The sequence below is a fragment of the Paenibacillus sp. PAMC 26794 genome, from assembly GCF_000316035.1.
GTDB lineage: Bacteria > Bacillota > Bacilli > Paenibacillales > Paenibacillaceae > Paenibacillus.
The window spans coordinates 115,344-200,097 of the sequence record NZ_ANHX01000017.1; the positions used below are offsets into that span (position 1 = coordinate 115,344).

The following is an 84,754-nucleotide window of genomic DNA, read 5'->3' on the forward strand; positions in this document are numbered from 1 at the left end:
TCTCTTCGGCGTAACGTTTCTCCGCAGAGGTGTTCTCAATGACGTCCGCCATGTAGTTGAAGGTCTCACCAATCTGGACAAATTCCCTCTCGGCTGAGATCGACATCCGTGTACTATAATTTCCCTGTATCATCTGCGTAAGACCCGAGGAGAGGATGCTGAGTGGTTTTTTGATTCTCCGTGCGACCCAGTAGCTGTAGACAAAGATCAATAATAAAACCAAACCGATGCCAATCATAATGTAAAAGGATAATGGATGTTTCAGATTGGTAATCAACTGATTATCATTAATTCGCACGCTGACCAGATCACGCGGGATTTTGAGCAATACATACGCTGCCGCTCCTTCTGTCGAGAGAGGAGTGATCGAATAATAGTATTCCTGGTCACTCCGATTTTCCAGTCCATCATACAGATCGGCTTCACTGTATTGGGTGAACGCATCTTGCTTGTCTCCCACATGATGAATGACGTTGCGATTCGCATCCAGAATCTCAATCCAGCCACCGCTGTCCTTGAGACGTTGAATCTCTGTGTCTTTGCCTTTCGACACCGAACCTCCACCGGAATAAAATTCGTTCTCCAGCTCTTCCACATACACGTGGGCTTCAACATTCAGATTCAGATCAACCACCTGATCCGAAATGCGAAAATCCACGACATCCAGTGAAACCATAAGGTACACAATCAATACCAGTAACAGCAAAAAGAAGTTGAACAGCAAGAAGTCCAGTGTCAGAGATGTCTGTAACAGTCGCTTTTCTCTAGCTTTCCATGGGCGCTTCAATTTTGTATCCCAGTCCCCTTATCGTTTTGAGATATTCCGGTTGTCTGGAGTCACGCTCAATCTTCTCCCGAATGTTGCTGATATGTACCATAATAGTGCTGTCCTCGTGCGCATAATAATCGCCCCAGACCGCTTCGTATATTTTTTTACGAGTGAACACTCGGCCAGGTTGATCAAGCAACAATTCCATAATTTTATACTCTGTAGAGGTCAATGTTACAGGATTTCCTGAACGAAAAAGGATACATTGGGATCGATCCAGCGTCAGATCACCTAATACGAGATTCTGTTCTTTCTCTACAGGGACCTCCGCTGCATCAAATTGATTGACTCTTCTGAGCAACGCCTCTACTCTGGCGACAATCTCAAGCGGGTTGAATGGCTTCGCTATATAATCATCTGCCCCAAGTCCCAGTCCAAGGATTTTATCGTGATCCTGACTTTTGGCGGATAGGAACAGTACAGGCATGTGATGTGTGGCTCTCATCTGTTTGATCAACTGCAATCCATCCATTACAGGCATCATGATGTCCAGTATGACCAGATCGATCTGTGTTGAACGTATGCATAGTAATGCCTCGGCTCCATTCACCGCAGTTTTAATGGTATAGTCCTTCTCCAGATATAGTTGAAGCAGTTCAACAATCTCTGGTTCGTCATCTGCAATTAATACGGTGTATCTCATGATATTCCTCTCATTTCCTATACTCTATGCCTATCTCTACATTATTACTATATACTACGTCTCTTAATTCAACCTAAATCATTTCTAAAGATAATCTAAATAAATAGAAATAGAGCCCTGGCTCAGGCCAAGGCATTAACTAAAATAGGGCTGTTTTCAGCCTACATTCCAGCTTTTCGTTCTTCATTCAGGCTTTTCAATCTTCATTCGGACCATTTGTATTAGATCATCAGATCAGTCCTTAAGCGAACGTAGCCACGGCTCAACTTTCCCCAATAAGCGTTCCTTGTCATACTGCACATATTGGTTGGCCCGATTGCGCACAGGATCACCCGCGTAGAAACGTTCATATAGATCATGCCTTGCTCCGAGTGGACTTCCTGTCAGCTCCCATGCGAGTTGAAAGAGTCGAATCTTCTCCGGGGCTTGCATCGTTACTCCACCAAGATATTTGCCCATCATGGAACCCATCATTTCATTCATCTCAAACGTACCTGAAGGAATCTGAATCAGACCACCCGCAGCAATGGTCTTCAAAATCTCCACCGCGCGGGGATAATAGCGATTGCCCAGATTACGTGCGGTTTCAATATATTTGAATTCCGGCAACCAGTTGCCAAATGCGTCCGGCTTGGACTGTGCTTCAGCAGCAATAATCAGTCCCTCGATGGTCTGCATCTGACTGATCAGCTCTCCGAGTTGTTCCTGCACATTCAGGAAAGAGTCCACCCCAATCTCCTTGGCAATGGATGAGGTCACGGCTGTAATGAATTCCAGTTTCGAGTGTAATCGAATCACACTCTGATGGTAGGCCAGACTGGCCGAAGCTGTATTGCAGCGAATCTGCCATACGGCTTCAGGGTTATTGTGCAGTAATACACGTTCCCAGGGTACAAATACATCGTCAAAAAATAATACGGCATCCATCTCATCATACTGCGCACTGAGTGGATGTGATTTATCTGTATCTTTTGTGGCAAAAGATTCACGACACATCATATGCAAGCCCGGACTGTCCGCGGCTACAATTACCATATGGGCCAGCTCTGGCAGGTGGCCCGGAATTCGTTGAACGGGGTAAGCAATGATATCATCCGCATAAGGCGCTGCTGTTGCCACCATTTTGGCCCCGCGGATCACAACGCCCTCTGTATTCCTTATGACAATTCGCAGCATGGCATCCTCATCTTCTCCAACAGGCAAGGAACGGTTAATCTGCGGGTCACGCTGAACAATTGTCAGGAATGCATCGTTTCGTTTGGCTTGTGCAAAATAATCCGATATTTTCTCTGCAAATGCCGGGTCATGTGCTGTCATCTCATGTCGTGTTGCATACCAACCCGTCAGCCGGGATCGGGCATAATCAGACAATCGGCTCATCACCCCATACGTCCGATCGGCCCATAGCCGAAAAGCATCCGCCCTGCTCTTCACGTCAAGAACTGAACGAGGCACAAGAAAAGAGCGATGCACGTTAATTCCCGTCTGTTCATCCCAATAGGCCATGGTTTCCCTTGTCTCCGGGTCATCCACCAGATTGAACAATCCTTCTATGGTTTGAAGTGTTCCCTGAAAGGCCTGATGCCCAGTTACGTGGATACGCTCTCCGTCCAGCCATACATTCCGCTCATCATTCAAACGTTGAATGTAAGCTTGTCCACGAGACATCGTGATGCTCATGATATGTCCTCCCTCTCAGGCATCTGCCTGACATTTCTGTAACCCCATCCTTCTAACTGCTTGAGAAACCATGTAATGATACAATATGTATCTAACGAAATAGTACTGTGCCTGGGATAGAAAAGTCAACAGACACCGAGCGATGAGTCCGGTGTCTGTTGGGCCATGCTATTTTAGACTAATTTGGAATACATGTGACGCAGATACCGCCAGCGCACGAGTGCAAAATACAAAATCTGCATGGAAGCAAACACCAAGAAAATGCGCAGGCTGTATCCAAAGACCGAGAAATCAACCAGTTGCTGCAACGCTACAAAGGCAACCGAACTGTGGATGACCGCCACCAGAATCGGCAGGAAGAACATAAGCAATAGCTGCCTTGTTACGATCTTGCGGAGTTCGGGACGACTCAGTCCCATTTTGCCAATCATGCGATACTGCGCTTCATCCCGTTCTAGATCTGCGTAGAGTCTGAAATACGTGAAGCTTGCTGCAAAGGTGAAGAAAACAATGCCAATCAGACCACTCAAGATCAGAATGATCCCGTTTGTTTGTTTGGAATTAAGCCAGTCCACCACAAGCGCGCTGGTCTCGAAATAACCTCGATCAGATCTATCATTTTGAATGGATTGAATTAATTCAGGAGCGAAGCTGCGTGTACTCATCCAATCTTTTACGATAAATTGAGTCGTTCGCATGGAATAGAAATCTTCAGGCATCCCCACTTCCTCGTTATACGCCGGTCTCAACTTCTCAAACAATTCGTTGGTTACGACGTAGAGATTAATTTCATTTTGAAAAGGAATCACAATATCGGTACCAGGTGTCGATAGCTGAACAGGTACGCGCCGATTATCAATCTCCAGATTGACCTCTGTCCCTGAGAATCCTTGTTCGGCCTGATCACGGTACTTCTTACGAACCGCCAAATTACTTGGTGTCATAAATGACTCATCGATCTGTTTCAACGTGCGTTCCTCATACCCGAGTGCCTTCGCCAGACGATTATAATCACTTAGCTTGATAATATTTCCATTATTATTTTCATAGAGCGGAGCATAACTACCTTTGACATAGGGAACTTCATGATCAATCAACGTTTCTTCAATCTGCCGAATATGTCGCTCGGAGTCGGGAGTATCCCATGAATTCATATAGCTGAATGCATACGGATTCGACATGGACGACAACCCCGGGTCAGCAATCGCGAGCATGGTGCCAATTCCCGTGAATGAAGAAGCCGAGATGATACTTACCATGAAAAACATGATGGCGTTATCTTTCATTCGATAGGTAAGTTCAGATAGGAATAGCAGATTGGTTTTACGGAAAAACAACCTTGGATTTCTCTTCAGTGCCCGAATGATGTATACACTGAGCTGTGTGAACAGAAAGTACGTACCTGCAATAACAACCACGACACTTGCAAGCAATAACGGAAAGGAGAAGCTTATCCATACAAAAGTGAATACTCCTGCATAACCCCCGCCAATCAACAATACCGATAATAATGCGAGTAGACGTGATGCTTTGGGTTCCGGTTTCGGTTTTTCCTCTGATTTCACAAGGTCAATGAGAGTTCCTTTGCGGATGAGCAAGGATGATGACATCGCGATCACAACAAACAGCAGCAGAAATGCACCAGCCGTCAGGGCAATGCCTTTCAGCGGAAAATAGAATCGAAGGCTGTTCTCAACAGCCAGCATGGAGCCACAGATCAGCAGGATCAATTTGCCGAAAATAATTCCGAGTCCGATACCGGTAATAATGGAAGCTAATCCGATACACATGTTCTCCATAAACAGAAGCCGATTCATCTGTTTACGTGTCATGCCAATGATCAGGAAAATACCAAATTCCTTCTTGCGCGTCTTCAGAAATGAACCAACGGAGTAGAGCAGGAACAGGAATGAAAAGATGAATATAATGATCTCTGCAATCACAAACCCCTGATTCGCAAGCAACGTAACCGTACCACTTGATCCCTTTAACCCCGCTTTCAAATCAGGATGGAACAGGAGCAATGCGTAAGTAAAAAAGATCATAACGGAAAATGTACTGCTCAGAAAATGAGCCAGATAAATTCGTTTGTTGCGAACAACGTTATTAATGGCGAACTGGCGAAAATTCATGTCCTGAACCTCCCATTAGGGATAACACATTAATAATCTTCTGGTAAAAAGCTGCGCGATTATCGCCGTAGTGAATTTCATTATACAGTTTGCCATCCTTGATAAAGACAACCCGACTGCAATAACTTGCAGCTACTGCATCATGGGTAACCAGCAGCATCGTAGCCTGATCCTCCTGATTGCGAGTTTCGAGAATCTCCATTACATCTCTTGCCGCCTTCGAATCAAGGTTGCCTGTTGGCTCATCGGCCAGAATCAACTTCGGGGAATGGATAAGCGCTCTGGCTATGGCCGTACGCTGCGCCTGTCCTCCTGAGATCTCATATGTACGCTTGTTCAGAATACTCTCGATTCCCAACTTGCTTGCCAGTTGTTCGACACGTGTGTTCATCTCTGCTAGCGAAACGCCGTCAAGAGTGAGTGGCAGCACAATGTTTTCCTTAACTGTCAGGGTATTTAACAGATTGAACGATTGAAAAACGAATCCAAGCTCTTTGCGCCGAAACAGCGCGAGTTCGTCCTGATTCAATTCAAACGGATTCTTCCCTGCAATCCGAAGTTCGCCTGATGTTGGGTGATCAATGGTTGAGATCATGTTCAGCAGTGTTGTTTTGCCACTACCCGATGATCCCATGATGCCAACAAACTCACCTTCCTGAATACTGAGGTCAATCCCTGATAACGCTTCATACGATACGATGCCTTTGTAGATTTTACTGATCTGTTTCACAGAACATATCTCCATGGTTACAACTCCTTAGTGATGTAATAATTCAAAATAAAGTTACTTTCAAGCTGTGTGCATGTTTATTGTGCGTGGCCTTTCCTGTACTCTTATGACTATAGTGTATCGAAGTTTCGGCCATTCTCCTATGGTTTAACCTTTCATCAACATGACAATGTTGTAAGGTTGCATCATGAAAATCAAAAAGACGCCTTCGCCCCGACAGGCAATAGACGTCTATACTTACACCTTACACTTACACTGTAATATATACTCCACTCATACTTCTTTAATAAAATACACACCTCATGTCCCAATCTTACCTTCAATCTGCACTTCAGGAGTTGAATGTAATTCGGACGGTCGTTCCTTCGCCGTACACGGATTCAAGATCAATCCGATGATTCATCCGTGTTAACACCTCTTTGGCAATATACAGCCCCATGCCTGTGGACTCTTTGAAATGTCGCCCGTTCTCCCCGGTGAAGAAAGGCTGGAATACCCGGTTTAGATCAGACTTCGGAATCCCGATGCCTTGATCCTGCACTTCCAGTATGATGGAGCGTTCGGCTTCATACGCACGCACATAGATCTTTTGCCCGCTGCCCGCGGAATATTTGATTGCATTGGACAGTAACTGTACCAAGACAAAACGAATCCACTTGGCATCGGATTGCACAACCAGCGCAGGATCTATATGTATCTCTGGATAGACGTGATTGCGAATAAAGAATCGCTTGAGCTCATGGATCGCTTCTTCCCCAGCGGTCTTCAGTATCACAGGTTCCACACTGAAATCCTGTTCGAAGGTATCCAACCGGGCCACATATAGCACAGTCTCCAAACCCCGCCTCATCTGGTCCGCTTCCTCCCGAATGCTTACGAGCCGAGGATCATCATCTTCCTGACCTTCCACGGTCAACTCAATGACGGATAACGGTGTCTTCATCTGATGTACCCACTGATTCATGAACGTTAGATATTCTTGCTGCCGCTGTTCCAGCCGATGCAGATGTGCGTGATACTGGCCGTATTGTGAATCCAGCAGCTTCTCCAGCGCCAGTGATAAAGGACTTGTTTCGTTTAAGGGTACAAATTCCTTCAGCGAATCCATCGATCGTGACATCCGGGTATAAAAGGAGCGATGTGAATAATAACGATACACCAAATATCCGATGTATAAAAATAATCCCAACGCTACGGCATAAGCAGCCGTGACCCAATCGTTGTAACCGTCATACCAGAATACTGCAACAACGGTGAACAAGATGGCAACAACCCAGCAAGTTAAAGCGAGATGTTCTCGTATAAACAATCTCATGATGGTGAAGAGGCCTTCCAGGTATTGTTCAATCGGTAACCAGAACCTCTGACCGTTTCCAGTGCATCCGTAATACCAAGCTCGGCTAATCGTTTACGCACCCGGGTAACGTTAACGCTGAGTGTATTGTCATCCACAAAAGAGTCATCCCACAGCTTCTCCAAGATTGTCTCTCTGCTCACAAGCTTTGGACTGCGGCGCAGTAACGTTTCCAGCAGAATCGTTTCCTTCTTCGTCAGCTGCGCTTTGCGATCACCAAGCTCAATCTCCAGTCTTTCCAAGTACACGACCAAGCCGTCCAGTTCCACCTTGCGTTCTTCGTCACGTGCAGCATAGTCCCCATATACCCGGCGCAGCTGACTTCGAATTTTCGCTATAACAATCTCATGCTCAAATGGCTTCGTGATATAATCATCCGCCCCGTTCTCCAGTGCCATGACCTGATCCATCTTCCCACTCCGCGCGGAGATAAACAAAATGGGACATGTGGACAGCGTACGAATCTGGCGGCACCAATAGAAACCATCGTAACTGGGCAAGTTGATATCCAGAAGTACCACATGTGGCTGTACCTGCTCAAACTGTTGTACAATCATCTCAAAATCCTCGACCAGAACGGCCCGGTCCCCGTAGCGCTCAATATGAGATTTCAATAACCCCGCAATCTTGGGATCGTCCTCTATTATCATAATGGTATACATTATTGGATCTCACCTCTGGCAAAATCATAACACAGGATTTATTATCGAGCATCGATTTGCTTACGCCAATCCACAATATCTGCATTCAATTGCTTCAGGTCTCCGGAAGCTTTCTGATCATCCGATAACTTGTATTGTTGCTTCAATGCCAGGATACGATATACACTTTTATCAATTCGGGACTCGGTGATCTTGCCTGACTTCACTGCACTTATTAGCGTATCAAAAATCGTCTTGGCACTCTCATAACTGTGAGCTACCAACAGAATGTCACTTCCTGCTTTAACCGTTGCTAGGGCTGCTTGATCCAACTTGAAGTTCTTCGCGATTGCACCCATACTCAGGTCATCTGTGATGACAACACCATCATAATTGAACTTCCCGCGCAAATGTTCACCAATAATGACATCCGATAAGGAGGCTGGATGATCCGGGTCAAGCTTCGGGAACAAAATGTGTGCAACCATGACCGCCTCTACCTGCTCCTTCACTGCGGCCTGGAACGGAATCCATTCAAGCTCGGCCAGTTGTTTTTCCGTTTTGTTCACAACAGGCAGATCAAGATGGGAGTCCACGGACGTATCACCATGACCCGGAAAATGCTTCACTACCGGAATAATGTCTTCACTACGTAGTCCCTTCATCTCTGCAATCCCCATACGTGACACCAGTTCTGCCGAGCTGCCGAATGAACGATCTCCAATCACCGGGTTCTTCGGGTTACTGTTCACATCCAGCACAGGAGCAAAGTCCACATTAAAACCCGCAAGCTGAACCTGTCTCGCCAACAATTCGCCCATCGTTTCAGCAAGCGCACTATCTTTTGTCTCGCCTACTTTTCTACTGGAAGGAATGGATTCTACCGTCTCCGGCATACGACTCACTTTGCCGCCCTCCTGATCCACACTCATGAAGATCGGTACCGGGTTGGACTGATTCGCTTCCTTGATGGACTTCACAAACTTGGCTGTTCCCTCGAGTGTTGATACATTGTTGGCATAGAAAATAATGCCCCCTACCTTTTGATTCGTAATCATCTGTTTGGCTTGATCATCCAACGTTGTCCCTTGAACACCGGCCAGTATCATCTGTCCAATCTTCTCTTCTAACGTTAATGAACTGAGCTGCTCCTGCACCGGATCGACTTCTTCTGGTACTTCTTCCTGCGGTGAAGCGGTATTCTGCTCCGGCGATGAGGAAGATTGCTCTGTGTTCGAGCCAGTGTTCGAGTCCGTTGCGGAGGAAGGTTTCTGTGCTTGGCCACATGCCGATAAAAGCAGAACGATCCCCAGCAGAAGACACAGCATATGCAGTGGTTTTCTCCATTTATTGTTCGAGGTGTACCTATAGTTGTACAAGGATATTCATCCTCCTTATGTAATGTCATCTTGGTAATTCAAAGGTTCAGGCCTAACCTTATCACAAGGTGAATGATTTTCAAAATGAGCGCTTCTGAGGATTGAATCGTTGTGCTGACATATATGCAGCGAAAAAAATGGTTGCTATAGAACCTGAAATATGGAACTAAATGGTGTTGTGACTACGCGCGTGCGGGGTGTATGGAAGTAATAAACAGGTGCAGCGGTGCAGAAAATGATTTTCTATTGTGAATTTTTCATATGTTGAAATTATTAGTATAGGTAGTTGAAAAAGCCGCCCAAAGGCGGCCTATTTGTTCGTTTTTGTTTCATTTTTCGTTGTAAATCGTCGCCGTTCGGCGTTGGTTCACCTTTCACCAAACGTTCTTAGGCTTCTATTAATGGAGTGTTTGCAACACTTCCGTTGTAAATGGAATGATTTCGGATATGCGACCTTCACGAACTTTGGCAGGCCATTCGGGATCACTAAGCAGAACACGCCCCAAGGCGATCAAGTCAAATTCATTGTTCTCCAACTTCTCATTTAATAGATCCAAATGGGCATCCCCTGTTCCCTGGTTCTCGGTTGCTCTGTCTACAAATTCAGCTTCAAGACCTACCGATCCAACTGAAATAGCTGGTTTACCGGTTATTTTTTGCGTCCAACCCGCAAGATTCAGCTCAGATCCTTCGAATTCCGGTAACCAGAACCGGCGTGTAGAGCAATGGAATATATCCACGCCAGCAGCACTAAGTGGGGCCAGGAATTGCTCCAATTGTTCTGGCGTCTCCACCAGACGTGCCTCATAATTCCCCATCTTCCATTGGGAGAACCGGAGCACAATCGGGAAATCAGGACCAACCGCTGCACGACAAGCTTCAATCACTTCAACCGCAAATTGGGTTCGCCGTACCAAGTCACCACCATAATTGTCGGTCCGTCGATTCGTCTGCTCCCAGAAGAATTGGTCAATCAGGTATCCATGGGCTCCATGCAGTTCAATGCCGTCAAACCCGATTCGCTGTGCATCCGCTGCCGCTTGAGCATATGCCTGTACAAGACCTTGAATCTCCTCTTCCGTTAATGGTTCACGTGATGGTTCACCTGCCATGCTAACCCCTGACGGACTTACAGGCTCAGCTTCTGCGTTAGGCAAATCACCGGAACGACGTGCTGTACCCACATGCCACAATTGTGGCATGATTTTGCCATCCGCTTCATGTACTGCTTTCACTACATTAGCCCATCCTTGCAACGAATGTTCACCATGGAATAATGGAATACTCGCTCCACTAACCGAAGATGGATGATTAATGCCTGTACCTTCCGTTATGATGAGCCCCACTCCACCTGCTGCTCTGCGACGGTAATATTCAGCAACTTCTGGTCCAGGTACGCCCTCTGGTGAGAATCCGCGAGTCATGGGTGCCATAACGATTCGATTAGACAATGTTAGCTTGTCCGAGGTGAACGGTTTGAATAATGCTGAAGGTACGTTCATAGTACATTTCTCCTTTGCAATTGGAAGTGTGGAACTCCGCATCCACATGAAATGCGACATGCTTTTGTATATTGTAACACGTGTAATCCAGTTGACTGGTTTAGGATTATTTCTCTATCCATTTTATAGTTTCTTAATTTTATTTTCAAATTTTCGAAGTTGGGCGTTCAAACTTACCGGTCACCAATAATGTGGATGTATCATAGTATATAATCCATAATCTTCCTTCCAATTTAATTAGCATTCACGGGGATATCACTGCGATTCACTCGAAGCAATTTCCCTGATGAAGTTGATAACACATCCGGATCGGTACCCAGACCGAAGTAGAAGTCACCCTTGTTCTCTTCAAATGACTTGGCATAGGTGTCCTGGTTAAAACGTAAAATCTCATTCCATGTTGGCAGGTCAGTGGATTGGTAGACCCGATTGATATACAGATTGGCGCTTTGGCATCCGGGAGATTAACTCGCCTTGCCTGATTGATGTCGGTCATGACATTTAAGGATTTGGGCAGCACCTGCCCATCATTGAACACGCCCCCGGCTATACCTCTCCATCCAAACGGTAGAAGTTGCCCAGTTCCCATTTCTCACTATCTGAATCATTGCTAGGGATATATAACTTGTCGTTCAGTACTCTGTAAATGTAAATCTGTTCCTCATCCACATACATCTTCGTTGATGGCAAAATGCCCGGGTTGCTGTTAGTCACCGACTGGGTTTTAAATTTTGTATTCGCTGTATCATAATAAATGACTGGAATAGGACCTGAATTTGGAGCTACGCCCAGATTGCTAATGTTCCCGTGGCCCAAATATATCTTGCCGTTGTACAGTTGCATGTCCCAGACGTTATTAGCATATGGTGTTTTGGTAAAAGGTCTGCCTAGCAGTTCGATCTTCGACGTTACATCGGCTGAACTGATCGGTGCATTCGACACCTTGGCAAGCCCACGTTCCGTCGCAGGGGGTTGACTCGTTGACGTGGTGTTTTTTGGCTTGGAGTTCCCCATTAGCATCCAGCTCACTCCAGCGACGATGGTCAAAATCATCGCTGTCCATTTCGCATGTCTCTGCATGTCCGCTTCCTCCTTCATCGTTTCACAATATTTACCTTCACACCAAGATGATACAAATTCCGCCCGATCTATACAAAAAAAAGTAGACAATCACATCATTGATGTGTTGTCTACTCGCTCTTACTGCCTATGGTTCTATTCTGCTTTTACCAAAATCTTAACCTGATTTTTCTCTTTCAACAGTGCTTCAAATCCATGCTCTACCACTTCATCCAACGAAATTCGTTTGGTCACCAGCTTGTCAGCCGGGAAGAAACCTTTATCCATCAGACTGATCACCGCCGGGAAGACATCGCGATAACCGATAATGCCATTGACCGTACGCTCTTTCATGACAATCGAGTTCGGGTGAATGGGTGCTTCCTGTTCAAAAATACTGACGATCATCAACTCTCCACCAATACGTGTTGAATCGATGGCTTGTTGCAGGACACGTGGAACACCGGTTACTTCATAGGCTACGTTAACGCCACCTTGTGTACGTTGATGGATCTCTTCCACGACATTAAACTGCATTGGATCAATCACAATGGCACCGAGTTCTTCGGCTTTTGCTTTCCGTTCATCCGATAACTCCACCACATAAATATCCGATGCTCCCGAAGCTTTAAGTGCTTCAATGACCAGTAGCCCGATTGGGCCTGCTCCAAACACAGCTGCCGTATCTCCCACTTTCAGCTTGCTTTGGCGCACAGCGTGAAGTGCTACAGCTGAAGGTTCAACCAACGCACCTTGCTCATACGAGATTGAATCCGGAATGGCATGTACCATGTTTTCTGCAGCAGTTACATACTCGGAGAATCCTCCTCCGCCTCCAGCGAGTCCAAGGAAACCCATCTGATCGCACAGATTGTATCTGCCCTGTTTACAAGCTTCGCAGTGTCCACATGCATAAATGGGTTCTACCACAACACGATCGCCTGCCTTGAAACGTGTAACACCTTCCCCTACTTCAACCACCTGTCCTGAGAATTCATGTCCCATAACTATAGGCGCTTGTTCCCCTGTTAGCGGATGCGGTGCTTGAGCGGGAATGAAGATTGGACCTGCTGTGTACTCGTGCAAATCACTGCCGCAGATACCGCACCATTCCACTTTTATTTTGACCTTTCCTTCTTCAGGCTGAGGTTCATTAATATTTTCGAGACGTAAATCTTTGACTCCATGCCAACGTAATGCTTTCATCCATTTCATCTCCCAGATCATAATTTGTGATATAATCGGAAACGTTTCCGTAAATTAAATATGTCACATTTTAGATACGCTGTCAAACATATTTCTCCACTAATATGTCTATTTCGTGATCATATCGAGTTCACTTTAGAATGCTTATACTTTAATTCAAGTTTTCTTAGCAGCGTCCCAAAGGATATAATCCATGTTATTAAGATATATCACGGTAAATAATATTGTAGACTAAATGAAATATAATCATACCTCGGCATTAATCTGGTCCATTCACGGGATACTTCATGGCTCAAATGTTATAATCAAGTTATATAACTATCGTGAAGTTCATACATATTCCTAATAATTCGGAATCGTTTCCGATAAAGTGAGGTAACCGTACATTGAGGAAAGAACAGAAACTTACGATTAAGGACGTTGCAGAGCGTGCTGGCGTGGGCATCGCTACCGTATCCCGAGCCATCAACAATTCAGAAGGCATAAGTAGTAAAACACGAGATAAAGTGATGCAGGCCATTGAAGAACTGGGGTTTGTACCCAACACCTCGGCACAGAGTCTGAAAATCCGGCAAACGCACCAGATCGCGCTCGTGGTCCCCGACATACGTAACGCCATCATTCCGGAAATCTCCTGGTCTGTAGAGCAAACGGCGAAGCAGCATGGGTACCATGTCGTGCAGATCAATACGGCAGGCAATGCCAGAACAGAGTTGGAAACCATTCGTAATGTCAAAAAATTGCATGTGGACGGACTGATCTTCATGCCTCTGGCGTACCCCAAAACGTTACCCGGACTGATTGATAAGGCGCCGCTCCCTATCTCCATGATTAATTACGGCAAGAAACTGGAACCGGGTATGAAAGCGGATATCGTCTCTCTGTCTCAACCTGAAGGCAAATTGGTAATGGAACATCTGTTCAAGATCGGTCGAACTCGAATTGCATATGCAGGAGCACCCAAGGACATTATTGAAGAACGCTTCCGTGCTTATGAGCAAGCCGTAGGCCATGTGGATATTTCTCTCGTATACTTTGGCGAGGACTTTTCATTAAATACGGGTGCCAATGCTGCAGATTATTTCTACGGACTTACGCATATGCCAGATGCCGTCTATGCCATTAATGATATGGTTGCCATCGGATTGGTTAATCGGTTCAAGGAGTTAGGGGTTCGTGTACCTGAAGATGTGGCTGTTGTGGGTGTGGATAACAATCAATGGACGACCGTCACGTCTCCTCAGATTAGTTCCGTCTCCATAATGGGCGAAGAAGTTGCCAGACTTGCTACCGAGCTGTTGTTAAAACGAATTCGGGAGATGAATACGACCGATTACGAACACATCCAGTTTGAACCACGCTTAATCGTTCGTGAATCAAGCGTAGCCATGATTCATTCTTCCCAGCGAGGACCACACAGTTAAGTTTGGTGAGGGGGATGGGTCAGCAGGATAGGATGTATTTTACATCCATCCCTTCATTTGTTTTCTACACAGATATACTAAAAAGGTGTTGCTCAGGTCTAACTCTTTCCTGGCAGCACCTTATTTGTCGTTGATTCTATATAACTATAGCAGAGTCATACTCCGCATACGTTCATTCTAAGAAAGCAGTTGCCTGATCGGTGTTCCCTTCAGGAACATCGCTATATTCTCTACGGTATGATTATAATAGATCTCATAATTGCCACGAGTCACATAACCCAGATGCGGTGTTGCCAGGACGTTGGGCAATGTTCGCATCACATGGTTAACTGGTAGCGGTTCCTGCTCATATACATCCAGGCCTGCACCAGCAATCACACCACTCTGCAATGCCTCCACCATAGCTTCCTGATCGACAATGCCCGCTCGGGACGTATTGATGAGTAGCGCACTCGATTTCATTAGTTGAAATTCGGCTTGTCCGATCAGATTCCGCGTACGATCACTTAACACCAGATGAATGGATACGATGTCGCTCTCTGCAAGCAATTGCTCCTTGGTCTCGGACCAGATGACACCATGTTTTTCGGCTTTCTCTTGTGTCAGATTCTCGCTCCAGGCCATCACATTCATGCCAAATGCTTGTGCGATCTCAGCCATGCGAGTACCTATCTTGCCCAAACCAAGCAATCCAAGTGTTCTCCCATGCAGATCCAATCCTACTGTGCTCTGCCAGTTTCGATTGGAGCGAAGTGCATTATTTTCCGTAACCAGTTGTCTGGAGAGCCCCAGAATCAGTGCCCATGTAAGCTCCGTCGGCGGATTAGAGCTTCCCCCGGTTCCACACACAATGATGCCGTTCTTCTCTGCAGCCTTGAGATCTATCGATGCATTGCGCATACCACTTGTAATCAGAAGTTTGAGATTAGGGAGCTGCGAAATGACCTTCTCCGGAAACGGTGTACGTTCCCGCATCAGGACCACAATATCGAAATCCTGCAATTCCTGAATGACTTTTTCTTCCGAGCCCATATAGTTGTTGAATGTCTGAATCTCCACCTGATCCATCAACGGACCCCAGTCCGCCGACGTCAGCGCAACGTACTGATAGTCATCCAATACGGCACAGCGCAACTTCGTATTCATTTCTGATCTCCTCCTATATCTGCTCAATTCTTGTCTATATAAATTAAACTAAAGAATATTTACACTAGTCACTCCAATGACAGAACAACCTTCTGATCGCTGTTATCCCCAGATTTTCTTCGATTCCTTTTTATAAAGGAAAAATCCGGGGATAAGCTTATGCTTCCGATGTAGCTTTCTTCCAGAAAGCTTTTAGGCGAACGCTGCGCTTCCTCAGCTTATTTCTGTCCTCTCCGTTTTGTGTAAATGTTAAGTTCAATTTATATATAATGTAGCAACTCCGCATCACTTTAAACAGAATAAATCCCAATTACTGTAACAAAGACAGCGTAACCTGGATGCTTTGCTCTACAAACAAGCGGTCCGGTCCTGATTTCATCAGTACAGTCAGTCCAATCATGGATACAACCAGAGACTGTGCGACCGCACTCGCGTTCATGTCAGTAGACAATTCCCCGCTCTGTTGCCCTCGTTCTATCGTTTCTTTGAAAAGAACACCCAGGTACATCTGATGCTCCCGTGTAAGGACAGCGAATTTGGGATCATGTGGAGCCAGCTCAACCATCGTATTAATGCAAAAACAGCCGTGACTAGGCTCGGTCACACTGCCCTCTGCTCCAATATGTTCAAACAATCCACGAAAGGCTTCCCGCACGGAGGAGCCCTGTTGAAGTCTGGCTCTGACTTGGGCCGCATGCTGAGTGGTATACCTGCGAAGTGCTGTTTCGAATAATTCCTTTTTATCACCAAAAGCCGCGTACAGACTGGGACGTTGTATGCCCATTGCGGTCGTCAAGTCATTTAAAGATGCCGCTTCGAACCCTTTGTCCCAAAACGTATGCATCGCTGCATCGAGTGCTTTATCCGTATCAAATTCCCGTTGTCTAACCATACAATTCACCTCTTTATGTATCGATCAGTATTTATTATATTGTAATCTCACTCTTATTACAAAGTCAAAACCTAATAACCGGAAAGGAGTTTTTAACTATAAATGAATCGAAAAATCTGGAATAAAAGCGATCGTATGGTTATTTTATCGTCGTATTCTCTGGGTAAATAATCTTCAGTTTAACCCTCACCCAATTCTCTGTTGACAGAATTCACGCAAATAAAGTATGGTTATCCCGAAACATAACATACCAATCAGTACAGAATAGAAAGGTGACATCCATTTATGCAAACTTCTTCTCCAGATGCACAATTATTATCCAATAAGGATCGTCCTGCCATGTCACGGTTAGTTGCTCTTCTCTTTGCCGTGTGCAGCGGACTTGCGGTCGCCAATATCTATTATGCTCAGCCTTTGCTGGACTCCATCGCTCAAGAATTCAGCCTCTCTCCATCGTCTATAGGGATTGTCATCACAGTGACTCAAATATGTTATGCCTTGGGGCTGTTCCTTCTTGTTCCGCTTGGTGACCTCTTAAATCGCCGCAAGCTGATCATCATTCAAATGCTCTTATCCGTGCTTGCACTGGTTCTCGTAGGAACTGCACAATCCAGCTCACTTTTATTCACGGGCATGGCTGTCGTTGGTTTATTAGCCGTCATTACGCAAACGCTCGTTGCCTTTGCTGCACACTTGGCAGCCCCTTCCGAACGTGGTCGCATTGTCGGGCAGGTAACCAGCGGAATCGTCATTGGCATTTTACTTGCACGAACGGTTGCAGGTACGCTGAACGATTGGTTCGGGTGGAGATCGGTATATCTCTTCTCTGCCAGCCTTACATTACTCGGAATTGTCGTCTTATTTTTTGTTCTCCCAAGGCAACAATCCCCACAAGTGAAACAAAGCTACTTCCAATTACTCGGTTCCGTCTTGCAACTGTACCGTGAGTTGCATGTGTTACGAGTACGAGGTGTGCTGGCCATGCTGATTTTTACAGCCTTCAGCATCTTATGGACTTCTATGGTACTGCCACTAAGTAGCCCTCCACTGTCCCTGTCTCATACAGTCATAGGTGTATTCGGTCTCGCAGGAGCGGCGGGAGCATTGGCTGCTGCCCGTGCAGGTAAACTTGCCGACCGGGGCCTTGGGCAGAAAACAACCGGTGTCGCCCTTGTCATTCTGCTCTTGTCCTGGCTGCCCATCGGTTATGTCCATCATTCTCTCTGGTTTCTGATCCTGGGCGTTATCCTGCTCGATCTCGCCGTGCAGGCCGTACATGTTACCAACCAGAGCCTGATCTACGAAGTTCGCCCCGAAGCACAGAGCCGCCTGACGGCAGCTTATATGATCTTTTATTCCATCGGCAGTGCGATTGGCTCCATCATTTCTACCCAAGTGTATGCATGGGCGGGCTGGACTGCCGTATGCTGGTTAGGTGCTGGCGTTAGTGCAGCAGCCCTTGTGTTCTGGATGATCGATCGTTATATGCATCGGAACTTCGATCGTTGAATTAGTCCAGTTTATTCCACACTACAATAAAGAGGGTTGCTAACGGACCAAATAACAGGGAAATCAGAAACCAGTTCCGACCACTTCTGTTTTTTCCCTGTGCCAGTCCGGCATTAATCAAGGCAAGGGTGCCCCAACCTACAAAATATTCATTATCCATCAAACGTCTTCTCTCCTCTATCCATTCAATTCTGGCTACTGCTCAAGCATATCTTTGAGCTTACGATTGCGACTTTCCAGAAATGCCTGCATGTATCTCTTCAGCACAAGTCGTTCCGTTACCCATCCCAGCAATCCAAGTGGAGCTTCGAATCGAAGTGTGTCTCTCATGCAAGTCATCTGATCCCCAATTTCGCTGAAATGATGTTCATGTCGCATGCTCTTGAAAGCCCCTTTCTCCATCTGATCCACAAAAAGTAAAGGTCGTTCAAACTGCACGATCCGGGACTTCAGCTTCTGTCTGACACCAAAATGAGTAGCCTGAAATGTAACTGTACCCCCTGCTCCAATTCTTCCTGTGGTTACTCCTGCAACTGCTCGCTCTCTCGTATGTTGCCAGACGGTCTGAGTATGTATATCAATATCCCGGGCATAGTCAAAGCACCGTTCAATCGAGGCATGTATCGTAATCTCGGTTGTCACTTCAATCATGGTGATCGCTCCTTGGCAGGAAAAATAAGGTCTTTACAAAGTATACGCTTGCTTCCTTGGCCGAACAACACATCTAGGATGATATAACAAAAAACGGGTCCCCTGTCTTAGTACAGGAGGCCCGTTCTCAATATAAGTAAGGAATACAAATCATATTTAGATTAAATAAGCAATTCATCAATGGCAAGCGTACGCTCTTTGGAGAGATCGCGATATTCTTCGGACTCCACTTTGATGAGTGGTTTGAAAATATCAGACGTATTGTTCATGACAATAACACCTTTTTCTCCATTGCTGAGCAGTACCTGTTTCCCGATGAAATTAGGAAGCAAATGTTGCATCAATGCCTGAACCGGTTTTTCATTCAATTTACCAAATCCCATTCCATAGATATCTCTAAGGTTGTTGATCAGATTTGGATTGCTTCCTCCGTGATTCCCTGATCTCATGCCTATATAAATATCCGCTACAGATACAATCTGTGTATATGGATGAATTTCACTTTTCTCAAGTTGCATCGGATAACCCGACCCATCTTCCCGCTCGTGATGCTGTAGAGCAACCAGTGCTGTCGCTTCATCCGTCATGGAATTTTTGATAATTTCATGACCATATATGGTGTGACGCTGCATTTCAAGCTGCTCATCAGCCGTCAACGGTTCTGTTTTGTTCCGAATCCGGTGGGATACTTTGCACTTTCCAATGTCATGCAGGTAACCACCGCGACTAATCTGATAACTCTCCTTCTGAGAATAACCAAGCCAATTCGCGAGGTAGAATGACAACAATCCTACCTGGATTGAATGTGTATAGTTATTGACGTCATCCCGCTCCAGCATCATCAGGAGATGAACGACATCTTTCTGCTCATCCAGTCCCTCAACCATCGGTTGCAGTGCATCATCCACCATGGTGGCGTTGAACTTGCCAACGGTCAGAGCTTCGAGAAAAGCATTTTGATAATTATGTACAGTCTGAATAAATTGGGACTTCAGCTCTTCTTCAGGCGGTTCTTCCTTCGTACTTATCCCGGAAGCATGCTTGGCGGCTGCAGCAAAAAATTCTGCTTCAGTGATTTCCTCCTCGCGTGATTCAATATCTACATAATCTACACGGTGCTGCATAAGCAAGGTGATATCCTCACCTTTGATCACAGTTCCCTTCCCGAGAACGTGTAATCCTGCATCGCTGAATGTATCCGCAGTTAGACGGTCTCCGTCTTGCAGGTTCATAATATGGATTCTCAAATCGGTATTCCCCCTGAACAATTCATTATAGTAACAGCACCCAACGGAACGGGGCCACAAAAATACCTATACTTCTTTATATCGTTATAATTCTTCATTTCATACATAGTTCAAACGACCTTAATCACAATGGTAAATACGAAAGCCTAAGACTTTATCCTCACTCCAATATCCAAATTAGTCCCGGTTTTAAACTTTTACACACTTTTGTGCCTCATTGCCGTATCAGAGTAAACCAAAGAAGTTCAAACGCTCCGTTTGAACTTCTTCAAAACATCTCAAATTAGATTTTGATCGAACCCAGACTAGCACCTTTAACAAAAAATCGTTCAATGCTCTTCTCGACCGAAGCATCGGGAATCAGCGGCGGTGCCTGATGGGGTTTGGTACGTGCATCAATAATCACCTGATCACAGCCCCAATGCTTGTGGTCATATCCGCCATTAACCCCGTACATGTCATGTGAAGGGTTGCTGCGAGTAAAGGTTGCCCATAAGAAGTTGCTGAGGTTAGCACTCAGGAACGAACTGTCGTCACATAGAATGATCATCGGACACGAGTCCAGACCTCCTTGTTCTTTCAATAGAGACGTGAATGCTTGCATTTCCTGTGCTGTATCCGCATAACTCGTGAAGGCCGATGTCTGGATTGAAACGATACCCGGCATGATGAGCTGCGGATTCTCATAACCACGAATGTTTTCCAAAGACTCTGGCACTTCCGAACACAGCTCCCGAATCTTGTCGCCATAGGCTGCAAAAACAACTTTGCTACCGCTGTTCAGCCCTGTACCCGAGTAATCCAATGTATCAATCGTCGTATGGGTATGGAAATGAATATCCCGCTGCATATTCATGCGCTCTAAAATATAGGTCAGAAATTCAACTTCCTTATGGGTGTCCAAAGGCTGTTGATCCTCAGCAGTAATAAACAGATACTTCGCCAGACTGAGCTGACCCGTACCCAAAATACGATTGGCAATCGTAAGCAACTCTGTCGGCTGCTTCACCGCCTGATACGGCGTGTAACGTTCACTACCAATGGCGAACAGCAATGGATGGACCCCTGCCGCATCGACCGCATGCACTTCTTTGACACCTGGAATCTCCTGTTTGATCGCGTCTCCTGTAATCTCATGAATCAAATCACCAAAAGCCGTATCCTCTTGCGGTGGACGACCTACAACCGTAAACGGCCATATAGCATTCGGTTTGGCATAGACTTTATGCACACGCATTAGCGGGAATTCATGTGTCAGACTGTAATAACCCAGATGATCACCGAACGGACCTTCGGGTTTTGTCTCGCCTGGATAGATATCACCCGTGATGACAAAATCGGCATCATTGCTAATACAATACCCGTCCTTGTAACTGTACCGGAAGCGACGTCCGGCGAGCAAACCGGCAAATGTCATCTCACTAAGTCCTTCAGGTAAAGGCATAACCGCTGAAAGTGTATGTGCAGGTGGACCCCCAATGAAAATACTCACTTTTAGTGGTTCTCCCTTTTTCACCGCTTTGGCTTGATGTATACCGATTCCGCGATGAATCTGATAGTGTAATCCAATTTCCTTGTTCATTTCAAAATCATTGCCATCCAGTTGAACCCGGTACATCCCCAAGTTTGAATTCATGATTCCTGGTTTGTCCGGATCTTCCGAATAAACCTGTGGTAGCGTCACAAATGCCCCACCGTCCATAGGCCAGTGTTTGATGAGCGGCAGATCCGAGATTTGAATCTCTTGCGCGGACACCGGCAGGCTAATAGACTTCTGTTTTGGCAGTGCCTGCCATGCAGCTAGACCTGTTTGGACGTGCTGAAATGGCGTCTTAAGCGCCTTCATGGGATCGTCACGAACTGCCATGACCCGTTGTACGCCTTCCAGCGTACCGCGGAACATGAACTTGCTTCGTTCCACCGTGCCAAACAGATTCGACACAGCCTGGAACTTTGAGCCTTTTACATTTTCGAATAACAACGCCGGGCCTTTAGCCTCGTGCACTTTCATGTGGATCGCTGCCATCTCCAGATGAGGATCAACCTCTTCTTTAACCCGAATCAAATGACCGTGCTGCTCCAGATCGTTAATACAATCTTCCATATTGCGATATTTCATTGGATGGCTCCATTCTGTGTATGATAAATTGATTAAGTTCATAGATTCACATAACGTCTCTTCTATTTTATCAAATGATCCACTGCTAAACAAAACTATATGTGAAATTTTGTCGCGAATAGAGATATCAAAAAAGCAATATGGCAGCAATCTGAATCCTGAACGCACAGGGACTGATTGTTTCCATATTGCTGCTCTCTATTTTCTGACTTGCCTTAAGATATAATGGTCGATCTGGGGATCGTGACAATAAACTGCGTACCTTTCCCTACTTCGCTCTCTACATCAATTGTACATTGATGCAATTTCAAGATTTTAATGACAATGGACAACCCTAATCCATTACCTCGAAGCGAACTGCTCCGCGCTTTGTCCACCATGTAGAATCGATCAAAGATATACGGGAGAGCTTCCTCAGGTATTCCTTGTCCAGAATCTCTAATCAATACCTTCACGAATGAAGGTGACGTCTCAATTTCGACATGAATGATACCTTTAGGACCGGTGTATTTGATCGCATTGTTTATTAAATTCTGCCAGACCTGATCAAACAAATCTTTGTCCACTGTGATCTCACAGGGCAACAAGTCCAACTCGATTTGTATGTCCTTCTGCGCCCACTGCGGCTCCGCCAGTAAGATCGCCCTTCTTAATTGTTCATCTACCTGGAACGTGGTGAAATGAACCGGATGATGCTCCGAATCCAGCGAAGCTAGCCGAAGCAGATTATCACTGAGCCTCGATAAGCGCAGCGTTTCCTCATAGATAATATCCAGATGCTCTTTCTGCTCTTCTAATGGAATAACACCATCTTGTAGTGCTCTGGTAAACCCTCTGATCGATGTGAGCGGAGACTGCATTTCATGAGAGACGTTGCTGACAAAGTCATCACGAACCGAATCGATTTTTTGCAACTCACTGGCCATATGATTAAAGCTCTCCATCAGTTCCCCAAACTCATCCTGATTATTATGTTTCAAGCGGACCGACAGGTCACCTGATGACATCTCTTTCGCTGCAAACGTTAATCTCTTAATCGGTTTCACAATGTACCCGGACATGAACAGGATTAATAAGCTACCAATGACCAGAACCGTTAACAGTGAGGTTAAGAGCGTGTTTCGCAGTGTATGAAAAAGAGAGGTGAAATCACTTTGAATCAGAAATGTGCCAATCCCCTCGTTTGTTCCGGGAACACCTATGGTCGCAATTCCATCTTTACTGGACATAAACATTGCATCGGTTGTACCCGTTTCAAATAACGAATGAACTTTGTCCTCTGGCAAGGAAGATAACACTTCACTTTGTTCATTCACAGGAGTGATATTTAAGCCGTAGCGAGCAAAAATATCCAAGCTTGATTTCACTTTTTCCGGATCATCGATCAGGTTAATCAGTGTAGCGAGATCTTGAGCAAAAGTAACCATAAAACGATTTGGTGTCTTTTCTTGGGACCCGTTATTTATCATAAAGGAGAGAATTAAACTCACCAGAACAATCCCGATAAACGTAGCTACGATGCGAATTCGCAGGCTTTTCCTAAACATTTTCATGCCCGCTCCAGCCGATAACCGAGTCCTCTTATCGTTGAGATCACTAGCTCAGGTACAGGCTCAAGACGTTCCCTTAACCGTTTGATATGTACATCAACTGTACGCTCATCTCCTTCGTAATCGATGCCCCATATGTCATCTATAAGCTGTGTACGTGTGAATATTTTCCCTGGCGAACTCGCCAGAGAAAATAACAATTCACATTCCTTCTTTTTCAATTCGATAGTTTGTCCATCCGAAACAACCATCAGATTGCCCAAATCAATCGTTACACCGCTGATCTGAATCATGTTTGATGAACTTTTGTTATATCGTTTCAGTAACGATTTTACACGCAAGATTAACTCCACAGGATCAAACGGTTTAACCAGGTAATCGTCTGACCCGGCATTAAATCCTCTGACTTTGTCCTTAGATTCTCCCTTGGCTGTCACCATCAGGATTGGAATATCCAGATAAGACCGAATATCTTCCGTTAGTTCAATACCGTCTATTCGCGGCATCATCACATCCACAATCGCCAGATCAACTTTCGTATGCGAGAGGATATCTAACGCGTCTTGACCGTCTGGCGCTTCCAGCACGGAAAATTGATTCTTTTCAAGATAGATTCGGATTAATTTGCGGATATGGGAATCATCGTCCACCACCAGAATTGTGTTCATGCAGCCATTATCCTTTCCAAAATTGATATTTATTCGTATCGCAAGGATTCCATCGGGTCCAGCTTCGCCGCTTTTGATGATGGCATCAAACCGGCCACAATACTAATCGCTGTACTTACTACGATACCAAACAAGATATAATATCCCGAGAGATTAATGAGTTTGGCTCCAAACGCATTGTCCAAAAGAATGTTTAATACATAACTAATGATCACTGCAAAGATTACCGCAATAATACCACTAAATACGCCTAATAAGGCAGATTCGGAGAAGAATATTCGCTTGATATCTTTCTTTCTTGCTCCAATCGCCCGAAGAATTCCGATCTCCTTTGTCCGTTCCACGACACTAATATAGAGTACTACCAGTATCATAATACCGGATACGATCAACGAAATACCTGCAATACCCGCAAGTACAATGGAAGCCATACTTACATATGTCGTGATATTTTCCATGACCTTGGCCATCTGGGAACCTGCGAAGCCAGCATCAACAGCAGCTTCATTGATATCATTTACATATTTCATATCGGTTGCATAGGCGTTAACCTGAATCGGCCCGATTGTTATTCCTTTGTCTGTATACATTTGCTCCAACGTCTCTGATGAAATGTATCCAGGCGATTGTTGCATGGGAGATCGTTGATCTGCGGCTTCATAGATCCCTGAGATCGTTACTTCTTTCTCCAACGTTACTGGTTTATTATTGCCATCCATCTCGTTGATATATAAAAACACGGACTTGCCGATCATGGATTCAGCTTGGTCATTTCCGCTTAATTGTTTCGCCGTATCGAGGGGTAACAACATCTCATTTTCTGCCGGCAGAACACCCGTTGTTATCAATGCTGGATCAAAAGCATCCGTTAACGTTGTTAACTGCGTGAGTCCTACACTTTGTTTTTCATTCACCATAGTCGATTGGCCTGTAATGGTCGTAATTGTCTCTACATGATCTACATTAGGGAAATTTCGGATCGTCTCGATATCAGCTTCGGTGAACGGTTCACCTGGGGCCATCAAAGCTTCCGGGCCTTGCATATCCTTGGCTTCTTCACTCGGCTTTGTTATATCCACGAGCAAAGGGTCCATACTTGAATTGATTTCGTCATTCATATACGTCGTTATTCCATTCCCCAAGGAGAGCATTAGGAGTACACTTAATATACCTATAGATCCACCCAATGCTACCAGTACATTACGCTTGCCGTTGAGTTTCATATTTTTGAGTGCCATCTTGAATGAAGCAAGCAAGCTCAGGCTCCGGGAAGAATCCTGACCACTCTCGTAAACAGCCGTAGAAGGATCTTTCAGGTGAATATCGTCACTAATGCGCCCCTCTTCAACCTTCACAATACGTGTACCAGAGTCAGCGACTTTCTGCGAGTGAGTTACGGCAATCACCAGCATTCCCTTTTTGGCTATACTGTCGAGCAGAGCGAGGATTTGATCTCCGTTTTCCCTATCCAGAGCACCCGTCGGTTCATCAGCCAAAATAATATCGGGATTGTTGGACAACGCACGTGCGATGGAAACCCGTTGCTTCTGCCCCCCGGATAACTGGTTGGGACGTTTGTTCAGATGATCTTTCAGTCCAACCTCTGTTAATATATCAACGGCACGTTGGTTCCGCTCCTTCTCATTGGTATCCGTCATTTGCATCGCAATCGTCACATTTTCGAGGACAGACAGATGCGGGATCAGATTGAAATTTTGAAAGACAAAGCCGATATTATTCTTCCGATAATCATCCATTTCCTTCTCTGTCATGGCACTTAAGTTCTTGCCACGAACAACAACGTCCCCTTCATAGTCGGAGTCCATACCACCAATGATATTCATCAGTGTCGACTTACCACAGCCAGATTCGCCGAGGATGGAGACAAATTCCCCTGTCTCAAAACTTAAGTTCAAACCGTGGAGTACCGGAACTCTTTCTTTTCCATATAACGTGTATGATTTCTTCACATTTTTAACTTCTAATATTTTCATATGAATCTCTTCCTCTCCTGATCATGCACAATATCTATCTATTTGATGCTCATATCGTAACAAATCAGTATGAACTGATAATGAACTGGACCATTGCACCTATAAGAGGTTGTTCAAAAGAACTATATACAAAAAAACACCTACAGCTTGCTTGAAATATATCATTTCAAGTAAGTGTAGGTGTCCAACATTTGATTAGATTAATCCGGCTTTTGCCAGCAGCCTTTTCACAATCGCCGCCGATTGAGCACGACTAATATCTGCATCTGTCATCAGCTTGCCATCAGCACCTTGTACCAGCTCTTGTTTAATCGCCGATGCAACCGGCTCAGCTGCCCATGCCTGTACTTTAGCGCTATCGCTATATGTACTCAGCAGACTTGTTGTCTCTGACGCATCTGCCTGTGCCAGACCGACCAGTTTCATCGCACGTGACACAATGGTCAGCGCTTCAGCACGAGAAATTTCGTTGTTCGGACGGAAGCTGTCGTCAGCATAACCTGAGATCAGGCCGTAGGACACAGCCGTCTGAACCTCATCCTCATACCAGCTGCCTGTCTTCACATCCGTGAATGATGCTGTTTCTGTGCTAATCGGGGAGTGCAGACCCAAACCTCTTAACAAAACAGCCGTAAACTCTGCCCGCGTAATACTCCGGTCCGGCGCAAATACGTTCTCACCAGTACCTTGTACGATCAGACGGGATGCCAGATCCTGTACGTCATCACGACTCCAGTGACTTGATACATCGCTGAATGTTGCCGGATGATAGATCAGCGCATAAGTGCTGTTCGTCAAGCTGTTAATAATAGCAGAATCTTGCCCGTTACCTTTGATAACCTTGGTCGGTACATGCAGAAGGCTGCCATCCGGCTGAAGCACAACTCCTGTCGTGATCTTTGAACCATCGACACCCTCTGGCAAAGTAATAGAGCGCTCTACATAAGAGTTGAAACGATCCACATTGACTTGTTGTCCATTCCAGATGGCTTTTACTTCAAAATCAACCGGAGTTGCAACCACCGTAGTGTTCTCCAGCTTGTCCGCTGCGGCCTGAATTGCTGTTTGTTTAGATGTGGCACTAGGCACAATAGCGATTTGGATTGTGATATCTTCCAATGGAACCGTGCTTCCGAATTGGTTCAGAACATGATCTACCTGAATCTGATTAGCTGGAAGTGTGTACGTACCGCTGTCAGTCTGAATAACAACTTCGGCATTACTACCTTCCATCGTTTTGACAAGTTTGCCGTTCAGTTCACCAACGACCGCGCCCTTGCCAGTGCCTGTAATCGGCAGCAGTAACGTTCTTAGTCCACTTCCAATCTGATTGATGACTTTGTCATTATCCACACGAACAGTGGTGGTAACCTGATTGTTTACCGTTGATGTGGTAGCCGTCGCTGATTGTTCCTGCTTCTGTCCGTTCACATAGATGTCTACACCTTTGGTTACCGCCGGAGTGGATGGAACTGGGGTAACGACTGGTGAAGTTGGTGATATACTTCCTCCTCCTCCACCCGAAGAGTTACCAGGATTCGGTGTAGGTGTCGAGCCAGAATTGTCGCCACCTGAGTTTGCTGCTGTAATTGTGATTGTTCCACCGGACAATTCAGTGTAGTTTTCATAATCTACGTTTGTGAAACTCCAATGTTCTGCATCCTCACGATTAACCGTGAGTCTTTTCGTTCCTGCAGCCGCATTATTTTTGGCTTTGACCTCAATATCAAACAGTTGCTGTTCCACAGGTACTGGATGATCACCTGCAGTGAAATCTGCCCAGATGATCCGTACCCAGCCAGCTTTATTATCAATCTTGTACTGGAAGTTTGCTTCATTGTTTTCCACTATGGATGGAAAATTGCTACCGACATATTTAGGCGTGATACGTACGATCTCCAGTGCAGACGAATCATAATCAATCTGCATATTATACGCGGTAACTGCGCTGTAATCGGGTTGTTTTAACGTCACAGGAACATGAACGCTTTGACCAGCTTGTACACTGACATCCGTAAACTGTACCCGCGAAGGTTCCATCGGCTCTGCTCCTGCTACACTCGGTAATACGAGTGACGAGAGTAACGTCAGTGCGATCAGACCTGACATTGTTTTTCTGATTCTTGGACGTTTCTTTTTCGGTTGAAACATGTAATAACCTCCATAGTCTGTATTCTTTGTAGATGGCACTGATGAACGTGATTTTTATCCCATACTTAAGATCAAGGGGGTGGTGGAGGTCCTTCAACAGCTTGTTTGCCAACAATTGTTACTGTTCTTCCTCGGAATTGCTCATCAGAAGTAGATTGAGGTGTGATTTCAAGGAAAAGGTATTTTCCCAAGTCGCTCGCAGTAATAGTGTACTCAGAGCTTGTTGCTCCCACGATCTCTGTCTTATCTGCTCCCGTTGCATCAGAACCCTGGTACCATTGATACAGCGTCGTATTAGGGTAATCACCATCTGCGTCAAAGTATTCGACTGTACTGGTTATCTTGACCCCGGTCTTCATCTCACCGATTAGTTGAGCATTCAATGCATACGGTGCATCGTCCACTTGCTTAAATGTCAATACATAACGGTTATCCTTGGCACCAAGCGTTGTATCCGCATAGCCTTCCAGCAAAGCCTGAGGATCAGACCAAAAAACTTCTCCGTCACGGTCGATATCCATCCGATTCATCTCAACAGCAGAATAGGAACTGCGGTTCAATTCGTTACGAAGATGTTTCAATAGCGCTGCTGCATCCGAAGAATTCACTTTGCCATCATTATTCACATCGCCTTGTTTACTGATGAACAGCTGGATGTTATCCGTAACTGTAGTCTGTGATGCAATGTGATTGGCTGTTATCGTAATAGTGACAGCACCGGATGAATAGGGAATAACCACCAATTTATTATTTGCATCTACATATACTTCAGCAACATTACCATTATTAGCATCATATGAATAAGCCTTAATCGTATCGAATTTCTCGGATGGAAAATGATTGCTTAAATCAATTAACACCGTTTTATCCGAGGCTTCAATTGAAGTCAAAGGCCTTATCGAATGAAAATCCGGATCTTCTGATGATTGGTTAAGCCAGTGAATATACTCACTAAGTACAGGTCGTGAAATAATGATATCTGAGCCAGCCGCTCCCGCATTGACCTGAGGAAGCATTCCACCTATAGGCAACGCAATGCCCAGCCCGAGCGCAGTCAACATGCTTTTTTTCAATATCGGCTTAAGCCGTTTTTTGTTTTGTTTCCCCTTCAATTCATGTTCCTCCTCGTATACATTTCAAATTTGAACAACTACATGCTCAGTATAACGAGTCATTCTGAACCGATTCTGAACAGGACCATGGAACTATTCCCAGTTGTAATTCGACAAAAAACGCCATGGAGTAAGCTTCCATAGCGTTTTGAGCACAAATATTTTTCCAGTTTGGATCAAAATCACCTAAAATTAAATTCCTTCAACAATCCTTTTGGCTCTAACCTTCACCTCACGGTAAAGTTCATCCTCATCAATCGTTAACAGCTTCCTGCCTTGCATGAGGATCTGACCATTCACAATCGTGGTGTCCACGTCCGCCCCATTTACGCTGTAAGCCAGTAGCGATTCTACTTCATGTACCGGTTGAAGATGTGGTTTCGCCAGATCGATCAGGATCAGATCAGCTTTGTGCCCCACCTCAAGGATACCCACCTCATTTTGTAGACCCAGCAGACTAGCACTTCCGCGTGTAGCCATGCTTAGTACGTCCTTGGCTGGCAAGCGAGTGGGATCACCATAGTCCAGCTTTTGCAGCCAGGTCGCGGCTTTGATCTCCTCGAACATATCCACAGTGGTGGCACTTCCCGCTCCATCCGTTCCGATTCCCACGTTAATTCCCTGGGCCAACATCTCGGTAATTGGAGCAATTCCACACCCCAACTTCAGATTGCTGACCGGATTATGTGCTACACCGCCACGCATGCCCTTCAATCTGCCGATGTCTCTTCGATTAAGGTGTACACCATGCGCAAGCAGTACATGTGCCTGTTCGAACATCCCCGCCTCTTCCAAATACTCTGTCGGCGTCATGCCATAGCGCTCACGAATTTTCATGACTTCTTCCTTCGTTTCAGCCAGATGAATGTGCAGAGGAATATCCTCAGTGACAGCTAGAGCAATGACTTCACGGAGCGGCTCCACGGGACAGGTGTAGGGTGAGTGCGGTCCATACATGGTTGTAATCCGTCCCTCGGCCGCTCCAGACCAGCGCTCTACAAGATCGATTGCCTCCTGCAACCTGCGTCCACCATCATCCTCCAGGAATACCATCCCGCGTGTAAGCGATGCCCGCATACCCGTTTGCTTAACCGCTTCTGCAATCTCATTCATATGGATATACATATCCGCAAAGGCAGTGGTACCCGAACGGATCATCTCGGCGATGGATAACTTGGCACCCCAATAGATGTCTTCCGGGTTCATCCGCGCTTCGGCAGGCAGCATTTTACGTTCGAGCCAGTCCATTAGCTTCAGATCATCCGAGAATCCCCGGAGCAGGCTCATCGGTGTATGTTGGTGGGCATTAATCAGTCCTGGCATGGCAACCTTATTGCGACCATCGATAATCTCATCTTGAGGTTGAGGCAAAATGTGTTCAGCAATCTGCGTAATGCGATCGCCCTCAACACGAATATCCCCCGTGAAGGGGGCATCAGTATCTTTCATCGTTAGAATGGTCGCTTGCTGAATCAATATGCTCATGTTATTCACGGCTCCTCTGGATTGGTTATCGTTCCTTCCATATCCGAGGGTAAGCCTTCACGTAACGGTAAGGTCAAGTCATTTTAATTTTTGGATCGTCATCTTTCTGAAACTTTGTATAAAGGGCTTGGGATCGATTTCGACCATGTATGGATACACGCCTGTACTTGTGTGCAGATAGAAAAATCCACCTTCATCGCCCATTCGTCGAAATGACATGTCAAACACTTCCGTGATATTGAACTCGCGGTATTTGGTCACGATTTTATCTGAATACAGAATCATGGAACGGGCATTCATCTCAATCTCTTGGGCGAGACCCGTCACTTCTCTCAGTACTTTGTAATAAGGTAATACAGCAACGCAGTTCATGATCTCCCCCCATTCATGCCATGATTATTGTTCCATCATAGCAGATCGGAGGGTCCCAGCAAAAGAACATGAAACTACGTGATCTTGGTCGTCACCTTTAGTGGCGTATGAAGTGCATCTTGAATGTCCTGCAAAGAGAGACACTGTTCAATATGAAATACACCATGTGGCAACGCTGTTCTATACACACGTTCAGCCACGGCTGCAGCTACCGCTGCTGTTGCATCTGCTTCCTTTGTGCCAACCAGTAGTTGTTCGACGCGGATTTGCTCACCATTTTCCCATCCTACGGCATCGACCTTGACTGCATACATCGGCTCTCCTCCAGGAATAAGGCCAAATGCCTTTACCGTTCCACTCCGAATAGACGGGATACGCAGCAACGAAAACAACCCTGCACGTTTGGAGATTGCCATGGATTTTGTGATCCAGCGGGAGTCCAGACAGAGTCTGGTAGATACGGTTGGAATACGTAACGTCCGAGCAACCACATGCTGATCCGAAAAGTTAAATCGATAGGCTTTCCGGTTCCCCAGTTCCGTTCCAAAATCAATCCTTTTGCCATCTCCGAAACTTTGTACCTCAGCAGGTTTGCCCTTTTGCATCACTTGGTAGGTGGCATTCATCTGATCAACGGTCCACTCCACGGCAGCTTTTCCGTGCTTCTCTCCAAGTCCCAGCATTACGGTAATATCTGCTTCCTCCACCTGATCCATATGCATGGTCGCTTCGCGTACAAGCAAGTTCGTTACTCCTGGTGATAGTCCTACGCTGAGTAACGCAGTTGATTTGGAACGTTGCATTTTGGTGTGCAATTGTTCAACCTTAGCGAGAAAATCATATTTTGCAGAAATATCAATATAGTCGGTTCCGGCTTGTGCGCAGGCTTCAACGAACCGGGTATCGCTCTGGTCAACACACATGATGACCAGCTTCACAGGCCTTAACATGGATGGCTCTACAGGTCGTGTTACATCCAGTTGAAGTGGTAGCACAGCACCACCTGTAGACCTGCTGAGCTCTTCCGCACGGTTCATGCGTGTACCCGCAGCCCATACTTTACCCGGGAACAATTCCCCCAGTTGAGTACATATCATCTGCCCCACTTGACCATAACCGCCAACCACCCAGATCTGATCTTTCATAGGCTTCACGTTAGTTTCGAATTGCATAATATCCCTCCACCCAGAACGCCCCGAAGTAACGTGTAATATGTGAGAAACCGCATTCGGTCAGTAGCTGAGTCATCTCTTCAGAGCATATGGGATCGGATTCACGGCCCAGGGAAGCAGCAAAACGTTCCCACTCTTCAGGAAGCACGCCCACACTCAACATGTGATCCTTCCAAGCTTGCAACATGATTGGATGTGCAGGTGAACGAAGATCGGCATTTACAGCCGCAATGATCAAAGGTGCACCGGGTTTAAGTCTTGCTGCGAGGCCGGTAAGAAACAGTCTCTTGGCCTCCATCCCCTGAAGGAAATGTAACATGAGCATGCTTGTCGCCCCATCATATACAATATCCTCCTGCAATTCTTCAACCGTGACAGGTTGCAACTTCACTCTGGAACCGATGCCTGCTTCCGCGACTCGTTTCTCAGCAAGTTGCAGCATGGGCTGTGATGGATCTACTCCAGTCAATGTCCAACCGGCATGACGTGATCCGAGCAGAGCAATCTCTTTTCCCCCTCCCGCTCCGGCAACAAGGATATGAATATCGTTGTTATTCGCAAAAGATGCTGCAAGCAGCCGTTCCATTAGATCATGCATATGAGAATAACCCGGAATTTTCAGGGCTATCGATTGTTCGTAACGATGAACATCTGCTGTTTCCCAGCTCATCGGTGATGGATTGTGATTCATGGACACCGCACTCCTCTTGAATTGAAGTTAGACTTGACTCGTTGTTCGTCTAATTTCATTATAGAAGGATAAGGCTAACCTACAATCCCAGAACATTGGGATATGCGCACAGAGAGAGGAGTAATCTTGTTGACATCACGTATTGATCGGAACCACAGACTTATCACTTCTCTTGAAAAAGGAACCTGGACCTCACGTACTTACCGGGAAGCTGTTCTCAAGCAGATCCATTCGGTTGTACCTTACGACGCATACTGTTTCACCACCGTTGATCCTCTGACTCTTCTCTCCACAGGAGCCGTGACAGAAGATGGCATTGAAGCCATTCATGATCGGTTATTCATTAATGAATACATGGAAGAAGATATACATAAATACGCTGAATTAATTCGCAGCGGTGAGCACACAGCTACACTTCATGCGTCCATGAACTCAAAGTTTGAACAAAGTCCACGTTATATCAACATTCTTCAGCCAGCGGGGTTCGGTGATGAACTGCGTGCTGTATTGGTCAGTGGAGACGCTTGCTGGGGATATCTGACCCTATATCGTAAGACAGAAAGTGCTGTCTTTACAGAGGAGGAGCGGTTGATGATTCAGTCCTGGACCGCTTCTATTGCATCGATGCTGCGGTCCACGAGCCTGACACTGATCGATGAGATCACGAGTGAAAGTCCCGAAGAACCCGGAATTTTGATCACCTCAGACACGTTCCAGCTCTTATCCCTGAACGCCTCCGCTCAATATTGGCTGTCCCAATTGCGCATGCTGGAACTTGTCGGGCCGGATGTTCTGCCCCGTCCGGTACGTGCAGTGAGTTCCCACTTGCAGCGCAAGAATCGGGCAGAACTGGTCGTGGGTACTCAGATTGCACCCGACTCACCCTCCAAAGTTTGCATTCAACTTCCGGATGGGCGTTACCTCATACTTCATGCCAGTCTCATGCAACAGCTTACAGGACCGGATCAGATTGCTATCCGTTTGGAGCAGGCGATGCCGCAGGATTTGCTTCCCTTGCTCGCCGAGAGCCATGGATTATCCAGTCGAGAGCGGGAACTACTCGGATATGTGCTCCGCAGTTATTCGTCCAAGGAAATTGCTGCTGCAATGCACATTTCTGTCTATACCGTACAGGATCATTTAAAATCCATTTTCGCCAAAACCAAGGTATCCTCACGTCGCGAGCTCATCTGGTATTTCGTATCCCGGTTCCAGCTGTCGGATGAGCCTGCCATATAAACCCTGAGTGATTTCCCAGTATCAAATTGACTATCCAATAATGAGAAAAAATCAAAAGATGCCAATACGATATCTTCGTAATGGCATCCTTTTCTATATGCTATTGATTAAGAAGCATAGCGGTAATACAGAGGGTAACTTCGATCTTTGAACTTTTGATATCGTGCATTCTGCTTTAAAAAGCAACGCACAGTCCTACCAACCCGTTTTCCACAAAATATTCAGACCATATCATTGATTGTGTTATTTGGCTTTTGCTAGTAAATAAAGAAAATATGGAACACTAATGACTGTAATAACGATTCCTGTCGGCACATCTCCTACGAGGCTAACCGTGCGCGTAATCGTGTCAGCCAACACCACGACTAGCCCTCCGGCCAAGCTGGCAGCCGGAATGAGCAATTTGTGATCGGGACCAACCAGTTTTCTCGCCATATGCGGAGCGATCAAGCCAACGAAAAAGAAGCTGCCTCCCACGGCTACACTTCCAGAGGATAAAGCAACAGCAGCGATTGACAACCCCAAGAACTGCCGTTTTACGGAAACACCAAGCCCCTGTGCTGTCTGATTGCCCAGATGGAGGGCATTCAGTATGCGAGCCTTGTAAAAAATATAGCCGAGTAATATCAAGACCCATGGTGTCAGTATGGAAATATAGCCCCAATCATCGCCCCATAGGCTCCCTGCGAGCCAATATAGCATGAAGTTCATCTGCGAATCATCCAGCTTGAGTGTCAAGAAAGTCGTCAGCGCCCCATATCCGCTTCCTAGCGCGACCCCGGTCAAGATCAAACCGATTGGCGAGATGTCTCGTCCGCGGCGATACGATAATAAGAAGATCAACCCCGCAGCCAATAGTCCGCCAACAAAAGCCAACAGAGGCAGAGCAATAAAGGAACTCTTTCCTGTGGATGCAATGAATACAACGAAGAACAGGACAAACAAACCCGATCCCGAACTAATTCCCAGTGTCCCCGGACTAGCCATGTCATTGCGCAGCAAACTCTGCATCACGACCCCGGCCGCTCCCATCCCCAGACCTACCAAGATCGAAAGTACGATTCGTGGCAAACGAAAATCAAACACAATCAGATTTTGCTTATCGGTACCGTTTCCTATGAGAACGTTCAGCACTTCTAGCGGTGAAAGATTCATCTTGCCAGAATTCATGCTAATGATCGCAAACACAAGGATCAGCACCATAAGCACTACATTGATGATAATGCCTCGTTTCATCGTATAACGCCGCTTGATCATTCATATTCCCTCCTTTGTCTTCGAGCCAAGAAGAGAAAATACGGCACACCAATGATAGAAAATATAATGGCAATCGGCGTTTCGAACGGTTTATTGATCAACCGTCCAGCCAAATCGGCCGATACGGTCAGCAACGCACCATATAACGCAGCTGCCGGAATAATGTATCGATAGTCGACACCTACCATATATCGCACAATATGCGGGGTAATCAGACCCACAAAACCAACCGGGCCAACCACAACAACAGCCAATCCAGTCAGCACAAGTACAATAATTGTCGCCAAAATCTTGACCAGTCCGCTACGAATGCCGAGTCCACTTGCCACATCATCTCCCAAACTGAGCAGTGTAACGGAAGGGGATAGCGCCAATGCCAGCAGTATACCACCAACAAAGAGCGGTGAGATAATCAGCAATTCACCCCATTTGACACCCGCTGTACTACCCGCCGTCCAGAATGTCAATGCTCGGCCCAGGTTATAATTGATCGCCAAGTACTGACTGAGTGCGCCAAACAACATTGAAATGGACAGACCTGCCAGCACAAGCCGCTGAGGCGTCATTCCACGATTGCCCAGTGACGCGGTAAAATAAGTCATACCGGTAGCGATCGCTGCTCCCAGACAAGCGAACAACATCATCTGCCAATACGAATAACCCGGCAAGAAGGCCAGGCAAAGTGCAATTGCAAATGCTGCCCCAGAGCTAATCCCCATGAGCCCGGAGTCGGCCAGCGGATTGCGCGTCGTCCCCTGCATGATAGCGCCACATACCGCAAGGCTGCACCCAACGATCAGATCAGCTACGGTACGCGGAAGACGCATCGTTTGAATAATTTGATGTTCAGTGAGCATTGGATCAAATCGGAAAATAGCTTCCCATACCGTTGCTAACCTCATATCAGCGGCGCCAAACATAATCGATGCCGCCGACATGAGAACCGTTAATCCAAGCCCTACTGCCATGTACATGGTGAAGTTCATCGCCCCACGGCGTTTTTGTTCAGGCTTGCTTTTCATCTCGTTTCCCTTTCATCACCTATTGACAATCCAAACGAATATGGATAAAAGCGTCCATAAATTCGACTGGTCATGTTTGAAAATTGGAGTTCTCAATTAAAATTTCGTTCTAACTCTTATTTCGCTAATGCCAGCAATTGACTAACAATATAATCAATCAATGCACTGGAAGTCATTACGTCGGTGGACCAAGATAGCGAAGAATCCACCTTTACGATCCGATTATGTTGCACAGCAGGTATGGAATTCCACACTGCATTATCAGAAGCAACGTTTCCATCTCCTAAGAAGATCATATAATCCCCAGAGTAAGCGGGTAATACTTCCATGGAGACATCGCCCCAATATTTATCTGCATCGATAATATCCGTTTGGACTTTTGAAGGTGCCTGCAATTGAAGTTCATCGTAAACAAGCTCACCAACGGCATGCTTGGCTCCAGCTATGTAGTTACTTTTATCACTGAATTCTCCAACCGTAATCGTCACATCTGATAGGCCCGCATTCTGAAAGGCTAGCTTTGATTCTTCGATTTTTCCGTTATAAGCATTCAAAACAGCCTTAGCCTCTTCCTGTTTGTTCAAAACATCGCTGATAAAATGTATCCGCTCTTCTGTAGTCATATCACCATAGGGAACATAAATTGTGGGGGCGATTTTGGATAAATCATCATAAGACTCATCGCTCCATGCCAAAATGATCAGATCAGGCTCAAGCGTCATGATATCTTCCGGCTCCATGGCTACTTTTATGGAGTCTGTAATCTGGTTAGCATATACAGGCTCCGTCTCGCCCCTTGCCGCTCTTGCTACACCTAAAGGAGTTACACCTAGTGCTACCACATCACCAACCAAATAATCGACTACAACTCGCTGAGGGTTGTTAGGTACCTCAACATCACCCTTAACTGTGGATATCGTTCTGGTCTGCGAGACTGCTTCTGAAGCTTTTGTCTCCGACCCTTCCTGTTGTGTCGTCTGCTGTGTCTGCGCAGGTGTTGTATTCGCCGTTCCCCCATTATTCGCTGGCGTCCCTGACGTACATGCCGTCAATAACAGCATCATGCTTATCGCCGCCGCCAAAATCATTTCTTTACTTCTTAATGTTCCAAACATCGTTGATTCCCCATCTCTATAAGACTTGACTAGACTCGCTAGTTCCCTCTCATCGTAAGGGAGATGAGAATCATTATCAATACCATCAACCTGCATGGATAGTGCGTTTATTTTCCGATAATCACTTGGCGTCATCTTGTAATGCTTCTTAAACATGCGGAACAGGTTTTTCTCATCTGCGAAACCAGCTCCAGTTGCGATTTCTTTAACCGTTGCTTCTGTATTCTTCAAGTCATGACAGGCAGCTTCAATCCTTCTCTGAATGAGATACTCCTGTAAGTTCATCCCTTCACTTTTTTTGAACAACCGCGTCAATTGTCCACCACTGATCCCAAACATATCTGCAATTTGTTGAAACATAATGGGCTCCCTGTAATGTTTATCGAGATATATCTTGGCAGAACAGGCTGGATCTGGCTGGAGATACCGAATCTCACCACCCTCCAAATCCCTGTACACCTCATGAATCAATTGATATAGAAAACTTTTGGCCTGTAGCTGATCCATCGCTTTGCCACGTTTCCAGCCATTCATCATCCGTTGGAACCAATCGCGTAGCAAGATGGGATTACTTGGCGTATAACCAAACTGTTGAACAAATGGATTGACTTGCTCCAGTAATTGCTGCAGATGTTTCTTGAAAAAGAGAGGTGATTCTGCTCTATAAAACACCATAAAGGTCTTCACATTCTCCCCTTTAGGCGTAATACTGAGCAGGCTCCCCTTCCCGCCGTGAACTAAACCGAAGCGTTCCATTGCAAATGTGGTTTCATTCAGTTGAATTTGCCCTTCTCCCCCATATGCATAGATAAACATGCTACTAGGCATTTTATATTGCTCCAACGGGTATTGTGACGCTACATTCTGAAAGCGTACATCTATTAATGTAATAATCGAACGTGTCCATATACTGGCCATCATATCAATCATCTCCGGTGTAAATCCCTGTCTCGCTTCTTCCTCTTGCATCTATCCGCGCTCCTCATTTCACTTTTTCCCATGTATACATCACTCGTTAATTGATATTGATTATCAATATCATATTTCGTCAGGTAAGTATATCATCATTAAGTGATATTGGGGAGCAGACAGTGGACGTTATGCTTTTCATCCGCTTTCGTAAAAAACTAAAAAGGAACACCTGAGAGTACAAAAAGAAGCCTGATCCATATGGATCAGGCTTCTTCAATATGTTTTTTGTATTCAACAAGTTTACGTAGTCACCATGTTTCCCTTGTCACCTGCGACCGAATATATTACGACTTTACAGGTTTACGAGTAGATTTCGATGAACTAGATTTTTTATTCTTTTTCTGACTCACTTCCACAACCACAGGCTCCTGCGGGTGTTCCACCGGGTACATTTTACGGAACAATAACGTCTGTAGTACCAGGAACGAACCCCCAACCGTCCAATAGAGCGGCATGGCTGCCGGGGCTGTAAGAGAAAAGAATGCCATCATCAATGGGGAGAGATATCCCATGATGGCGAACTGTTTTCGCTGCTCAGGCGCCATATTGGCTTGTGATACCTTGGCTTGAATCAGATATATGACCGCGACCACCACAGCGAGTACGTAGTCCGGCGCTCCCAGTTTGAACCACAGGAACGAGTGGGAGGACAACTCCGGTGTAAGTCGGATGGCTGTGTAAATACCTGAAAGTATAGGCAACTGAATGAGCATCGGCAAGCAACCAATGTTCAGCGGATTGAACTTATGTTTCTTGTATAGCTCCATCGTTTCCTGAGACAGCTTTTGCTTATCAGCAGGATCATTTTTGCCTTCATATTTTTTCTTGAGCGCATCCATCTCGGGTTTCATAGCGTTCATAATGACTCGTGTTGCCTGCTGGGACTTGGCTTGACGCATCATCAATGGCAACAGCGCTAAACGAATGACCAGCGTAATCACGATAATCGCGACCCCATAGCTTCCGTTAAATATAGTCGCAATATGCTGAATCAGATACGACAGTGGAAATACAATGTAGTGATTAAAAAATCCCGGTGTTGATGAAGTAATCTCCGACACGTTGTTACTGCATCCGGCAAGCAGCATGACTGCAAACAAAATGGTAATCAGGCCATAGATCCGTCCCTTGCCCGAAGTAAAAGTGAATCCCTTGTTAGTCTTATGTTCCATATATATCCTCCTCGTTGATTTGTTGACCAATCGTTCAACGAGGAATGACAATCTGGTTCATCTTCATCGGGCGCTTCTCTTCGTCTAATCATGCGGCTCCAGTCTTCCTGTCTATGCTGTCTGTCCAAACACAGGGCGGGAAGTACAGGTTCAAGTCCACCACCGGCGCCACCTTCCATCCAGTACTCTGTCATGCCACAGTGAAGATGGGCAATATAGGCATAACTGACGGTGAAGATGAGTCCAATCGAGAATAAATATGGTAATAACTCCTGCAGTTCAAACAAGGGATTCACCCCCTTTATAGGTTAGTTTTTATATTATAACACTTACATATTGTTTTTGCATAAATCTGTACGTGAAAACAACTACTATTCAGCTATTCCGTTCTCAATTTAGACAACTCTTGTTCAGCTCGGTGTCTTGCCACGTTATAAGAAGGCCATGAACGATCTGATGAATTCTCGTCCAAGTAGGCTTGACGTTCCAGCATTTCCCTTTTGAGATCCGGGTAATCCTCCTGAGCAAACTCTCGAAGTAACGGAACTGCATCTGCCGACAGACTTGCCAGATAGGTTACATCAATATTGCCAGTCTGATGATAACGTTCAATATTCAGCTCGGCAATCCGTTTATCCATGCCCACATAGTTGACAGCAACATATGCAGTGAGCGCAAGCACAATATACCAGCGGATCAGCGGTATTGATGTGTACCGTATACGAAGGCCAGCAATCAGCAACAGGAGTGCGAGGAAGATCATGAATGCGTGTACCAGGAAGCGGATGTACGTATATCCATATGCCTGCTCATACAGATTTAGGCGCATAAACGCGGAATACAACATAATTGCTGAACAACTGACCAGAATCAGGAGAAGTACCTGATGCACGATGGAACCCGCTTTGCCACTCGCACGGGTATACTGCAAAGCAACAATAAGAATAAAGAAGTTAATACCTGTGACGAGAATTAACTCTGCGAATCCACTTCTCGCATAGTCTGCGTAAGACAGATCTACCGGAAGATGCCCCTCTCCTGCACCAAACAGATACGAAAACTGTACAAGTACAAACAAAACGTACACACAGTTAATGACAATCAGCATCGTCCCCACAATGATGGGGTCCAATCTGAATGGTTCCCGCTGAACCGGAGTGCGTTCGGGCTCGGGTGTAATCTTATTGGTAACCTGACCTTCAGTGGCCGGGCCCACAGGAGAGAATATATAGGTGTGATCACGCTTATCAAGCGTGGATGCTGCTCCATTTTTCCAATGTGCGTTCGCTCTCTTCTCTGCCTCATATTGCATTGGCTGTACAAATCCCCATACATAACCGAACAGCAATACACCTGCGATGACAATCCAGATGATTCTCGGTATCCCTGGAGTAAAAGCCAATTGATTCAGCCACTCCGGAAAACCGGCTAAATACTGATCAAAGACCCCGTCAGCAGAGGACAGTAATGCAACGACTACAATGAGGATCGGCAAGGACGCCACAAGACCAATGAGTACTTTGAAAACAACTGTTTTCTGGGATTTGCCCATGCCACGCCCGCCTGCTCTCACAGCAATAGCAGCAACAGTCCCCCAATGACGTATGGCTTGAGGTAGCAAGTGGTCAATAGCCGTACCAATCAAGCCAATCTCCCACCACTGCTTCTGTTTTCTGCCCATCAGATACGTCATATGTAAGATAACTACGCCAGGTATGACCAGAAAATTAAGAACATACAGCAGTTCATTGTCGTATAACAGAAACGTTAGCGACAACAATAGCACTACAGCCGCTACAAAAGCATCAATAAACTTGAAAGACCTCATGCGATCCCTTGCAAACAGATACATGAACACATAAAAGAGAATTACAAAGATAGGATACGATACGCCAATCTCATTACCATAGAATAAATACTGGTGAATGATCGCCAGCATCCATGCAGACAGTAGCGTGATTAGAGCGCGTTGCGGTGAAGCCATTATTTTATCAATCATGGGAAAAACCTCCATTAACCTTTCTATGCTATATTCTAGATGATAAAATAGGAATATAAATAGAAATTAAAATTGACAAAACTTCTTATTTTAGAGGAATACGTCAGAGTTCACCTCCAGGAGGGAATCAACACTTGAAATTACATCAGCAATATCTGCTGTTGCATCGCCATTACGGCCACCACACAGAACATGAACTTACACTCGCCGATCTCGCTGATTTGCTAAATTGTACACACCGCAATACGTTAACGATTGTCAAAAAGATGGTTGCCCATGATTGGATTCGTTGGGTTTCCCAGCGTGGCCGGGGTCGGCGTTCTTCACTGACTTTGCTTGTTCCGGCTGATCAAATCGCCGCAGAATATATGATGCAGGCCATGAATCGTCGGGAGTTACAGGAAGCTGCCGAGCAGGTGAGCGCATTCTCCAGTTCAACAATCATGCAGGATCATCTAAACCAGTGGTTGCTAGGGTATTCAGGACATCATACGGAAGCCGGCACCAATAATGAGCAGATTGATACGCTTCGGTTGCCCCTGCGCCAACAGCTTCATGCGCTTGATCCGCTGTACATTAATCTATTAGCTGAATCCTTTGTTACCAGCCATGTCTTTGACGGGTTGGTTCAGCGGGGTGAACAGGGAGAGATCCTCCCATGTCTCGCTCATACCTGGGATGTCAGTGCAGACCGAAAGACCTGGATCTTTTATCTGCGAAAAGGGATTACATTTCACGATGGTCAGTTGTTGACAGCTCATGATATTGTTCATACGTTTGAACGACTGCAATCTACAGATCGCCGGACACTGTACCGTGATGTAAGTAAACAGATTCTATCTATCGAAGCGGTCGATTCCTTAACCGTGTGTTTCCAGCTTAATGATCCTCATGAATTGTTTTTGTCCTTCCTGACAACAAGTCGTGCGGCGATTGTACCCTCACCAGGAACAAACGAACATAAGATGAAGCATTCCGGTGATGTGCATGGGATGAAAAAACCTGTTGGGACGGGACCGTTCAAGGTCACCGCCTGGGATGATCACTTGTGCAGACTTGAAGCCTTTTCATCGTATTTTCAGGGTAGAGCACATATGGACCGGGTAGATATCCTGCAGATTCCGTGGAGTGCCTCGGCAAAAATGGACGATAGCCAAGATATCGAAACTCCGTTCTTTCATCTTGTTCATAATCCGTCTTCGTCTGCGGGTGCAGACTGGACACAGATTAGTGCAGGTGTAATGGTTCATAAATTACTCACGTGTAATACACAAAAAACCGGACCGTTAAACGATCCGGAAGTAAGAGCACACCTTCAGTCATGCCTTGCTGGAATGTATAGAGATGACGGACATGCAGATGACTCTGAAGTCATGGAGACTGATTTTAGTGCGGTGAATACCGGGATGGTTGACCCGGAGGGATTAAGAGATATTACTAAACGACTTACTTCGTATACTCCCATCTCACTGCAAATTGCGACCATCCCACAGTATCGCAGGGATGCCCAACATCTGGCGTCCATACTGGAGCTGTGCGGTTTCTCCTGTACCGTCCGTACTGCTACGATGGAGCAGTTCAAAGGAAACTTGAGGTTGGAATCTGATCTGATTCTCTTCTCTCTCATTCGGGACAGGGACGAAGAACTGCGCAGGTATGATCTTTACTCCACGTTGTCTGAGCATCTGGAAGATTCTACTCGTATAACGATCCATGAGATCTTGCAAACCATCGTCGCCTCTCCCATCGCTGCGGATCGAACTCGTGAATTAGACCGCATTGAGCAATTTTTGGTTGATCAGAATTTACTGTTCCATTTATCCGAAAAACCAGTAGAAACCGCTTATCTGCCTTCAGTACGTGGTCTATCTTTCAACAGCCAGGGCTGGGTAAACCTGCGTCATATCTGGTTTCCTTCTGACGCACGAGGACATCAGTCTGATTAAACATCGTATTATATGACTTATACCATCCGATCACGTATCTTTTTTATTTTGACATTGTCGTGATCGGCTCTCCCTGTTTGCTTCTCAATGAAATAGTATCTTTACGTCGATATACTCCAAGCAGTAAACCCATCATGGCGTATTCTAAGATCACATGAGAACCAAATCCAATAAAAGGGAAAGTAACGCTAACAATCGGAACCTTTCCGGTAGTCATAGCCAGCGAGTAAAGCATTTGCAATGCGAACATCATTGTAATACTGAACACGATCATACGACCAAATTCATCGAGTACACGAGGTAGCATTTTCAGCATACTAGTAAGAAACCATACGATTCCAAGCAACAGCATTATGCCTGCTAACCAACCAAATACATCAATAAGCATTACACCGGGATAGTCCATATAAAATCCTGTAAAGTGGTCCAAAGACGTGTCAGAACCGTTTCCCCACCATCCGGCAGAATGAAGAATATTCATAATCGTTTGGTTATAGTAACCGTTTCCTAGCGGATCATTCTGGAGATCCAACACAACAGAGAGTCTCTCAAACCGCCTGTATTCACCACTCAAAAACAACTGTATCATAGTGACACTTCCCGTAATTGCAGCACCCACAAACGTATAAAACCATTTTCGTGTGATCCAGGCAAACAAGATAATAGTTGCCATTCCGAATGGAAACAATCGCACCCAATCTGAAGCCTGAAACAGGCTAAAAGACGGCAAAGCAACAAGAAGAATATACGTGGAGACAGATTGTACATCGCACTTAGTACGCAGCTTATCCATCATAATCGCACCTATGGCAAGGGGCAATACCCACATGGATATCGTCGTAAGATCAATTGTTAACCCAAATATGCTCCAGAACCGTTGTACACCATAATCAAACGGTGATACCAGCGGATTAATCCACAACATACCACTTAACAAAATATAGATCCACCAGGCAGATTTTTTCCATTTTTGATAATCAAAATACATCAAAAATACCATCAGCACTAAACCAACAATAGTGTAGAGCAAATGACTTTTATACAAAAACTGAAACCTTTCAACCGAGATATTTGTCGTATAAATCCATGTCAGCAGCAGGCTTATGATTAGCAAACTGGCAAGTCCCGTTAGCAACCTCCAATGCATACGATGGCGATGCAATCGGTGCATACTCTTGCCTACGACAGCGGGATCACCCATCTGTTCAATGGCATATGCAATTGCTTCTTCCTCTGAATAACCTTCTTGTTCTTTATCCAACATCATTTCTTCCATGTGGTTTCCTAATTCATCACGCAAGTCGTTATGTACTTCGCTAGCTTTAACCTGAACACACATGTGATCAAGATAATGCTGAATTCGCTCATGTCGATTCGTCATGTCAGGCCTCCTTCCCCAAGCACCCGATCCACAGCTCTACGGAACAAATTCCACTCTGCTTTTTTACTTTGTAAGGCCTCCATGCCCTTGTCACGAATCGAATAATATTTCCGTTTACGGCCTTCAACCTCCATCCAGTACGACTCTACCCAACCTTCAATCTCCATAGCATGCAAAATAGGATATAACGTGCCCTCTTTCAGATTAAACACACCCTCGGATTGACGATGTAATTCCTTAATTAATTCATATCCGTACAACGGTCGTTCCTGAAGCAGGGTCAGAATCAATGTTTCGGTACTGCCTTTAATCATTTGTTTGTTAACCTGCAACGCGCTCACTCCTTCCTTTTCAATTCATTTAGCAAGAATTTTTAGATTTTGAAAAATACACTTTTAAATCTCTTCTTTTTATATACATCGGAAACCTATGCATAGAACAACTAGGTATTATATTACCTTATCCTTCCTTTTATGTCTAGCCAACAAGCTTCTTTATTTATGTTAAAATAAACAAGTCCTTTCATTCACGAACTCTAATGATAAATCTATATACTCGTGTATTTTTCAATTACATATCCTATTTTTTGAATCTAATTAAAGGAGGCATTACATTCATGAGCAAACTAATTTTCTTTCTCGGCGGGGCCGGAAGTGGCAAGACCACCCATGCCAAAGCCCTTTCCCGTAAACATAAAGCGGCTTTCTTTGATATGGATATTTTGCTTCGTCCCGCGGCTGAGGCGATCATGACCCTTCAGGGACTTGATCCTTCCGACCGAGATTCGCCTGAATACAAAAGGTTGTGCCGTGATCTTGGGTACCGCATTACGATGGACGCCGCTCTGGATAACGTTCAGTTGGGTATCGATACGATTGTTGTGGGGCCATTTACCAAGGAAATCGGTACCCCGGATTGGATTGCTCAGGAACTTGAACGAATTGGACATACTCTGGATGATACGGATGTGCGTGTTGCCTATTTTTATCTAGAGAATGAAGCGTTGTATCACAAGCGGATCACAGCGAGACAATCTCCGCTAGATGAATGGAAGTTAGCCAACTGGGATGCCTTCAGAGCTTCTCTCGTCCGTAAAGAAATAGCCTGGCCTCTCCCTGCTTCATCCGTCGTTTATATTGATAATTCCAGTGATGATCCTGCGATTGCCTATGCTGAACTTGAACGACGGATGTACGAGTAGTTTTATAAAATCTACTTCCCAATTCCTTTGCACGATGTCGCTTTGCATGGAAAATAAGAAGACAAAACAAAAAGAGGTATTTGTCGAGACCCCCATTGGGTCCATCATGACAAATACCTCTTTTCATATATTTAAGATCATTCAAAACTCACTCTTCATCCTCAACAATTGCGGGATCACGCAAAAAGGTTTGCGGTAGTCCTGCCGTAATAAGTGCGTACTACGGAATCGCCATTACATTCGAACTGATAGATTATAGATGTACTTAAATGTAAGAGAACAAACATATCTCAACTCAAAGGAGAATTTCATGAAATCTCATGTAGCAACATGTCCAACTCGACAACAACAACACAGCTACAAATCAAATCCTAATTGGAAACGTACTGTAGCCAACATCCTCCTGGTTGCATCTCTGAGTTTCACCACAATAACCAGTGTATCGGCAGAGAGCAGTCTACCTCTTCCTCAGGTAAGCCCTCAGGAAACTGAATCATTCATCAATCAATTCTTCGCCCAACCTGAAGTGAAGTCTGCTCTGAAAGGTGCGGTAGTCACCGTTGTTCACAATCAACAGATTGTTTTGAACAAAGGCTATGGTTATGCCAATGTGGAAAAACAAATCCCCGTCGATGCCGACTCCACTCTATTCCGTGTAGCCTCCATCTCCAAAACGCTGACAGCAACTGCCATTATGCAATTGGAAGAGCAAGGTAAAGTAAAACTTAATCAGGATATCAGCGCATACACAGACGCTTTGCATCTGACCAACCATACCGGAACAGCGTTAACATTGGAACATCTGATGACCCACACCAGCGGGTTTGATTTCACAGATGCAACAGCTATACCCAGGGAGTTGAATCATTCTTATCCGCTTGAGCAATTCATCCAAGATCACAAACCGTCCGTTGTTCGCCATCCAGGAGAAGTTTTCCGTTACGACAACTACGGTTATGCACTCTTGGGCTACATTGTTCAGAAACAGTCCAAACTTCCGTTTGAGACTTATGTACAACAGCATATATTCAACCCTCTTGATATGTCGGATAGCCATTTTACACTAAGCAAAGACACGCTGAGTAAACTCGCAACTCCTTATAGCGCTGAAGGACAGGAACTTCCGCAATATCCCAATGTACCGGACAGCTCCCCTGAGGGCGGATTCATTACAACTGGACGGGATATGGCTCACTTTATGCTTGCGCAGCTCAATCATGGTTCGTACCAGGGTGCACGTATACTCGAACCGTCATCCGTCCAAGCGATGCAAACGTTGGATGTCTCCATACACCCGGATATACCTGGCACAGGTTACGGATTCGAATCCACCTATTCGCAGTATAATCATGGACTGAAGGTCGTGAGTAAAGCAGGCGATCTGGACGGATTCCACTCCAATCTGTGGCTGTTGCCTAACGAGAAGACTGGACTATTTATCGTCTCCAACAGTGATGGACCAGATCTGCGAGAAGCGCTTTTTAAAGCATTTATGGATCATTTTTATCCGAGTAATGAGGTCCAAGATGTCAATTATAGCGTACCCGAGTCTTCACTCCATTCCTACGAGGGACTATATCGTGATATCCGCCTGCCTGCATGGTTGTATGATATTTCAGCAACAGAGAAAGGTCTTCAGGTTATAGATGCTTATGGCACTCACACCTTAACCCCCGTTAAGGACATGTTGTTCATGGATGAGGAAGGCAAGCTTGCTGGTTTCAAAAAAAACCAGTCAGGTGAAATCACATATTTCTATTACAACAAGTCAGATAGCTGGTCCGAGAAATTACCAGAAGCCAGACCTTATGAAGATGTGCCAGAAGACCATCCCTATGCTCCGTACATCTATCGTTTAACCCAGATTGGCCTGTATCCACAGGATCAATCCCTATTTGAACCAGAGAAGCCTGTAAGTCGTGGGGAGTTTGTAGCACAGGTTGTGGGCGTAAGCGGAATGTCCATTTCAGCTCAATCACCAAAATTTAAAGATACCCAATCAAGTCCCTATGCCGCCTACATTCAAACAGCCCTTGAACTGGGTATTGTGCAAGGTAATACCCATGGATTGTTCCATCCTGACCAAGCCATAACAAGGCAAGAGGCCGCGGTCATCATATCAAGAACTGCACAACAACTACTTGGCGCACCTGCCGTAACTGCCGATCTCATAGGTTCACAGGATCGCTGGGCCGAAGAAGGTGTCCAGTTTGTGGTTGCTCTAGGTCTCTACGGTCCTGAAGTATCTGTATCCAGCAGCGGTGCTGTGGATTATAGATCGAAGCAACCTATGCTCAGGCAGGAATCATCAGTTTTGATGTACAAAATGTTAGGCACTCTGCTACATTAACATAGAGTGATGCTCGGCAAGCCATGCCATTGCTACATGGCTTGTTTTTCACTTCATTTTACCAATGATGCATTTTATAAGAACGGATGATTTTACCATGCCACTAGGACTCTCATTACATAGATTCATGAAAACTAAATTTAATTTCGTGTGGTTTGTAACGATGTTGTGCTTTATACTGACAGCCACGTATATCCATATCTCTTCATTTCTGAATCCTTATATCGGACTTTCGTTGACACCAAATGCCTCCAATTCTTGGGCAGTACATGATGTAGATCCGCAAGGTTTAGCATATGCATCCGGGATTAGATCAGGTGACACCGTTATCTCGCTGGAACCCAAAAGAGGAGTCCGGTTACTCCATCAAAAAGGTGTATTCTTAGTGACTGAAGCCTACACCATCGGCGTTGAGAATTCTCATGGTCAGGCATCCCAACATACAATGAAGCCTGGACCACGTGAATGGTTCAACATCGGCTTCTCATCCATAGTAGAATTATTGCTATTGTTGACCGGAACCTATGCCTTGTTTAGCCAACCCGGTTCACGAGTGATGCGTCTGTTCTACCTCCTTAACCTGTCCATGGCCATATGTATACTGACGATATACACATCCCAGTTGCCTTTATCCAATTATATTTTGGCCTTTTGTGCGGCATGGTTACCTTACTGTCTAACTGCTTTTTATGTGTCTTTTGTATTCCGTACCCGTCTGCATCGTTTCCGATGGTTATTAATCATCAGCAGATGTATTGCCGTTGCCTACTCTACCGGCCTTGCCTTTCTGTACATCAAGCAGTGGATGATGACCGATGTTCAGTTCAATCAAGGCATTACTACCGTCAGTACTCCTGTTGCACCGTCTGGTCCAACCAATCTGCTTAACTTTATTCTTTGTGCAACCCTTCTGATCTTAATCTGGATGACATGGGTTTATCGTAAAAGCTACAATCGCAAGGAGCAGAACCAGCTATTGCTCATGTTAACAGGAATACTTGTTAGCCTGATTCCCTTCATCATCTGTTTTGCTATTCCAACCCTGCTTCAAGGTGAACCATTATTGCCTGTAGAGTACACATTAATTGGATTTCTGCCTTTATCATGGATGTTCACTTATGTACTTGTACAACGGAGTATGCTTGACCTCAAACTGGTTATGCCAAGATTGATGATTCATGGACTATATGCTTTAATCGTATTTTTACTGTTTCTAGCTGCTTCTCACCTGCATTCGTTAATTCATATCAGCTTGCTGTTTGTCTCGTTTTTGCTGATCACTTGGGTGTATCAGTACACGCTCACACGCTCACGCAAGAAAAACAAACTTAACAAATACTGGTTGGAACACCAGCAACTGCGGTTGACTGTGCGAATGGCTGAGCAGCAAAACATGCGGGACATGATTCACGTGTTTGCCGAGATGTTCCACAAGATGCTGGATATTGAAGGTGTAATTGTCATATGGATTGATGATAAGCACAGATATTCTCAGGAAGGTACAGGGATTTTTACTTCCATTCAGAATATAGATAACCAGGCGTTGGATATTGAAGTTTTACGACAGAAATATGATTTGGCACAGGTTTGGGAGCTGTCAGGTGAACCCACTACGGAGACGATAGGATTTCTGGGCATTGGTCACAAAGAAAATCGCACCCTTTTTTCAGCAGAGGAACAGGATATCATTGATAAAGGCAGGCTGGAAGCAATTCGAATGCTCGTCAATGGCAGACTCTTATCCGATCTGCAGAAGCGATATGAATACCGTGTAGACCAGACAGCTCTTCATGAACACCAGATACGCCGTCATCGGCAGTTCAATGATATTATGATGGAAGCCCAACAGGCAGAGCGTATGAAAACCTCTTATTTCCTTCATGACCAACTGCTTCAAAACCTGATTTTCCTGTCTCGTGATTTGGAGGAATTACACGATACCGGAGATACGCATAAGGATCAAACGGCTGTTTGGCTGGAGTGCCTGTATGCTTCCCAGAGAGATATACGTCAATTGTGTGATGATCTCTACCCTCATATTATGGATCGAAGTGATCTTGAGGAAGCGTTGCAATGGCTCATCCGTACAATCCAAATACAAAGTGGTATCAGAATGGAACTAAACTACAACGCCCTCTCTGAAGAGTTGAAGCACGAACCTCTGAAGTCCACCGCCTTTCGGACGGTCCGCGAACTCATTATGAATGTGATGAAGCACGCACAGGCGTCGTTCTGCTCCATTCAGGTACATACAAGGGATAATGACTTGATTCTCCAAGTAGAGGATGACGGCTTGGGGTTTAATGTTCATACCACATTTGATACTGCAACAGGGCACTTCGGTTTGATATCCATACAGAGCAGCATTCAACATCTCGGTGGAGAATTCACCATACATTCCAGCCTTGGCAAAGGAACCTCAATCAACATCCGTTTGCCTTTAACCAAAGGAGCAACTGAACAATGAGCGAACCCATTACAGTCGTACTACTTGATGATCACCCCCTGGTCATGGAAGGTCTCAACAACCGCTTAAACCGCGAACCCGGCATACAGGTAATGAAAACATTCAGCGATCCATTGCTTTTTTTATCCGAAGTAGAGGCGTTGCGACCAGATGTTGTTGTGATGGATATCCGCATGCCCCAGCTTGACGGGTTCGAGGTTGTGAGAAGATTGAAAGATCAATACGGGTTATCCGTTAAAATCATACTGCTATCCGGATACAACTATCACGAATTCCAGTTAAAAGCTTATGATCTGGGCGTCCATGCCTACTTGTCGAAACAAGCAACGTATGGACAGATTATCAACGCCATTCACCAAAGTATGTTGGGACATGTTCTTATTCCAGAGACCATGTTATCCCCTAATCTGGAGGAGTCTCTCACAGCAACTGAACGGGAAGTACTTAACCGCATTGCACTGGAGATGACCAATAAGGAAATTGCACAGGATCTGGCGATCAGTCAACGTACAGTGGAGTATCATATAACCTCTATTACACAGAAATTTGGTGTGAAGTCCAGAATTGGTGCTGTAGTCAAAGGCTATCAGGCAGGGATTCTCGGTGACGTAACCCTCCCTGATAAACGGTAAAAATATGTACCCGTTTAAAAGAACAACAAAAGAGCGGTAGAACACCCTCTAATGCAACCTGAGGTTTGTTCAGAACCTCTCTATTTGTTGATTTACTTTATATGAGGTTTTCCTATAAGGAGCATTCATGCTTGATACGTCTGCTCCTTTACCCGCGCTGACGTGCCGCTTGACGTTCAGCAATACGAGATGTAATTAATCCGTGACTCTCATCAATTTCTTCCGGTGTACACGCAGCTTTTAATTCATATACTTTTACTGGTGAACGATCAATGATATCCAAAAACGAATCAAAAAAGGTCATGTCTTTACTATGAATGTATGGACACCAATGATCTGATAACCCTACGGTTTCATGAATATGCACGCCAACCACGTGATCAATCAACGTGTTAGCCTCACGTACATTATCGTACAGCCCCATTCGATCCATCATCATGCCGTGACCAATATCGTACCAGAGACCAAGCGGCGCGCCCTTCATTTTTCCAATAATCGTTCCCGCTTCGTGCAAAGTCGGCATCTGATAACAGCGTGAACGGGTCTCAATACCGAAATTCACTCCGTATCCCCGCTGCTCCGACAAGTCGCATACCTCTTCGAGACTTTTCTGAATCCGGCTCAGATAATGAGCACTGCCATCTTCCCGCTTCTCCAGCATCTCTTGCCATAAAGATTGATATGCCGGTGAATCTGGTCCTTGATCGTGGTATATCTTTTTCAACGCTTCATCTATATTGTATTCAAACGGAACCTCACCGGGATGTACAACAACAGCCTTGGCCCCATAACGATGTGCGTACTCGGCTGAGCGAAGTAACAGCTCAATCGCCCGTCTGCGGCGCGGCTCATCATCGAATCCGAGCAGAACGGAATCCGTCCCGTAATCCAGATCAGCCACATGCGGGAATGTATTATGCACACTGGATACACCGATTTCTCCCCGTTCAATCATCGGTTCTATCGTCTGCAGCATCTCTTCCGTAACGTTATAATTCAGCTCCACCTGTCTGAATCCGAGAGACTTAATCTCCTCGATCATACCTTGTCCGGTCGTATGACGTTTAATATTCCAACATGTTGAGAACGAATATTCCTGTTTGTCCGTATACATCATTGGTCCTCCTGTCTCTCATTCTATCGCCCATTCATATTCCATTTATCTCTATCTATATAAGTTGAACCAATAAACTTTACACTAGATCACTCCAATTGCAGTACCATCTTCCGATCGCTGTTATCCCCAGATTTTTTTGATCCCCTTCTCCAAAGGGAAAAATCCGGTGATAGCTTATGCTTCCGATGCAGCTTTCTTGCAGAAAGCTTTCAGGCGAACGCTCCGCTTCTTCAGATCGGTTCTGCACTCTTCGTTCTCGTGTAAATGTTCAGTTCATCTTATATACCTATTTATTCCTCAAACCGTTGTCTTCACGGAGGGTCAATTCAAATCTCATCTTGTTCGCAGTCTTCCCAGGTACATAACGATAGATGATCTCCGCATGATTCACGTACATTAACACGGTTGGTCCAGGCGCTTCAGCCTTCACGGTACACGTAAGTCCAGGAAACTGCCATAACGCTGGTGTAATGTCCTGCTGCCGAAGGGATGGCCCTCTGATTTCAAAATAAACGTCGATCTCTTCCGCCGTATCCAGTTCCATATCAATGGTTAACGAATCTGGCGTGAGATCCGCATCGAACGTTACTCCGCGTAGATGACTGTTCCACCCCTCGCCTACCTCACGGCGGATCAAGCGAAGATAATAACGCTCCCCCGTCTCTGTCTGCCAGTGGATCGTGGCGGGATGCATCTGGCCGTTGGTATTCACACTTCCCGACATGGCCCCGATCATCCGGTGTTCTCCGATCCAGGCTTTGGCTGTACACAAATTCCGATTGGACGTTGGATCATTGCGCTCACACAGCTCCATGAACTGTTTCTGCACAAGACGATCCTCTTGATGAGCCTTGAAATACGGCACGGCTTCAGCGGGCACATCCACCCCAAGGAGCGCAATCAGTGGATCATGGCCTGACTCACAGTTGATTTCTGTGAGATATTCATACCCTTCACCAAGCAAGAGATAGATAAATACACCGATCGAACTATGCTCTCGCATCTCCATGTCGTACGCCCGAGAGAATGGGCCGGAGAGATTCTCTAGGTTGGCATTGTAATATAGCGCAATGTTATTCCACAGCCCATGTTCAATCCGGTGTCCAATTTCAATCAAACGTTCGGTGAGTGCATACTTTCGATACATGCCAAGCACGGACAGATCCACCCCGTAATACGTTGTCGTATTGAACTCCGCGAATGTACCGTTGTATTGTCCAAACTCTTTCATTAATCCCTCTGCCTGTTCATCGGAATGCTGAATCCAATCTGTTCGGTTCAAGCGATGGCCGTAGTAGTGGGTGATGAAAATATGCATTAACTCAATATTTGTATTCATGGGGATTACGTCCGATAACCTGCGTTCTATTGACCCTTGGACAGCCAACTCCATCGAATAGTCCATCCGTTTCATGAGTGTCTCCGGCATAAGTTCGGCGAATTCGGCAGTTACGACCACACAGACACAAGCAATAAACTCGCGCCAGTTGGGATCATAACTGATCCAGACCGGTGGCAGAACCTGATTCACCGCCAAATGAAACAGTTGTTTAAGTTGCTTGGGATCTGCCGCCTCTGTGAGCAGAGAGCCCTCTTCCTGTAGTTTATGGATAAACTGCGCAGACACCTTCTCAAAGGTGCGTTCCAGGAAATAGGCCGTGCCTGGCGCAAAAGATTTCCAAGCATAGTGACCCGCTGGTGGATGCACATCAGTTGGTCGGGTCGCGAAGGTTCCGTGATAGATCTCATCCGGAGTGTCATATTGATAATCAAGCACCTTGTGGAACACCCGTATCGCGCGTTCCACATCACCAGGCTCATTTCGAATCAACAACCCGAGCGCATAATGTGCACTCGCTCGTGTGCTGTGCTGCGATGAATCCTCCTCTTCAAAATTCCGAAGCAGATCCATTTCCTTGTCATAGAAGCTATCCATCATCAACATGGACTGATTTACAAGATACTGTTGCTCTTTCGACATCTTCTCTACCATTCGTTGTGTCATATCATGCGACCTCCCGAGACTGTTAACCTTTTACAGCACCTACCATTACGCCACTGATAAAGTACCGCTGCAACCACGGATACACAAGCAGGATCGGTAACGTGGAGAATATAACGCTGGCTGCTTTCAGACTCTCAGGCAGGACCTGAACGGCGCCGATTCCTTCGTTCTGCATCAGTTCTGTAATCTGGTTTTGCTGAATCATCTGATACAACTTCAATTGCAAAGGATATAGTTCAGGTTTCGTAATATACATGAGTGCATCCTGGAAACCATTCCACCGTCCTACCGCGTAAAATAGGCTCAGTGTCGCCATAACCGGAAGGGATAGCGGTAGAATAATACGCATAAGGGTTCCGAAGTGGCTGCTTCCATCAATGCCCGCCGCTTCTTCGAGACTTTCGGGAATCCCTCGGAAGAAGGTAATGAGGATGATCATATAGAACGGACTAATCAATCCAGGCAGAATAAGTCCCCATGTGCTATCGAGTAGATGCAGATTTTTGATCAGAATGTACTCGGGAATAATACCCCCACTGAAGAACATCGTCACCACAATGACAAGCATGAACCACTTGCGCCCCTTCAGATTACTTTTCGCCAGTGGATAAGCTGCTGCAATGGTCATCGCCATGCTTAGCACCGTACTCAGGACGGTTAGCCAAATCGTATAAATGAGGGAACGAATCATCGATCCATCTGCAAATACTTTGGTATACGCCTCAAAAGATAACTCTTTGGGGAAAAAGGAAACTTCTCCTGAACCGATCGCCCGGTTCGAGCTGAGCGAGATCGCAATAATATGAATGAATGGTGCAAGACACAGCACCATCGTAATGATAATAAGAATGACGTTTACCGTGTTGAATATTCGATTCGCCATGTTTTCAGACATCTCACTCACTCCTTACAGATCATATGTGAATCAATCCACTACATAATGCTCTCATCGGTCAATTTCTTGGACGTATAGTTTGCCCCGAGTATGAAGACAAGTCCAACTAATGCCTGGAACAAACCTACAGCCGTTGCGAGCGTAACCTGACCAGATTGTAAACCGACACGATAGACAAATGTGCTGAGCACATCCGAGTATTCACGTACAGCCACGTTCCCTATAATAAATGGTCGGTCAAAGCCGATGGAGATCATGTTGCCGACATTGATGATCAATAACGTAACAATCGTCGTTTTGATGCCTGGCAAGGAGATGTGCCAGATTCTGCGTAGCCGACTTGCTCCATCCACTTCTGCAGCTTCATACAGTTCCCGGTTAATCCCCGTCAGGGATGCCAGATACAGAATCGTACCCCAGCCTGCACTCTGCCACACACCTACCGCAAGATACGTGAAGAGCCAATAGTTTTTGTCTGAAAGGAATGGCAATGGATCGAATCCCATGCTCATTAAGATATTGTTAATGAAACCGGATTGCGTACCGAATACCTGAAGTACGATCCCTCCAATAATAACCCACGAAATAAAGTGAGGAATGTACAGTAAGGTCTGTGCCAACTTTTTGAACCAAGCCTTCTTCAGCTCGAACAATAAGATGGCCAGTATAAGTGGCGCCGGGAAGGAGACCAGTAGATCCAGCATGTTAAGCACTAACGTGTTGCGTAATGCCGTGTAGAATCCCTGATTTTGAAACACTTCTCTGAATGCATCCAAGCCAATCCACTCACTACCGGCGATCCCTTGAAAGAAGTTAAAGTCCTTGAACGCAATCTGCACGCCATACATTGGCCCATACTTGAAAATAATGAAGTAGATCATGGGCAGTAGGAGCAACGCATATAGTTGCCAGTTTCTGCGGAAATAGATGCTTGTTTTCATAAACCTTCCCCCCATGTCATTCAGGATTCTTCATCAAGGCGATGTTGCCATCGCCCTAATGAAATCCCTGTTCTTTGTTGTCATACACATTAGATGTGATCTCTACTCTACTTATTTCATCGCTTTGTAAGCTTCTGTACGTTCATCCAGGATTGCTTGGCCACCGCTCGCCATGTAATCCTTCATCATGCTGTCATACGTGGCTTCAAAATCAGCGGGTTTGGAAATGGTTGTTTTCACGAAAAACTCCATAAACTTGTCTTTTAAGCCGTTACCGTAACGTGCTTCTGCCTCAATCGGTTTGGAGAAACGTACCGGTTGAATGGTGTCCGTGTTAGAGATCGCTACCGACTTACGCATATCATCCCGATACTTCGACTCTACCTGTACGACGTAGGCCTCTTCATTTTTCTTGTCATCCCCAACGTATTTACCGTTCACGATAATGGCAATGTCACCGGAATTATAGATACGGCCTGCAATTTCAGGAGAAGCATCATCTTTGATCAGTGGTACCCCATCCACAAGTTCATAGTTCTCGTTTTCAACACCGAATTGCAGGTCGAACAGGTTGTTGCCCGAAGCCATCCAATCCAGATACTTCATCGCGGCTTCCGCATTTTTGCTCGATTTCGGGATCATCACATACATCGCATTGGGTGCATATGCCGGTTTGGCAAATTTGCCTTCCGAGTTTTTGAATGCATCAATCGGTGTCATCACTGCACCAGGTTGATTGGTTTGCAGGTTTTTGTACGTACCGGAGATATAAATCTCCCCTGCATCCTCAGTGTAGAATCCAACTTTGCCGTTAGACACATCTTCCCACAGCTTTTTCTTGTCTTTGTCGAGTCCAAAGTCCTTGCTCATTAATCCTTCATTATAAAGTGTGTTCATATATTTCAGGGCATCCTTGAAACCAGGCAACAACGTTGGATAGTCATTGGAACCCAGTTGTTGCGTTAATGTATATTTTTGTTCTTCCGTCAGTGGTTCAATGAATGACCAGATCAGGGGTTCATATTGAGCCGAGGCAATCGACATCCCCATTGGGATAAGTCCTGTGCCAACCTTACCCGGATCTTTTTCCTTAAAGGCCTTCAGTGTTGTATGCAGCTCCTCAGCTGTCTCAGGTGAAGGCAATCCGAGCGCATCCAGCCAGTCCTGACGAACATAGGATGCGTACTTGCCAAGTACAAGACGTTTACCTGGAACCGCAAACTGTTGTCCATCGTATTGACCGTAGGCCAGCGTTTCATCTCCCAGGAACTTCTTCAGGTAAGGACCACTTTGATTGATCAGATCCGTAAGTTCGGTCAGACCTCCTTGCTCTGCATAACGGTTGAATGTTCCCGAATCGTAGGTAAAGACGATATCAGGTACTTCAGAGCCACTCGCCATCAGAACGTTAAGCTTCTGAACTTCCTCCGAGCGTGGTACCGGAACAAATTGAACATCGATGTTGTTTGGATCACCAAACTTCTCTTGAATGAAGCGAGTCAGATAACTGTCCGAAATGGTGTAGCCCGCCGGTGTGTTTCCCCGGTCGAAGATTTCCACTTTCAAAGTCGTTTTTTCCCCCGAACCCGACTCTCCTGATGAAGATGTTGATTCGCTTCCTGACGAACATGCAGATAATAATAGAGTGAATGCTGTTACCACTGCGAGGATTGAACTTGCCTTGCCTGCCTTACGTCTTTGAAATAATCTCATTTGACCTTTCCCCTTTCGCACACTCTCTGAATGAATTCACATGATTGCCACTCCACTTTGTTCATCTCATTTCGTTGCAACTGTGAATGTCACTAATCATTACATATAATCCGATAATCAGACAATAAACTATTTTCAAAATGTAAAATCCACGGTTTTTAAGTTAAATAAAGCGATATATAAACATATTTCCTGACAATATACAATTTTCACACCTTTAATGTTAACTATAATAACATATTGTGTTCTGTTCATTTCGATTTCTTATACACAATCTGGCATCACCCAGCTTGCAATAATCCTTTTTCCATTAAATCTCTCTTCAAAAAAAGAAAAAAGAGACCACATCTTATGTGATCTCCTTGTTTAGCAACACGTGTAGAACGATTCGTCGCACTAATCCCTTGGCGGAAGATTAAACTTCACTTGACCAAACAACGTATCGATGGCATTTCCCGCATGTAAAAAATCTCCTGCAAAGGATGATAAGGTTACGGACCTTATTGCCTCATACAGGAGATTTCATAGATATCTCTAGGATTATTGGATTTTACCCGATACTCGGATGTTCTAACACGTGCAATCCCGTTATTGATCGCTTTGTTTTCCACTCTGCTTTCGATAATCCCCTGGTGTCACGCCCATGATCCGTTTAAATACTCTGCCGAAGGAAATGGCATTGGCATAACCCACTTGCAGAGCAATATCCTGAACAGCCATATCGGATGCAGACAACAGACGACAGGCCTTTTCGACCCTCAATTTCACCAGAAAATCAACAAACTTCATCTCAAACTCTTCCTTGAACAGATAACTCGCATATTTGCCCGAGATTTGGAACCGATCACTCAGATGTTTCAGCGACAGATCCGGATCATCAAAATGCTCTTCAATATATATCCGCAGCTCGTTGATCATCGCGCGATGACTTTTCGTTTCATTTACAGATACATAATTGCGATAGACCTCTTTAAGCCACTCCTGCAAAATATCTTGAATCCCCTCCAGTGTCTCCACCTGCCGGATATCACTGCGAAGACGAGTCAGGATTTCCTCGGCAAATTGGCTTTGCAACCGCTCAGACAGCTCCCCGAATTCACGGGACAACATCTGGATTAACGCCTGCAGCAACATGCGAATATCGTTATCCGTAATCTGATCTTCGCTGAACGCAACAAACATCTGGTCCAGCTGTGTTCGCCAACCATCACCGGTTAGTCTGAATTCACGGACAAAGTCTGCGAGCATCTGCAAATACTTGTACGATTGCAGCTCAATACGATCCGGCAGTTGCTCACTGAGAACGATCGCATCTTTACCAAGGGTAAGTCTATGCTGCAAACCCGCATCTGCACTCGCATAGGATCGAGTAATCTCCTCCCAGCCCGATACGGTTCGTCCAATCCCGAACGTAAACCGTAAGCGGAAGTTTTCCGCAATCCACATATGCATCTGTTTAGCCAGATCCATAAGCAATTCACGGTCCAGTCCTTCCTGCTCATCCGATGTAATCACCACAATAAGCCTTCGGTTCCCAAACCATTCAGCCCAACCACCGAACTGAGTCTCGTTCTGCACAAGTTCTTCCACTACGTTCATGAGCGCAATCTTCAGAATATTCTGATTGGTCGAGAGATCGTCACCATTCATCTCCGCAATGAGGACAGCAACACTCACTGGTTCCATGAATCGTTCCTCTAGCGGTTGCAGATGGCGAAGTCGCTGACGGAACGAATCCATTCGCTCTCCTTCCATCAGATCAACAAGCAACTGTCTGCGATGAATCAGCAAGTTTTCATGATGTTGTTTCTCATAGTCAACCGTCTGAGCAATCAGATGTTCCAGCGCACGATCGATGAGTGCCAGTTCATCCTTGACGGATGGAGCTGCTTCATCCTCCTCGGCACGTGGCTGTAACGCCTGAATTCGATTCATGATGAGCTGGATGGGCCGCGTATTTCTGCGCGTAATGTAGATTAGTCCCGCCACCGCACCAACAATCGTTAATAAACCAATACCGATCCACACATAAGAAACAAGGGATACCCATGAATACAGTTGTCCGGATTGAATACCACTCTCAAAGACCAGACCAAGCTTGTCCGCAGTCACACGATTAAGAATTTCGCCTGCTGAAGGGTCCATTTGATGCGCGGTATAGATCAGATTATCACTCTTATCCCGAACTTGAAGAACAGATAACTTTTCATTGGTCATGTTATCAATCTGCCGTTCTACTGCATACATGCGGATGGTAATGACGAGCAGTCCTTCCCCGCCCCACGGTAAAGGAAGCCACTTATTCATGCTAATCACCTGTGAATGTACGTCGAAGGAACGTTCCTTATAATCACGTGGCAGGTTCCAACCGAGATTCTCCCGATCTTTCAAGGCTTGCTCAATATAGGCGCGATCTTCGAAATCTTCCAAACGCATCATGCCTCTGGGCGTAAGAATCTGGGAATCGGACATGCGATAGAGATAAATGGATTGAATCATATCCTGCTGATCCAGCATACGTCCCAGCCCACTTGCCGCATCATAGATGAATTGACTCGATAATTGTCCCTGTCCAGCTTCCAAAAAGCGACTATATGTTTTGTTCGCACCAATGTCTTCAAGCAACCGAAGTTCAATGTCGCTTAGCGATCGCTCCAGTGTATCCACGATATAGCGGGTGGAAATCATGTCGGCTTTTTGCGTTTCGTTACGTGAGAGTTCGTTGACAATCAGGAAGGAGAGAAAGATCAGAATGGAAATCGTAAGCAGAAAAATAGGAAAATACGAATACATCAACTTGGTGTGCCAATTCCGCTTCAGATTTACTTTCATAGGCTCCAGCTCCTTCCATCCCTATTCTAATGAGTATGCTCTTCTCTGTTCTTTAGCCTGCCTGCTGACGATATACAGAATCACTGATCCTAGTGCCGCACTGATCGTGCAAGCCAGGTACATCAGTGATGGACCGCCGGAATCGAGCAAATATCCGTTAAGCATATTACCAACAATTCCGCCCAGGCCAGCAAACACCATGTTAAATAAACTTTGACCTGTGGCCTGCATCTCCCGTCCCGTAACGGAAGCCACATATTCCACTGCTGCGATATAAAAGAATCCGAAGGATAACCCATGCAGCACCTGAACGCCAATCATAACCTCAGGTGTCGGCCATAGCCACTGTATTCCCCAACGTAACATATACGCCCCCGCTGCAAGCAGCATCGTCCGTTCATGTCCCCATTTTCGGAGTATGAATGCTGCTGCCAACATGGATGGAACATTGGTGATCGATGCCAGCAATAGCGCTGTACCTGTCATCGTCACAGAACCGCCAGCCATCTGAAATGAAATAACAAAAAAGGAGTTAAACGCAGTGAGCGTTTGGTTAACCAGGAAACAACCTGTTAGAAATAGAAGGAATGTCCGGTTTCGGAGCAATCTTGCCAAACCTACGGAGAAGGTTACCGAGGACGAGGATATGCTCGTCTGCCGGGGAAGTGTACTTGCCAGTATAGCGCTCAGAATGTTAAATAGGAGAAATGGCAGCCATAACATGTGAATGGAAAACTGGGAGAGATACATCCCTGCGGCAAATCCGCCAACTCCCGTTCCTATGCTGCCGAAGAGTCGGATCATGCCATATGAGGTGTTCGCGGTTCTCGCGGCGGTAACCGCATAGGAGTCAGCCACGGGTATTTGAGTCACTTGGAATATAGTGCATAAAGTATAAATCAATATTAATATAAAGTACACTTGAATATTGTAGAAGTACGCTAACGATGCAGGAACAAGCAGGCTGATTACCAGTACGAACCGTGTCTTTTTAAACTTATCTACCAGTATTCCCCATATAGGTTGAAGAATAATAGATACAAGTGTGCCAAACGCCATGATAAATCCGGTTTCTTTACTGGAAAAACCTTGTGCTACCAATATGGGATTAATGTACGGGTTAAACATCCCCCCGGCAAGCCCCATAAACAGATATAGGCCCTGCAATTGGAGTAAAACACGTTTTGCATCATTGGAATCGGCTTTTGTTTTCTCTGTGTAAGCCTTCATATGTCTACTTCTCATCCGGATCTCCATCCTTTATTTCTGTAGTTGCTTCGCCTATTCTCTATTTTTATGTGCGTGTCAGACTCGACTTGATTGCAGCCAATGCCCCGATTGCTCCCGCTTTGTTCCCCAGTTCAGCTACAGCTATAAGTGTAGGCAGAACAGTGTAACGTTGGAGGCGTGTGCGCACTTCATTTAGATAATAGGATGGGTTGGATGCAGCCACGCCACCACCGATCACTATAATGGAAGGATTGAGTAAAGCCGTAATATTCGCCAGACCTCTAGCCATATAACGCATGGGTAGTTCCAGAATCTCCAGGGCAGCAAGATCACCCGACTCGGCTGCTTTGAATACATGCCTGGCTTCAATCTGTTCCGCTTCGCCTCCTGCCAGACTCATGATCAGGGATAAGGAACTTCTCTTTCCAGTAGCAAAATAATGCCTCGCCTGTTCGGTAATTCCCGTACCTGAAGTTAATTGCTCAAATACGCCAAAGGAATCCGCATCAGCAACGTAACCGGTATGAAGCCCTTTGTCTCCTGCAATGAAATGCCCAATCTCACCTGCTGCTCCATTCTGACCGCTGTAGAGTTGTCCATTCAGGATAAGAGCAGCTCCAATGCCCGTTCCAACCGTGACCATCACACAGTGTTGATGTCCCTGCGCTGCCCCTTGATCATATTCTCCCATTGCAGCCAGATTCACATCATTGTCCAAAATGATATCCCCACTATAATACTGCGCAATAACAGGGCGAATATCCTGCTCAGGCCACTGAAAAGCTGGAGCATTTCGCAGTATCCCCTCCCCCTGCAGAATCACACCAGGGAATCCCAAGCCTGCACCGGAAAGTTGATCCAGACTGCATCCAACTTCGCGGCAGAATGTTTCCAATTCAGCGAATAACCATCGAAAGAACTCATCCGGCTGATCACTGACAAGCGTAGGCAAGATACGTTCATGAACTTCATTTCCAGCCTGTTGTGATGACAAGAGCATTAATGTTTTGGTGCCTCCAATGTCAATACCTGCAATCCAGCCGGATGGATCACCTCCAACCGCACCATCCTGATTGGACTGATAATCATTACTTACGTTTTTCACGGATTCTGTCATGCCTTTTTCCTCCTCACATGTTGTATATCTAATGTCTTAATCCATGGCTTCCTGCTGAAGGTTCAGCATCGTTTGTTGTATGGCTACCTGCACTGCGCCAGTCACAACAGCTTGCTCACCAAGCTTGGAACAGATTAACTGTGGTTGCACCGGGAATTGCTCAGATATGATCTGCCTCAGTAAAGGCAATAACACATCACCGTTCCCTCCTACACCTCCGCCAAGCACAATGAGATCTGGAGCAAGCACAACGCTAATCTGACGCAGAGCTGAAGCAATCCTCTGGCTGTATTGTTGTAGAATGTCTAACGCCTCTACTTCTCCACTGCGTGCAGCTTCAAATAACTTCTCGGGAGTCAGGTGTCTGTGAAGATCATCTGCAACTTCATCTACTTTTACATCCACATCCGAATCCGAATCAGCAACTTCCAATAGTTCATCATGCTGATCTAGATAATCTTTCGCCAGTTGCATCAGACCATCAGCGGACAGCACTTCCTCCAGACGTCGGCCATCGTCCACCAGCATCTCCGCGATCTCTCCAGTTAAGCCACCTAAACCTCGAAGCAGTTGGCCATGTACCATGATGCCAGCGCCCGTCCCTGTACCGATGGAGAAAAAAACAAATAAGGGATAACCTGCTGCTGAACCACTCCGATACTCCCCAAGCGCTGCAAGATTCACATCATTTTCCAGAATTACTTCACAGGGAAAAGCTCCTGACAATGACTCTAGAGAGAAAGCTTCTTCCAGACCCGCTAAAGGGTCCACAATACGATGGATACGCCCTGAATCAGGCAGCACTACGCCTGGTATACCGAACCCGATGCACTGAATCTGATCCCAGTTCAGATGATTCTTATCAAGCAATTCGTTCATATGGCTTCGAAGAAGCTCCAACATCGTCGCTTCTGCTCGCTCATAAGCTTCTTGAACAACCATGGGATATGTTCGATAGGCAATGATCTCTCCATTCAGATCGGATAATGCAATCCGGATACGTGTTGCGCCGATATCTATACCACAGACATAATAAGCCGTTTCATTGAAACGAATGAGGGTTGCTTTTCGACCCTGAGCGTTGTCAGCTGGCCCCATTTCCCTCACCAGATTACGGTCAATCAGATGTTCGACTGCCAAAGACACCGTTGGTTTACTAAGTCCGGTCTGACGGCTGATATCCGCTCTCGACATGGTTCCCTGAGTTATCAGAGCATCCATAATGAGATTTTCATTCAGATTGCGGATATACTGCGGTGTGCCAGCCATGTTATCGCCTCCTCTTATAGTTAGTTAGTTAGGTTTATTAACAAATTGATTAAATTCAATATATCATCGTGTTTGGTAGGTGTACAGCTTTTTGTCATTGCACTCTTTTAGTAGAAAGTTTTACTAGAAAGAACCATACCTTCACCTGTAACACAAAAGCCTAATAAAGGGATTATTATACAATAATAGACGTTTATACATTTCCGAAACAGTGACCTGTTCATAGAATACCTTATCACGATCAGGGAGGTTTTAATATGTATAGAAAGCATAAATGTCATCATCCAAGACCAAAGTGTTTTTACAAAAAAATCACTAAAACGTGTGTTACCAAAGTGAAATATGTCCCTACAAAGTGTAAAAAACACTGTCATGTCACTGTTGAATATTGTGGAGTCAAAAAAAGAAGACATTACTAATCCTCTTTTGCCCTTCTCTTCGGAGAAGGGTTCTTTCTTATTGAACTAGATTAATAACGGATACCATTAACCTATCAAAAAAGTTGCGGTGATATTCACCGCAACTCCTTTCTTCCTTATATACATATATTCATCAAGTTTTGGAGAGTTCAATAAATCCTTCACCAAATACATCACGAACGTCATGAATGGTGATAAAAGCAATCTCATCTTCTGCTCGTACAATCTTCTTCAGCATTGAAACTTCCTGCTTGCTAATCACAATGTATAGAATTTCTTTCTTATTTTTTGTGTAATAGCCATGACCGGACAGAACGGTTACTCCGCGATCCATCTTCTCAATGACTTGCTTCGCGATTTCATCCTGTTTGGAAGAGATAATCATGACTGCTTTTTTCGGATTGAGCCCTTCAATAATGAACTCCATTGTTTTGGTTCCAACAAACAGCAAGACAATTGTACACATTAATCCTTGTGGTCCAATGATGAAGTATGAGGAGAAAGCCACAATCAGATCGAAGAACAGAAGTCCGTAACTGATATTCCAATCCAGATATTTGTTGGCAAGTCGGGCCAGGATCACTGTTCCCGCCGTTGTGCCTCCTACTCTAACAATCAAGCCAATACCAAGACCGGCAAATAACCCAGCAAAAATGGTATTGATCCAGAGTTCATCCGATGCAATCGTCCAACTCTCCGTCAGATGCAGGAACAACGAGTTGAATACCACCGCAATAATCGTATATACCGTAGTCGTTTTATCAAGAAACCGGTATCCCACAATTAACAAAATACCGTTCAGGATCAAGTTCATCAGTCCAGGGGACCACTCAAACAGGTAATACAAAATAATCGTGATACCTGTGACGCCGCCTTCAGCCAAATCATTCGGGATGACAAACAGGTTCACCGCCAGTGCAAACAGAAATGCACCTGCCATAATAAATAGGATATCCGTAATTCGTTTCTTCATTATGCATTCCATCCAATCCATCAGAAATCAACCTAATCGACCCGTCTCATAAGTTGTCATAACCACTCAAAGATAGATTTTACCATGCTCTCAACAAAATTTGTATACATAATACAAATTGTTGCGTAATTTGTGCAAAGGAATATGTAAAACCTGCTCTTCTGTCTTCTGCAGAGCTATTGAGTATCATACACCCATGACAAATGTCATGGTCCATCATTGATATTTGTCATTACAGAAGGCTGACGTTTATGACTTACTGTCATGTTCGGATTGTTTTACAATGATAAAAACGCTTCCTACAGGAAAGTCTAGCGGGAAACGTCAAGTTGTAACTGATTACAGTTATAACGATTGAAGGAGGACACAATTTTATGAATCGATCAAAAGAAATGGCCTTAAAAAAAGAAATTACCCCTTACGAAAAAAATGATCTCAGATTAAGTATCCGTCAGTTAATCAATACATTGCTCCCGCTCTTCTTGTTATGGGCTGCAGCTTACTTTAGCTTATCGGTTTCCTACTGGCTGACCTTCCCGATTGCCTTGGTGGCATCCGGATTTGTACTTCGGACCTTTATTATTTTCCATGACTGCTGTCATGGTTCATTCTTCAAGAGCAAACGCGCCAATGATATTATGGGTACCATTACTGGTGTATTGACAGTTACACCCTATCAGCAGTGGAAAAACGAGCATTCTATCCATCACGCGACAAGCAGTAATCTTGACAAACGTGGTGTAGGTGATATCTGGGTTATGACGGTTGACGAATACAAAGCAGCTTCTCCTTGGGGTCGTCTCTTCTATCGGATTTATCGTAACCCGTTTGTATTGTTTTGTATCGGACCCATTTACGTGTTTCTGTTGGCTTACCGTTTTAACCGCAAAGGTGCTAGACGTAAAGAACGTATCAATACACACCTGACTACCGTATTGATCGTAGTGCTCTATGCATTCATGTCCTGGTTAGTCGGATGGCAGGCTTTTGTAATGGTGCAGGCACCTATCTTCTTCTTCTCCGGTTTCTTTGGTATCTGGCTGTTCTACGTTCAACATCAGTTCGAAGAGACGTATTTTGAACATGAAGATGAGTGGAGTTATGTAAAAGCAGCTGTTGAAGGCAGTTCTTATTACAAATTGCCAAAATTATTGCAATGGATCAGTGGTAATATCGGGTTTCACCATGTGCATCACTTGAGCCCACGTGTACCTAACTATTTCTTGGAAGAAGCACATAACGCAACACCACCCTTGCAAAAAGCAACGACTATTACACTACGTTCCAGTTTAGTTTCCCTGCGCTTCCGTCTGTGGGATGAAGATTCTAAACAGTTTATTAGCTTCAGACAGCTCAAAAAGCTATCCCGCAAGCCGTATGTTCAACCGCCTATCCGAGTAACCAATCCAGCGGGTCTGACAGAGAAGCCTTAACTCTGTCGGATTCGTTTTCTTGTGTTCAAGCCATAGTCATGCTACAGTCATGCTAAAGTTGAGTACAAGTGCAAGGAGGAGAATTCCATTCAAAAGTGGATGCAAAATTTTTATAAAAAAACAGGGTTGAACCTTTATGTATGGCTCGCCTTTTTCATCCTTCCCTTCTATTTTATATCACAATATTCCAAATTATGGACGATGGTAACAGGCATTATTATCATTCTCGTTTTCTTCGTCTGTTATCTGCTCGCCTTTATCACCAAGGGCTGGCAGGTATACATGTGGATTGGATTGCTCATTGCCATATCCATTACGATGACTATCGCCTATGATTATGCCTATTTCTCATTGTTTCTTGCTTTTTTTATTGGGAATATTAAAAATAAAGCCGGTTTCTTCACCCTCTATTCGGTGAATTTGGGAGCCAGTTTCCTAACCATTAATTATGGTTTCATTAATCAGAGTTCTCTGTTGGTGAGCCAACTCCCGTTTGTATTCATCAGCTTGATGGCCTCCATTCTGCTTCCCATCAGTACGTATAACAAAAACAAAACTGAACAATTGGAAGGTCAACTTGAGAATGCCAACAAACGACTGGATGATCTTGTGAAAATGGAAGAACGACAGCGTATCGCTCGTGACCTGCACGATACCCTTGGACAAAAGCTCTCACTGATCGGTCTGAAAACCGATCTGGCGAAGCGTTTGCTCCGCAATAATCCCGATCAGGCCGAGATCGAATTGAATGACCTCAGACAAACGGCAAGTACAGCTCTGAAGGAAGTTCGGGAAATGGTCACCACCATGCGTGGTACACAATTAGTCGATGAACTATTCCGGGCGGAGCAGATTCTGAAGGCCGCTTCGATTGAATTTGAGCTGGAAGGCAATCCAAAGCTGCAAGACACATCGCAATTGAATGAAAATGTAATCGGCATGTGCTTGAAAGAAGCCGTCACCAATGTAGTCAAGCACAGTCAGGCCACGGTATGCACCATCATCATTAAAGAGACACAGTCTGATAACATTTTAACGGTTCGGGATAACGGTGTAGGCATAGAACGCACGCGCAACAAGGATCGACGCGGTACCGGCATTTTGGGTATGAAGGAACGACTTGAATTTGTGAACGGTTGTCTGGATCTTCGCTCCAGAGCAGATAAAACAGGTACACAACTCGTTATCCAGGTGCCTAAGCTGACACGCAAACCAATGAAGGAGGATACAACATGATCAGCATTGTAATCGCCGAGGACCAACGCATGATGCTGGGCGCTTTGTCTTCCCTGCTCAATCTGGAAAAAGACATGCAGGTGGTAGGACAGGCAAGCAATGGACAGGAAGCTTTGGCACTTGTCAAAGAACTGACCCCGGATATCTGTCTGATGGATATCGAAATGCCCGTCAAAAGTGGGCTGGAAGCGGCAGAAGAGATGAAAGGTTTGAACTGTAAAGTCATTATTCTGACCACTTTTGCCCGAACCGGCTATTTCGAACGTGCGCTCAAAAGCGGTGTTCGTGGATACCTGCTCAAGGATAGTCCGATTGAAGAACTGGCTGAAACCATCCGCCAAGTTATGAATGGCAGACGCATCTTTGCTCCCGACTTGGTAGATGAAGCTTATGTAGAAGAAAATCCCCTGACAGAACGGGAGAATGCCGTACTAGGCCTCATGGCAGATGGGAAGAACACCAAGGAAATAGCCGGGCATCTGTTCATCACAACGGGCACAGTGCGTAACTACATCTCCATTATTCTCAACAAGTTAAATGCCAGTAACCGCATTGAGGCCATCACTCGCTCCAAGGAAAAAGGGTGGTTCAAATGAAAGTACCGCTTCAACCCATTGAAACAAAAATAACATGTCCCCCGGCTGCACAAGCTGCGATAACATGCTCAAAATAAAAAGTTTGGCCCAGGAAAAAATTGCTGGGCCAAGCTTTTTTAAGTGTATTACAACAATCATCTCTTCTACATTGCAGAATATCTCTAAAACACTCAAGACTTCACAGAAACAGCCATGCCAAGAGCTTCTAATGGCACTTGATCGGTCTGAAGCTGATGAATTTGGTTACCGTCCTGCCATGAGATCGTTACATGAACAGACTTTCCACCACTTGGATATTCAACCTTGATATACCCTTTATCTTTGGGTACAGGCAAGGTATGTGACTCCAGGTATTCCACCATTTTCTTCGCTATGCCCGGATTATTCATTTCATCTTCGGAAACCGAACGAATTTCCAGCGTCCATCTGCCTTCTTGCCAAGTCAGATATTGACTGCCTGCGGCACCTTCACTCATGCCTTTGATGCCATGTCCCAGATCCACAGCCATATCTGCTGGAATATCTTTCAGGTCCGTCTCAGGGAAAATTTCTGACTGATTCGAGTCCTTATAGGTCTTCACTTCATAGGAAGCCAGTACAGGTATCTTACTGTCGGATGCAGTTAAAGATTGATCATTAACGGCAACAGACTGAGTGGTAGCGTAGAAGTTTACCTTAAATGCATCAGCAGTATTGGACAGTATTGCCGCACCCAAAGATGTACCCTTGTTCAATGTGAATGATGTGGGTAACGCTGCATCCTTCATCTTCAACTGGTTGGCAACTTGGATGTCATTTGCCTTCGATCCTGATGTGTCTTCATTATCTCTTGTGCCCGTATTCTCTTTGGTTCCCGTTTCATTTTCATTAGAGAAATCAGCACCACCGCTACCGGTCTCGGTCTGCTCACCCACTGTTGTCGTTGGTGAAGAACTATTCTCTGACGATGCTGCATTTGAATCCGGTCCGCCACATCCTGCCAGAGCAAGTAAAACGGCCGTCGTTACTGGAATCGTGATCCATAATGGTTGTTTCTTCATGATGTGTGCCTCCTTCGTTGTAGCCAATCTAAAAATTCAAAAGATTAACGCTTGTCGTTCCAGAAGTTAACCGGCTGCAATTTTTTGCTTAATACTTCAAAACGATACCCTTCTGCCTTCAATGTTTTCAAAACTTGCGGTAATACTTTCAGCGTTGCTTCCTGGTCGTGCATAAGCACAACAGGCGTTGTTCCGCTCTTTTGCACATTGTGGATCTGCTTCATTACACTGTTATAGACTTTCTGATGATCCTTCTTGTATTTCCAATCTTCCGAATCCACATTCCAATCCCACAGATGGAATCCACCCTGACCTAGCAACACATTACGGAATGCCGGTTTAAGATAAGGTTTACTACCATATGGCGTCCGCACGAGACTTGTTTTAACTCCGGCAACCTTGTTTAGACTTACATTGGCCTGTTGCATCTCTTTCAATCCGCTATATGCAGATTTATAGAATTTGCCTGGAACGTGAGTCACACCATGCAGACCCAATCCATGTCCGTCAGCTACGATTCGTTTGGTAGCCTTCTGAAATTGCTCCATCTGAGGACCCAGCATAAAAAACGTTGCCTTCGCATTATACTGATCCAGAATATCCAGTAACTGACCCGTATGAGCGGTTGGCCCATCATCAAACGTCAGGTATATGATTTTGGAATTTGCTTTGCTTGCACCATCCTTGGATGCAACTGATTTGGCAGATACCGACTGCGGCAATAATAGTGGAATGATTAGTAAAATAGCAAGTGTGACCATGATAGATTTGCGAATATGTAACATAATTAAAAATCTCCCTTATGTGTTATATTTCCCCGGGTGTCCATGTTGTTCTACCTTCATCCCTTGGCGATTAATCCTAATACTATCAAAGATAGTGACTCCTGTTCTCGCTCCAAAGGCTACGGTAGAGTTACACTTTTGTCAGATAAACCTAAAATTTAATACGAATTTGATAGATTTGCGCAAAAAAAGATCCCGTCAGGATAGATCAATTGTGACATATCCTCTATTACCCACATTCAGAATTTTGATAGACCTTTACTCCAATTCAAGTAAATCAATACAATCATTAAATATCGTTGCATGCAAAAAAACCTGCACAAGTGCAGGCTTCTTCGTCTTCAATCAGCATATGGCATCAAACCATCATCCCTTGCAAGGGAATTGCCCCCATTGCTTTCAGGATCATTACCTCATGCTGTATGTAAATGGTGTTTTGACGCTGGAATCTTCTCGACTCCCAACGTGCATTTATTCAGCAGGAGCAGTGAACGAACGTTTGCCAAACTCGGCATCCAACATGTAGAAGGCGTTGCTGTCTTTTTCAATGCGGCGCAGCTTCTGAATAATGTTGTCAAACAATGCTTCCTCTTCAACCTGCTCATCAATGAACCACTTCAGGAAATACATCGTTGCATGTTCACGTTCATTGAGAGCGATGTCAGCCAGATTGTAGAATTTTTTCGTGTTTTGCTGTTCATGAGCATAACCATGCTCAAATACATCCAGCATCGAAGCATATTCATTCTTCGGTTCTGGCAAAGCCGCAAGTGTGGCACGTTGTCCACGATCATTCAGGAATTTGTATATTTTCATGCCATGGAATCGCTCTTCTTCCGCTTGCACGATGAAGAAGTTCGCAAATCCATCCAGACTTTTACTGGAACAATAGGCTGCCATAGCCAGATATACATGAGCGGAATAAAACTCAAAGTTCATCTGTTCATTTAAAGATTCTGTTAACGCTTGGCTCATAATCAAAACACCTCTTTCTTTCTCTAGGGATGGTTATATTCTAACATAACGTAAGCAGGACTTACACCGATTTTCTACAAAATTCGCCAATGACTGAACGAACAAAAAAGCTCTGCCGCGATGGCAGAGCTTCTTTCATTCTTTAGAGATATGCAATTATACCAAGAACGCTTTGGAGATGATAACCAACAGGATGAACAGAACCAGAATGGCACCTACAGAAGTGAAACCTCCGTATCCGTAGCCTCTTGTTTCTCCACCTAATACTTCGCTCATTGACCGTACCTCCTCTGCAACAGGTATGGGTTATCTTATGCAGGAAGAACGACTTTGACAGGGCGGATGCCCTAATTATTCAGATTGCTGTTTTTTTCGTTCAGTACCGGGGAGATTGCACACGCATGATATCCAGAAAAGGCACCTTCGCTGTGAACTCTTCTTCGGTATACTCCACATGCACGAGTCGTGTACGAGAGTCCATTTTGACGATGACTCCTTGCACCTGATCTACTTTGCCCCATACCGTCAACAGTACTTCCGAACGTTCCCGAAAGGCTTCAACGAGCTGGTTTCCCAACTCTTCCAGTTCAAACTCATCCCGTGTAGGTCTTTTTGCTACTTTTGCTTTTGCCAATGTGGCTGCCTCCTCTACTCCGACGTCCCGATTCCACGGGTTGATTGCCGAGTTCATATTCAATTAGTATACCATTCATTTACGTTCGTGTAATCTCATGGCATCCAGAATGAGCAAATTCCTCAGATACGTTATAGCCAACAATGCTCCCCCTGTACTTCACACTCTATCCTCTATGTAATATAATGTAAGCTTAGTTCTCATGCTCAAATATATTAATTTGCGTTTTGTTCATTGTGATTTATAATCATCATATACGAGAGTGATTCTGTCGTACCATTATGATGCAGTCAGCGGTGATATATGAAAGGTTTCCATACGCACAATAGCAACATTCCAACAGAATACGAGTTCAAGCATTCCAAATGGATTCAAAAAATGCTCCATGCCTATTGGGTTGTCATCATTGCACATTTCGCCATCCAGGTTGGCTGTTTCCTGTTTCTGAAGTATGATCGCACGCCTGCGGATTTCATGATGAATGTTCTGTTCTGGCCTACGGCGATTAGCAGTTCATGCATTTTGTTCGCGAGTTGGGTTGATCGGCGCTTCAGTTCATATGCCTTCTATACCATGTCTGCGGCTAGCACAGTGATCGCCTGGACAATAATTCATGTCAATTACGACATTCGAATTATATTAGCCATCTGCCTGTTACCCATCTTCGCTTCAGTTCTGTTCTTCAGCAAAAAGAGAGTCTGGATTGTTTTCCTGATGCAGATGATCGGTTACCTTCTCGTTCTGTTCGACCCAGCCTACCGATCCTACCTGTCTTCATTTGACATGGTATCCATTCCGGCTTTTCTAATCCTTGGTACATATGTAGCACAGGTTATCGTAACCAGCGGCGTTGAAGTGCTGGACGATCTTCAGGCAAGCATGCTTGCCAAGCAGGACCTTATTGTACGAAATGCCATTATGACCAAACAGTCCAAAACAGACGGTTTAACCAACCTTTATAATCAAAGCTCATTCAAGGATTATTACGAAAAAGCATTTGAGTATGCCAACAGTGGCATGAGTCTGCATCTGGCCCTGATCGATATTGATAACTTCAAATCCATTAATGATACCTATGGTCATCGGGTTGGAGACATCATGCTGGAGAAAATGTCCCTGATCATTCAGGAGACGATTACCTCAAGTGATATCGCAGCACGCTACGGTGGCGAAGAGTTCGCCTTATTGATGTTTGAGAAATCTTTCAAGCAGGCCTATGCCTTGGTGGAACAGATTCGTCAGAAGATTGCCCTGATGGGTCATCTGGAACTTGAAGGAGCTTCCATCACGGTGAGTATCGGTCTCAAAAGCTACAGTCCTAATCTGACCAAAGACAAATTGTTCGAGGAAGTGGATGCCTGTCTGTATGCCGCCAAACGAACAGGTAAAAATAAAACCGTAACATCACTTGATCTGACTTCGTCCTTGGCAGAGAAAATATAAATAAAAAAGTTGTGCTGTACACCGGAATTCCGGTTTGTACAACACAACTTTTTTTGGGTTTGAATACGATCAGCAGGCCGATCTTTTTCATACATCTATGTTTTCATTCCACCCATTCCCAGCGATGACGATTTTGCTCCAGCCTAGGATGCAGGTATTCGGACGATCCGTCAATGATGAGACGCAGCTCTTTGATCCAATCTTTGAAGGAATCAAACGAAGCAAACATATTCGCCATCTCTACAGTCAAATAAAGAAAGTGAGGGGCCGGGTATTCCGCAGTGATATGGCGCAGCGCACTATCCACAGGCGTATATTTCTTTCTCTTGCCCTCAAGCCCCTCCACACGTATACGTGAAGTTGGATGTTCCCGCCGCCAATCATGCAGGCGGTCTTCTCTTTTGTAATATGCCTGTATGATATCCTTGCTCATTCGCTTGAACGTACTCTCGTGTAAAGGATACAGCACGAGCTGTATGAATGAACGAGTATCCACCGTTGCAGCGGCGCGCTCGAGTTGCTCATCAGTCACATGTTCGAACGAGTCATAAAAAGTCAGTGTACCTTTGCGGCTGGCCGCAGGTGGTTCATAACCGTAAGGTACAGTTGTATATTTTCCAGACATTTCACCCCTCCTTGTTTATACGCACATTCGCACAAAGGTGATTGGGATAACCCAGCTAATGTTATTATACGCTAACGATCTTGCTTCAACTCGGAATAAAATGTCATTCTGTTCTTGCCTGCACGTTTGGACTCATATAACGCTTCATCTGCCATCCGGATAATCTCAGATGGGTTGTTGCTGTTGGTTGGATATTCAGCACCTCCGATGCTACATCCAATTCGGATTCGCTCGTATTCAATAATAAACGGCTTGTTCAGACTTTGAATGATGGCTTCTGCATAAGCGCTGGCTTCTTGCCTCGGATGACTTCCAACCGACTGAAGTACAATCAGGAATTCATCTCCGCCCAATCGGACTGTTATACCCTTCACCTGACCAAGAGCAGACAGTCGCTGGGCCACTTTCTGTAGCAGCACATCTCCAGTCTGATGTCCAAGTGTATCGTTGACCCGTTTGAATCCATCGAGATCCAGATAGAGAAAAGTCAGCGTGTGATTTTCACTTTCGGTCTCCAGAGACTCCTCCAGGTACACTTCAAGGGCAGTGCGATTCGGCAGATTAGTCAACTGATCAAAATGTGCCAGATTCTGCATCACGACCAGCTCTGAGTTTTTATTCATAAGAGAGGTCAGCATATCCCGAAGCGAACGGGACAACACTTCAATCTCCTTAATCCCCTTATTCGCGGGAATCTCAAGCTCTTCCCCTGCACGCAGTCGATTGGCCACTCTGGTAAGACGCACAAGTGGGGCAGAGATCAGACGTGAGACAAACCAGCCTATCAGTGCAAACAGCACGGTAACGGCGAGTCCTGACCATACATTAAACCACATCAGGTCAAACACAGAAGCAAAAGCAGACGACTTGACTTGACGAATGACTACGGTCCAACCTAATCCGGGATAATCCAGATGACCCTGGCTGTAGGCAAACCCTGTCACATATTCATTACCGTCAGGCCACTTTTCAATAGACCAACTGCTTTTATTGTGCTGGGCCTCTTCGATGCCGGGCAATACCAACGGTTTACCGATCCATTCCTTCGGCCCGAGCAGCACTGTATGTTCTTTTTTGCTCACGATAAAGAACTCAATGTCCTTTTCTTCCCTTTTCAATGGGGCGAGCACGGATTCCTCGACTTCCTTCGCCCATTCCCAGCTTAAATGTGCAGCGAGCACACCTTGAATATGTCCTTTGCTATCCTTCAGCGGAAAACTGATATCAACAAATTGCAACGGCTCTCCCGTTGGATTCGGAAGCAGCTTGGCAAGAAGTACTGCATTATGCACATCTCCAATGAATTTACCCTTGATTCCCTCCTGATACACAGGTCGCTCTGTTAAATTCCCCCCCAACAAGATACCATCCGTGGCAGCTAACACTTTTCCCTTCGGGTCCATGAATCCAACCCATGAGAATGAGGGAAAGCTATCTTGTAACTGATCCAGCAGCATCTGAATCTCATCAGGTTGGAATTCATCTTCCAACGAAGCCATTCGGCCCAGCAGGTCCAGTTCCCCCGCGCGAGCGGACATGAACCGATCCAGCTTGTCCGAAGCCTGTGAGGCCGTGCCTGTAAGCGAGTGACCAATCTCAGTCTCTACAGCAACAAATGACTTTTGGCTAAAAATAGAACCAATCGTCAGGGTAACCAGCAAGGATAATACAGCGAAGATGACTGTAAGCACAGTTCTAATTTTGAATGACATTACTTCCTCCATTACACGGTGAAACCATCTTGCTTTTCAACATAACTATGCTGTAAAGAGTACACGGAATGTCACCTAATCGTTTTCATATTTATCGGAAATTGTGTGTTTATTTATTATACATGCCCATACAATATTATACTGAAATTTTCACCGTGTTTCTTCCATTCAAAGAATAGACACGATTCTGTATATACATACTTGGGTTATGAATATAGAGAGCAAGCATATCCTTCAAAGGATCATGCGCCTGTATGTCACAGAGAGAGTAATCGAAATACTAAACATTGGGGGTGTAATGTTGAGCCTGCTTCATGTTGCTGTTATTCTGCCTTTTGCCGCTGGCATTCTTCTTGCCATGCTGCATCGTTTCTTCCGTAAATTACATTTGGGATGGCCGGTTCTCCTTGTCCCGGCACTATTATTTGTAACCTTTGCGAGTCTCATACCCGCTGTGTCACAGCGCAATACCGTATCCGGAAATATCCCGTGGATTCCTTCACTGGACATTGGATTTAACCTGTATCTGGACGGTCTGAGCCTCATGTTGACACTGCTAATCACCGGAATCGGTGTCCTCGTTGTTCTCTACTCCATCTTCTACATGGATATGAAAGAAGCGCTGAACCGTTTCTACCTGTATCTGTTGATGTTCATGGGAGCCATGTTGGGCGTAGTGCTGTCTGATAATATGATCGTGCTCTACGGATTCTGGGAATTGACCAGTATTACGTCATTCCTGTTGATTGCATTTCATTACAAACGTAAAGCCTCGACTTCAGGAGCACAAAAATCATTCCTGATTACGGTATTTGGCGGTTTCGCCATGCTTACCGGATTCATGATGATGTATCTCATTACCGGAACATTCAGTATTCGTGCAACCATTACAGGATTGGGTCAGTTTCAGGAAAGCGCACTATTTCTACCCGCACTTATCTTGATCCTGATTGGAGCTTTCACCAAGTCAGCTCAGTTCCCATTTCATATCTGGCTGCCGGATGCCATGGAAGCTCCAACACCTGTTAGTGCCTATCTTCACTCAGCCACCATGGTCAAGGCCGGACTGTACGTAGTGGCCCGGTTTACACCGATCTTCGGCGGACAGGGACTCTGGTTCTGGCTCGTTACCGGCGTTGGTCTTCTGACTCTGTGTTACGGATCATTCCTGGCGGTGAAAAAAAACGATCTCAAAGCGATTCTTGCCTATTCGACCATCTCTCAACTTGGTCTGATCATGTCCCTCTTAGGGGTTGGATCTGCTGCTCTCTACTTCGGATATGGCGAATCCTCTGCGATGTACACCGTGGCAATAACCGCTGCGCTGCTTCACCTGTTTAATCATGCGACCTTCAAGGCCGCTCTGTTCATGGTCGTAGGGATTGTCGATCATGAAACGGGTACACGTGACATTCGAAAGCTCGGTGGACTTGCTTCATTCATGCCAATCACATTCACCGTAGCACTGATCGGCTCACTTGCCATGGCGGGTATTCCGCCCTTCAACGGATTCCTGAGCAAGGAGTTATTCTTCCAGGCGATGGTGGAAGTCACGCATCTGCGAATCTTTGGACTTGGGTCCTGGAGTGTTCTATTGCCGGTATTTGCTTGGCTTGCAAGTGTGTTTACCCTGATCTATGCGCTTATTATCGTGTTCAAAACATTCCTCGGTCGTAGCCAAAGCGAGATCCCTGCCGAGAAGCTGCACGAAGCGCCCGCTGGTATGCTCATTCCGCCTGTTGTTCTAGGTGTTCTTGTCATCGTATTCGGACTCTTCCCGAATCTGCTGGCCGGATCACTGATTGAACCGGCAATGGCCGCTGTGCTTCCATCCCTCTTGAATGGAAATGAGCGCTTCGATGTACATTTCTCCCTGTGGCATGGATGGACTCCGGAACTGATGATGACGATCGGAGTTGTGATTCTCGGAATCACTCTCTACAAGCTGTTGCCACGATGGAGGAATATTTATGAGCATTATCCACAAGGATTAACGATTAACAATATGTACCATGTCGTACTGGATAATCTTCAGCATTATGCACGCAAATGGACGGAAGCCTATATGAATGGCTCGGTTCGTAATTATCTGGTTTACATTTTCTCATTCACGGTTGCCTTGTTGGTCTATGCTTTCTTCCGTTCAGGAGAAAATATTAGCTGGAATCTGCAGGGCAATGCACCTTTCTCATTTTATGAGGTCGTTCTGTTAGTCACGCTCATCGGTGCTGCGGTTTCGATTCCTTTTGCCAAGAACAGACTGTCGGCAGTCATAATGACTGGAGCGGTTGGTTACATCGTAACCCTGCTGTTTGTACTCTTCCGCGCGCCGGATCTGGCGTTAACACAGATGATAGTCGAGACGGTATCTGTAGCCCTGTTTCTGCTCTGTTTCTACCATCTGCCTGAGCTTCAACGTGGCAAATCAAGCCGCAGTTATCTCACGGTAAATATGATCGTAGCGATTGCAGTCGGCGTTGTGATGACCTTTGTTGCGCTAGCTGCAAGCGGAACAGCCTCACTGGACAGCATTTCTACCTTCTTCATTCAGGAAGCGTATGACTCGGCTGGTGGTAAAAATGTCGTGAACGTGTTATTGGTAGATTTCCGTGGCTTCGATACGTTATTGGAGATTATGGTGCTTGGCGTAGCTTCATTATCCATCTACTCCATGATTAACCTGAACCTAGAAGCAAAAGATCTCGGAGCCCGCTTGAAGTTCCGTAAGAAGGACGAAAGTCAGGAGTCCGAACCTGCTCTGGATGATGAAACGGACAATACGAAAAAGTACGGTAACCGGGAACGCAGCTCATCTTCATGGGATACTGTACCCTTGCAAAGTAATGATGTATTGCTGCAAACGACTACCAAGGTCGTTGTGTTCATCATACTGACGTTTGCCATGCACCTCTTCTTTGCAGGTCACCACAATCCGGGCGGAGGTTTCATCGGCGGCTTAGTCACAGCGGCAGCGCTCGTATTGATCGCTCTGGCATTCAGTACTGATACGATACGCAAAGCCTTACCCGTTGACTTCCGTATTCTAACAGGAATCGGATTGGGTATAGCCTTACTGACGGGCGCAGGTTCATTTATTTTCGGAGTTCCGTTCCTCAGTCAAACCTTCGGCTATTTCGAACTTCCTTTGCTGGGAGAGACAGAACTCGCCACGGCCATGCTGTTTGATCTTGGCGTGTATCTCGCTGTCCTGGGTGTCACCATGACCATCATTCTACAGATCGGGGAGGATCGCTGATATGGAAATATTGATGTGTATAGCCGTTGGCATTCTGTTTGCGGTTGCCGTCTTTTTAATCTTGTCGCGGAGCCTGCTCCGTATCGTACTTGGCATGTCCATACTAACTCATGGCGTGCATCTGCTCTTGATCACCATGTCACGACTTAAAACCGGGGCACCACCACTGCTTGGGGAGATGGCTGAACGCTATGTCGATCCTCTTCCTCAGGCTTTGATACTGACTTCAATTGTTATTAATTTCGGACTCACTGCGTTCTTCTTTGTTCTCTCCTATCGTTCTTATCTGAAGCTGAAAACAGATGATATGGAAGAAGTAAGGGGGCGCCCATATGAATAATCTCGTCGTTCTGCCGATTCTGTTGCCTTTGATTACAGGTGTTCTGGCTCTGCTGTTTTTCCGGAAAACGAATATCCAGCGGATCATTAGTGTCATCGGACTTTTGTTTACTGCAGCAGTTTCAACGATACTCATTACTCGTGTGACTCAAACTGGAATTCTAACGCTTAATATGGGCGGTTGGGCACCTCCCTATGGTATTGTGCTTGTTGCTGACATGGTGTCTGCGTTGCTTGTTGTTGCTGCTTCCATCATTGCACTGGCATGTCTGCTGTATGCGTTCTGCAGTGTGAACAAGGAGCGGGAAGAGCACCACTTCTATCCGTTCTTTCATTTTTTGATCGCGGGCGTTAACAGTTCATTCCTAACCGGAGATTTGTTCAATTTGTTTGTCAGCTTTGAACTGATGCTCATCTCTTCCTATGCACTGATCGTATTGGGAGGTACGGAAAGACAGCTTCGGGAAACGATCAAATATGTCTTGATTAACATCGTTTCTTCAGCACTGTTTGTCGCTTCCATCGGCTTCCTCTACTCCATTACTGGCACACTGAACATGGCGGACTTGTCCGTAAAAATTGCTGAAGTGGGACAGAGCGGGGTCATTACCCTGATTGCTGTTCTCTTTCTGATCGTATTTAGCATCAAGGCCGGACTGTTCCTGTTCTTCTGGCTGTCGGGCTCTTATGCGGCACCACCTGCTGTCGTCACTGCATTGTTCGCAGGATTGCTTACCAAGGTTGGCTTGTACGCGATTGTGCGAACATTCACACTGATCTTCTATCATGATCCGGATTTCTTCCATGCACTAATCGGATGGATGGCTGGTGCAACGATGGTCCTGGGTGTCATCGGTGCGATCTCATATCGCGATGTAAACAAGATTCTCATCTACAACGTGATTGCAGGTGTAGGTTTTGTCGCTTTCGGTATGGCTTCGGCCAGTCGCCCTGCGCTGGAAGGCCTGCTCTTCTACATGCTGCATGATATGTTGATCAAAACACTGCTCTTCCTGCTCGGCGGTGCCTTGATCGCTGTTGCCGGAACATCCAAACTCGACAACATGGGCGGGCTGATCCATCGTTATCCGCTGCTCGGCTGGATGTTCTTCATTAGCGCACTTGCCTTGGCAGGTTTGCCGCCATTTAGTGGATTTCCAGGGAAGTTGCTTCTCTTTGAAGGAGGCTTGCAGGCAGGCTTGTATGGTCTTACCGGCATTGCGGTGCTTTCGAGCTTGTTGATGTTATATTCGGTACTACGCATCTTCATACAAGCGTTCTGGGGCGAACCACCTGCCGGGGTTACAAGACGCCCTTACGCGGTGAACGGCCTTCTGATTCCTGCCGGAATTCTGTTTGTATTCATCATCGTAATGGGTGTGGGGGCTGAAGGCATGTTCCAATTGACCTCCCGCGCAGGCGATATTCTACTGCATCCCAATATTTATATTGATGCCGTATTGAAGGAGTAGATGTCTATGGCCTTTCAGATTGTACTGAATCTTATCATAGCTTTTGTATGGATGTTTCTGAACAACGCCTGGAATAGTGTTGGTTTTCTCATAGGTTACCTGCTCGGACTGCTTCTCATCGGGGGGATGCGCCGATTCTTCCCCCAGCGCTTCTATATTGTGCGAGTCTGGGCCATCTTCAAACTGATTAATCTGCTGTTCAAGGAATTGGTGCGAGCGAGCATTGAGGTTATACGCCAGATTATCAAGCCCAAGCTAGATATAAGGCCCGGTATTTTTACGTATAAAACTCAATTGTCCTCGGATTGGGAGGTTACTCTGCTCTGCTTACTGATCTCATTGACACCAGGTTCCCTGCCGCTTGAAATCTCGGGCAATCAACGCAAACTGTTTATCCACGCACTGGATATCAAGGATGAACAAAAACTAAGAGATGATATCCAAAACACATTCGAAAAAGCAATTATGGAGGTGACGCGTTAATGTTATCCTCACTGTTGTTCATCTCATTGCTCATTCTCTCCTTAGCCATTCTGGGTTGCTTGTACAGGGTGCTTCGGGGACCATCCATGGCTGACCGGATCACGGCACTGGATACCATTGGTATCAATGTGATTGCCATCGTTGCCGTTCTGTCGATGATGCTGCAAACCCAAGCCTATCTGGATATTATCTTGCTGATTGGTATTTTGGCCTTTCTAAGTACAGTGGCATTTGCACGTTATATTGAACGGGGGGCGGTATTCAAAAATGATGGAGATCGTTAAAGTAGCCGCTGAAACCGCTATAGGTCTACTCGTACTGCTCGGTGCACTACTCAGTGCACTCAGTGCATTCGGACTTATTCGTCTGCCTGATGTATATCTGCGTGCCCATGCCGCAACCAAAAGTATGACGCTTGGTGTGTTCTGCGTATTAAGCGCTACATTTTTCTACTTCTGGTACTTCGATAACTATATCAGTGCCCGCTTGTTGTTAGGTATCCTGTTTGTATTCATCACGGCTCCGGTCGCTGGACATCTGAATGGTCGGGCCGCCTATCGCACAGATGTACCACTGTGGGAGCAGAGCGTGCAAGATGAACTGGAACCCTTGTTAAAAGGGAAAAAAGTGAACCATGAAGCCAAGGATATGATGGAGTAATCCCCAGCCTAGGCATAACGAATACCCCCGAGGATCAGCCGCCCGTTTCGCGGGTTGTTCCCGGGGGTGTTTTTTTATTTTTCATACACGGATCATATTAACCACTGATTATGCAGACTGATTAAGTAGTAAAGTCAGAATCCATTCAGTCCCTGTCTTCTCAGATCCGCAGCCACAATACGTGCAAGCTCCGCAGCCCCTTGACGATTCGGATGCAGACTATCCCCTGTCATATACAGAGCAAGTGTTGCCGCAGGACCAATAGACGTGAAATAGGCAGAACTCAGCTTGTTCAGTTCAACAAGGGTAACCCCCTCTTCCTGAGCGAGTGCACGGGTGGATTGATTGTACCAGCGGTTCTCCGCTTGATGTACGTTGGATGAATTAAAGTCCGTTGCCCGGCCCTGTGGCGTGGAGAGGATGACCGTCGCTCCTTTGTTCTTTGCCAGACGCACCATATCCCGCATAATCTCTTTGAACTGCGCCTCCGTTGTATTATTCTTGGCATTGGTATCGTTAATTCCAAATTGCAAAATAAAATAATCTCCCGGCTTGATATACTTCAGAATCGCTTCCATCTGACCATCATCGCGGAAGCCTCTCGCAAATTGACCACTTGACGCCATATTTCGGACCTGGAAGGTGGAATTGTTCACATAGGACGGAAACAGCTGTCCCCAACCTCCTTGTACACTGCTACCCAGCGGATAGTAATTACAAACTGTTGAGTCACCACCAATGTAGATCGTGCGGTTGGTAACGGTCTGATTGGATAACTTCCGGATTTCGAGTGCACTAAGTGTGAAGGCGGTACCTGTCTTTCCTTCTGTAACCAGCAGGTTTAATTGCCCGTCAGTCACCGGAATTTGAAACTGGTCCGTTGCCCCGTTGCCCGTCATATTAATGATCTGGTAGACACCTTCTGCAGCCACGCTGGCTCTGGCAGTATTGCCCAGGACCACTTTAACTTCATATAGGCCATTGGACAGATTCACATTGAAGGTATTGGTGCTCTTGGTGCCGTAAGTCAGAAACTGCACAGCGTCACTCTTAACCCCGCTTCCTGAGGCAGACACATTCCTCATCTGTGCAGGTGTGTTGAAGCCATAACCTTTCGTAGGCGTATAGGCATCTCCTGCGGACACGCCTGTGTAACCGCTCTCAACAGCACCCGAACCAAAATCAAATCTGTAATTGTCCGTTGCCGCTTCGGCGACTTGCCCTCCACTGCTTCCCAGACCGATGCCCATTGTACTCGCAAACAGAACAAAACAAAGCAGTAGCTTTACCGATATTGACCATTTCATCACTGAATTCTCCTCTCGAATCAGAATTATATTAGTTGAACTAAAAATTATTTACACAGACACTACGAAGACAGAATAACCTTCCAATCGCTGTTATCCCCAGATTTTTCGATTCCCTTTTCTTCAGGGAAAATCCGGTGATAAAGGACGAACGCT

The 84,754-nt window shown here is 45.4% G+C and carries 70 protein-coding genes (1 of these 70 running past the window's edge); 18 read left to right on the top strand and 52 right to left on the bottom strand.

The genetic code is table 11. The features are described from left to right. The 11 genes from D829_RS0110215 to D829_RS0110265 form a co-directional block, all read right to left on the bottom strand. Nucleotides 1–787, bottom strand: partial view of a HAMP domain-containing sensor histidine kinase gene (locus D829_RS0110215; RefSeq protein ID WP_017688790.1) — the 5' portion only. The gene continues 671 nt to the left of window position 1, outside the view; the window shows 787 of its 1,458 coding nt (coding positions 1–787); its start codon is at nucleotides 785–787; its stop codon lies beyond the left edge, outside the window. Then, nucleotides 765–1,472: a response regulator transcription factor gene (locus D829_RS0110220; RefSeq protein ID WP_017688791.1), complete on the bottom strand. Its 708-nt coding sequence runs from the start codon at nucleotides 1,470–1,472 to the stop codon at nucleotides 765–767. Before D829_RS0110220 ends, D829_RS0110215 begins: the two co-directional genes overlap by 23 nt. A gap of 234 nt (nucleotides 1,473–1,706) precedes the next feature. After that, nucleotides 1,707–3,152, bottom strand: a complete 1,446-nt coding sequence (locus tag D829_RS0110225) for a 4-hydroxyphenylacetate 3-hydroxylase N-terminal domain-containing protein (protein WP_017688792.1) — start codon at nucleotides 3,150–3,152, stop codon at nucleotides 1,707–1,709. 173 nt (nucleotides 3,153–3,325) lie between these two features. Then, nucleotides 3,326–5,284: an ABC transporter permease gene (locus tag D829_RS0110230; RefSeq protein ID WP_017688793.1), complete on the bottom strand. Its 1,959-nt coding sequence runs from the start codon at nucleotides 5,282–5,284 to the stop codon at nucleotides 3,326–3,328. Beyond that, entirely contained in the window at nucleotides 5,259–6,029 is a 771-nt protein-coding gene (locus D829_RS0110235) for an ABC transporter ATP-binding protein (protein ID WP_017688794.1), read from the bottom strand. The genes D829_RS0110230 and D829_RS0110235 overlap by 26 nt, the downstream gene beginning before the upstream one ends. A gap of 316 nt (nucleotides 6,030–6,345) precedes the next feature. Beyond that, a complete protein-coding gene (locus D829_RS0110240) occupies nucleotides 6,346–7,329 on the bottom strand; it encodes a sensor histidine kinase (RefSeq protein WP_017688795.1) in 984 nt (327 codons plus the stop codon). Beyond that, nucleotides 7,326–8,030, bottom strand: coding sequence for a response regulator transcription factor (locus D829_RS0110245; protein ID WP_017688796.1), 705 nt, complete (start codon nucleotides 8,028–8,030; stop codon nucleotides 7,326–7,328). Before D829_RS0110245 ends, D829_RS0110240 begins: the two co-directional genes overlap by 4 nt. Before the next feature lie 41 nt (nucleotides 8,031–8,071). Then, nucleotides 8,072–9,388 carry a beta-N-acetylhexosaminidase gene (nagZ, locus tag D829_RS0110250; protein ID WP_241230757.1) on the bottom strand — a complete coding sequence of 439 codons (1,317 nt, stop codon included), beginning with the start codon at nucleotides 9,386–9,388 and terminating at the stop codon, nucleotides 8,072–8,074. 398 nt (nucleotides 9,389–9,786) lie between these two features. Continuing rightward, entirely contained in the window at nucleotides 9,787–10,890 is a 1,104-nt protein-coding gene (locus D829_RS0110255; protein ID WP_017688798.1) for an NADH:flavin oxidoreductase, read from the bottom strand. A gap of 546 nt (nucleotides 10,891–11,436) precedes the next feature. After that, nucleotides 11,437–11,970, bottom strand: a complete 534-nt coding sequence (locus D829_RS0110260; protein ID WP_017688799.1) for a hypothetical protein — start codon at nucleotides 11,968–11,970, stop codon at nucleotides 11,437–11,439. A 135-nt stretch (nucleotides 11,971–12,105) separates the two neighbouring features. Next, on the bottom strand, nucleotides 12,106–13,155 hold the full coding sequence (locus D829_RS0110265; protein WP_017688800.1) for a 2,3-butanediol dehydrogenase: 1,050 nt from the start codon (nucleotides 13,153–13,155) through the stop codon (nucleotides 12,106–12,108). Between the two features lie 386 nt (nucleotides 13,156–13,541). Between D829_RS0110265 and D829_RS0110270 the strand changes: the two genes are divergently transcribed. Continuing rightward, on the top strand, nucleotides 13,542–14,579 hold the full coding sequence (locus D829_RS0110270) for a LacI family DNA-binding transcriptional regulator (RefSeq protein WP_017688801.1): 1,038 nt from the start codon (nucleotides 13,542–13,544) through the stop codon (nucleotides 14,577–14,579). 177 nt (nucleotides 14,580–14,756) lie between these two features. Here the strand turns inward: D829_RS0110270 and D829_RS0110275 are convergent, their stop codons facing one another. Both D829_RS0110275 and D829_RS0110280 read right to left on the bottom strand, forming a co-directional pair. Continuing rightward, a complete protein-coding gene (locus D829_RS0110275) occupies nucleotides 14,757–15,725 on the bottom strand; it encodes a D-2-hydroxyacid dehydrogenase family protein (protein WP_017688802.1) in 969 nt (322 codons plus the stop codon). 310 nt (nucleotides 15,726–16,035) lie between these two features. Further along, nucleotides 16,036–16,617 carry a TetR/AcrR family transcriptional regulator gene (locus tag D829_RS0110280; protein WP_017688803.1) on the bottom strand — a complete coding sequence of 194 codons (582 nt, stop codon included), beginning with the start codon at nucleotides 16,615–16,617 and terminating at the stop codon, nucleotides 16,036–16,038. Between the two features lie 285 nt (nucleotides 16,618–16,902). Here D829_RS0110280 and D829_RS0110285 point away from each other — a divergent pair, with 285 nt between their 5' ends. Then, on the top strand, nucleotides 16,903–18,126 hold the full coding sequence (locus D829_RS0110285; RefSeq protein WP_017688804.1) for an MFS transporter: 1,224 nt from the start codon (nucleotides 16,903–16,905) through the stop codon (nucleotides 18,124–18,126). Between the two features lies 1 nt (nucleotide 18,127). On the opposite strand, the gene D829_RS33685 is transcribed toward D829_RS0110285, so the two are convergent. From D829_RS33685 to D829_RS0110350, 13 genes are all read right to left on the bottom strand, one after another. After that, the gene (locus D829_RS33685; RefSeq protein WP_155985038.1) at nucleotides 18,128–18,289 is read right to left on the bottom strand and encodes a hypothetical protein; all 162 of its coding nucleotides are present in this window, start codon (nucleotides 18,287–18,289) and stop codon (nucleotides 18,128–18,130) included. A 32-nt stretch (nucleotides 18,290–18,321) separates the two neighbouring features. Then, nucleotides 18,322–18,777, bottom strand: a complete 456-nt coding sequence (locus tag D829_RS0110295; protein ID WP_017688806.1) for an SRPBCC family protein — start codon at nucleotides 18,775–18,777, stop codon at nucleotides 18,322–18,324. 161 nt (nucleotides 18,778–18,938) lie between these two features. Next, the gene (locus D829_RS0110300) at nucleotides 18,939–20,024 is read right to left on the bottom strand and encodes an HD domain-containing phosphohydrolase (RefSeq protein ID WP_017688807.1); all 1,086 of its coding nucleotides are present in this window, start codon (nucleotides 20,022–20,024) and stop codon (nucleotides 18,939–18,941) included. Between the two features lie 283 nt (nucleotides 20,025–20,307). Then, on the bottom strand, nucleotides 20,308–22,143 hold the full coding sequence (locus D829_RS0110305; protein WP_017688808.1) for a UbiD family decarboxylase: 1,836 nt from the start codon (nucleotides 22,141–22,143) through the stop codon (nucleotides 20,308–20,310). Nucleotides 22,144–22,358: 215 nt separating this feature from the next. Beyond that, nucleotides 22,359–23,690, bottom strand: coding sequence for a HAMP domain-containing sensor histidine kinase (locus D829_RS0110310; protein WP_036660676.1), 1,332 nt, complete (start codon nucleotides 23,688–23,690; stop codon nucleotides 22,359–22,361). Nucleotides 23,691–23,692: 2 nt separating this feature from the next. Further along, a complete protein-coding gene (locus tag D829_RS0110315; RefSeq protein WP_017688810.1) occupies nucleotides 23,693–24,361 on the bottom strand; it encodes a response regulator transcription factor in 669 nt (222 codons plus the stop codon). Nucleotides 24,362–24,390: 29 nt separating this feature from the next. Then, the gene (locus D829_RS0110320; RefSeq protein ID WP_017688811.1) at nucleotides 24,391–26,355 is read right to left on the bottom strand and encodes an ABC transporter ATP-binding protein/permease; all 1,965 of its coding nucleotides are present in this window, start codon (nucleotides 26,353–26,355) and stop codon (nucleotides 24,391–24,393) included. A 195-nt stretch (nucleotides 26,356–26,550) separates the two neighbouring features. Beyond that, entirely contained in the window at nucleotides 26,551–28,506 is a 1,956-nt protein-coding gene (locus tag D829_RS30800) for an S-layer homology domain-containing protein (protein ID WP_051153926.1), read from the bottom strand. Between the two features lie 71 nt (nucleotides 28,507–28,577). Beyond that, a complete protein-coding gene (locus tag D829_RS0110330) occupies nucleotides 28,578–29,618 on the bottom strand; it encodes a dockerin type I domain-containing protein (protein ID WP_017688812.1) in 1,041 nt (346 codons plus the stop codon). Nucleotides 29,619–29,810: 192 nt separating this feature from the next. Continuing rightward, nucleotides 29,811–31,103, bottom strand: a complete 1,293-nt coding sequence (locus D829_RS0110335) for an amidohydrolase (RefSeq protein ID WP_017688813.1) — start codon at nucleotides 31,101–31,103, stop codon at nucleotides 29,811–29,813. 78 nt (nucleotides 31,104–31,181) lie between these two features. Next, nucleotides 31,182–31,475 carry a hypothetical protein gene (locus tag D829_RS0110340; protein ID WP_017688814.1) on the bottom strand — a complete coding sequence of 98 codons (294 nt, stop codon included), beginning with the start codon at nucleotides 31,473–31,475 and terminating at the stop codon, nucleotides 31,182–31,184. A 74-nt stretch (nucleotides 31,476–31,549) separates the two neighbouring features. Continuing rightward, nucleotides 31,550–32,647 (bottom strand): saccharopine dehydrogenase NADP-binding domain-containing protein, encoded by a 1,098-nt coding sequence (locus D829_RS0110345; protein ID WP_017688815.1) that lies wholly within the window; start codon nucleotides 32,645–32,647, stop codon nucleotides 31,550–31,552. Next, nucleotides 32,631–33,338 (bottom strand): class I SAM-dependent methyltransferase, encoded by a 708-nt coding sequence (locus D829_RS0110350; RefSeq protein ID WP_017688816.1) that lies wholly within the window; start codon nucleotides 33,336–33,338, stop codon nucleotides 32,631–32,633. The genes D829_RS0110345 and D829_RS0110350 overlap by 17 nt, the downstream gene beginning before the upstream one ends. A gap of 129 nt (nucleotides 33,339–33,467) precedes the next feature. Here D829_RS0110350 and D829_RS0110355 point away from each other — a divergent pair, with 129 nt between their 5' ends. Further along, nucleotides 33,468–34,577: a LuxR family transcriptional regulator gene (locus D829_RS0110355; protein ID WP_017688817.1), complete on the top strand. Its 1,110-nt coding sequence runs from the start codon at nucleotides 33,468–33,470 to the stop codon at nucleotides 34,575–34,577. 243 nt (nucleotides 34,578–34,820) lie between these two features. On the opposite strand, the gene D829_RS0110360 is transcribed toward D829_RS0110355, so the two are convergent. The 6 genes from D829_RS0110360 to D829_RS0110380 form a co-directional block, all read right to left on the bottom strand. Next, entirely contained in the window at nucleotides 34,821–35,834 is a 1,014-nt protein-coding gene (locus tag D829_RS0110360) for an iron ABC transporter permease (RefSeq protein WP_017688818.1), read from the bottom strand. Beyond that, entirely contained in the window at nucleotides 35,831–36,856 is a 1,026-nt protein-coding gene (locus D829_RS0110365; RefSeq protein ID WP_017688819.1) for an iron ABC transporter permease, read from the bottom strand. Before D829_RS0110365 ends, D829_RS0110360 begins: the two co-directional genes overlap by 4 nt. Nucleotides 36,857–36,972: 116 nt before the next feature. Next, a complete protein-coding gene (locus D829_RS0110370) occupies nucleotides 36,973–38,940 on the bottom strand; it encodes an AraC family transcriptional regulator (RefSeq protein WP_017688820.1) in 1,968 nt (655 codons plus the stop codon). A 287-nt stretch (nucleotides 38,941–39,227) separates the two neighbouring features. Further along, on the bottom strand, nucleotides 39,228–40,115 hold the full coding sequence (gene yidC, locus D829_RS0110375) for a membrane protein insertase YidC (protein WP_017688821.1): 888 nt from the start codon (nucleotides 40,113–40,115) through the stop codon (nucleotides 39,228–39,230). Then, a complete protein-coding gene (locus tag D829_RS32885; RefSeq protein ID WP_241230758.1) occupies nucleotides 40,052–40,402 on the bottom strand; it encodes a hypothetical protein in 351 nt (116 codons plus the stop codon). The genes yidC and D829_RS32885 overlap by 64 nt, the downstream gene beginning before the upstream one ends. Before the next feature lie 92 nt (nucleotides 40,403–40,494). After that, nucleotides 40,495–42,114, bottom strand: a complete 1,620-nt coding sequence (locus tag D829_RS0110380; protein ID WP_017688822.1) for a DUF4173 domain-containing protein — start codon at nucleotides 42,112–42,114, stop codon at nucleotides 40,495–40,497. Between the two features lie 134 nt (nucleotides 42,115–42,248). Here D829_RS0110380 and D829_RS0110385 point away from each other — a divergent pair, with 134 nt between their 5' ends. Continuing rightward, complete coding sequence (locus D829_RS0110385) at nucleotides 42,249–44,060, top strand: ABC transporter substrate-binding protein (RefSeq protein WP_017688823.1); 1,812 nt, start codon at nucleotides 42,249–42,251, stop codon at nucleotides 44,058–44,060. Nucleotides 44,061–44,103: 43 nt separating this feature from the next. On the opposite strand, the gene D829_RS0110390 is transcribed toward D829_RS0110385, so the two are convergent. Both D829_RS0110390 and D829_RS0110395 read right to left on the bottom strand, forming a co-directional pair. Next, complete coding sequence (locus D829_RS0110390) at nucleotides 44,104–45,441, bottom strand: FtsW/RodA/SpoVE family cell cycle protein (protein ID WP_017688824.1); 1,338 nt, start codon at nucleotides 45,439–45,441, stop codon at nucleotides 44,104–44,106. After that, nucleotides 45,438–45,773: a helix-turn-helix transcriptional regulator gene (locus D829_RS0110395; RefSeq protein WP_017688825.1), complete on the bottom strand. Its 336-nt coding sequence runs from the start codon at nucleotides 45,771–45,773 to the stop codon at nucleotides 45,438–45,440. Before D829_RS0110395 ends, D829_RS0110390 begins: the two co-directional genes overlap by 4 nt. Nucleotides 45,774–46,057: 284 nt before the next feature. Between D829_RS0110395 and D829_RS0110400 the strand changes: the two genes are divergently transcribed. The 4 genes from D829_RS0110400 (at nucleotide 46,058) to D829_RS0110415 (ending at nucleotide 52,091) form a co-directional block, all read left to right on the top strand. Further along, nucleotides 46,058–46,642 (top strand): AAA family ATPase, encoded by a 585-nt coding sequence (locus tag D829_RS0110400; protein WP_017688826.1) that lies wholly within the window; start codon nucleotides 46,058–46,060, stop codon nucleotides 46,640–46,642. A gap of 310 nt (nucleotides 46,643–46,952) precedes the next feature. Continuing rightward, on the top strand, nucleotides 46,953–48,992 hold the full coding sequence (locus D829_RS0110405) for a serine hydrolase (protein WP_017688827.1): 2,040 nt from the start codon (nucleotides 46,953–46,955) through the stop codon (nucleotides 48,990–48,992). A 163-nt stretch (nucleotides 48,993–49,155) separates the two neighbouring features. Continuing rightward, complete coding sequence (locus tag D829_RS0110410) at nucleotides 49,156–51,459, top strand: ATP-binding protein (protein ID WP_017688828.1); 2,304 nt, start codon at nucleotides 49,156–49,158, stop codon at nucleotides 51,457–51,459. Further along, the gene (locus D829_RS0110415) at nucleotides 51,456–52,091 is read left to right on the top strand and encodes a response regulator transcription factor (RefSeq protein WP_017688829.1); all 636 of its coding nucleotides are present in this window, start codon (nucleotides 51,456–51,458) and stop codon (nucleotides 52,089–52,091) included. Before D829_RS0110410 ends, D829_RS0110415 begins: the two co-directional genes overlap by 4 nt. A gap of 148 nt (nucleotides 52,092–52,239) precedes the next feature. Here the strand turns inward: D829_RS0110415 and D829_RS0110420 are convergent, their stop codons facing one another. The 10 genes from D829_RS0110420 to D829_RS0110465 all read right to left on the bottom strand — a co-directional run bounded on the left by D829_RS0110420 (nucleotide 52,240) and on the right by D829_RS0110465 (nucleotide 66,602). Beyond that, nucleotides 52,240–53,208, bottom strand: a complete 969-nt coding sequence (locus D829_RS0110420; RefSeq protein ID WP_241230759.1) for a TIM barrel protein — start codon at nucleotides 53,206–53,208, stop codon at nucleotides 52,240–52,242. A 286-nt stretch (nucleotides 53,209–53,494) separates the two neighbouring features. Continuing rightward, a complete protein-coding gene (locus D829_RS0110425) occupies nucleotides 53,495–55,213 on the bottom strand; it encodes a hypothetical protein (protein WP_017688831.1) in 1,719 nt (572 codons plus the stop codon). A 22-nt stretch (nucleotides 55,214–55,235) separates the two neighbouring features. Next, nucleotides 55,236–56,108 (bottom strand): carbohydrate ABC transporter permease, encoded by an 873-nt coding sequence (locus D829_RS0110430; RefSeq protein WP_017688832.1) that lies wholly within the window; start codon nucleotides 56,106–56,108, stop codon nucleotides 55,236–55,238. A 38-nt stretch (nucleotides 56,109–56,146) separates the two neighbouring features. Beyond that, nucleotides 56,147–57,049 carry an ABC transporter permease subunit gene (locus D829_RS0110435; protein WP_017688833.1) on the bottom strand — a complete coding sequence of 301 codons (903 nt, stop codon included), beginning with the start codon at nucleotides 57,047–57,049 and terminating at the stop codon, nucleotides 56,147–56,149. 111 nt (nucleotides 57,050–57,160) lie between these two features. Next, nucleotides 57,161–58,762 (bottom strand): extracellular solute-binding protein, encoded by a 1,602-nt coding sequence (locus D829_RS0110440; RefSeq protein ID WP_017688834.1) that lies wholly within the window; start codon nucleotides 58,760–58,762, stop codon nucleotides 57,161–57,163. Nucleotides 58,763–59,350: 588 nt separating this feature from the next. Next, complete coding sequence (locus D829_RS0110445) at nucleotides 59,351–61,594, bottom strand: helix-turn-helix domain-containing protein (protein ID WP_017688835.1); 2,244 nt, start codon at nucleotides 61,592–61,594, stop codon at nucleotides 59,351–59,353. Nucleotides 61,595–61,615: 21 nt separating this feature from the next. Then, nucleotides 61,616–62,839 (bottom strand): MFS transporter, encoded by a 1,224-nt coding sequence (locus tag D829_RS0110450; RefSeq protein ID WP_241230760.1) that lies wholly within the window; start codon nucleotides 62,837–62,839, stop codon nucleotides 61,616–61,618. A gap of 49 nt (nucleotides 62,840–62,888) precedes the next feature. Continuing rightward, nucleotides 62,889–63,941, bottom strand: a complete 1,053-nt coding sequence (locus tag D829_RS0110455) for an ROK family protein (protein WP_017688837.1) — start codon at nucleotides 63,939–63,941, stop codon at nucleotides 62,889–62,891. 36 nt (nucleotides 63,942–63,977) lie between these two features. Further along, nucleotides 63,978–65,210 (bottom strand): ROK family protein, encoded by a 1,233-nt coding sequence (locus tag D829_RS0110460; protein WP_017688838.1) that lies wholly within the window; start codon nucleotides 65,208–65,210, stop codon nucleotides 63,978–63,980. Nucleotides 65,211–65,762: 552 nt separating this feature from the next. Further along, a complete protein-coding gene (locus tag D829_RS0110465; protein ID WP_017688839.1) occupies nucleotides 65,763–66,602 on the bottom strand; it encodes a YitT family protein in 840 nt (279 codons plus the stop codon). A gap of 374 nt (nucleotides 66,603–66,976) precedes the next feature. On the opposite strand from D829_RS0110465, the gene D829_RS0110470 reads away from it, so the two are divergent. From D829_RS0110470 to D829_RS0110480, 3 genes are all read left to right on the top strand, one after another. Then, nucleotides 66,977–68,035 carry a fatty acid desaturase gene (locus D829_RS0110470; RefSeq protein ID WP_017688840.1) on the top strand — a complete coding sequence of 353 codons (1,059 nt, stop codon included), beginning with the start codon at nucleotides 66,977–66,979 and terminating at the stop codon, nucleotides 68,033–68,035. Nucleotides 68,036–68,236: 201 nt separating this feature from the next. Next, complete coding sequence (locus D829_RS0110475; RefSeq protein ID WP_346773276.1) at nucleotides 68,237–69,271, top strand: sensor histidine kinase; 1,035 nt, start codon at nucleotides 68,237–68,239, stop codon at nucleotides 69,269–69,271. Then, a complete protein-coding gene (locus D829_RS0110480; protein ID WP_017688842.1) occupies nucleotides 69,268–69,867 on the top strand; it encodes a response regulator transcription factor in 600 nt (199 codons plus the stop codon). Before D829_RS0110475 ends, D829_RS0110480 begins: the two co-directional genes overlap by 4 nt. A 170-nt stretch (nucleotides 69,868–70,037) precedes the next feature. On the opposite strand, the gene D829_RS32405 is transcribed toward D829_RS0110480, so the two are convergent. The 5 genes from D829_RS32405 to D829_RS0110505 form a co-directional block, all read right to left on the bottom strand. Continuing rightward, nucleotides 70,038–70,907, bottom strand: coding sequence for a hypothetical protein (locus D829_RS32405; RefSeq protein WP_017688843.1), 870 nt, complete (start codon nucleotides 70,905–70,907; stop codon nucleotides 70,038–70,040). Nucleotides 70,908–70,951: 44 nt separating this feature from the next. Next, entirely contained in the window at nucleotides 70,952–71,692 is a 741-nt protein-coding gene (locus D829_RS0110490) for a polysaccharide deacetylase family protein (protein WP_017688844.1), read from the bottom strand. A gap of 471 nt (nucleotides 71,693–72,163) precedes the next feature. Beyond that, nucleotides 72,164–72,667 (bottom strand): ferritin, encoded by a 504-nt coding sequence (locus D829_RS0110495; protein WP_017688845.1) that lies wholly within the window; start codon nucleotides 72,665–72,667, stop codon nucleotides 72,164–72,166. Between the two features lie 156 nt (nucleotides 72,668–72,823). After that, on the bottom strand, nucleotides 72,824–72,943 hold the full coding sequence (locus tag D829_RS30810; RefSeq protein ID WP_017688846.1) for a hypothetical protein: 120 nt from the start codon (nucleotides 72,941–72,943) through the stop codon (nucleotides 72,824–72,826). Nucleotides 72,944–73,043: 100 nt separating this feature from the next. Then, nucleotides 73,044–73,301, bottom strand: a complete 258-nt coding sequence (locus tag D829_RS0110505) for a YolD-like family protein (protein WP_017688847.1) — start codon at nucleotides 73,299–73,301, stop codon at nucleotides 73,044–73,046. A 303-nt stretch (nucleotides 73,302–73,604) separates the two neighbouring features. Here D829_RS0110505 and D829_RS0110510 point away from each other — a divergent pair, with 303 nt between their 5' ends. After that, nucleotides 73,605–74,744: a GGDEF domain-containing protein gene (locus D829_RS0110510; RefSeq protein ID WP_017688848.1), complete on the top strand. Its 1,140-nt coding sequence runs from the start codon at nucleotides 73,605–73,607 to the stop codon at nucleotides 74,742–74,744. A 103-nt stretch (nucleotides 74,745–74,847) separates the two neighbouring features. Here D829_RS0110510 and D829_RS0110515 read toward each other — a convergent pair whose 3' ends face one another. Then, nucleotides 74,848–75,369 (bottom strand): hypothetical protein, encoded by a 522-nt coding sequence (locus D829_RS0110515; protein ID WP_017688849.1) that lies wholly within the window; start codon nucleotides 75,367–75,369, stop codon nucleotides 74,848–74,850. A gap of 71 nt (nucleotides 75,370–75,440) precedes the next feature. Beyond that, nucleotides 75,441–77,081 (bottom strand): diguanylate cyclase, encoded by a 1,641-nt coding sequence (locus tag D829_RS0110520; protein ID WP_017688850.1) that lies wholly within the window; start codon nucleotides 77,079–77,081, stop codon nucleotides 75,441–75,443. A 301-nt stretch (nucleotides 77,082–77,382) separates the two neighbouring features. Here D829_RS0110520 and D829_RS0110525 point away from each other — a divergent pair, with 301 nt between their 5' ends. From D829_RS0110525 to mnhG, 6 genes are read left to right on the top strand one after another with little or no spacing between them, the layout of a single operon-like run. After that, entirely contained in the window at nucleotides 77,383–80,337 is a 2,955-nt protein-coding gene (locus D829_RS0110525) for a Na+/H+ antiporter subunit A (RefSeq protein WP_017688851.1), read from the top strand. Between the two features lies 1 nt (nucleotide 80,338). Beyond that, entirely contained in the window at nucleotides 80,339–80,677 is a 339-nt protein-coding gene (locus D829_RS0110530) for a Na(+)/H(+) antiporter subunit C (RefSeq protein ID WP_017688852.1), read from the top strand. Then, complete coding sequence (locus tag D829_RS0110535) at nucleotides 80,670–82,148, top strand: Na+/H+ antiporter subunit D (protein ID WP_017688853.1); 1,479 nt, start codon at nucleotides 80,670–80,672, stop codon at nucleotides 82,146–82,148. Before D829_RS0110530 ends, D829_RS0110535 begins: the two co-directional genes overlap by 8 nt. Nucleotides 82,149–82,154: 6 nt before the next feature. After that, the gene (locus D829_RS0110540) at nucleotides 82,155–82,631 is read left to right on the top strand and encodes a Na+/H+ antiporter subunit E (protein WP_017688854.1); all 477 of its coding nucleotides are present in this window, start codon (nucleotides 82,155–82,157) and stop codon (nucleotides 82,629–82,631) included. Then, the gene (locus tag D829_RS0110545; protein ID WP_017688855.1) at nucleotides 82,631–82,915 is read left to right on the top strand and encodes a Na(+)/H(+) antiporter subunit F1; all 285 of its coding nucleotides are present in this window, start codon (nucleotides 82,631–82,633) and stop codon (nucleotides 82,913–82,915) included. Before D829_RS0110540 ends, D829_RS0110545 begins: the two co-directional genes overlap by 1 nt. After that, entirely contained in the window at nucleotides 82,899–83,291 is a 393-nt protein-coding gene (gene mnhG, locus D829_RS0110550; protein WP_017688856.1) for a monovalent cation/H(+) antiporter subunit G, read from the top strand. Before D829_RS0110545 ends, mnhG begins: the two co-directional genes overlap by 17 nt. A 134-nt stretch (nucleotides 83,292–83,425) precedes the next feature. Here the strand turns inward: mnhG and D829_RS0110555 are convergent, their stop codons facing one another. After that, nucleotides 83,426–84,541: a GDSL-type esterase/lipase family protein gene (locus D829_RS0110555; protein ID WP_051153931.1), complete on the bottom strand. Its 1,116-nt coding sequence runs from the start codon at nucleotides 84,539–84,541 to the stop codon at nucleotides 83,426–83,428. Nucleotides 84,542–84,754: the final 213 nt, after the last annotated feature.

Excerpts from the sequence above, each read along its gene's own strand:
- D829_RS0110220 (WP_017688791.1), bottom strand. The coding sequence starts at position 1,472 with ATGAGATACACCGTATTAATTGCAGATGACGAACCAGAGATTGTTGAA.
- D829_RS0110225 (WP_017688792.1), bottom strand. The coding sequence starts at position 3,152 with ATGAGCATCACGATGTCTCGTGGACAAGCTTACATTCAACGTTTGAAT.
- D829_RS0110230 (WP_017688793.1), bottom strand. The coding sequence starts at position 5,284 with ATGAATTTTCGCCAGTTCGCCATTAATAACGTTGTTCGCAACAAACGA.
- D829_RS0110235 (WP_017688794.1), bottom strand. The coding sequence starts at position 6,029 with ATGGAGATATGTTCTGTGAAACAGATCAGTAAAATCTACAAAGGCATC.
- D829_RS0110240 (WP_017688795.1), bottom strand. The coding sequence starts at position 7,329 with ATGAGATTGTTTATACGAGAACATCTCGCTTTAACTTGCTGGGTTGTT.
- D829_RS0110245 (WP_017688796.1), bottom strand. The coding sequence starts at position 8,030 with ATGTATACCATTATGATAATAGAGGACGATCCCAAGATTGCGGGGTTA.
- D829_RS0110255 (WP_017688798.1), bottom strand. The coding sequence starts at position 10,890 with ATGAACGTACCTTCAGCATTATTCAAACCGTTCACCTCGGACAAGCTA.
- D829_RS0110260 (WP_017688799.1), bottom strand. The coding sequence starts at position 11,970 with ATGCAGAGACATGCGAAATGGACAGCGATGATTTTGACCATCGTCGCT.
- D829_RS0110265 (WP_017688800.1), bottom strand. The coding sequence starts at position 13,155 with ATGAAAGCATTACGTTGGCATGGAGTCAAAGATTTACGTCTCGAAAAT.
- D829_RS0110275 (WP_017688802.1), bottom strand. The coding sequence starts at position 15,725 with ATGAATACGAAGTTGCGCTGTGCCGTATTGGATGACTATCAGTACGTT.
- D829_RS0110280 (WP_017688803.1), bottom strand. The coding sequence starts at position 16,617 with ATGGTTAGACAACGGGAATTTGATACGGATAAAGCACTCGATGCAGCG.
- D829_RS0110285 (WP_017688804.1), top strand. The coding sequence starts at position 16,903 with ATGCAAACTTCTTCTCCAGATGCACAATTATTATCCAATAAGGATCGT.
- D829_RS0110295 (WP_017688806.1), bottom strand. The coding sequence starts at position 18,777 with ATGATTGAAGTGACAACCGAGATTACGATACATGCCTCGATTGAACGG.
- D829_RS0110305 (WP_017688808.1), bottom strand. The coding sequence starts at position 22,143 with ATGAAATATCGCAATATGGAAGATTGTATTAACGATCTGGAGCAGCAC.
- D829_RS0110310 (WP_036660676.1), bottom strand. The coding sequence starts at position 23,690 with ATGTTTAGGAAAAGCCTGCGAATTCGCATCGTAGCTACGTTTATCGGG.
- D829_RS0110315 (WP_017688810.1), bottom strand. The coding sequence starts at position 24,361 with ATGAACACAATTCTGGTGGTGGACGATGATTCCCATATCCGCAAATTA.
- D829_RS0110320 (WP_017688811.1), bottom strand. The coding sequence starts at position 26,355 with ATGAAAATATTAGAAGTTAAAAATGTGAAGAAATCATACACGTTATAT.
- D829_RS30800 (WP_051153926.1), bottom strand. The coding sequence starts at position 28,506 with ATGTTTCAACCGAAAAAGAAACGTCCAAGAATCAGAAAAACAATGTCA.
- D829_RS0110335 (WP_017688813.1), bottom strand. The coding sequence starts at position 31,103 with ATGAGCATATTGATTCAGCAAGCGACCATTCTAACGATGAAAGATACT.
- D829_RS0110340 (WP_017688814.1), bottom strand. The coding sequence starts at position 31,475 with ATGAACTGCGTTGCTGTATTACCTTATTACAAAGTACTGAGAGAAGTG.
- D829_RS0110345 (WP_017688815.1), bottom strand. The coding sequence starts at position 32,647 with ATGCAATTCGAAACTAACGTGAAGCCTATGAAAGATCAGATCTGGGTG.
- D829_RS0110350 (WP_017688816.1), bottom strand. The coding sequence starts at position 33,338 with ATGAATCACAATCCATCACCGATGAGCTGGGAAACAGCAGATGTTCAT.
- D829_RS0110360 (WP_017688818.1), bottom strand. The coding sequence starts at position 35,834 with ATGATCAAGCGGCGTTATACGATGAAACGAGGCATTATCATCAATGTA.
- D829_RS0110365 (WP_017688819.1), bottom strand. The coding sequence starts at position 36,856 with ATGAAAAGCAAGCCTGAACAAAAACGCCGTGGGGCGATGAACTTCACC.
- D829_RS0110370 (WP_017688820.1), bottom strand. The coding sequence starts at position 38,940 with ATGCAAGAGGAAGAAGCGAGACAGGGATTTACACCGGAGATGATTGAT.
- yidC (WP_017688821.1), bottom strand. The coding sequence starts at position 40,115 with ATGGAACATAAGACTAACAAGGGATTCACTTTTACTTCGGGCAAGGGA.
- D829_RS0110380 (WP_017688822.1), bottom strand. The coding sequence starts at position 42,114 with ATGATTGATAAAATAATGGCTTCACCGCAACGCGCTCTAATCACGCTA.
- D829_RS0110390 (WP_017688824.1), bottom strand. The coding sequence starts at position 45,441 with ATGACGAATCGACATGAGCGAATTCAGCATTATCTTGATCACATGTGT.
- D829_RS0110400 (WP_017688826.1), top strand. The coding sequence starts at position 46,058 with ATGAGCAAACTAATTTTCTTTCTCGGCGGGGCCGGAAGTGGCAAGACC.
- D829_RS0110405 (WP_017688827.1), top strand. The coding sequence starts at position 46,953 with ATGAAATCTCATGTAGCAACATGTCCAACTCGACAACAACAACACAGC.
- D829_RS0110410 (WP_017688828.1), top strand. The coding sequence starts at position 49,156 with ATGTTGTGCTTTATACTGACAGCCACGTATATCCATATCTCTTCATTT.
- D829_RS0110415 (WP_017688829.1), top strand. The coding sequence starts at position 51,456 with ATGAGCGAACCCATTACAGTCGTACTACTTGATGATCACCCCCTGGTC.
- D829_RS0110420 (WP_241230759.1), bottom strand. The coding sequence starts at position 53,208 with ATGATGTATACGGACAAACAGGAATATTCGTTCTCAACATGTTGGAAT.
- D829_RS0110425 (WP_017688831.1), bottom strand. The coding sequence starts at position 55,213 with ATGACACAACGAATGGTAGAGAAGATGTCGAAAGAGCAACAGTATCTT.
- D829_RS0110430 (WP_017688832.1), bottom strand. The coding sequence starts at position 56,108 with ATGTCTGAAAACATGGCGAATCGAATATTCAACACGGTAAACGTCATT.
- D829_RS0110435 (WP_017688833.1), bottom strand. The coding sequence starts at position 57,049 with ATGAAAACAAGCATCTATTTCCGCAGAAACTGGCAACTATATGCGTTG.
- D829_RS0110440 (WP_017688834.1), bottom strand. The coding sequence starts at position 58,762 with ATGAGATTATTTCAAAGACGTAAGGCAGGCAAGGCAAGTTCAATCCTC.
- D829_RS0110445 (WP_017688835.1), bottom strand. The coding sequence starts at position 61,594 with ATGAAAGTAAATCTGAAGCGGAATTGGCACACCAAGTTGATGTATTCG.
- D829_RS0110450 (WP_241230760.1), bottom strand. The coding sequence starts at position 62,839 with ATGAGAAGTAGACATATGAAGGCTTACACAGAGAAAACAAAAGCCGAT.
- D829_RS0110455 (WP_017688837.1), bottom strand. The coding sequence starts at position 63,941 with ATGACAGAATCCGTGAAAAACGTAAGTAATGATTATCAGTCCAATCAG.
- D829_RS0110460 (WP_017688838.1), bottom strand. The coding sequence starts at position 65,210 with ATGGCTGGCACACCGCAGTATATCCGCAATCTGAATGAAAATCTCATT.
- D829_RS0110465 (WP_017688839.1), bottom strand. The coding sequence starts at position 66,602 with ATGAAGAAACGAATTACGGATATCCTATTTATTATGGCAGGTGCATTT.
- D829_RS0110470 (WP_017688840.1), top strand. The coding sequence starts at position 66,977 with ATGAATCGATCAAAAGAAATGGCCTTAAAAAAAGAAATTACCCCTTAC.
- D829_RS0110475 (WP_346773276.1), top strand. The coding sequence starts at position 68,237 with ATGGTAACAGGCATTATTATCATTCTCGTTTTCTTCGTCTGTTATCTG.
- D829_RS0110480 (WP_017688842.1), top strand. The coding sequence starts at position 69,268 with ATGATCAGCATTGTAATCGCCGAGGACCAACGCATGATGCTGGGCGCT.
- D829_RS32405 (WP_017688843.1), bottom strand. The coding sequence starts at position 70,907 with ATGAAGAAACAACCATTATGGATCACGATTCCAGTAACGACGGCCGTT.
- D829_RS0110490 (WP_017688844.1), bottom strand. The coding sequence starts at position 71,692 with ATGTTACATATTCGCAAATCTATCATGGTCACACTTGCTATTTTACTA.
- D829_RS0110495 (WP_017688845.1), bottom strand. The coding sequence starts at position 72,667 with ATGAGCCAAGCGTTAACAGAATCTTTAAATGAACAGATGAACTTTGAG.
- D829_RS30810 (WP_017688846.1), bottom strand. The coding sequence starts at position 72,943 with ATGAGCGAAGTATTAGGTGGAGAAACAAGAGGCTACGGATACGGAGGT.
- D829_RS0110510 (WP_017688848.1), top strand. The coding sequence starts at position 73,605 with ATGAAAGGTTTCCATACGCACAATAGCAACATTCCAACAGAATACGAG.
- D829_RS0110515 (WP_017688849.1), bottom strand. The coding sequence starts at position 75,369 with ATGTCTGGAAAATATACAACTGTACCTTACGGTTATGAACCACCTGCG.
- D829_RS0110520 (WP_017688850.1), bottom strand. The coding sequence starts at position 77,081 with ATGTCATTCAAAATTAGAACTGTGCTTACAGTCATCTTCGCTGTATTA.
- D829_RS0110530 (WP_017688852.1), top strand. The coding sequence starts at position 80,339 with ATGGAAATATTGATGTGTATAGCCGTTGGCATTCTGTTTGCGGTTGCC.
- D829_RS0110535 (WP_017688853.1), top strand. The coding sequence starts at position 80,670 with ATGAATAATCTCGTCGTTCTGCCGATTCTGTTGCCTTTGATTACAGGT.
- D829_RS0110540 (WP_017688854.1), top strand. The coding sequence starts at position 82,155 with ATGGCCTTTCAGATTGTACTGAATCTTATCATAGCTTTTGTATGGATG.
- D829_RS0110545 (WP_017688855.1), top strand. The coding sequence starts at position 82,631 with ATGTTATCCTCACTGTTGTTCATCTCATTGCTCATTCTCTCCTTAGCC.
- mnhG (WP_017688856.1), top strand. The coding sequence starts at position 82,899 with ATGATGGAGATCGTTAAAGTAGCCGCTGAAACCGCTATAGGTCTACTC.
- D829_RS0110555 (WP_051153931.1), bottom strand. The coding sequence starts at position 84,541 with ATGGGCATCGGTCTGGGAAGCAGTGGAGGGCAAGTCGCCGAAGCGGCA.